Origin of the sequence: Microcoleus sp. S36a_B3 (assembly GCF_036700745.1) — a bacterium.
GTDB lineage: Bacteria > Cyanobacteriota > Cyanobacteriia > Cyanobacteriales > Microcoleaceae > Microcoleus.
This window is the reverse complement of sequence record NZ_JAUBPN010000001.1, coordinates 307,312-422,654: the sequence shown is the minus strand read 5'-3', so window position 1 is coordinate 422,654 and position 115,343 is coordinate 307,312. Positions and strand designations below refer to the sequence as shown.

Annotated in this window: 93 protein-coding genes and 1 tRNA gene (1 of these 94 running past the window's edge); 43 read left to right on the top strand and 51 right to left on the bottom strand. The window is 45.2% G+C overall.

Annotated features, from left to right (window positions below; all coding sequences use genetic code 11):
- From speA to QUA01_RS01840, 3 genes are all read right to left on the bottom strand, one after another.
- Positions 1-1,283: the 5' portion of a biosynthetic arginine decarboxylase gene (gene speA / locus QUA01_RS01850; protein ID WP_333089627.1), read on the bottom strand. It extends 727 nt beyond the left edge of the window; 1,283 of the gene's 2,010 nt are visible here — the first part of the coding sequence; it begins with the start codon at positions 1,281-1,283; its stop codon lies off the left edge, out of view.
- A gap of 242 nt (positions 1,284-1,525) precedes the next feature.
- Positions 1,526-2,665: a helix-turn-helix domain-containing protein gene (locus QUA01_RS01845; RefSeq protein WP_333089629.1), complete on the bottom strand. Its 1,140-nt coding sequence runs from the start codon at positions 2,663-2,665 to the stop codon at positions 1,526-1,528.
- Positions 2,666-2,898: 233 nt separating this feature from the next.
- Positions 2,899-3,489, bottom strand: coding sequence for a DUF3611 family protein (locus QUA01_RS01840; protein WP_194070357.1), 591 nt, complete (start codon positions 3,487-3,489; stop codon positions 2,899-2,901).
- Between the two features lie 166 nt (positions 3,490-3,655).
- Between QUA01_RS01840 and QUA01_RS01835 the strand changes: the two genes are divergently transcribed.
- The 3 genes from QUA01_RS01835 to QUA01_RS01825 all read left to right on the top strand — a co-directional run bounded on the left by QUA01_RS01835 (position 3,656) and on the right by QUA01_RS01825 (position 5,173).
- Positions 3,656-3,826, top strand: a complete 171-nt coding sequence (locus tag QUA01_RS01835) for a hypothetical protein (protein ID WP_194070356.1) — start codon at positions 3,656-3,658, stop codon at positions 3,824-3,826.
- A 510-nt stretch (positions 3,827-4,336) separates the two neighbouring features.
- Entirely contained in the window at positions 4,337-4,633 is a 297-nt protein-coding gene (locus tag QUA01_RS01830) for a hypothetical protein (protein WP_333089634.1), read from the top strand.
- A 12-nt stretch (positions 4,634-4,645) separates the two neighbouring features.
- Entirely contained in the window at positions 4,646-5,173 is a 528-nt protein-coding gene (locus tag QUA01_RS01825; RefSeq protein WP_333089636.1) for a heavy metal-responsive transcriptional regulator, read from the top strand.
- 626 nt (positions 5,174-5,799) lie between these two features.
- Here the strand turns inward: QUA01_RS01825 and QUA01_RS01820 are convergent.
- From QUA01_RS01820 to murA, 5 genes are all read right to left on the bottom strand, one after another.
- Positions 5,800-6,720: a spermidine synthase gene (locus QUA01_RS01820; protein WP_333089639.1), complete on the bottom strand. Its 921-nt coding sequence runs from the start codon at positions 6,718-6,720 to the stop codon at positions 5,800-5,802.
- Positions 6,721-6,852: 132 nt separating this feature from the next.
- Positions 6,853-7,728: a DMT family transporter gene (locus tag QUA01_RS01815; protein WP_333089641.1), complete on the bottom strand. Its 876-nt coding sequence runs from the start codon at positions 7,726-7,728 to the stop codon at positions 6,853-6,855.
- A 311-nt stretch (positions 7,729-8,039) separates the two neighbouring features.
- Positions 8,040-8,121: transfer RNA gene (locus tag QUA01_RS01810), tRNA-Leu, on the bottom strand.
- Positions 8,100-8,972, bottom strand: a complete 873-nt coding sequence (locus tag QUA01_RS01805; protein ID WP_333089643.1) for a M48 family metallopeptidase — start codon at positions 8,970-8,972, stop codon at positions 8,100-8,102. Before QUA01_RS01805 ends, QUA01_RS01810 begins: the two co-directional genes overlap by 22 nt.
- Positions 8,973-9,180: 208 nt before the next feature.
- The gene (gene murA / locus QUA01_RS01800) at positions 9,181-10,575 is read right to left on the bottom strand and encodes a UDP-N-acetylglucosamine 1-carboxyvinyltransferase (protein WP_194009068.1); all 1,395 of its coding nucleotides are present in this window, start codon (positions 10,573-10,575) and stop codon (positions 9,181-9,183) included.
- Between the two features lie 390 nt (positions 10,576-10,965).
- Here murA and smc point away from each other — a divergent pair, with 390 nt between their 5' ends.
- The 5 genes from smc (at position 10,966) to QUA01_RS01775 (ending at position 21,301) form a co-directional block, all read left to right on the top strand.
- A complete protein-coding gene (gene smc, locus QUA01_RS01795; protein ID WP_333089648.1) occupies positions 10,966-14,772 on the top strand; it encodes a chromosome segregation protein SMC in 3,807 nt (1,268 codons plus the stop codon).
- A gap of 68 nt (positions 14,773-14,840) precedes the next feature.
- Positions 14,841-15,857: a PRC-barrel domain-containing protein gene (locus tag QUA01_RS01790; RefSeq protein WP_333089650.1), complete on the top strand. Its 1,017-nt coding sequence runs from the start codon at positions 14,841-14,843 to the stop codon at positions 15,855-15,857.
- Between the two features lie 272 nt (positions 15,858-16,129).
- Positions 16,130-17,179 (top strand): SGNH/GDSL hydrolase family protein, encoded by a 1,050-nt coding sequence (locus QUA01_RS01785; protein WP_333089653.1) that lies wholly within the window; start codon positions 16,130-16,132, stop codon positions 17,177-17,179.
- A 34-nt stretch (positions 17,180-17,213) separates the two neighbouring features.
- Positions 17,214-19,364 (top strand): hypothetical protein, encoded by a 2,151-nt coding sequence (locus QUA01_RS01780; RefSeq protein WP_333089826.1) that lies wholly within the window; start codon positions 17,214-17,216, stop codon positions 19,362-19,364.
- A 104-nt stretch (positions 19,365-19,468) separates the two neighbouring features.
- Positions 19,469-21,301 (top strand): DUF6798 domain-containing protein, encoded by a 1,833-nt coding sequence (locus tag QUA01_RS01775; RefSeq protein WP_333089655.1) that lies wholly within the window; start codon positions 19,469-19,471, stop codon positions 21,299-21,301.
- A 377-nt stretch (positions 21,302-21,678) separates the two neighbouring features.
- Here the strand turns inward: QUA01_RS01775 and QUA01_RS01770 are convergent, their stop codons facing one another.
- The 4 genes from QUA01_RS01770 to rfbC form a co-directional block, all read right to left on the bottom strand.
- Entirely contained in the window at positions 21,679-22,653 is a 975-nt protein-coding gene (locus QUA01_RS01770) for a glycosyltransferase family 2 protein (protein ID WP_333089657.1), read from the bottom strand.
- A gap of 83 nt (positions 22,654-22,736) precedes the next feature.
- Complete coding sequence (locus QUA01_RS01765; protein ID WP_333089659.1) at positions 22,737-24,515, bottom strand: hypothetical protein; 1,779 nt, start codon at positions 24,513-24,515, stop codon at positions 22,737-22,739.
- 143 nt (positions 24,516-24,658) lie between these two features.
- The gene (gene rfbD, locus QUA01_RS01760; RefSeq protein ID WP_333089661.1) at positions 24,659-25,531 is read right to left on the bottom strand and encodes a dTDP-4-dehydrorhamnose reductase; all 873 of its coding nucleotides are present in this window, start codon (positions 25,529-25,531) and stop codon (positions 24,659-24,661) included.
- Positions 25,532-25,533: 2 nt separating this feature from the next.
- The gene (gene rfbC / locus QUA01_RS01755) at positions 25,534-26,079 is read right to left on the bottom strand and encodes a dTDP-4-dehydrorhamnose 3,5-epimerase (protein WP_194009709.1); all 546 of its coding nucleotides are present in this window, start codon (positions 26,077-26,079) and stop codon (positions 25,534-25,536) included.
- Positions 26,080-26,129: 50 nt separating this feature from the next.
- Between rfbC and QUA01_RS01750 the strand changes: the two genes are divergently transcribed.
- Together QUA01_RS01750 and QUA01_RS01745 are read left to right on the top strand one after the other, a co-directional pair.
- A complete protein-coding gene (locus QUA01_RS01750; protein ID WP_333089663.1) occupies positions 26,130-26,813 on the top strand; it encodes a class I SAM-dependent methyltransferase in 684 nt (227 codons plus the stop codon).
- A gap of 192 nt (positions 26,814-27,005) precedes the next feature.
- Positions 27,006-27,605, top strand: coding sequence for a hypothetical protein (locus tag QUA01_RS01745; protein ID WP_333089664.1), 600 nt, complete (start codon positions 27,006-27,008; stop codon positions 27,603-27,605).
- Between the two features lie 680 nt (positions 27,606-28,285).
- Here the strand turns inward: QUA01_RS01745 and QUA01_RS01740 are convergent.
- The 8 genes from QUA01_RS01740 to QUA01_RS01705 all read right to left on the bottom strand — a co-directional run bounded on the left by QUA01_RS01740 (position 28,286) and on the right by QUA01_RS01705 (position 42,921).
- Positions 28,286-29,350 carry an NAD-dependent epimerase/dehydratase family protein gene (locus tag QUA01_RS01740; protein WP_333089665.1) on the bottom strand — a complete coding sequence of 355 codons (1,065 nt, stop codon included), beginning with the start codon at positions 29,348-29,350 and terminating at the stop codon, positions 28,286-28,288.
- 108 nt (positions 29,351-29,458) lie between these two features.
- A complete protein-coding gene (locus QUA01_RS01735; protein WP_333089667.1) occupies positions 29,459-30,136 on the bottom strand; it encodes a Uma2 family endonuclease in 678 nt (225 codons plus the stop codon).
- A 217-nt stretch (positions 30,137-30,353) separates the two neighbouring features.
- Positions 30,354-31,154 carry a glycosyltransferase family 2 protein gene (locus tag QUA01_RS01730; RefSeq protein WP_333089668.1) on the bottom strand — a complete coding sequence of 267 codons (801 nt, stop codon included), beginning with the start codon at positions 31,152-31,154 and terminating at the stop codon, positions 30,354-30,356.
- 3 nt (positions 31,155-31,157) lie between these two features.
- Positions 31,158-32,834, bottom strand: a complete 1,677-nt coding sequence (locus QUA01_RS01725; protein ID WP_333089669.1) for a hypothetical protein — start codon at positions 32,832-32,834, stop codon at positions 31,158-31,160.
- A gap of 142 nt (positions 32,835-32,976) precedes the next feature.
- The gene (locus QUA01_RS01720) at positions 32,977-34,983 is read right to left on the bottom strand and encodes a chromosome partitioning protein ParA (protein WP_333089671.1); all 2,007 of its coding nucleotides are present in this window, start codon (positions 34,981-34,983) and stop codon (positions 32,977-32,979) included.
- Positions 34,984-35,043: 60 nt separating this feature from the next.
- Positions 35,044-38,040: a peptidase domain-containing ABC transporter gene (locus QUA01_RS01715; protein ID WP_333089673.1), complete on the bottom strand. Its 2,997-nt coding sequence runs from the start codon at positions 38,038-38,040 to the stop codon at positions 35,044-35,046.
- 136 nt (positions 38,041-38,176) lie between these two features.
- Positions 38,177-38,926: a peptidylprolyl isomerase gene (locus QUA01_RS01710; RefSeq protein WP_194009725.1), complete on the bottom strand. Its 750-nt coding sequence runs from the start codon at positions 38,924-38,926 to the stop codon at positions 38,177-38,179.
- Between the two features lie 149 nt (positions 38,927-39,075).
- Entirely contained in the window at positions 39,076-42,921 is a 3,846-nt protein-coding gene (locus tag QUA01_RS01705) for a glycosyltransferase (protein ID WP_333089676.1), read from the bottom strand.
- Between the two features lie 375 nt (positions 42,922-43,296).
- Between QUA01_RS01705 and QUA01_RS01700 the strand changes: the two genes are divergently transcribed.
- Together QUA01_RS01700 and QUA01_RS01695 are read left to right on the top strand one after the other, a co-directional pair.
- Positions 43,297-44,970 carry a methyltransferase domain-containing protein gene (locus QUA01_RS01700; protein ID WP_333089679.1) on the top strand — a complete coding sequence of 558 codons (1,674 nt, stop codon included), beginning with the start codon at positions 43,297-43,299 and terminating at the stop codon, positions 44,968-44,970.
- Positions 44,971-45,043: 73 nt separating this feature from the next.
- Positions 45,044-45,913, top strand: a complete 870-nt coding sequence (locus tag QUA01_RS01695; protein ID WP_333089680.1) for a calcium-binding protein — start codon at positions 45,044-45,046, stop codon at positions 45,911-45,913.
- A 95-nt stretch (positions 45,914-46,008) separates the two neighbouring features.
- Here the strand turns inward: QUA01_RS01695 and QUA01_RS01690 are convergent, their stop codons facing one another.
- The 3 genes from QUA01_RS01690 to QUA01_RS01675 all read right to left on the bottom strand — a co-directional run bounded on the left by QUA01_RS01690 (position 46,009) and on the right by QUA01_RS01675 (position 48,378).
- Positions 46,009-46,812: an MOSC domain-containing protein gene (locus QUA01_RS01690; RefSeq protein ID WP_333089682.1), complete on the bottom strand. Its 804-nt coding sequence runs from the start codon at positions 46,810-46,812 to the stop codon at positions 46,009-46,011.
- Between the two features lie 113 nt (positions 46,813-46,925).
- Complete coding sequence (locus QUA01_RS01685) at positions 46,926-47,225, bottom strand: putative quinol monooxygenase (protein WP_333089685.1); 300 nt, start codon at positions 47,223-47,225, stop codon at positions 46,926-46,928.
- Positions 47,226-47,700: 475 nt separating this feature from the next.
- On the bottom strand, positions 47,701-48,378 hold the full coding sequence (locus tag QUA01_RS01675) for a hypothetical protein (protein ID WP_333089687.1): 678 nt from the start codon (positions 48,376-48,378) through the stop codon (positions 47,701-47,703).
- 327 nt (positions 48,379-48,705) lie between these two features.
- Between QUA01_RS01675 and QUA01_RS01670 the strand changes: the two genes are divergently transcribed.
- Positions 48,706-49,185, top strand: coding sequence for a hypothetical protein (locus tag QUA01_RS01670; RefSeq protein WP_333089690.1), 480 nt, complete (start codon positions 48,706-48,708; stop codon positions 49,183-49,185).
- A 120-nt stretch (positions 49,186-49,305) separates the two neighbouring features.
- Here QUA01_RS01670 and QUA01_RS01665 read toward each other — a convergent pair whose 3' ends face one another.
- On the bottom strand, positions 49,306-49,800 hold the full coding sequence (locus tag QUA01_RS01665; protein WP_333089828.1) for a hypothetical protein: 495 nt from the start codon (positions 49,798-49,800) through the stop codon (positions 49,306-49,308).
- 536 nt (positions 49,801-50,336) lie between these two features.
- Between QUA01_RS01665 and aroA the strand changes: the two genes are divergently transcribed.
- Positions 50,337-51,692: a 3-phosphoshikimate 1-carboxyvinyltransferase gene (gene aroA, locus QUA01_RS01660; RefSeq protein WP_333089692.1), complete on the top strand. Its 1,356-nt coding sequence runs from the start codon at positions 50,337-50,339 to the stop codon at positions 51,690-51,692.
- 417 nt (positions 51,693-52,109) lie between these two features.
- Here aroA and QUA01_RS01655 read toward each other — a convergent pair whose 3' ends face one another.
- The 5 genes from QUA01_RS01655 to QUA01_RS01635 all read right to left on the bottom strand — a co-directional run bounded on the left by QUA01_RS01655 (position 52,110) and on the right by QUA01_RS01635 (position 56,477).
- On the bottom strand, positions 52,110-52,547 hold the full coding sequence (locus QUA01_RS01655; protein ID WP_194009737.1) for a CAAD domain-containing protein: 438 nt from the start codon (positions 52,545-52,547) through the stop codon (positions 52,110-52,112).
- A 195-nt stretch (positions 52,548-52,742) separates the two neighbouring features.
- Positions 52,743-53,747 (bottom strand): 2-hydroxyacid dehydrogenase, encoded by a 1,005-nt coding sequence (locus QUA01_RS01650; protein WP_333089695.1) that lies wholly within the window; start codon positions 53,745-53,747, stop codon positions 52,743-52,745.
- A 288-nt stretch (positions 53,748-54,035) separates the two neighbouring features.
- A complete protein-coding gene (locus QUA01_RS01645; RefSeq protein ID WP_333089698.1) occupies positions 54,036-54,770 on the bottom strand; it encodes an energy-coupling factor ABC transporter ATP-binding protein in 735 nt (244 codons plus the stop codon).
- 131 nt (positions 54,771-54,901) lie between these two features.
- Entirely contained in the window at positions 54,902-55,558 is a 657-nt protein-coding gene (locus tag QUA01_RS01640) for an energy-coupling factor transporter transmembrane component T family protein (protein ID WP_333089700.1), read from the bottom strand.
- Positions 55,551-56,477: an energy-coupling factor ABC transporter permease gene (locus QUA01_RS01635; RefSeq protein WP_333089702.1), complete on the bottom strand. Its 927-nt coding sequence runs from the start codon at positions 56,475-56,477 to the stop codon at positions 55,551-55,553. Before QUA01_RS01635 ends, QUA01_RS01640 begins: the two co-directional genes overlap by 8 nt.
- A gap of 833 nt (positions 56,478-57,310) precedes the next feature.
- Between QUA01_RS01635 and QUA01_RS01630 the strand changes: the two genes are divergently transcribed.
- The 10 genes from QUA01_RS01630 (at position 57,311) to QUA01_RS01585 (ending at position 66,060) form a co-directional block, all read left to right on the top strand.
- Positions 57,311-57,556 carry a hypothetical protein gene (locus QUA01_RS01630; protein WP_333089705.1) on the top strand — a complete coding sequence of 82 codons (246 nt, stop codon included), beginning with the start codon at positions 57,311-57,313 and terminating at the stop codon, positions 57,554-57,556.
- 32 nt (positions 57,557-57,588) lie between these two features.
- Positions 57,589-57,957 carry a hypothetical protein gene (locus QUA01_RS01625; RefSeq protein WP_333089706.1) on the top strand — a complete coding sequence of 123 codons (369 nt, stop codon included), beginning with the start codon at positions 57,589-57,591 and terminating at the stop codon, positions 57,955-57,957.
- A gap of 225 nt (positions 57,958-58,182) precedes the next feature.
- The gene (locus tag QUA01_RS01620; RefSeq protein ID WP_194011394.1) at positions 58,183-58,617 is read left to right on the top strand and encodes a ferritin-like domain-containing protein; all 435 of its coding nucleotides are present in this window, start codon (positions 58,183-58,185) and stop codon (positions 58,615-58,617) included.
- Positions 58,618-58,769: 152 nt separating this feature from the next.
- The gene (locus tag QUA01_RS01615; protein WP_333089830.1) at positions 58,770-59,720 is read left to right on the top strand and encodes an FTR1 family iron permease; all 951 of its coding nucleotides are present in this window, start codon (positions 58,770-58,772) and stop codon (positions 59,718-59,720) included.
- A gap of 936 nt (positions 59,721-60,656) precedes the next feature.
- Complete coding sequence (locus QUA01_RS01610) at positions 60,657-61,394, top strand: response regulator transcription factor (RefSeq protein WP_194011399.1); 738 nt, start codon at positions 60,657-60,659, stop codon at positions 61,392-61,394.
- A gap of 548 nt (positions 61,395-61,942) precedes the next feature.
- Positions 61,943-63,013: a chlorophyll a/b binding light-harvesting protein gene (locus QUA01_RS01605; protein ID WP_333089710.1), complete on the top strand. Its 1,071-nt coding sequence runs from the start codon at positions 61,943-61,945 to the stop codon at positions 63,011-63,013.
- A 22-nt stretch (positions 63,014-63,035) separates the two neighbouring features.
- Positions 63,036-64,532: a chlorophyll a/b binding light-harvesting protein gene (locus QUA01_RS01600; protein ID WP_333089712.1), complete on the top strand. Its 1,497-nt coding sequence runs from the start codon at positions 63,036-63,038 to the stop codon at positions 64,530-64,532.
- A 214-nt stretch (positions 64,533-64,746) separates the two neighbouring features.
- On the top strand, positions 64,747-65,061 hold the full coding sequence (locus tag QUA01_RS01595) for a hypothetical protein (RefSeq protein ID WP_333089714.1): 315 nt from the start codon (positions 64,747-64,749) through the stop codon (positions 65,059-65,061).
- A 90-nt stretch (positions 65,062-65,151) separates the two neighbouring features.
- Positions 65,152-65,490 (top strand): hypothetical protein, encoded by a 339-nt coding sequence (locus QUA01_RS01590; protein WP_333089716.1) that lies wholly within the window; start codon positions 65,152-65,154, stop codon positions 65,488-65,490.
- 54 nt (positions 65,491-65,544) lie between these two features.
- On the top strand, positions 65,545-66,060 hold the full coding sequence (locus QUA01_RS01585) for a transcriptional repressor (protein WP_194068605.1): 516 nt from the start codon (positions 65,545-65,547) through the stop codon (positions 66,058-66,060).
- Positions 66,061-66,311: 251 nt separating this feature from the next.
- Here the strand turns inward: QUA01_RS01585 and QUA01_RS01580 are convergent, their stop codons facing one another.
- Positions 66,312-67,160 (bottom strand): Npun_R2479 family HD domain-containing metalloprotein, encoded by an 849-nt coding sequence (locus QUA01_RS01580; protein WP_194011390.1) that lies wholly within the window; start codon positions 67,158-67,160, stop codon positions 66,312-66,314.
- An 838-nt stretch (positions 67,161-67,998) separates the two neighbouring features.
- On the opposite strand from QUA01_RS01580, the gene rpsL reads away from it, so the two are divergent.
- The 7 genes from rpsL to QUA01_RS01545 all read left to right on the top strand — a co-directional run bounded on the left by rpsL (position 67,999) and on the right by QUA01_RS01545 (position 75,662).
- On the top strand, positions 67,999-68,379 hold the full coding sequence (rpsL, locus tag QUA01_RS01575) for a 30S ribosomal protein S12 (protein WP_006632197.1): 381 nt from the start codon (positions 67,999-68,001) through the stop codon (positions 68,377-68,379).
- Between the two features lie 117 nt (positions 68,380-68,496).
- Positions 68,497-68,967 (top strand): 30S ribosomal protein S7, encoded by a 471-nt coding sequence (gene rpsG / locus QUA01_RS01570; protein ID WP_106150481.1) that lies wholly within the window; start codon positions 68,497-68,499, stop codon positions 68,965-68,967.
- Between the two features lie 330 nt (positions 68,968-69,297).
- A complete protein-coding gene (gene fusA / locus QUA01_RS01565) occupies positions 69,298-71,370 on the top strand; it encodes an elongation factor G (RefSeq protein ID WP_333089723.1) in 2,073 nt (690 codons plus the stop codon).
- Between the two features lie 101 nt (positions 71,371-71,471).
- Positions 71,472-72,701, top strand: a complete 1,230-nt coding sequence (tuf, locus tag QUA01_RS01560; protein WP_333089725.1) for an elongation factor Tu — start codon at positions 71,472-71,474, stop codon at positions 72,699-72,701.
- A 351-nt stretch (positions 72,702-73,052) separates the two neighbouring features.
- Positions 73,053-73,370, top strand: coding sequence for a 30S ribosomal protein S10 (gene rpsJ / locus QUA01_RS01555; RefSeq protein WP_194011386.1), 318 nt, complete (start codon positions 73,053-73,055; stop codon positions 73,368-73,370).
- Between the two features lie 481 nt (positions 73,371-73,851).
- Positions 73,852-74,493, top strand: a complete 642-nt coding sequence (locus tag QUA01_RS01550; protein ID WP_333089728.1) for an LON peptidase substrate-binding domain-containing protein — start codon at positions 73,852-73,854, stop codon at positions 74,491-74,493.
- A gap of 230 nt (positions 74,494-74,723) precedes the next feature.
- Positions 74,724-75,662 (top strand): PspA/IM30 family protein, encoded by a 939-nt coding sequence (locus QUA01_RS01545; RefSeq protein ID WP_333089729.1) that lies wholly within the window; start codon positions 74,724-74,726, stop codon positions 75,660-75,662.
- 33 nt (positions 75,663-75,695) lie between these two features.
- Here QUA01_RS01545 and QUA01_RS01540 read toward each other — a convergent pair whose 3' ends face one another.
- Both QUA01_RS01540 and pheA read right to left on the bottom strand, forming a co-directional pair.
- On the bottom strand, positions 75,696-76,340 hold the full coding sequence (locus tag QUA01_RS01540) for a pentapeptide repeat-containing protein (protein ID WP_333089730.1): 645 nt from the start codon (positions 76,338-76,340) through the stop codon (positions 75,696-75,698).
- A gap of 29 nt (positions 76,341-76,369) precedes the next feature.
- Positions 76,370-77,293, bottom strand: a complete 924-nt coding sequence (pheA, locus tag QUA01_RS01535) for a prephenate dehydratase (protein WP_333089731.1) — start codon at positions 77,291-77,293, stop codon at positions 76,370-76,372.
- Between the two features lie 209 nt (positions 77,294-77,502).
- On the opposite strand from pheA, the gene QUA01_RS01530 reads away from it, so the two are divergent.
- On the top strand, positions 77,503-78,081 hold the full coding sequence (locus QUA01_RS01530; protein ID WP_333089732.1) for a DUF1997 domain-containing protein: 579 nt from the start codon (positions 77,503-77,505) through the stop codon (positions 78,079-78,081).
- Positions 78,082-78,375: 294 nt separating this feature from the next.
- Here the strand turns inward: QUA01_RS01530 and QUA01_RS01525 are convergent, their stop codons facing one another.
- The 7 genes from QUA01_RS01525 to pgl form a co-directional block, all read right to left on the bottom strand.
- On the bottom strand, positions 78,376-78,837 hold the full coding sequence (locus QUA01_RS01525; RefSeq protein ID WP_194068620.1) for an FHA domain-containing protein: 462 nt from the start codon (positions 78,835-78,837) through the stop codon (positions 78,376-78,378).
- Positions 78,834-79,100: a hypothetical protein gene (locus QUA01_RS01520; protein WP_333089734.1), complete on the bottom strand. Its 267-nt coding sequence runs from the start codon at positions 79,098-79,100 to the stop codon at positions 78,834-78,836. Before QUA01_RS01520 ends, QUA01_RS01525 begins: the two co-directional genes overlap by 4 nt.
- A gap of 122 nt (positions 79,101-79,222) precedes the next feature.
- Positions 79,223-79,960 carry a PRC-barrel domain-containing protein gene (locus tag QUA01_RS01515; RefSeq protein WP_333089737.1) on the bottom strand — a complete coding sequence of 246 codons (738 nt, stop codon included), beginning with the start codon at positions 79,958-79,960 and terminating at the stop codon, positions 79,223-79,225.
- A gap of 202 nt (positions 79,961-80,162) precedes the next feature.
- Entirely contained in the window at positions 80,163-81,434 is a 1,272-nt protein-coding gene (gene iscB / locus QUA01_RS01510; RefSeq protein ID WP_194068626.1) for an RNA-guided endonuclease IscB, read from the bottom strand.
- A 287-nt stretch (positions 81,435-81,721) separates the two neighbouring features.
- Positions 81,722-82,213, bottom strand: a complete 492-nt coding sequence (locus QUA01_RS01505; RefSeq protein WP_194068628.1) for an FHA domain-containing protein — start codon at positions 82,211-82,213, stop codon at positions 81,722-81,724.
- An 82-nt stretch (positions 82,214-82,295) separates the two neighbouring features.
- A complete protein-coding gene (locus tag QUA01_RS01500) occupies positions 82,296-83,144 on the bottom strand; it encodes an FHA domain-containing protein (RefSeq protein ID WP_194012556.1) in 849 nt (282 codons plus the stop codon).
- A gap of 205 nt (positions 83,145-83,349) precedes the next feature.
- The gene (pgl, locus tag QUA01_RS01495; RefSeq protein ID WP_333089740.1) at positions 83,350-84,069 is read right to left on the bottom strand and encodes a 6-phosphogluconolactonase; all 720 of its coding nucleotides are present in this window, start codon (positions 84,067-84,069) and stop codon (positions 83,350-83,352) included.
- 235 nt (positions 84,070-84,304) lie between these two features.
- On the opposite strand from pgl, the gene QUA01_RS01490 reads away from it, so the two are divergent.
- Positions 84,305-84,442 (top strand): hypothetical protein, encoded by a 138-nt coding sequence (locus QUA01_RS01490; protein ID WP_194068633.1) that lies wholly within the window; start codon positions 84,305-84,307, stop codon positions 84,440-84,442.
- A 40-nt stretch (positions 84,443-84,482) separates the two neighbouring features.
- Positions 84,483-85,847, top strand: a complete 1,365-nt coding sequence (locus QUA01_RS01485) for a hypothetical protein (RefSeq protein WP_333089745.1) — start codon at positions 84,483-84,485, stop codon at positions 85,845-85,847.
- Positions 85,848-86,342: 495 nt separating this feature from the next.
- Here QUA01_RS01485 and QUA01_RS01480 read toward each other — a convergent pair whose 3' ends face one another.
- The 6 genes from QUA01_RS01480 to QUA01_RS01455 form a co-directional block, all read right to left on the bottom strand.
- Entirely contained in the window at positions 86,343-87,509 is a 1,167-nt protein-coding gene (locus QUA01_RS01480; protein ID WP_194068637.1) for an LptF/LptG family permease, read from the bottom strand.
- A gap of 184 nt (positions 87,510-87,693) precedes the next feature.
- Positions 87,694-88,422, bottom strand: coding sequence for an LPS export ABC transporter ATP-binding protein (gene lptB, locus QUA01_RS01475; protein WP_333089748.1), 729 nt, complete (start codon positions 88,420-88,422; stop codon positions 87,694-87,696).
- Between the two features lie 442 nt (positions 88,423-88,864).
- Positions 88,865-89,341 carry an LptA/OstA family protein gene (locus QUA01_RS01470; RefSeq protein ID WP_333089750.1) on the bottom strand — a complete coding sequence of 159 codons (477 nt, stop codon included), beginning with the start codon at positions 89,339-89,341 and terminating at the stop codon, positions 88,865-88,867.
- Between the two features lie 586 nt (positions 89,342-89,927).
- Positions 89,928-91,061, bottom strand: a complete 1,134-nt coding sequence (locus QUA01_RS01465) for a hypothetical protein (RefSeq protein ID WP_333089752.1) — start codon at positions 91,059-91,061, stop codon at positions 89,928-89,930.
- A 43-nt stretch (positions 91,062-91,104) separates the two neighbouring features.
- The gene (locus tag QUA01_RS01460) at positions 91,105-91,506 is read right to left on the bottom strand and encodes a DUF309 domain-containing protein (RefSeq protein ID WP_333089755.1); all 402 of its coding nucleotides are present in this window, start codon (positions 91,504-91,506) and stop codon (positions 91,105-91,107) included.
- 268 nt (positions 91,507-91,774) lie between these two features.
- Positions 91,775-92,137, bottom strand: a complete 363-nt coding sequence (locus QUA01_RS01455; RefSeq protein ID WP_194012549.1) for a ferredoxin-thioredoxin reductase catalytic domain-containing protein — start codon at positions 92,135-92,137, stop codon at positions 91,775-91,777.
- A 301-nt stretch (positions 92,138-92,438) separates the two neighbouring features.
- On the opposite strand from QUA01_RS01455, the gene cas6 reads away from it, so the two are divergent.
- Positions 92,439-93,563 (top strand): CRISPR-associated endoribonuclease Cas6, encoded by a 1,125-nt coding sequence (gene cas6, locus QUA01_RS01450; RefSeq protein ID WP_333089757.1) that lies wholly within the window; start codon positions 92,439-92,441, stop codon positions 93,561-93,563.
- Positions 93,564-93,701: 138 nt separating this feature from the next.
- Here the strand turns inward: cas6 and QUA01_RS01445 are convergent, their stop codons facing one another.
- The 3 genes from QUA01_RS01445 to QUA01_RS01435 all read right to left on the bottom strand — a co-directional run bounded on the left by QUA01_RS01445 (position 93,702) and on the right by QUA01_RS01435 (position 98,393).
- Complete coding sequence (locus QUA01_RS01445) at positions 93,702-95,138, bottom strand: DUF2079 domain-containing protein (protein ID WP_333089759.1); 1,437 nt, start codon at positions 95,136-95,138, stop codon at positions 93,702-93,704.
- Between the two features lie 108 nt (positions 95,139-95,246).
- Positions 95,247-96,818, bottom strand: coding sequence for a DUF2079 domain-containing protein (locus QUA01_RS01440; protein WP_333089760.1), 1,572 nt, complete (start codon positions 96,816-96,818; stop codon positions 95,247-95,249).
- 9 nt (positions 96,819-96,827) lie between these two features.
- Positions 96,828-98,393 carry a DUF2079 domain-containing protein gene (locus tag QUA01_RS01435; protein WP_333089761.1) on the bottom strand — a complete coding sequence of 522 codons (1,566 nt, stop codon included), beginning with the start codon at positions 98,391-98,393 and terminating at the stop codon, positions 96,828-96,830.
- A 127-nt stretch (positions 98,394-98,520) separates the two neighbouring features.
- Between QUA01_RS01435 and dxr the strand changes: the two genes are divergently transcribed.
- Both dxr and QUA01_RS01425 read left to right on the top strand, forming a co-directional pair.
- Entirely contained in the window at positions 98,521-99,711 is a 1,191-nt protein-coding gene (gene dxr, locus QUA01_RS01430) for a 1-deoxy-D-xylulose-5-phosphate reductoisomerase (protein WP_333089763.1), read from the top strand.
- Positions 99,712-100,010: 299 nt separating this feature from the next.
- Entirely contained in the window at positions 100,011-100,682 is a 672-nt protein-coding gene (locus QUA01_RS01425; protein WP_333089764.1) for a Uma2 family endonuclease, read from the top strand.
- A 15-nt stretch (positions 100,683-100,697) separates the two neighbouring features.
- Here the strand turns inward: QUA01_RS01425 and QUA01_RS01420 are convergent, their stop codons facing one another.
- Positions 100,698-101,210 (bottom strand): phosphoribosyltransferase, encoded by a 513-nt coding sequence (locus QUA01_RS01420; protein WP_333089766.1) that lies wholly within the window; start codon positions 101,208-101,210, stop codon positions 100,698-100,700.
- Positions 101,211-101,264: 54 nt separating this feature from the next.
- Here QUA01_RS01420 and QUA01_RS01415 point away from each other — a divergent pair, with 54 nt between their 5' ends.
- Positions 101,265-102,014: a pentapeptide repeat-containing protein gene (locus QUA01_RS01415; RefSeq protein WP_333089768.1), complete on the top strand. Its 750-nt coding sequence runs from the start codon at positions 101,265-101,267 to the stop codon at positions 102,012-102,014.
- A 279-nt stretch (positions 102,015-102,293) separates the two neighbouring features.
- Here the strand turns inward: QUA01_RS01415 and QUA01_RS01410 are convergent, their stop codons facing one another.
- Both QUA01_RS01410 and QUA01_RS01405 read right to left on the bottom strand, forming a co-directional pair.
- Positions 102,294-102,494 (bottom strand): hypothetical protein, encoded by a 201-nt coding sequence (locus QUA01_RS01410; protein WP_333089769.1) that lies wholly within the window; start codon positions 102,492-102,494, stop codon positions 102,294-102,296.
- 736 nt (positions 102,495-103,230) lie between these two features.
- On the bottom strand, positions 103,231-103,428 hold the full coding sequence (locus QUA01_RS01405) for a hypothetical protein (protein ID WP_333089770.1): 198 nt from the start codon (positions 103,426-103,428) through the stop codon (positions 103,231-103,233).
- Positions 103,429-104,959: 1,531 nt separating this feature from the next.
- Here QUA01_RS01405 and QUA01_RS01400 point away from each other — a divergent pair.
- The 5 genes from QUA01_RS01400 to QUA01_RS01380 all read left to right on the top strand — a co-directional run.
- The gene (locus QUA01_RS01400; RefSeq protein WP_194071117.1) at positions 104,960-105,148 is read left to right on the top strand and encodes a hypothetical protein; all 189 of its coding nucleotides are present in this window, start codon (positions 104,960-104,962) and stop codon (positions 105,146-105,148) included.
- Between the two features lie 1,095 nt (positions 105,149-106,243).
- Positions 106,244-107,098 (top strand): calcium-binding protein, encoded by an 855-nt coding sequence (locus QUA01_RS01395; protein WP_333089771.1) that lies wholly within the window; start codon positions 106,244-106,246, stop codon positions 107,096-107,098.
- Between the two features lie 269 nt (positions 107,099-107,367).
- Complete coding sequence (locus tag QUA01_RS01390; protein ID WP_333089772.1) at positions 107,368-110,184, top strand: tetratricopeptide repeat protein; 2,817 nt, start codon at positions 107,368-107,370, stop codon at positions 110,182-110,184.
- Positions 110,185-110,208: 24 nt separating this feature from the next.
- A complete protein-coding gene (locus QUA01_RS01385) occupies positions 110,209-114,297 on the top strand; it encodes a tetratricopeptide repeat protein (RefSeq protein WP_333089775.1) in 4,089 nt (1,362 codons plus the stop codon).
- A partial coding sequence (locus tag QUA01_RS01380) for a tetratricopeptide repeat protein (RefSeq protein WP_333265723.1) occupies positions 114,290-115,343 on the top strand: 1,054 nt, incomplete at its 3' end. The genes QUA01_RS01385 and QUA01_RS01380, both read left to right, overlap by 8 nt.

The following is a 115,343-nucleotide window of genomic DNA, read 5'->3' as shown; positions in this document are numbered from 1 at the left end:
TGGTAATTTTCGGGTGTGATTGATTGGTAAATTTCGTAGAGATTGCGCGGAATAAGATGCGCGTTTTCGTCTACTGGTTCTGGTACTTCTCTGGGGACATCGCTAGTACCGAGTACGTTAAAAACTAAAACTGATTGGTGAGATGCGATCGCCCGCCCGCTTTCGCTGATGATAATTGGTACAGGAATTTTCCGCTCGTCGCAGGCATCTTTCACTCCCGCTACTACGTCGTTTGCGTAGTTTTGCATATTGTAGTTTTTGGAAGTGTGGAAATTTGTTTTAGAGCCGTCGTAGTCAACGCCGAGCCCGCCGCCTACGTCCAAGTAGTTCATATTAGCTCCCAATTTAGCTAATTCTACATAAATGTGGCTGGCTTCTCTAATGGCATCTTTGATGACGCTAATTGAGGAAATTTGAGAGCCGATGTGGAAGTGCAGCAACTGCAAACAGTCGAGCATTCCTGCTTGTTCTAGTTCGCCGACGGCGCGGATAATTTCTGGAATTGTCAAGCCAAATTTTGCCCGATCGCCCGTGGAACCTCCCCAGCGGCCAACGCCTTTGGTAGTGAGTTTGGCTCGCACTCCCAAAACAGGTTTAATTTTTAATGCAATGCTGGCGGCAATTGCGAGTCCTACTTCCTCAATTTGCTCCAGCACAATCACAGAAGTTTGCCCCAGCCGCTGCGCCAAAATTGCGGTTTCTATGTATTCGCGGTCTTTGTAACCGTTGCAAATCAACAAAGCGCCAGGGGTTTTCAAAGTCGCCAAAGCGATCATTAATTCTGGTTTTGAGCCGGCTTCCAGTCCGAAGTGATGGGGTTGACCGAAACGCACCAAATCTTGAACTAACTGTCGGTGCTGGTTGCATTTGACTGGAAAGACGCCGCGATAGACATTTTTGTAACTGTAGCGAGCGATTGCTCTGGCAAAACAGGAATTTAAGCGATCGATCCGATCTTCCAAAATATCGGAAAATCGAATCAGCAGGGGCAAAGCTAAATTGCGCTGTTTGAGCGATTCAACCAGTTCGTACAAGTCGAGGGAACCGCCGCGATCGCCCTTGGGAGACACTGTAACGTGACCCGCGGCATTGATCGAAAAATAGGGTTCGCCCCAGCCTTGAATGCGGTATAGTTTCTCGCTATCTTCTATTGTCCAAGATTTTTGTGGCCGTTCAGCAGCCGCTACCAAAGCACCGTCTGAAGGAACCAAACTCGTGACTGTTGGCGTCTGAGTCGATAGCGACTCGGTATCGGAGGAAGCAACGGTAGCTGGGGAGCTCATCTTATTGAAAACCTCGAAATGAGTGGTCAAATAGATAGTCTATCGCAGATATCGGGTTTCCTGATGCAGTGGAAAATTCACTAGGCCGGAGCCGGCCAAACCGGCCAAACCGGGCATACCTCACCACGCGATCGAACCGCTATATTCAAGCTGTATGTAGGAATGGATGTAAACTCGCAAATCCGGTTTCCCAGTTTACGTGCGCCACGAGTGCTGTCAGGCGATCGATCGCCCGACACACTCTAACCAAAAATCACCTCCGGCGGTGCCATGTCAGCCCCCACAATCATCGCCCCGTTGTGAGACTTCTTCAAACCCGGCTGAGGCGCTTTTTCTTGGCTCTTAGGAGACGGTGCCACAGAGGCGGGCGGTTTCACCTGCGGCTCAGGTACTGCATTGGCGCCCGGTACTACAGGTTGCTGCGACAGCCAACCCACACCCCCGATCGCCCCAGCCATCAAAGCGGTGTAACCGAGGTATAAATGCACGGGACGCATTTGAAAGCCGTCGGCTGAATCCGAGTCAGAAACAGACAAATAGGTGTTAGCAATTACGAGACTCGGAGCCGGTTTGGGCAAAGCATTCGCCATCGCGGTGCCGTCTAGTCCCAAGGCATCGCCCAACCTGCGGATAAAACCTCTAACGTAAATATCCTGGGGCAGTTTTTCGATTTCCCCATTTTCGATCGACTCAATATGGTGCAGCGGGACGAGAGTTTGACTGTGGAGTTGTTGGAGGGATAGCGATCGAACTTGTCGCCCCTTCCGTAACTCTATACCCAACTCCCGCAGAGACTCTTCTCGCTGTTCAACTGCGATTGCTGCTTCTTCTTCCTTGGTGAGTTTTTTGGTCTTGTTGAGAAAACCGAACCCCGGAAAGGATTTTGCAGGGGCGATGACAGTTGCTGGTGCAGCCGACTCAAATTTAATTTCGTTTTGAGGCGCTGGTTGCTCTTGTTGTGAAGAGTGATTTTCTGTCTCGTCATCTTCAGTCTCGACCTCGGTTTGGGGCGCTTCCACAGCAGCGCTGCGCCAATAGAACACAGGATCGGGTACTGACGGCTCTAATTCTCTAACCGATAGGGCGGCGGAAGTTGCAGCAGCGAAAGTCTCTTCTACAACTTGGATTTCCGTGTTGTTTGGTTTGCCAAACCTGTCAAATGCCAGCTTGACAGCTTCTCTGCTAACGGCTCTAATTAAAATTTCCGCTGCAGATGCTGCTTCACCCAACATGGTTTGCAAGCTAGCTAGAGCGTGGCTGTAGGTGTCGCTACAGAGGAGTTCAGCTTCTATTTGACCGAGGACAGAACGAAAACTTTCTTGAGAAATTTCAATAGTTGCGTGATCTGTCACCCCAAAATAAGCCTCGGGTTTCAGTGCCATGATGTTTGTGTTGTCTTGCTAGAAGGTATCTGAATAAGTTCTTCGACAGCTTGGCATTGATTCCGGAGGGGGATCGGGGGAGAGGTTCGATCGTTCGGACTTGAGTCCGCATCAATTCGGGAGGAGGATCGGGGGAGAAGTTCGATCGTTCGGACTTGAGTCCGCATCAATTTGGGAGGGCGATCGGGGGAGAGAGAAAGAATTCCCAATTACCGATTACCGATTACAATTTTTTAGATTTTGTGGATGCGATCGAGCAACCAAAGAGTCCCGACAATTCCGACAAAGTGGGCTACCGTGGCGTGAGTATTTGCCAATACCACAAATATGTCCAAAGGCTGAATAAATCTGCTGAAATCGACGGCGGCACCGAACAAAGCTTGCGGCTGAGCTAGAGATTTGGCTAAAAGCGTGCCGCTGATGGCTTCTGCACCGATCAGCGTCAGCAGCAGTCCTGACAAATTGCCGATCAGAGTCAACTGAACTTGTTTGATGGTGTCTGCTTTTTTGGGGCGGACAGCGCCTGCGGGCGATCGCAGTTGTTTCGACAAGCGAGTGAAACCCCAAGCGCGAAATACGCTGTAACCAAGAACTGCCAGCCCGCAAATTGCAAAAAATACACCGCCACCGGTGCCGGCACTGGTTGAACGAGCAGCAGCGGTGGCGCTAGGGATGGCGAAGGGGATGGCAAAGAGCAAAATGATCGCCGCTACCACCGCTAGCACTAATTGCACCCAGAAGCAAATCCAGCCTGCTGTACGAAGGGCAAAGGCAACTCGCTGTACGGCTACAGGAGGCTTATCGGTATCTAACTGATTGGTCATATTTTCAGCGGATATAATTAAGTGGCTTGAGTTAGCAGCAGTTTTTTTTAGCGCGGACGGTTGATGGCGGTTAACCCTCTTTATAATGGAAGCAGAAATGTTTAAGATTTGTAACTGACATTCGATTTCACATTTGAACAGCGTCGATCGCAAGGTATATAAAGCAATGGCACAACTACAACCCACCGTCACTCCCAAACTCGAACAACCAAAGTTTGGCTTTAACAGCTACGCGGAACGCCTTAACGGTCGAGCTGCGATGATCGGTTTTTCCCTAACTGTAATTATCGAGTATGTCACAGGGCAGGGGTTGCTGGCCTGGTTAGGTCTCAACTAATTTTAGCAATGGCGCGGTCAGTCGATTTGAGATTTTAGATACTTCGGCTTCGCTCAGCGCAAGTTTTAGATTTTAGATTTGACTCCACAGATTCATCTGGGAGGAGGAACAAAAGTCTAAAATTTGGGGATTTACCCTGAGCTAGCGTCGGGGGCTGATAGCAGTTTTTGGGCCCCTCAGCCTCACAGTTGGTCTGGACTGTCACTCGCAAGGGTGTCACCCTGCTGACCGCGACCACTTCGGGAATTGATTAGAATATTAATTAGAACAAGCCCAGCGACTTGTCAATCGAGAAACATCGGTTTAGAAAATGCAAGAGCTAGCTTTGGGAGCGATATTTCGGGTGAAATTTTGATTTGACAGGCTTGGCAATTTAGCCTCGCTCCCGTACAATTCCCCACAGGGGAGCAGATTAATTTAGGTGAAGCTAGTCTCAGCTAGAAATCTCGATCGCACCGCCCACTCTAAGTTTTAGAGATTGTAAATAAATATAGAACAGAGTAAAACCACATGAATGCTTCATGGACGCGACTTTTGAGGTCTGCTTACCGTAAAGAGCCAATTACCAGCTTTATTGTGACGGTGGGCGTTGTCGATGCAGCGATCGGCAGCATCGGCGCTAGCGGTTCTTTGTTGGCTTTTGGGCTGGGTACTGCTGGGGTGGCGATGGCCCTCCGCTGGTGGCAAATTTACCGCTCTGGAGCCGAACAATCCGCCCCTGCTACCGAATACTACCTTCCTCCTCAGTCTTCTCGATCTCAGTTACCCACGCTCAACAGCGTGTCTAAGAAAAATCCTCCTTATTAAGTCGATCGCGCAATGGCACTCTGGAATGTGGCGATCGACTTTCTAGGGCTGAGGCCGTATCGAGATCTGACCAGAAAAGTCTTTCGATGCTCGATTTTTGAGGCTTGGTTGATGAATATTTCTGTGGCCGAGAAATTATACCAAATTGGCTCCGTAGCTGCCTGTAGCGGTTTGTCGGTGAAAACTGTTCGCTACTACGAGCAAATGGGCTTGCTGTCTCCGGCGGTAAAACGATCGCCCGCTGGTTATCGGTTGTTTGGCGAGGCAGTATTCAACAGATTGGCGTTTATTAAACGATCTAAAACTCTGGGTTTGAGCCTTCAGGAGATTAAGGATATTTTACAAGTTCGCGATCGGGGAGACTTGCCTTGCTCTGAAGCAAAACAGCGTCTAATTTTGAAGGTAGAGGAAATTTCCGGGCAAATTGCAGCTTTAGAAACTTTGAAAGGGGAGTTGCAAGGTATTCTCAACCGCTGGGAAGAGCAACCCTCGCGCGATCGGATTAGTAGCACGATTTGTCCGAACATTCAGCGGGATTGAGCAACGGCAAAAAGATACAAAAAAAGGGAAGGAATTATGGGTTTCCTTCCCTTGCTTGTTTGGTGGGTGGTTTGTTTGGTGTTTCGATCGCTTTGAGCTTTTAACTGTTTTCGCAGAGTTTGCCGTTGCTTTTTGAGCTGTCGAGCCCTGGCTGATCCGCCTTTACCTTTGGAGTTTCTGCCCTCGCTGCGGGGAGACTCCCAACTTTTTAGTCTCATGTTGTTATTTTGTTACACTACTTTTATAATACACCGCCACAATTTCAGTGTCAAGTATTTTTTAGACAGATGTTTGCTAGTATTGATCGTTAACTGATTGGACTTGCTACTTGCTATAGCGATGCTGCACAAACATAAGCAGCCGGATGCGTTATATCAAATCCGGTAGCATCGGAATGATTCAGATATGTATTCTCGGACTCTGTGTACTCTGCGTACTAATAAGGTTAAATCATTCCGATGCCAGCGGAAACGATATTATAAGCTGTTGTGCATCGCAATTGTGTATGGTGATTGAGGGGGAGAGGGGAGAAGATTTTGGATCGAGCGTCCAAATATACAATTTAAATGCACAACAGCTTAGTGCGCGTGGCACACCCTGCAATTAAAGTTGTTTGCGTGCAATTATTAATCGAAATATTCCGCCGGAATTGCAGCATCGGTAAAAATTGGCAAGGTATCCCAACTGTTTACCCATTCCGGCAATTGCGCTACTTTTTTGAGTTGAAGCGACAATTCTATTAAGGAAAATTCTAAATTATAAAAATCTTGAATAATTTCGGCTTTCAAAAAGATTTCATTTTGAGTTAAATCTGGAGCATTAGTCGCGATCGCAATGGTGTTACCCTGATCTAAATTGAATAAATAAACTTGTGCAAACACAGTTTGAATAGTTTTCACCGCCGCCGCATTAAACTTTTGCTTGTGAAACAAATTGACTACTACAACACCCGCACTTGACAAGCGAGTTTTGCAAAGTTGGTAAAATTCTTGTGTCACCAATTTATAGGGCATATAGCCGCTACCAAAACCAGCATCCACAATAATTATATCATTTTTGACGGTGGTATTTTGTCCGGCAAGATATTCGCGACCATCTTGAATGGTTACTTTTAGTTTGTCGTCTAATTTAATTCCAAAAAACTTTTGAGCAACTTCGACTACTATGGGGTCAATATCGGTACATTCGACGATCGCGTGAGGGAAGTAGTGGTGAAAATAGTTGGGAATGCTACCGCCGCCAAAGCCGATTATATATATTTTTTGGGGTGAATTTTTCCAGACTAATGCTAGCATCATTGCTCTGGCATAGGGAAAGATTAAGTTTAGTGGATTGTTGAGGTCGAGAATTGATTGAGCTACCTTGGTAGTTAAGGTTTCTGTGTCTGCTAAAAGTAGGAGTAGAAATGAATTAATTTTTTTGACTGCGATGCAGTTTTCGCCGTAATTTTTTTGAAATAGAGTGCCGTCTGGTTGTTGCAGCCAATTGATTTGTTGCCGAATAGCTGCTAATTTGCTATTTTGCCGATCGCCTAAATAATCACTCATACGATTTTAGATTTTAGATTTTAGATTGGGGAATCACTGATGACTATCATGGTTGGGAGCCGACCTACAGTTTCATGCTTTTTGGGAAGTGGTATCAAATCTAAAATCTAAAATCTCTCTTCTCACATTTAATCACTTCAAACCCAATAATAACGCAATTCCAGCGATCGCCCCAACGACCCCCAAAACTGCCCGCAGGCTGACTTTTTCGCCTGCTACCACCGCTAAAGGCAGTACAAACAGGGGACTGGTAGAACTGAGTGCTTGGGCGATCGCTGCGGGCGCATATTTCAGCGAAGTTTGTTGCAGGAAAATTCCGAGATAGGTTCCTAAAAAAGCTGCTAAAATTATTGCACCTAATATTTTGGGCGCTTTTAATTGTTTGCAATTCCCAAGGTTTGTGGGGTTTAAAAAGCATAACATGACTGCAACTCCCCCGCTCAAACGCAAGGCCGCAGTCCACAAGGGATCGATATCTGTTTGATTGAAGGCGGCGCGGGATAAAATAGCTCCGGCGGCGTGGGCTGTTTGTCCTAATAAACTAATGCCTAATCCCAGCCAAAGCTGTTTTGATGGTAAGGTAGTTTCGGCTGTTCGTTCGGCAATTACCCAAGCTACGCCGCAGATGGTTAAAAGTATGCCTGTACAAGCAATGGCCGATAGCTTTTCTTGTAAAAATATGAAGCCGAGTAAAGCTGTTAAGGGGGGAGATAGGGTTTCTAAAAGCAGCGCTCGCCTCGCACCTAAATATTTTAAGACGACAAACCAAGCAGTGTCTCCGAGGCCAATTCCTAAGGCGCCGCTGATCAGCAGCATTGCTAAAATATTGGGGTTGACGGCGGGGAAGGGTTTTCCTAAAATTATTACAGTGGCAAGGAGCATGAAAAGGGCGATCGCGCCTTTGAGGAAGTTTAGCACCACTGCGGGGATTTGCTGTCCTACTCGCTGCCAAATTGTGGAAGATAGAGCCCAGACAAATGCAGCGCCTAAAGCGGTGATTTCACCCATAAAATTTGTTGATTATTGACTGTTGATTGTTGATTGTTGACTGTTAACTGTTAACTGTTGACTGTTAACTGTTGTCATTAGTTACCAATGCCCAATGCCCCATGCCCGATGCCCTGTTTGGCCGATGCCCTGTTTGGCCGATGCCCCATGCCCCATGCCCATGCCCGATGCCCCATGCCCATGCCCCATGCCCATGCCCAATGCCCCATGCCCAATGCCCAATTCCCAATTCCCAATTCCCAATTCCCAACATAAATTAGGGCTCCAGACTTATCATCTGAAACCCTATATTTATTAAGCTTTTTTCTTAGTGGGCAGGGAGAGAATCGAACTCTCATACCGTAAGGTGTCAGATTTTGAGTCTGATGCGTCTACCAATTTCGCCACCCGCCCTTTTTATCGGTTTCACCATCATAAAGCGCCGATCGATTTTTGTCAAGCAAAGATTCATAATCTTTTGAACTTGCCCAGCGATCGATCTCTCTGGCGCGCAATACTGGTACAGGATGCGACAACTGAGCCGTTTGAGCTTGTTTGAGCATTTCTCCCAGTTCCGTGCTGCTGAGGTCGTCGTAGGCTCGCGCCTGGGCCAAAAACTCATCGACATTCAGTTTTGGAGCTAAAGTCGGCGAACCTCCTGCCAGTTTCATCAACAACGATGCTACCACTCTTGGGTCTTGGGTGGCGAGCAAGGCGGCGCGATCGCACGTAAATTCTGCACACCGCAACCATTCCAGCATTTGCGCCTGCAAACCCTGGGCGAGAACGGTTCCCAGAGGGGAAATTTGACCGGCGGCCAATACAATTAAATTAGCCAGAGTCAGGTAAACTCCGTGTTCGCACTTCAAATGCCCCAACTCGTGAGCGATTACTGCTTTAACTTCTTCGTCTGTGAGCAAATCAATCAGCGAAGTGTGCATCACCACAAACGGCTGTTTTCCCCGCATCGCAAAGGTGTAAGCATTCGGCATCGGATGCTGGCGGACATAAAGCTGCGGCACTTCCAAATCTAGAGTTTTGCAGGCATCCAACAGCAATTGATGCAGGTGGGGCAATTGATTTTCGCCGACTTGGACGCTGGAAGCCAGATTTTCGAGCCTGAAAAACTGTTCGCCCAGTTGTCCCAGCAACTGCCGCACCATCAAATCTAGTCCGGGGAGTTGTTTGAGAGAGTTGGTGGCTGCCAAGTCTAGCGGGTGGCGAAACTGGTCTGCTTTTAAACCTCGGAGCGGTATGTTTGACATTTTAGTTGTGAGTCAGTTGGCAGTTGGCAGGAAAGCAGTTGGCAGTTGGTATTTGGCAGTTGGCAGTTGGTAGTTGTCATTCATTCCTTAATGATTAGCGAAGAATTGCTAAGGAAGAACCACAAGACTGACGCAAAAAGGGTTTGACACACTACCACTGACAACTGCTTTCCTGACAACTGCCCACTACCAACTGACTGCTGACTAACTAACAGTTTAAGCTCGATCGCACGGGATTGACAGGAGCCTCAGCCTTAGTTTGGTCTTCTCCCTCCTTGAGACGCCGCATTTTCGCTCCCAATTTTTGCAGCTTCACCTCCAATTGCTCGTAGCCGCGGTCTAAATGCTGCAAGCTGCTGATTGTGGTTACGCCGTCGGCCGCAAGTCCCGCCACCACCAAAGCCGCTGAAGCCCGCAAATCTGTTGCTACTACCGGCGCTCCTGAGAGCATCGAGACTCCGCGCACTACGGCGACATTGCCTTTAACGCGAATGTCTGCGCCCATGCGGTTGAGTTCTGCTACGTGGCGCAAGCGGTTCTCAAATACTGTTTCTTTGATGATGCTGTCTCCTTCGCTCAGAGTCAGCAAAGCCATAAACTGAGCTTGCATATCTGTGGGGAAACCAGGATAAGGCAAAGTTTCGATGTCTGTGGCGGTGTGAATTTTGCCGGGAATTATTCGCAGAATGTCGGGGGATTCGGCAATAATTTTCGCCCCCATTGTCTGCAATTTGGCAATCACTGCAGTCAGGTGGTCGGGAATGACCGGCGACAAACTGATTTCTGAGTGGGTGATGGCTCCTGCGATTAAAAATGTTCCGGCTTCGATGCGATCGGGAATAATTGAATAGTCTACCGCGTGCAGTCTCGGAACTCCCGAAATGACGATCGTATTTGTACCTGCGCCTTGAATTTTGGCTCCCATCGCGCGGCAGAAATTTGCCAAATCGATGACTTCCGGCTCTTGGGCCGCATTTTCAAGGACGGTTTCTCCTTCGGCCAGAGTCGCCGCCATCATCAAAGTTTCGGTTGCGCCGACGCTGGGGTAGTCCAAATAAATTTTGGCTCCTTTGAGGCGGCGGTTGGGCCCTTTGACGTAAGCGTGCACTGTACCGTGGTCGATGTGGACTTCAGCGCCTAGGGCTTGCAGGCCGCGAACGTGGAGTTCTACAGGCCGCGCGCCGATGGCGCAACCTCCGGGTAAAGGCACTTTAGCAAATCCCAAACGGGCTAGCAGCGGCCCGATGATGAAAAAGCTCGCCCGCAGTTGGCTGACTAATTCGTAGGGGGCTTGAGCGTCTATGAGGTGGCTGGCGTTGATGTCTAGAACGTCGCCATTTTGCTCTAATTTGACTCCTACAGCCGAGAGAATTTGCCTCATGCGGGCGACGTCGGCTAGACCGGGAACGTTGCGGAGACGGCAATCGTCGGGGCACAGTATCGCTCCCGCCATCACGACTAAGGCTGAGTTTTTCGCGCCGCTGATTTTGACGTGTCCTTTCAAGGGCTGGCGACCCCAAATTTGTAATAGTTCTTGGTCGCTTTCGGGTGAAGCTGACAGGTTAGACGAGTTCTGAGCTGGTGTAATGGGTTTGCCCTCCATATGTGGTTTGTTACTTTATACATTATTAATTTTGGTTCGATTTTACCGGAAAGTTTTTAGATGTCCAGGGGGGATGTTAGAAATTTCAGGTATTTTTTTTGCTAGCATTCCCTCTGGACAAGGGTTTCAGGTGCCATCGCACAAATAATCTCGATCGATCGCAATTTAATTATTTGTATCAAAATTGACTTGAGGTGGCTTTCGGTGTGGTTACAAATGTGGCACCGTTCTCAACCAGTTTTTTGGGTAGCGCGTGACTGGGGTTGTTGACAAAAGTCTCAACAACCTGTTCGATCGACAATGCTGGAAAATTAACATATTGTCGATCGCACCAATGCCTGTGTTACTCTGTGACAACAACCTAGATAGAGCCAAAGCTAGTCCTAGCATATGGTTCACATTAAACGGATCGAATTAACTAACTTTAAATCTTTTGGCGGCACAACGTCCATTCCCGTGCTGCCCGGTTTTACCGTGGTTTCCGGGCCCAACGGTTCTGGGAAGTCCAATATCCTCGATGCTTTGCTGTTTTGTCTGGGACTTTCCACTTCTAAGGGAATGCGCGCTGAACGTTTGCCGGATTTGGTCAACAGCGGCCAAAACAAGCGCGGTACCATCGAAACTAGCGTGACTGCGACTTTTGCGCTGGAAGATGTGGGCGATGAATGGTTCACCCAAGCTGAAGATGAGGATGGGGAAGAAAATGCAGGGGATGATTTGTCTGTTGAGTCTGTTGAAGCAACAGACGTAGAAGCAATCGAAATTCCCGAAACTGAAGACAACAACGGACAATCATCCAATTTAAAATCTCAAATTCCAAATCCCAAATTGCCCGATGATTTATCTGCTGAAGAAGTCGCAGAAATTGAAATTGCGGCAACTCAAAACAACGGCCAATCATCCAATCTCAAATCTAAAATCCAAAATCTAAAATCGGATGAGTGGAGCGTGACGCGCCGACTCCGAGTAACTCGTCAAGGAACTTACACTTCAACTTATTACATTAATGGCGCACCTTGCACGCTGACTCAACTCCACGAACAACTAAACCGTTTACGAATTTATCCCGAAGGTTATAATGTTGTTTTGCAAGGAGACGTTACTAGCATTATTTCGATGAATGCTAAGGAACGCCGAGAAATTATTGACGAATTGGCGGGAGTGGCTCAGTTCGATCGCAAAATATCCTTAGCTAGGCAAAAGTTGGATGAAGTTAAGGATGTGGAAGAACGCAGCCAAATTGTGGAAAAAGAGCTGATTTCTCAGCGCGACAGGCTGGCTTCCGATCGCACAAAAGCGGAAAAATATCAAAGGTTGCGGGCGGAATTTCAAGAAAAGTCGCAGTGGGAAATTGTGCTGAGATTCCGCCAGTTGCAAAAACAAGAATGGAAACTGCGGGAACAAATCGAATCGGGCGATCGCAATATTGCTTCTCTCACCGAACAACTGGAAACAATTAGCACCCAAATTCAAGAATCAACTACCGAACTTGACGCGCTGAATGCCCGTGTTAAAGCTTTGGGTGAGTCGGAATTGTTGGCTTTGCAAGCAAGTATTGCGACTCAGGAAGCCCAGCGGCGACAATTGCAAAATCGCCAACAGGATTTGGAAGCAACCGCCGGACAAATGGCGGCTAATATAGCACAAACCGAGGAAGAAGTTAGACAATTTCGGCAAAGTTTGGAGCAAATTGAGGTTGAAATATCTTATATTCAGTCTCAAATAGGAGTTTTGGAGGAACAGCGAGACGCAGCGCGGGAAAATTTAGATCGGAATAGAGATGTTGCAAATGCGATCGCCTCTACTGCAGAAGCTTGGGTGCAGCAGCAAACGGAACTGCACCGCCAAATCGAAACAATTCAACAAACTTTGGAACCCCAGCGTACAGAACAAGCTACTATTGACGAAAGAGCCGATCGCCTGCAAAACCAAATTCAAGAACAAAACCAATCGCTGCAAGTATTGGAACAGGAAATCGCAGCGAAAAAAGTTCAGCAATCTAGCCTTGGGGAAACCCAAAAAGTTGCTGCTTTGCAAGTAGAATCGCTGAATCAGATTTTAGTTGAATCCGAACAAGAATTGCAACTGCAACAGGAAACTCAAACTCGCTTGCTGGAAGAACAACGCGAAAGACAGCGCAAGTTAGACAAGCTAGAAGTGCAGTTTCAAGCACTGCAAGAAGCGACAGGCACGTTTACTGCAAAAATTGTCGCGCAAAGCGGAATTGGCGGAGTTTGCGGCTTGGTGGCTCAACTGGGTAGGGTGGAGCCGCGCTTTCAGTTGGCGCTGGAAATTGCTGCGGGCGGCCGCATGGGTAATATGGTGGTGGAAAATGACAGTGTGGGGGCTGCGGCGATCGAATTGTTGAAGCAAAAACGGGCGGGAAGGATGACGTTTTTGCCTTTGAATAAGATTCGAGGCGGCCGGTTTTCGGTGAATGAAAATTTGCGGCGCGCGGCGGGGTTTGTGGATGCGGCGGTGAATTTGATTGATTGCGATACGCGCTATCAGGAAATTTTTGCTTATGTTTTTGGCAGTACGGTTGTGTTTAGCAATCTCACTGATGCCCGCCGCTATTTGGGACAGTACCGGATTGTTACTTTGGATGGGGAAATTCTGGAAACTAGCGGGGCGATGACTGGGGGAAGTTCTAGTAATAGGTCAACTTTGCATTTTGGCACGGTTGATGCTAGTGTGGCGGCGGATGAAGCCCGGACGATCGCCTTTTTGCAAGAACGTCTAGAGGAAATTGAGCGGATTTTGGAACGGTGCAAAATTGCGATCGATCGCGCTGCTGTTGCTGTCAAAACTCGCAGCCAAGAATTGATGGAGGCGAAACAGAATTTACGCGAAAATCAGTTGCGGTGGGAACAGTTGGATTCGGAAATTAAGAAGTTGCAAGCGCAGCAGTCACAAGTGCGATCGCAAATTGCTAAAAATACTCAGGAATTAACTGATTCGCAATCTAGGTTGCAGTTGTTGGAGAGGGAATTGCCCGTCCAAGAAACTCAATTGCAGCAGTACCGCCAAACTTTGGCGCAGTTGGAAGAGTCCAACAGTCACAGCGAATGGCAGCAAATGCAGTCGGGTTTGCGCGCTTTGGAAGCACAACTGCAAGAGCGAGAATTGGCTCTCAGAACCGCCCAGCAGCGCCAAGGAGACTTGAAAAATCAATTCGGGCGTTTGGAAGAGAAAATTAAGGAAGGCAGCGAGAAATTGCAGGAATGGCAAGTGCAGCAAAATTCGGGGGCGGATGCGATCGCTGCTATTGTTTCGCAGCAGTTGGAACTCGATCGCCAAATTGCTGAATCTAAGGCTGCTTTGGCTCAAATTGAGGAAAAGTTGGGGGTGGAGAAGGGCGATCGCGATCGGGCGGAATCTCAACTGCGAGAGCAGCATTTAGCCAAACAGCAGTTGCAGTGGCAGTTGCAAAAACTCCACGAAACCCAGCAAGAACGCCGGGAACAATTAGCCGCCGCCCGCACTCTATTGGACGCGCAGCGGGCGGAAATGCCAGATCCGGTGCCGTCTATTCCCGAAGATGTCGAGAAAGCCAATTTGACGGAATTGCAGCAGGAAGTAAAGGCGATCGCCAAACGCATTCAAGCCCTAGAACCGGTGAATATGCTAGCCTTGGAAGAGTACAACCGCACTCAAGAACGCCTCCAAGAATTGAGTCAAAAATTGACAACATTGGCCGGAGAACGCACTGAACTGCTGTTGAGAATTGAAAACTTTACCACGCTAAGGCGGCGCGCTTTTAAAGAAGCTTTTGATGCTGTTAACGAAAACTTCCAGACTATCTTTGCGGAACTTTCCGAAGGGGACGGGTATCTTCAGCTAGATGACCAGGAAGACCCCTTTAGCAGCGGTTTGAATTTGGTTGCTCACCCGAAGGGGAAACCCGTACAGCGGCTGGCTTCTATGTCTGGAGGCGAAAAATCGCTGACGGCGCTGAGTTTTATTTTTGCGCTACAACGCTACCGCCCGTCTACGTTTTACGCTTTTGATGAAGTGGATATGTTTCTGGATGGGGCAAATGTGGAGCGATTAGCTAGAATGATAAAACGACAGTCTGAACAAGCCCAGTTTATTGTTGTGAGTTTGCGGCGACCTATGATTCAATCAGCAGAGCGTACAATTGGTGTTACTCAAGCGCGGGGAGCTTATACTCAAGTCATAGGACTTAAGTTGTAGTCCCGGAGTATCTGTTGATGACCGTGTTCAGTGATATATATACTTGATAAATCAGGATTAAAGTTATAATGACATCCGAACAAATCTGCCAACGCTCCGATATTCTAGGCACTCAAGTCATCACCCGCGACAGAGGTAAGCGCTTGGGTGTAGTCAGTCAATTGTGGGTGGACATCGATCGGCGAGAGGTTGTGGCGATCGGTCTGCGTGATAATATATTTGCGGTCGCTGGAATGCCGAAGTTTATGTTCCTCAGCAATGTCAGCGAAATCGGCGACGTGCTGTTGGTGGAAGATGAGAGCGCGATCGAAGATGATGTTGATGTTGAAGTCTACAGCATTTTGATTAACAGCGAAGTTATTACCGAAACCGGCGAACTTTTGGGTAGAGTGCGCGGCTTTAGGTTCGACCCCGAAGACGGTAAGTTAGTTTCTATAATTATCGCTTCCCTAGGAATCCCCCAAATCCCCGACCAAGTTCTGAGCACTTACGAGTTAGGGATTGAAGAAATTGTCAGCAGCGGCCCGAACCGCTTGATTGTGTTTGAAGGTTCCGAAGAAAGGCTCAGGCAGCTTAGCGTAGGTTTGCTAGAGCGCGTAGGTTTGGGCCAAGCACCTTGGGAACGCGAAGAGGACGAGCAAGGCTATTATCCGAAACCCGTTGCTACGGAATATCAATTAGGGCCGGGCGTGCGGATACCTGCACCGGAAATGCGTAGCAAGGTAGCTGCGCCTGCATTGGAGGAAGTTCCTTGGGACGACGATTCGCAGTGGAACCGGCCGCCGGTGCGACAGCAGATGCGCGCAGTAGCACAACCCCAGTCGGCGATCGACGATTATGATGATTACGAAGAGGATAATTGGGGCGGCGAAGACGATTACGAGGAAGAAGAGTACGAAGAAAAGCAGTACCTTCGCCCGGAGGTTTCTCGCCCGAAGCAGCCTGTGGTTGAGTACGAGTATGAAGATGATGTGGAGGCCGATGCTTGGGCTGACGATGAAGCGCCGAAGCCTTACAATGCTCCTCGGGTGAATATCCCTGAGAAAACTAAGACTCCTGAGTACGAGGAGGAAGCGAATTATTAGAACTCACCACAGAAGTAGTAACACACCGGTTTTAACCGGTGGTTACAGATATAGCAATCCTTGCAGGATTTATACATATCTAGGGGTAGTGGATGGTGTGGGCATACCCCCATTTCTTCCTGGTAACGAGTAGCCACCATCTAATATCATGTTCGGTTGATTATCATAACAAAAAGGGTTCGTAGTGTGGACTTTAGTCCGCAGCATGAAAGCGGACTAAAGTCCGCACTACGAACCTTACTGCAGTTAATCGATCGGACATAATATAAAACATGAAAAAAGGCAGACTCAAAAATTTTACATTCCGATTAATAACCTATCTAATTTTTCCAATATTGCTCTCTGCAACCACCGCTGAAATTGTCTTGCGAGTTGCCGGATACAAACCCTGGCAAATAGAAAATGTCGATGTGGCCGTGGAACCGAAAGGTAACTTTTTCACTAAAGATTCGCAACTCGGTTACAAGCATTTACCCGGAAAATTCAAAGTCACGCTTAACGGCAACTACTCATTTAACGCCACTCATCTCAATAATAGTTTAAGAATAACACACCCGCTCAACACCTACAATCAATCGTCAAACAAGCCGGAAATATGGATATTTGGCTGTTCTTTTACCTACGGTTGGTCATTGAATGACAGCGAAACTTATGCGTGGTTGTTACAAGAAAAATTACCTAAATATGAAATAGTAAATTTTGGCGTTAACGGCTACGGCACGCTGCACTCGTTTATTCAATTTAAAGAAGCACTAAAACAAGGAAATAAACCCAAAATTGCCGTAATTGCCTATGCCGGATTTCACGATAGGCGCAATACTTTATTGAGGGCGAGAAGCAAACAAATGGTTGCTTGGAATAAACTCGGAATTCTGTTGCAGCCCGATGCTAGGCTGAATGGAGAAAATAATTTTACCTACAGCATGAAAAAACTTGAATATCGCGAGTGGCCGCTGATGCGGGTTTCGGCTTTAGTGAATTTGCTGGAGGTTAATTACAATCAATTTGAGGAACAATTGTACAAAAGTCACGATGTTTCTAAGGCAATTATTGAAGAATTTAACCGAGTGGCTGAGGCTAATAATATTAAGTTAGTTGTAGCGGGAATTAATGCGGGTTCTGCTAAGATGTTGGATGAGTTAAGTCAGGATGGAATTGCGACAGTAGATATTTCGGTTGATTTGAAAGTACCGGTAAATAATAATTTACCCCATGATATTCATCCGAGTGCGACGGCGAACCGGCAATATGCGGAAAAGTTGAATAATTTTTTGCAAGAGTTAATGAACCGCGAAGGCGCGAAGGGCGCTAAGGAAGAATGAGGAAGTTTTGGAGTTAATTAGGTTTTTTAGAGTGATGGGATTATTTGATTTAAAATTGCGTCGCAAGTTTCTGATTGATGGACTTTTTCTGTTTTTAGTTGTTCTCGTAACAGTTGGAGTAACGTCAATTTATGTATCTAGCGAACGTACTTTTTATTGGTGGGATTACGCGGGATACAACACGGCTACAGTCAATACGGCTAATTTATTTCGAGACTCGCCACAGAAAGCATGGGCTGGAGTTATAGAATCGCTAGCTAAGGAAAAGAATCTATTAATTTCTCTGCCGTTAGTGCCGTTTATTCTGTTATTTGGTGACTCTCGATTGAGTTACATTCTCAGCATTTCGCTGATTTATGTGCTGCCTTTTCGCTTGTTGTTGGGGGCAATTTCTGCAAGGCTGATTCCAGTTTATCCGCAGCGGGTTTTTTGGTCAACTGTGCTGCTAAGTTTATTAATTCCGATGAGTTGGATTCCGACTTTGCGGGGATATTTGGATACGGGAGGATGCGTATTTGTAGGGTTGGCGATTTGGGTTTATTTGCAGGATGTTAAGCTGAAATCTTGGTGGAAAATTCCGTTAATTGGGGTTTGTCTGGCGGTGGCGATTCTGTTGCGGAGACATTTTGCTTATAGTGCGATCGCCTTTTTGGGTGCGGCTAGTTTACAGGCTTTGATAGAGTTTATCGTACAAATATACCGTAGAGATTCGGCATTGCCATCTCCCTACCGAGATTTGGTTGAATCTGGGATCAAATTGGGTTTGATAGCTGGGACTACTTTTAGTGTTTTAATGTTGGTAGCGGGAGATTTTACTCGCAGTGCTCTGACAGTTAACTATCGCAATTTATATGTGGCTTGGAGTTTGCCGGTTGATGATATTTTAATTCGTTATGCGTCTTTTTACGGTTTGGGAACTTGGCTGTTGGTACTGATTGGTTTTTCGGCGGGGATTGTGACGCGGATTCTGGTTCCTAGGGCGACTATTTTTGTTTGTTTGTTTGGGGTTTTGTCGCTGGTTGAATGGCTTTTGGTGTTGCGTTACGGCTACTTACACTATACAATTCACGTCACACCGATCGCACTTTTGGGATTGTCGGCATTTTTCTGGACAACTTGGCTGACACTCAAGGGAAAAGTCCGCTATTTGATGCTGGGCGCGGCGGGTTTTTACTTAATTGTGAATGCAGCCGTGGGGTTGATTCCTGTCAATGTTGATTTGTCAAGACTGTTTGTGAGTAATTTTGGGCCGTTAGTGCGATCGGACTACGGCGAAGTTGTAAAATTAGTAGAGTTTCTGCAAAAATTAGCACCGGATGAAGAACCAATTTATATTGCAGGTGCTTCTAACAGTTTTAATGCTAATATACTCAGACAAGCTAATCGCCAATTAAACCCGCCGGAGGGTTGGTGGAAGTTAAACACCATCGGGAGGCCGCAAATTGACTCCCGCGATAGTTACCCGCTACCGGAGTTGTTACAGGCGCAATATGTGGCGGTTGCTACACCTTTTCAGCAGGTGTTACCGGGTGACGAACAAGTTTTGCGATCGCACGAGCAAGATGTTGTTAAAGTTATCTATGATGTCTTTACTCAAAACTGGGAAATTTCCCGCGATTTCCAGTTGTTACCACAACAGTTTAAGTTAGAAAACGGCGTGACTGTAAGCATTTATCGGAGAATTCGTCCCACGGATACAGGCACAGCAGTTCGCACTTTATACGCGATGCAGCAACAAATAGTCGATCGACCGGGCGGGCAGTTAGATTGGATTAGTTTGCGTCAGTCAATTTACACAAGTGCCAATTATTCAGTCAGTCGAGAATCGGATAACCTATATAAAATTGTAACTCCTCCCATTAAAAATAGCACGAAACTCGATACATCTTTTCTGTATTTAGGTGCTATTTCTGACAGGGCGCAAGTTAGCGGCAAACTCGCTTTACTTAACCAGCAATGTCCGGGAGTTGCCCTGCGCTTGACTTTGTGGAACAAACAAGGTAAGTTGATAGACTCTGCGAAGATGGAGTATGGTGGCAAAAGTGCGATCGATTTAAATCTATCTGTTGGCGGTAAAAATCCAATTTATTTGCTGCTTGAAGTATTGAGTAGCGACAAACAGGAATTAACAAACCAATGCCCGCTAGAAATTAACAATTTATCTGTAGGCAGCAAGCCTAAATAATATCATCTTCCTTCGATTGAAATACAATTCCTGCTTAATTCGTCAACAGAGCACCCAACTCCGAACGGTCGAACCTAATATCTGCTAAAAAAAATCAACTATTAATGCAGAATAATCAAAAATCCCACAGGTATTTTAATCTATCTCTCTATACTTTTGTCATCATCGGTTCCCTGATGGCAACTGGCTACATTTTTCCCATTGGCGGCAATTTTCCCGAAGTGCCACCAATTGAATTTATGCTAAATCCTGAACTGTACAAAAACGATTATTACGTTCAGGAAATGGTTAAGTTTAATCCCAGATACTACTATTATTATATCATCTATTTACTAGCCAACTTCGGAACAAGCATTCCCCTAGCGCATTTTATTTATCAATTCCTAGCCTTCGGTTCATTTGTCCTAGCCTGCTACGCAATTATCAAGATTTATACTAATTCCAAACTGCCCGCAGCAGCGATGGCTTTTTTATGTATAGCTGCTTCATTTACAGATGTTGGCAACACCGTGATATTTTCCACCAAATCAGTACCGAGTACCTTCGCGATGGCCTTCGCAATTTGGGGAATTTACTTTAGTTTGCGTCAAAAATGGTTAACAGGATATTTCTTTTTTGGACTAGCTTGTTTGCTGCAATTCTTAGTGGGTTTGCTACCGGGATTGATGATGGTTCCGGTTTTAATGATTGAATCCGTAAGGCGGCGCAAGATTAAAACGTTGATTTTGTCGATCGCACTTTTAGCCACAATGGCAAGTATAGTATACGTACCCATGTTATTAACTGGTACTACGAGCACTCACACTATCGACAACGCCGAGTTTGTCTTCATTCACGCCAAAGTCCGCAATCCCCACCACATCCTCCCGTCAAGTTGGGCTGTCGGGAATTGGTTCAACTTTATCTGTTTTATTCTTGGCGGCTTGCTTTGCATCAAAAAAACAAATTTACTGCCAAAAGAAGACAAAATAAATTTTTACGTAATTCTCGGAACCTCAATTTTTGCACTGTTCCTAAATTACATATTTGTCGAAGTTTACCCCCAGGCTTTTATTGCCAAACTACAACTAGCTAGAACTGTACCTTTTGCTCAAATAATTATATTTATTGCGGTTGCTTTGACGCTAGATGAAGTTGACTCGCAAAAACAAGCACCTGTTAGCTTGCTAATACTCTCTGTAATGACTTTGCCTTTTCGAGGTATCATTTTCTTAGGATTAGCAGTTTGCCAAAATAAAAACTACATACTTCCCCAAAAATACAATATATTCTTGTGGATTTTGGCAGTAGGAACGTTTGTTTTTAGCTTAACATATCCGCTGACTAATTCATGGGAAATAATAGGCGATCGAATAATCACCCTCCCAGTCTTTTTCTCAATCCTCGCTTTTCCATTCATCCTCCAAAAAACATCATTTGCTACATCTATAAAACAGACTGTAACTCATATTTTAGCTTTGCTAGCCACGGCAATTTTAGTTCTGGGAGTAGCCGGAATTCTACCAAAACCCATATTAAATGTATTTCAAACAAGAATTAATATCAATGCCGTTCCCCAAGACGATTTAAGCCGATTAGCTGTGCGATTTTCCCAAATTAGCAGCCCAGACGCACTCGTATTAATTCCACCATCAGTTACCAGTTTCCAATTTTTATCCCAAAGAGCGATTGTCGTCAACTTCAAGAACTTTCCTTTTACCGACAAAGGCATCAAACAGTGGAAAAATCGCATGGAAGCTATTTTAGGAGTTCCCTTAAACCCGCAAATGATTTGGGGAGGAAATGACTTATTCATCCGCCGCAGCAGTGCGGATTTAGTCAAAGTAGCCATAAACTATCATGCCGATTATATCCTGACTCGCAGCGATTGGCATCCAAATCTTGACGGAAAAATAGTAGATAGACAAGGTAAATGGATACTGTTTAAAATCAGGTAATACTATTGCTTAAAATTTGAAATTAGTAACATACCCCCTTGATGATTCGGCGGTTGAAACCGCTTCTACACAAACGATGTCGGCCTGCACCGACTGGTTCATAAAGGTGCTCCCAAACCCGGATTTACTATGAGATATTTCTCTAGTCTGCCTCGGTCGATTTTGTTTAAATTTTTTGCAGTTTCAACTGTTTAAAATTAGATAATACTATTCCTTAAAATTTCAACTGAGCAAACAGCAGCGCCTTTTCCCTACAGATATAAGATATTTCTTTAGTCGGCCTGCGCCGACTTTGTTTGTGTAGATGCGGTTTCAACCGCCGAATCTTATTTGCTTTGTTTAACTGGGCGGTTTCAACCGCCAAATCTTATTTGCGGTTAAACATCAAAACCCGAATCATCAATAATTTCACAAATCTGCTTATCCACATAATCAGCAGCCACATTCCGCGCAATCAACTCAGCTAAAATCCCTAAAGAAATCAACTGCACCGACAGAATTGTACACAAAATCCCAAAAAATAACAAAGGTCGATTCCCGATCGGCCCAAAACCCATCCCCGCCAAATTCAGAAACCAAATAACAATCAAATAACCAAGCGAAATACTTCCCACTAAGCCAAAAGACAATCCCAATCCCCCAAACAAATGACCCGGTTTGTGCAAATAGTGCGTTGTGGCTAACACCGTCAACAAATCAATAAAACCACGCGCATAACGTTCCCAACCATAATTAGATTTTCCATGTTTTCGCGGATGGTGTTCGACGACTACTTCACCAATTTTAAAACCCAAATTGTTGGCTAAAGCGGGAATGTAGCGGTGCAATTCCCCGTACAATTTAATCGACTGCAAAACTTCCCGGCGATAAGCTTTAAAACCGCAATTCATGTCGTGCATTTTTACCCCAGTCATCAAACACGCCACGGCATTAAACAGCTTGGAAGGTAAGGTTTTAGAAAGCGGGTCGTTCCGCTGTTTGCGCCAACCGGAAACTAAATCGAATCCCAATTCTAAACCATCTAAAAATTTGGGAATCTCGGCTGGGTCGTCCTGCAAATCGGCATCGAGAGTAAAGATAATTCTCCCTGCTGCATTGCGAAACCCTGCTGAAAGTGCAGCGGATTTACCAAAGTTGCGGCGCATTTTTATGGCCTTAATGAATTTAGGATATTGGCTGGCTAAATCTGCAATTTCTCGCCAAGAAGCATCGCGACTGCCGTCGTCTATGAAAATGACTTCGTAACTGTCAATCTCTGCTTGGGACATGACAATTTTTATTTTTTCAAACAGCAATTTGAGGGTGGCTTCTTCGTTGTGAACGGGGATTACGAAACTGAGGTCTTTTGGCATAAAGCTATTCTATTTCATTTGTGTTGTAAATGAGATTTTTTTATTAACCGCAGAGGGCGCAGAGAAGGAGAAAGAGAGGTGTTTTAGTTTTTATCGAGAACTTGGGAGTTTCGCAAAGCTACCCAGCCTTGACGGTTTTTAAAGGAGGCATAGGCTGTCAATAATGTATCTGTTGGCGATGTTTGAACGTATCCTCTCCAAGCTGCAAATTGATAGGCTGTGCCAAACAATTTCACTAAGTCGGGACGCGGAAATCCTGACATTGCGAAACCTCGAACGACATTTTCTTGGTTGAGAATTGCAATACATTTTACATTATTTTCGGGGTCTCCCACCCAGCCAATTACTCTGGCGGCGGCTGGTGCGAGGGTAGTTAGTGTATCAAAATATCCGGGTACTCCGTCTTGGGGTGCTGAAAGTAAATTGGAATCGATTTGTGTGTCTAATACTGCACAGAAATTATGTTTTTTGATGTTGCGATTGAATGGTACTAAGTTGTTAGTTTTTAAAGCATCGATTAATCCGACAAATGCCGCCGGTTTGTTGCCTACTTTGTCTTTAATTAATGTTATGTCGGTGATGCCTAATTGCAATGAAAGTGATACTAATGGTTGATAGGTTGCTCTGCGGGCGATCGCCATTGCAGTTTCGCCTCCCACCCCGTACATTAAAATAACGGCGACTGTCACGACTGCAAACAGCGGTGTCAGCCATCGTCCTTGAATTCTCGGTGTGGGCTGCAACTCCCGCACAGCAAGCACTGTGAGAACAATTGTGCTCATCCAAAACAAGGCTGGGAGTGTGGCGTAGCGGGAAGCGGTGGCCTGTTCGATGCCAAATCCCGATCGGCTAACAGCGGCCATTAACGCCGTTTGTAGCGCGTACAATTGAATTGACAGCCAAGGCAGCCAATTTAGGCGCTCTACTTTTTTTACAAATAGCCAATAACTGATAAAACCCGTTACAGCAATCAAACCAATTATACCAAAAATTGATGCGATAATCACATCTTCGCTAAAAATTCCACCGAGATAAATCGGAATATATTCGAGAGCTTTGAGCGGGTTAACTTTAGTTAAAGAAGGGTGATTTGCAGGAGTTTTATAAGTTAAAAAATAAAGACCAACCACTGCAATCGAAGCACCGAAATACCAATAAGTTATTCGCCGAGGAAACCGCAGCACAACCGCAGCAGCACACAATATCGGCCACAAACCCAAAGGAGTGCTGTAACTAACACAGCCTAAAATTCCAAACACAATACTACCAATTACCCAGTTATTTGATTTCCATCCCTTGTTTCCAGGCTCTGCCTGGGAATGAATATTCAGGGGTTGCGCCTCTTTTTTTTCTAACAAAAACTTCGCATAAAATTGCAAACAAAATATAGAACAAATTACAAATAAATTAGCAATTATCCAGTGAACACCGCTGAATCCCCGCATCCAATTGTGAGCCGCCGCCGATGTAAAACTAAAAATAGAAATGCTAAGGACAATTAATATAAACAGCAGAGGATCGCGCCTCAAATTTAATGGCAGCAAAGCAATTAATACGTGGCACTGAATCAAAGCTAAAAACCAGGCAACTAAGCACAAACCAATATTTGAGCCTTTGGTGACAGCGATATTCAAGGCATAGATAATTGCCGGAATGAAGACAAAATGCTCGTTTGCCCGAAATATCCAATTAAAAGGATTTGTCGAAAAACCATCTACTGAATAAAAATTCCATGTCATCCACCAATAATCAAAATTAGACAAGTCTCCCGCTTGCGATATCAGGTACAAAATATAGGAGGCTGGTATCAAAATCGCGATAACTGATGCCGCAATTAAAATAGATTTTTGTTTTAATTTCATGGATTTGGGGAAGATGTTTAATTGATGGGCAGGTTTTGCTCAATAAAGTTCAGTTAAGCCAGAGCCCCTAGATGTTGTACAGCTTGCAACAGATAATTTTTGAACAAAACCCGCCCTCACGTTTTGAGGTTGACTTCAGTTTTTTATTTGACTTCTTTTGCGAGCATTTGTCTGAGTCCTTGCCGCCAGTGGGGAGGATGCGCGCCCAGAAGTGCTGATATTTTCACCGTAGAAAGAACCGAAAAAGCGGGACGTTTTGCTGGTGTCGGATATTCGGCGGTAGTGATGGGAATTACGCGCTTAATTTTGAGGGGAAAGCCCAGTTTTTCTGCTTCTTCAAAAATGGCGATCGCAAAATCGTACCAACTACAAACACCACTGTTAGTATAGTGGTAAGTTCCAAAAGTTTCTGGCCCTAGATTCGGGATAATTTGGGCAGTCGCCGCAGCCAAATCGCCTGTCCAAGTTGGACTGCCGATCTGATCTGCTACTACTCGAATCTCTTCTCTTTCCTTTCCCAACCTCAGCATAGTTTTGACAAAATTACCTTTGCCGCCGTTGCCGTAAACCCACGCGGTTCTAATAATAATATGTCGGTTTCCCGCTTGCCGAATTGCTTCCTCGCCGGCTAATTTTGACTTTCCGTAAGTTCCCAGCGGGTTAGTAGAATCTGTTTCGAGATAAGCAGAACCGCTGCTGCCATCAAAGACGTAATCGGTGGAAAAGTGAATCAAAGTTGCTCCCAGTTTTTCGCATTCTTCTGCGAAAATTCCCGGTGCAATGCCGTTGACTGTTTGTGCTAATTCTGGTTCGCTTTCGGCTTTGTCTACCGCAGTATAAGCGCCGGAATTGAGCACTAAATTTGGTTGAATTTCTGCCATTGCTTGGCGGATGGTTTCGGGTTGGGACAAATCGACGCGAGTGCGATCGACCGCAATAACCTCTCCTGAAGATAATAAAATCGACTGCAATTCTTGAGCTAGCTGTCCGCTGCCGCCTGCGAGTAAAATTTTCACGATTAAAACACTTGAGCTTTTTTCAACGTTTGTCCGGCTTTGTCTTTAGCTGATAAGATTGGTTGGGCACCATCTAGCGGCCAGTCGATCGCCAAATCCGGGTCATTCCATACAATACACCGTTCGTGTCCGGGTGCATAGTAATCTGTAGTTTTGTACAAAACTTCAGCAATGTCTGATACTACTAAAAAACCGTGAGCAAAACCTGCGGGTACCCAAAGTTGCCGTTTATTTTCTGCACTCAACAAACAGCCTACGGACTTCCCAAAAGTTGGCGAACTTTTTCTAATATCCACCGCTACGTCAAATATTTCGCCCGCAATTACCCGCAGCAATTTACCTTGAGGCTGCTGCATTTGGTAGTGCAAACCGCGCAGGACATTTTTAGAAGACTTGGAATGATTGTCTTGAACAAATTCTGTCGTTACGCCTGTTTTTTCTACGAAAGCTTGGTGATTGAAACTCTCGAAAAAGAAACCGCGATCGTCTCCAAAAATTTTCGGCTCAATTATCAAAACTTCAGGTATTTCGGTAGATATAACGTTCATAGTTGCCTGTCTCGCGTGATAAACTCATACTTAGTCTATGGTATCTTACTATGAAAACTGACACATATCTCAAAAAGTTGTACGCTAACCGATTTGATTCCCGCCAAATGCAAGCCAAGGTGGCACTCTGGAAAGTTCTCATTGATGAGTTTTTACAAGATTATGTTCCTCCAGAGTCAGCCGTTTTAGATATTGGCGGAGGCTACTGCGAGTTTATCAATCAAATTTTGGCTGACAAAAAATGCTTGATCGATCTCAATCCCGATTCAAAGTTATTTGCAAATTCCGATGTAAAAATACTGAATATCGATATTTTAAGCTGTGGAGACAAATCCGTTTTTTCCGAACAATTTGACCGGATATTTATCTCTAATTTTTTTGAACATCTCCGCAACAAAGAGGAACTTGTAGAAATTATCTCGTTTTGCTTTTATGCGCTGAAGCCTAGCGGCTCACTTTTGGTGATTCAGCCTAATTTTAAATACTCTTACAAGGAATACTACGATTTTATAGACCATCAATTACCGATTACGCACTTATCGTTGCAAGAACTTTTACAAACTGTCGGGTTTGATGTTGAGGTGATGATACCGAGATTTTTACCGTTTTCGACGAAAGGGCGCCCGGCTTCGCCGCTGCTGTTAAAAATTTACTTAAAATTGCCTTTTTTGTGGCGGTTTTTGGGAGGTCAAATGTTTGTCAAAGCATCGAAGCATAGTTATAATTTATATTGATCAGAGTCGGCGCTTGAAACCGCGTCTATACACACGAAGTCAGCCCGATCGGACTGAAGAAAGTACGATTCTCTGCGAGGGCTTCGCTAAGGCAATTCTCGACTCACTACCCAATTCAATTTTCTCTAAAATCTGTTAAAAACCAGATTTTTTTGACCTTGATCTGTAACTCCATAATCAATTCAAAAATCAATGAATTATCCCAAGCTGATACCGCTAATATTCACAGCACTCATCCCGATTTATAGTGCAAATGCCCCCTCCAGTGCCCAAAGTATCGCAACGCAAAAACAAAACATCGCCCAATCCGAAACCAAAGGCAATATACCGCGTCAAGCAACCGTACCTGCATACTGTGCGCCTGATGAATACAAACAATTTTTTGAGAATTTCGTGAGGGGAAAAGACTATCAAGGGACGGATATGCGATCGACTTACACAGCAAATCGCATTGAAGTGCGGAATTATGAAAATCCCAGCCAACTGCTGGAAATGATGCGCCGCCAAGACGATGAATTTAGTATTAGCTTACGGGATTATCGTTGGGTTATCCTTGTCCCTTCTAGTGTCGATAATAGTCCTTATACGAGGCTAAAAATTGATTTGAGGCGCGTCTCTAAAGACAGGTTTCGAGTGGATTATATCAAGGCTCAATATAAGTACACTGGAAATATAACTGGTACGGAGTCAGAAGATTTAGTCAAAACCTATGGACAACCGGGGGCTTATGTTTTTCAGCATCGTAATGGCTGCTGGAATTTGACGCAAAAATTGCGATCGACCAGGCGATAGAAAATTTCGTTTCTATCTGATATCTTCCACAATAGTCATAAACCGGGAATAGAAGCAAAAATTCAACGCCAAAACGTATATTTTTCGTTCATAAACCCGGTTTATTTAAGCTTATTGAGAATGGTGCAACATCTTAATTTGAATCGCACTTGCCGAAAACGAAAATATGGATTTTCTACAAAGTGCGATCGCACACCGCCCAGTCAGGCTTTTAGCGTAGCTTGATCGGCATCTGTAAAACCCCCTAACGCGGGCAATATTCATGCCCTCATAAGGTATGTCAATCAAAGTTTTTAAGCACTCACCGACACAAAAACCGTTGAAAAGGTAGAAAACTTGAGAAAGACTTGTGAATGGCTGGAGGACGCAGGATATCAAACTCAGTCGTCTCCTGAATCTGAATCATGTGATTGTTTACCAATAAAATTTTCAATAAAAAAAGCCAATATAATTCTCGATAAAAATCAAATAATAGTTGATATTAACCTGCGGATAATAGCCTCTTCACCTTCAGAAATTCCCATCATCGAAAACCTCGACCTCAACGGCAATAATTAATACTGCCGAAAATGGCGTTATACCCGAAGGGATGAAACAGGACAGGGTACTGCCGTTTCCTGAGCGCAGAATAAATGGTTTTATTACCAAATTCCACAAAACATCTGCGGTGCAAAAAATCCCTACAAAATCGAACTCAAAACCGCCTCATTAGCAGCAATCCAATCATAAATATCCTGCAAAGCCGCCTCCGGGCCAATAACAGGCTTCCATCCTGTTTTTTCTATCACCCTAGAAGAATCGGTAATAAAAATCGGAATATCCCCCGCGCGTTCCTCCAAAACCGGATGAATCGGAATCGATTTCCCCGTAATTTTTCGGCACAAATCAGTTGTCTCAACCAAAGAAAGACTGTTGCTCAAACCGCCGCCTACATTAAACACTTCGCCGTCAAATTTAGCAAAATTTTCTAACTGATAATTAACTAATCTCAACAAATCTTCAACGTGCAGCAAATCTCTAACTTGCTTCCCGCTGCCGCCAAAACCGATATAATTCAGCGGCTTTTCAAAATAGTGAGCGGCTACCCACAAACCGCAAACTCCCTGATCGACTTTACCCATTTGCCAAGCACCAGTAATTAACCCGCAACGGTTAATAATTGCCTGCAGGTTGTATGCTTCTCTGTATTCCTCAATCAGCAATTCCGAAGCTAATTTAGTTGCTCCGTAAAGCGAACGGTGTCCTTTTAATGGGAAGTCTTCTGATATGCCCAACTCGGATATACCGGGTAATGCTTGCTCAGGGGCGATCGCAAATCTCTCATCCAACTCCAACAGCTTAACAGATTTCACGCTGGCGATCGGATAAACCCGACTCGTAGACAAAAACAACAAACTCGCACCAGTCTGTCTCGCCAACTCCAAAACATTCACAGTACCCAGTAAATTCGTCTGCAAAACGTACTGAGGCGAACTAAAACCAGCCAGCACAGAAGGCTCCGCAGCACAATCGATAATGCAATCAGGGTTGAGTGCAACTGGCTCTAAATCAGCCGCCGTGCGAATATCCCCGTAAACAAACTGAATTCCGCAACTTTTCAGCCTCGGAATATTCAATTCTGAGCCCCGGCGACGCAGGTTATCCAAACAAATTATTTGCCATTCCGGGTGCAGTTTCTTCAGGCCAATTGCCAAACAACTGCCGATAAAACCCGCACCACCAACAATTAAAATTCTTTCAGGCATTGACTCAACTTTCTTAGAGGATTAATTACTGCTGTTAAATTATTGAAAAATTGTGTTGAGGTATGCCTCGCATTAAAATTGAGTCATCTTGTCAATGAATTTTGACAACTATTCTGGTTCAATTCCCAAAGCCCGCAACTGATTCGCTAATCGCTCAGCCCGCTCTTGGGCTTGTGCAGCTTGTTGCTGTGCTTGCAGTGCAGCTTCCTCTGGTGTAGCAACTAACTCACTATCTGGGGTAAAATAACGCAATTTTCCATCATGAACTCCCAGATATAATTCTAGTACCTCACTCCACAATCTACCAAATTCATTGGCAACAATAGCTTGATATTCTTGACCGATTAAACGAAAACCACTAAACTCTAAATCTTCTGGATCGAACCAAAAGTATTCGGGAGTTCTAAACCGATTCTGATATAATATCTTTTTTTCCTTGCGATCGACTCTGGCGGTAGAACTAGAGAGTAATTCTATAATTATATCGGGGTATTTACCATCTTCTTCCCAAACTACCCAGGAACGACGCGGACGTTTTTCTGTGCTTGCGATCAGAAAAAAATCCGGGCCGCGAAAATCTCGATTCCGCAATTGTTGCTGGCTGTAGTAAACCGTGAGGTTGGCTCCAATGAAAAAATCGTTGCGTCCGCGCCATTGCCATTCTAAACAGGCAACTAATAATGCTAATTGAATATAATGCAGGGAACTTTCCATTTCTGGCTCATCACTTTCAAGTTGACTGGCATCTGGCATCAATCTTGCCATTTCTTGGGCTGTAAAAACCATGACTTAATCCTCCCAATTTAGTATATCTTTTCAAGAAAATTTCCCCATAGCCTCCTAAGTTAAATTTTATCGCGCGATCGCACTTTTGAGCCATTTGACCATTTTTTCGTAACCATTCCGCAGGTTGCGCCCATTACCTAAGTTGCAGTCCCGATTTTGGTACGCAGTAGTATCGCCATCAAAGTATCAATGGCGGCGCTGCCAAAATCATTAGTCATCATTCCTTCGCAGTCAGCACTTCAGTCTTTGACTTTGACAATAAATCTAATTTTAACTCATTCATCTTTCTAGTCCTGTGATAGTCGCCGCGAGAAAGATGTTTTTCCAGCCACACATACAAGACAATAAATAAATATCGGCTGCCCATTTCTTTGATTTTCAATTTAGAAATACCAGCAGTCCGATTGTACCACCTCAGAGGAATCACCGTATAGGAAAAACCCCGAACAATTGCTTTCAAAGGCAGTTCCACAGTTAAATTAAAATGATGGCTTAAAATCGGGTGCACGCCTTCAATCACTTCTCGGCGGTAGAGTTTAAAAGCATTGGTAATATCGTTGTAGCGCAAGCCGAAAATACTTTTGACAAACCAGTTTGCTAAGCGGTTAATTGCTAATTTGTGAATTGGATAATCAACAACAAAGCCGCCTTTGATAAATCTGGAACCGAAAACGCAGTCATATCCTTCTTGCAATTTGCGGTATCCTGCTACCAAATCTATGGGATCGTCGGAAGCATCCGCCATCACAATTGCTACAGCATCGCCGTCAAATTCCGCTAAACCCCGGCGCACCGCAAATCCGAAACCGTTGGGAGGCTGATTGTTGATGTATCTAACTGTGGGGAAAGTCTCTGACAATTCCTGGCAAATGTCAAGGGTTCGATCGGTGCTATTGTCATTCACAATCAAAATTTCGTGCGGAATCCCTTCTAAATCGAGCGTTTGGGCTAAAGCCCGTACAGTACCGTACAAACAGCCCTCTTCATTGTGGGCTGGTACAATCACCGAAATTTTCACTTTTCATCCTCCGCGCAACTGGACAAACTGGTTGTCAACAGGATTATACACCCAAGCTTTGATATAGGTTTGGTCGATCGACAAATCGCGATCGGACACATCAACCGCCCACCTCGCATTATTGTACAACTGCGATTGCAAAATCTTAGCAATATCGGGACTGTCCAAATTTACATAAGCGTTAGCAAAAAAAGATTGTTTGTCGCCGACAGATAGCAGTACAATCTTAGGCTGTTGCAAATTTTCTGGCAAAATTGCCCAACCAGCAGCCTTGAAAGATTTTTCGCCCGTTGGGGGTTTGTCTAAATAGCCGTAAACTTTCTCTGGATTAGCAATAAACTCTACATTTTTCGCGAACTTTCTCCAACCTATTCGATCGAGAATTGCAGCGCCTTCTCTCACCAGCCAAGTTTTTTTGCTCAGCACCCTCAAACAGCTTTCTGGCGAATTCTTGAAAAAGTCCGACGGTTCCAAATAGTTAATTAATTGCAAACAATTTTGAGCGCCTTGCTTGTAAAGAAGTGCCGAGCTAGTTTGGGCGATCGCCTGTTGATAATTAACAATAATTATCCCAATTAACAGCCCTGCCAATCCCCTATAAATAAATTTATAGTTGCGATTTATGGTAGCCATATTACCTCGGACAAACAATTGTCCGAGCTGAACCAGAGCAATCAACAGCAAAATCGAATTAGTCGTATATCTTGAAGATTCGATCGCCTGAATCGCCCCAAATTCTGCCCTCCCAGCGGTAATAAACAAAGACGCTAAAACCGAAAACGAACCTATTGACAGCCAAGGTAAGGCCTCACGATTCTCGGTAATTTTTCTCCCAAAATGCCATACAAAAAATATAAAACTTGTGAATATTACCAATCCTACCAATGCAGAAACTCCGGGCGATCGCACAATTGGCGAACCCAACAAACTTAAAAAATAATCAATCACCACCAGCGGCTTATTCAACAATGAAATAATACTTGTTTTCCGGCTCGGATGATAATCTATTGAGTAAATAGCACAAGTTGTCACAAACAGCAACATCCATACAATTAATTTGATTTTTTTATGTACTATTTTTCCTTCTAAAGCCATCACAGCCGGAATTGCCACCAACCAAGAAAGCAAACCTTGAGCCAGGGAAAAACTAGCAATAAAGCAGAATATAGCAGCAAGAGATATTCTAATTTTAGGCGAAAAATTGTTATTTGAAACCAGCACATTAACCGCTGATACAAAACACAAATTTACCAAAAACCAGGCTAATTGAAATCCCCAAAGCCAGTTTTCGTGCTGAACCAGGGAGAACACCAATATACAAGTTAAAATATTAGCTAAATGCCACAAATTATCTCCATTTTTAGCTTGTAGAGAAGATAACTTGTAGGTGGCGATAAAAGTTAGCCCCGCCAAACCTATACTGAGACACAACGGATAATTAATATTCCATCTAGAAGCAAAAGCCAGCAGCGAAATAATTATTTTCGGGAACACTATGCGGTGATTGCTGTGCAATGCCCAAAAATCGTTAAAAGTTATATTTCCCTGAGCGATTTTTTCAAACAAGGGGGCTAATCTCCACTCGTCATCGATGGGAACGTTGATGCTAAAATGCGCTACAAATCCGATTAATATAACAACAGGAATTAGGTATAGACTAAATAAAATATATTTTTTCATTAACATCAAATCCGGTAGCATCGGAAGTGTAAAATCCAGTCATCAGCTTTTCGACTGACAATTAACAGTCAACCGTCAACCGTCAACCGTCAACCGTCAACCGTCAACCGTCAACAGTCAACCGTCAACAGTCAACAGCTCGCTACTTAACAGTCTTGAACGTATCCAGTTTGCCAGTAAATCGGTTGATAAACATCTGCAAAACAGTCCGCTTGCCGATGTTGATATTAGAACTTACAGCCATTCCCGACTGCAAGTTAACTTCCTGTTGATTTGGCTTGTTCTTGTTCAAAACAAACTTTTGATTCTTGAGCTTGATTTTTGTTTTGAAAGAGTAGTATTTCCGCAATTCGGTAGGAGGCTCAGCATCCTTGCTAATCTCTTTCACTTCACCCTCAGCAGTACCAAACTCCAAGGCCGGGAAAGCTTCAACATTGACTTCTACAGGCACGCAGGCGTATTTCGTCAGACCCAATTTCTCTCTGTTAACTTCCTTCTCTGGACACACGCAACTTTTACCTTTTTCGCAATCAATTTTTTCTCCATCTAATTGTTTGCCGTGATACGGCTCCAATTTCTCGCGCTTCTGTCTCATGGCATCCAATACCAGAGCTACGTTGCTGTTTTCCAGGTAAACAACTGCTTCCAGACCGTTTTCGTCGTCCAAAACCTTGAGCAGCTTCTCGGTTTGCTGCGCTTCATAATAAGCTTCTTCGCAGCGTTTCGGGCGGGGATCCCCAGGTTTTACCACTGAGTTAATGATGGATTGGCAAATCGGATCTTTCGTTATATCCAACTTCGCATCCTGCTTCTTAGAAGGTTTCAAATCAAAGATTACCCCCGAGACTGGAGACTTCAGCACTTGAGTATCGCGGTTTTGCTGCGCTTTTTCTAGCTGAGCATTTACCTCGGACAGCTTTTTGAGGTTTTCTACTTTTAAGCGGCTAAGCTGAGAATCGCTGCTGGCAATTTGTTTCTGGTTTTCAGCAATTTTGGTGTACAGTTCTCTAGCCCAGGCATCCTTAGTGTTTTTTAACTGTTCTTCGGCGCGGGCTATAGACTCCTGAATGCGCGCTTGTTCTCCTTGCTGGCGCTCTATTTCTGCGGCAATTTTTTCGATGTCACCTTGACGGGCGTTAATTTCACCCCGGCGGGTATTGAGTTCGCCTCGGCGCGTGTTAATTTCGCCTTTGCGGGAGTTGATTTCACCTTCGCGCTGCTTGATTTGATCTTGCTGTTTAAGAACGTCGCTTTGGCCTCTGAAAACATCTTGTTCTTGCTTTTCTTTTTGCAGTTCGGCGATCGCTCCTTGCTCTACCAGCGGGCCTAGTCTACCCAGAATGGCTTGATTAGACTTCAAGACTTGTTGGGATTTTGCTAACTGTTCGTCAGCCAAATCTTTTTGAGCCAGGGCTGATTTGACTTGCTCTTGCGAAGAAGCTAACTGCTGTTGAGAATAATTTAATTGGTTCTGAGCAAAACCCAATTGTTGCTGTGCGACGGTCATTTGAGCGCCGGCAGCTTTTTCAGCATTCTCAGCTTGCTTGAGTTGTTTGTCCAACTCCTGAACTTGACCTTGGGCTGCGGCTACGCGAGAGAGAAATTCCGATCGATAATTAACATACAGTCCTTGCTGACTGGCATCAAAATTTCCGCTCGATCCCCTGTTGAGGTACAGCTCGTCAATCAGAGCTTGCAGCACTTGATTTTGTGCCACGAGGCTCTGTCTGTCCTTGATTGTGGATTCTAAATTAGAAGGAATCGGGCCTTGAACTTTGCCGTTAACAACATCTTCGTAAAATTTATTTTCTTTTTCCAGGGCCTCTTTAGTTTTCTGGACCGACGTTAAATCTGCTGCGGGTGCTAGGGGGTTGAAAGTGAGCAGAGGCTGGTTTTTTTCCACGCGATCGCCATTTTCAACGTGAAGTCTCACCACCGCCCCTGTAGCGGGTGCTTGGATCTCTCTAGCACCATCTTTTAGTTCCAATTGGCCCACAGCCGGGACAGCTTGTTCTACGCTAGCAAAATAAGCCCAAACTACACCCGAAGTGGTCATCAGCATGATCATCCACAAAAACAAGTGGGACCAAATCGCTGGTTTTTCGAGAATGATTGGTTGCTCAGAAAGCGTGATCGATTTCATAGCCATTTGTTACTTCCCAAATTATTAATTGTTCGTTATCGGTTGTAAGTTGTCAGTTGTGAGATATCAAGTATTCGATGACTCTTGTTGTTGGAAGAGGCAATAGTAACGTCCTCTAAGAGCCATTAATTCTTTGTGAGTTCCCTGCTCGACTACAGAGCCTTGATCCATCATAATAATTATGTCGGCGTTTTGGATGGTAGTCAGGCGGTGAGTAATGAAAAACACCGTGCGGCCGGCAAAAGCTTCTGCTAAGTTATTGCAAACTTGGCGTTCGGAATGATAGTCGAGGGCGCTTGTAGCTTCGTCTAAAATCAGCAATTTCGGGTTTTGCAAAATCGTGCGGGCGATCGCCAAACGCTGTCTTTGACCCCCAGAAAGCGACGCACCCCGCTCTCCGACTATCGTATTGTAGCCAGCAGGCAAGCCCATGATAAAGTCGTGAGCTACGGCTAGTTTTGCCGCCCGCACAATCTCATCGGTACTCGCATCGGGATTGCTCAGGGCAATATTTTCCTGTACCGAGCAGTTAAACAGCAAAGTATCTTGCAGCACCACCCCAAGCTGACTGCGGAGCGAATATAATTCCACCTTGGCAATGTCGTAACCATCAATAAAAATCCGGCCCGAAAGCGGGGCATAAAGACGCTGCAACAGCTTCATCGCCGTACTTTTACCGGAACCGCTTCCCCCCACAATTCCCACAAAACTGCCAGCGGGAAAATCCAAATTCACATTCGCCAATTGCAGAGCCCCACTCTCTAGGAATCGGAAGGAAACCTCCTCATACTTAACATCCCCTTGAATTGCAGGCAGCGGGATATTGCTCCTGTCTTCCTCGCTGGTTTCCGTGGGTTTATCGACAATATCCTTGAGCATATCGATCGACATCGAGACTTCTTGGAAACTCTGCCAAACGCTCACAAAACGCAGCAGCGAACCAGTCACGTTCCCCGAAATAATTCGGAAAGCAATCAACTGACCCAAAGTCATGTCATTGCTCAGTACCAAATAAGCTCCCACCCACAACTGAGCCAAGTTACCCACCTGGTTTAAAAAGCTGCTAATCGTACCTGCAGTAGTCCCCGTGATAATTGTTTTAAAACTGGCTGTAATGTATTTTGCGTAGCGGCTCGACCACTCCCAGCGAGATTTCAATTCAATATTTTGAGCTTTAACAGTTTGAATTCCGCTGACTACTTCTACTAGATAAGATTGAGAGTCAGCAAAACGCATATTTCTTTGTTTGATAAGGCGCAGCACCAGCGGATTAATCAGAATAATCATCAGCGCCAGTATCGGTACCACTGCCAAAGATACGAAGGTTAGCTTCACGCTGTAGGAAAGCATCACCGCGACGTAGACCACCGAGAATACTGCATCGAGAACAACTGTTAAAGCTGTACTCGTCATGAATTCCCGAATCTGGCCCATCATGCTGAATTTGTAAACCAAATCTCCGACGCGCCGGTTGTCAAAGTAATTCTGGGGCAGCCGGAGTAAGTGGTCGATAATTTCCGCACTCAATTTGACATCGATACGGTTGGAAGTATCTATAAATAAGAAGGTACGCAAACCATTTAGCAGTCCTTCAAACAGGGCAACACCTAACAAAAACGCCCCCAAAATATCCAGGGTGTCGATGCTGCGCTGACCTAATACTTTATCAATAATTACTTGGCTGATTAATGGGTTAGCCAAACCGAATAACTGTACAAAAAATGAGGCTAACAGCACTTCAAAAAACACTGTTTTGTGTTCCATCAGCGCCGGCACAAACCACCAGAAGCTGAACTGCTCTTTTTGCTCGACTTGGGGAGCTTGCAGCAGCAGGACTTCTCCTAGTTCTCCCCAGATTTCTTTAAACTGAGGTATCCGCTTCCGCATCAGCCCCTTTTCAGGAGTTGCCATCACCAATTCTTGCTCGGTGATGCTGTAAATAATGGCAAAGCTATCTTCCCATTTAATCATTACGGGAGCTTTGATGCGGTTGATGGCTTCGGCTGGAACTTGGGCCAATTGGGGCGTGAGGCCGATGCTTTGGGCGATCGCCCCGCAGGCTTGCAAGTTGATCGCACCAGCGGTTTTTAACTGATTTTCTAGAACTTTGCGGATGATATCCCGACGAAATTTGATGCCGAAATACTTGCTCAACATTTGGAAGCAAGCTAGGGGCGCATCTATGGTTCCTTTGGCGCGGAAAACCGGATATTTCGTATCCTTTGGTACTTCGGCTCGCGGGTCTGCAGGAGGTGGTGCGGGCTTAATCACCAGCGATTTTTCACCACTAAGCGACCTCACGCCTGGGTCTTGTATCGAAGTTTCGATTTGTGACTCTGGTTGCGGTTCTGGGGGTTCGCGGAAGCCGACCAAGCGCGCGCCAGCGTGGCCTTCTACTTTTAAGGATTTGGCTGCGGTTTCCACAGAGAAACGGCTACCGGTGGGAAAATCGCCCAAGACGCCGCTGCTGACGAGCCAAATGCGATCGGCATCTAACTCTTGGGCGAGCTCTTGGGTTTTTTTGTTGCCCTTTGGCACGTTGACAACTGTCGCGTCTTCCCAAGCTTGCAGGGTGAGTTCCTTGAGATTGGAAGTACCGTCGGCTTGGCGCTGCAATTCCAGGCTCAACAGTTCAAATACTTCGCTCAAGGAAGAGTGAGCGCGAAAGGCTTCTCCGAATGTGGGTTGTTTTTCCACTACACTCAGGAAATCTTCAGCAGGTATGACGATCGCGATTACATCTGTAGAGGCGATCGCCGTTTCGCAGGGAATTCCCCTGAGTAAGCCAGCCCAACCTATAATTTCCTGTGACTGCACCAAGCGCAAACTGACGTGGCGCTGCGATCGCTGGTCAAACCCCAGCAGCCGAGCCTGGCCTTGATAAATAATTGCCACCTGAGCCGGCATTTTTTCCCGTTCAAACAGGGGTTGCCCGGTGCTGTAGCCTAGGAGTTGGCATTTAGCCACCAACGCTAGAAGAGCCGTCTCAGAGAGTCGGTCAAAGGGAGGTGTTTTAGCTAAGAAATCCTGAATCTGGGAGAGGGAAACAGCGGCAGAAGTCATCCGATTTTAGATTTTAGATTTTAGATTTTAGATTTTAGATTGAATCCACAGATGAATCCAGAGGCTTTTTGTCATGATGCTACGCTTTTAAAGTTTCCACGGATAAATCCGGGGCCCCAGACAAAATTGCTTTCGGTCACGATATTGAAGACACCGAAGACAGGGGTTGTAGCGGGCCAATCTTCGATACCTGTTCGGCGACCCAGCTTTCAAAAAGTTCGTTAATCAAGCGCAGCCGCATCGATTCGTCGAGCTGGGCCGGCATGAACTGTTCTAGTCGAATAATTACCATCCATTCTGCCAGAGGACGCGGCGTCCAGAGTTGATTTGGCTTGCTGACAGACAAAAGTTTGCTGATTGCCGGGTGTGGCTGGCTCAGGGGTACAGGGCCCAACACGCCGTCGGACTTGGACTCTGGGCCTTCGGAAAAGTTGCGGGCCACTTCGGCAAAGGTTTGTTCGCCTTCGAGGATGCGAAAGTAAAGTTCGTTTGCTAGTGCTGGATTTTTGGTGCGAACCAGGGAATAGACTACGTGGTCTAGGCTGGCTTTGCGGGTTAAAAAATAATTATCAACTTTAGGTCTCCAAGTCTCTTGCTTAAATTTTTCGATCAGCAAGGGTCTGACGGCCATGTCTTGAAGTTCTGCTGCAGTCATGTTTTGGCTGCGGAGCCAAGCTTCTCGGGCTTCCGGCGCTGTCAGTTGGTGCTGTGCCAGAAAGTTTTCGACGGCTCCCTGTCGTTCTTCGTCGCTGCAACTAAAGGATGCGATCGCTTGGTCTATGATTACACCCCGCAAAAATTGGGGCATCAACTGATACCGCTTCAGGAGCGATGGCATATCCTGAGCTTGAAGCAATTTATCGCCTATTTGAAAAAGTCCTGTCATTTTTTTATCTCCAACTGACTTGCGCTTTCCCTTTTAATTTAGCTGTGGCAGGAAAAGAGCGACAACCACTAACCTCTCAATCTCCCGATGATAGCAGAGCGTTAAGAAAGCTAGCGCTATTGCTGTCTATTTCTTGACGCTTTACCGGGCTACGGGTTCCTTTCAAATAGTTTGCCTATCAGGGAGGAGTAAGCGAGGCTATCAAGAATTTTGGGGTTTGTCGCCATTGTTTGCTGGACTCGATCCCGATAGTGCCGGCGCAGTTTTGGGTTGGTTCCCAGTGCTGTACTTAGCTCTATATAAGAGTTCTCGCTGTTTACTACAAGTTCCGGAAGTTGTAGCTCTTCGAGGACTGCTGCTGATGGGCGCGATCGAATTTTTTGCCCTTTTCTTGCCACTACTGGCAACCCTACCAACAGCGCTTCTGAACCGGAGCCGGCATCGCTGTATGGATAGGCTTCTAAATATATATCAGCTAATTTCAGACATTTTATGCAATCTGCGCGATTTTTTAGCGCCCTTATCACAACTATCCGCTGTTTGTCAAGACCAAATTCCCTGAATGTCGATCGAATTTGGTTGTAAAAAGGCACCGCCGCGTAGTTTTCTCGGCCCGAACCAAAGGGATACAAAACTAAAATAGAATTCGGCACAGCAGCAATAATTTTTGCCCAAGTTAATCGCAATTCTGGGATAATTGTCCAAACCGGAGCACCGGAGATGAACACTACAGATTCATCAGTGGCTCCCCAACTGCTGCGAGTCGGTTCAACTGTGGCAGCCGCTGATGCTACCGGATAGCTGAAACAAACTCCCGAACCTTCTAAAGTAATTAATTTTTCCCGATACTGTGCTGCTGCACCTGTCGGCAATGTCAAATCTCCAGCAATCAAATAATCGATATTTCGGGCTGCAGTGCTGGCCGGATTTGATGCAGCGGTAGCCATTTGCACCCGCGCCAGTCGGTGCAAACACAGCAGCGCGGTTGCTTGGGAAGTTTCGGCGATATTAGTGCAAATTAGCAGAATATCTAAATCGTGCGATCGAATTTCCTGTACTTGCTCTGGCAAATCCCCCGAAAGTTGCACCAGTTTGTCAGCGCAACTTTCGCAATATTTCCCCAATTGCTCATCCTCTACCTGGAAATGATACACGATAACTTCAAACTTGGTTTTATCCAAATATTCAAACGTTGGAATAGCAGCAAAAGTCTCTGAGTTTCCACTAATTTGATCCAGCAAAAATCCCACTCTAATTTTAGTTCGTTCAACTGCTCTTTCAGCAAAAATCCAGTCTATTTGACAACCAATATTTTTTAAATAAAATTCCAAAATATCAGCTCGTCGAATTAAGACATCTAGCAGATTAGCTTCGCTCAAATACAAAACTTTAAAACTAACATTCTTAGCAATATAAGCAGCCAAATAGCGCCAAACTTCCGCATCGGGAAAACGGGCAATATTAGCAGCGACGTACTCTATCAACCCCTGGAAATATTCCGAGTATTTTTCAACATCTCCCTTCTGCTGAAAACAAGTCGGAGATTGAAATAGAAATTTCAGAAAATCGTCAAAAACCCACTGGGGAATCGCTGCATTTTTATACTCTAGTCGCAACTGATAAGCCTCCCCGTACAGCATCGCTGCCAGGAGATATTGAATCTGCTCAGCAATTGCCCCTGCGTCAGCAAGTTGCGAGACTAACTGCTGCACAAAACTTTGTTCTGACTCCGTTAAAATTTCATGTTTCAGGTGGCTATCCATTAACAACTTATGAGCTTTTCCTGCTGCTTGCGAGTAAGCGCTTTCTAAATTTTCGACTGGAAAATTCAGCCAATATTCCGCTAATTGTTGGCGGTACTGGCGCATTTTTTCCAGAATAAACTGGTTGGATGGCAATTTTTTGTACTGTGCTACCAGCGCTGACAAGTTAGATATATTAGGCTGGGTTCTTATGGCTAACTTTTGGCGGATTGTATGTTTTATTTCGCGATTGAGGAAACTGTACTCAGGACTATTTAGCAGTTTTTTGTAAAATCTGACCACATCTTTATGATTTTCCCCAGCCGCGAAGTTTTTCCAGGTTTGTTGGTTGGGATGAATCCTGAGTGACGACAGTTTTTCGTCTACAAATCCGATGTGATAATTGCCCATGATGCGCCACCACATATCTAAGTCTACATACTGAGACAATCCTGAATCAAACAATCCTATTTCGGCAAAAACTCTGGCGGCAATTAATACGGTACTCGGTTCGCCAATTTTGTTGATGGGGTTGCTCAAGCAGTTAGCATCTGCTAGCAATTCTTTTCCGGGCTGAATAGGTTTTAAATTCGACCAACTTTTGTGCAAATCGTTAATTGATTGGGAAGCTTTACGCAAAATCGGGTGAGATTCATCGGCGGCGATGGTGATAGCGCGCGGGGAGAAAACCATACCGATTTCTCGGTTTGTTTGGGCGAGGGCTACCATTTTTTCGATACATTCTGGTGCTAGCAAGTCGTCTTGAAACAGAAATTTAATGTATTCACCTTTGGCTTGGGATATGCAGAAGTTCCAGTTTTGTGATAAGCCGTAGTTGCGGTGCAGGATGATGCGGAAGTCGGCGGATGTCTGGGATTGGAAGGATTGGGCGATCGCAATTGTGCGGTCTGTGGAACCGTCATCGGATACAATCAGTTCTATGTTGGGATATGTCTGAGCCAAAGCACTTTTGATTGTTTCCTCAATAAACGCTTCTCCGTTGTACGTCGGAATGCAAATACTCACCAAAGGCTGCCAGTTTTGCAGTTGGGCTTTTGATTGAGTTTTGGGATGTGATGATTGCAAGTCAGCCTTAATTTTTGCAGACTCTGCTTTGGCTGTTGCTGACAGAGGCAAGTTTTGAAAGTTATCAGTAATCTCGGCAATATATTCGAGACGTTTTCTAATTTTACTACCCGTAACTTGCGGGTTGAGTAAAGTCTGAATTTCCTCAGCAGCTACCGCTCCAATTTCTTGAGCTTTTTGGTAATTATTGAAAACTTTCCGCATTAAATCAGCCGCGTGTTCGACATCCGGTTGGGCCCAAACATTGCCTTTTTTGTAAGGCCCGCAATCTTGCTCAATCGGGATTAATTTATACTTGACTAAAAAGCTGTTACCGACATTCATAAATTCTGTATTTGATGAATAGTCGGTGGCAATTACAGGTTTGCCATAAAACATCGCCTCAGCCATTGTTAAGCCGAATCCTTCGCAGCGGTGCAGCGATACGTAGCAGTCGCAATTGTAGAGCAAGCCGTTAATTTGATCTTTGGACAAATACCCGTCTAGATGTTTGATGTTTGAATTGTTGGCTATGGCTAAGTTTAAGGCGGTTTTAGCTTCGGGAAATTGATGTGAATTGGAAGATTTGATAATTAACAATAGGCGGTCATCTTCGCCGAAAGCTTGTTTGAAGGCTTGAATTGTAGCTAAAGGATTTTTGCGTTCGATGCGGCTGCAAAAGTCGAATATAAACAGGAAAATAAATTTATTTTTAGGCAAGCCTAGCTCTTTTCTGCTGACTGAAGGTGCGGGCAGAGCAATGCTGGGCATGATTTTGATGACGGGAATTGGTGAAACTTGGGCAATTGTTTCGGCACAATAATTGCTGTAAGTCCAAATTTCGTGAAAGTGATTAAATGCTGGTTGCCATTGGGGGGGGAATGCGGGTATTTCCCATGCCCAAAATCCGATGTTATATTTGTTTTGAAAATAACTTGAACCTCTATGTTTGATAAAGGTTGCCACTTCGTCGGCGTTGACTTGAATTAAGTTGACTGGGTGCGGATTGTCAGAGCTAAAATTTTGATAGGTGTTGTCTTGTTGGCGGTGGGGACTGCGGGAAAAATTGTTTATTTTAAAGGGGATTTTGGCTGCTTCTGTTGCTCGGATGTTTGCTCGGACACCTTCTCCGACTCCAAATTCGCCGTTGATGTAACCGGCGATGTTGATTCCTAAATTTTGATTCATAGTTTTAAATGTATTGAGCTAAGTGTGGTGTTATTTTTTTTGATTAAAAAGCTGAATTAATTGATATTCTCAATGGCGGTTGAGGAGGGTAGGAGTTGAGAATAAATTATCGTGTTCTCAATGTTTGCTAAGATGTAGCAATCTTTGCTGGATGGGGAACAGGATTTAATTGAACCGCAGAGGGCGCAGAGTACGCTGAGGAAGAGAAGGGAGGGAAGAGCAAGAGAATGAGTTGGTCTCTGAAAATTTTGTTCTTGACAAATGTGCCGATCGCTATTGTATACTGGCATCGCTATGCTAACTTTCGGCTGGTTTTCTGTCGCATGGGTTGCTCTGTTTGATTTTACAATAAACTAATTAGGAATTTTAGACAAAGTGATCGATCGCGTCAACCACGACCTTTTGAAACTGCTACCGCCGGATGCTAATGTCGTAGTCGAAATTGGCTGCGGTACGGGTTCGAGTGGTGAAGAATACAGGCAGATAAATCCCCACTGTCAGTATATTGGCATTGAGCGCGATCGCGAAAAAGCTAAGATTGCGGTCGATCGGCTAAACTGGGTGACGGTAGCCGATATTGAAGAACTTGCCGTAGAAAGTCTCGAAATCGCCCCCGGAAGCGTCGATTGCTTGATTTTTGGCGACTTGCTACCCTATCTCAAAAATCCCTGGGATGTCCTCAAGCAGTACAGTGCTTTGCTCAACCAAGACGGGCAAATTTTCGCCGCCATCCCCAACGCTCAATACTGGCGGCGCATTGTCAATCTGTTGCGGGGAAATTGGGAAAATCCCGACAGCAAGATGCAGCACTGGTTTACCCTAGAAAGTATTAAATCACTATTTGCTGATGCCGAATTGCAGGTTTACGAACTGCAAGGAAAGGGACACAAAACCGAAACTTTTGTCCGCTTCCAGCAATTGCTGCATCCAATGGTGAAGGCTTTAGAGCTGACAGCGACGGATTTTGCTACGGAAACCGGTGCTGAATATTATATCGCGCGATCGACCAAATCGGTCATATCACCCCGCAGACTGCTGATCCAAACTATCATTATGGCTCCTACAGGGTGCGATCGCGTGCGAGTTTTGGAACCTGACCAATTTAGCGCCACAATTCCCGGAGTCCGCACCGTCTCCAGCGTGAAAACAGTAGAATCAATTAGTCCGCTAGCTGGAGAAGAAAAAATCTTCATCTGGCAGCGGACAATTATGCAATATCCCGCCTATATTCCCAAGCTCAAAGAACTGCTGCAACAAGACTACTTAATAGTAGCTGAAATTGACGACAATCCAATCCGCCGCCGCGAATATGCAGACAACAATCACCTCAGCTATCGCGGCTGTCACTGCGTTCAAACAACGACAGAACCGCTAGCAAAAATTTTGCGGCACTACAATCCCAATGTTGCCGTATTTCCCAATCAATTAGCTTATCTGCCCCCGGCGCGAATTTACCCGACAGAAAATACAGTAACTCTATTTTTTGGTGCGCTCAACCGCGAACAAGATTGGCAGCCGATTATGGCAGCGCTCAATCGAGTTTTGGTCGCACACAAACATCGGATTCGAGTTAAAGTCATCCACGACCGCCGATTTTTTGAAGCGCTGGAAATACAGCAAAAGGAATTTGAACCGTTTTGCAGTTACGAACGGTATCAAGAAATTATGTACAGTTGCGATATAGCTTTGTTGCCGCTAGTTGCCAACCCAGTTAACGAAATGAAATCAGATTTAAAATTCATTGAATGTGCGGCGCGGGGAGTTGCGGTTTTGGCAAGTCCCACAGTCTACGAACATTCAATTATCGAAGGTAAAACTGGGTTAATTTACAAACATGAAAAAGAGTTTGAAATCAAGCTAAATTCGCTAATTAATGATAATATTCTGCGCCAACAAATAGCCGCGAATGCTTACGAATGGGTTCGCGACAACCGCTTGCTGTGCGGGCACTACCGGCAGCGGCGAGACTGGTACTTGCAAATGCGGGACGAGTTGCCGCGTTTGAATGCTGAGTTGCGAGGAAGATTGCCGGAGTTGTTTAGCGACTAAGTGCGGTAAGATTTATAGTTATTGTGCGATCGTTCTGTTTTATTGTTTAATTTTTAATTGTTACTCCACACCAATGCGAATTCTCTTCACTATTGCTCACTTTTACAATCCCAGCGGCGACGGGAAACACGCTTCCCAGCGAAACGACCCGCAACCGAGACTGAATGCTTTAACTGCTTGCGTGACATCGCTACAAGCTTTGTACGGTCAATCTCAGTCGATGATTGATATTCGGGAATGTGCAACTATTCCAGCCAATCAAGCTCAAAAACACGAAATTGATATTGTTGTTTGCACTACTCAAGGCTATCATTTGTTGGCTCAACTGCCGGTACAGCCTAGGTCTTTTATGCACCACGCTACAAAATGCGAACCGCTACTTTTGGGGTTTGAGTGTCAAGCAGTTTTGCGAGCGTGTCTTGACAAATACGATTATTTCTGTTACTTAGAAGATGATTTGATTCTGCACGATTCTTGGCTTTTTAGCAAATTAAATTGGTTTACACATCACGGCGGAAATGGAAATTTGCTCCAGCCTAATCGCTATGAAATATCGCCTCAAGGGGCTGTTTTTAAAGCATATATTGATGGGGATTTAGCGGCAGGAGTTACTGCTAAGTTTCAAAATGTGGAGGAACAGCCGCAGTTAATGGGGAAAATTATGGAACAGCCAATTTCTTTTGAACGGGCTTTGAATCCTCATTCGGGTTGCTATTTTTTGAATGCGGAACAGATGGCTTACTGGGCTAAGCAGTCTCATTTTTTGGATAGGGATACTAGCTTTATTGGCCCGCTGGAAAGTGCGGCGACTTTGGGAATTATGCGAACTTTTAGGGTTTACAAGTCAACTCCTACTTATGCTAATTTTTTGGAAATTCAACATTTTGGGGCGAGTTTTCTCAAGTTGATTGGTAATAAGGTGAGGATTTCGGAGGAAGGATAATATGAGGTTTGTAGTGAGGACTTTAGTCCGCATCCAAGAAGGACTTTAGTCCTCATTACTAACGAAGAATGACTTTAGTCCTCATTACGAACGAATTATAAATTTAAACTATCGCCGATTTTAACTGTGCCGCTGTTGATGATTTTGGCTAAAACTCCGGTTTGTGCGTGACCGAATTCTTGTTTGAGTAAACTCAGTAGGGGAATATCCCGATCGCCCGTTTCTGGATTTACTTCTATGTTGACACAGCGACCGATTCGTGCTGTAACTTCTATGCGCGCCGTGCCTAATTGAAATTGTTTTCCGATTAACTCAAATTCCGACCACGCTTCCATACCTTCTAGCACAATGTTCGGGCGAAATCGGCGCACGTCTATCTGTTGGTTGGCCTTTTCGGTTAATTCGTCTAGGGTGGCTTGGGCGAGGAGAGAAATGTGTACCGGTTCTCGATCTGGATAACGAGTTAAGCCGCTGCTGTCGCCGACTAAGCGCAAAGGTGCAAACTCCGGGTGTCTCGCTTCTTTTGTGGGCTGCATTTCCGCCAGATATTCGCTAAAAAAGCTGCTGATGCGATCGCGCCCCGCTGCTGTGTTCGTCGCTGCTGACAATAGTGAAACTCCTTGACCTTTGACTGTTAAAACGGTCGTTTCCGGTTCATAATGGCATTCTAAAGCTGCTAAATACGGCCAATCGTTTTGAACTGCAAAAGATTTTTTGCTCTTCCAAGGCGCGTTTTCGGCGGGCATTTGTGCCAATTCAGGATTGTCGGCAAACATTAGAGCAAAAGCGCGATCGCCCTTAATGCCATGTCCTGCTGTTAAAGCAAACCCCGACATTTCTTGTGGTGTCAGCCCTTTAATGGGGTAAATGAATAACTGTTTTATTGTTGCTACTGTCATATTTTTTTAGCGGCGCTTCCATTTCAACTGAATTCTTGTCCCCCCATTACTAAGGGGTGCTAGGGGGTACAAGCTAATTCAAAAACATTAATAAAATTGCTATAAAAAGCCGATTAAGCTAGTAATTCATAGCGGCGAATATCGGGAGGTGCAACCGCCAAACCTTCTAATTTCTGCACGGCGGTTTGAAGGTGATTTGAAGCGAGATGTTGTTCTAGCAAAGCTGCACTTTCCCACTCTTCAACAAAGGTGAAATCTGTAGGATCGGCTTGATTTTGCAATAATTCGTATTTGATGCAGCCTTGTTCTTGGCGAGTTGGCTCGATAATGCTCAGCAGCAGAGATTTAAGTTCTGCTACTTTGTCGGGAAAGGCTGTGAGACGGGCGACTACTCGCAAGGTTGGTTTGGACATAGGGTAAAAAAACAAGCTGTTATGGCGATCGAATTTACCGATGTCGATCGGGCAAACTCAACAAAACACGATTTTACTAAAAATAACTCAAAGAGGTCGATCGGTCAACAGCCAGCATAATCTTTCCAGGACGCGCTCAAGTCTCAGAAACCCGGTTGATTCCAAAATTCTTCGTTACCAACCGCAGAACGTCGTGTAAACCGGCTTTCTTGGTATATTCTTCCTTCTTCCTTCTTCCTGATGACGTTGGATGGAAAGTTCGGGGGGGGACAGCACTAACAACCAACAACTAACAACTAACAACCAACAACCAACAACTGAGGGCGGGCACGCACCATCCACCGCCCCTACCAACTAACAACTGAGGGCGGGCACGCACCATCCACCGCCCCTACCAACTAACAACCAACAACCAATAACCAATAACCAATAACCAATAACCAATAACCAATAACTAACAACTAACAACTTCTTCTCAATCTTTGGGATAAAATCGTTTGTTGGCTGTAGAATATTCCCAGGCGAGGTTCTCCGGGTCTTTTTCGCGGCTCCACTCAGCAAACTCCGGTTTAACTTTCCATTTGCCGATCGTAGTGGCGTGAACTTTGAAGCGACGGGAAAGTTCCGTCTGGGTAAAAGAGATTTTCGGCTTTTGAGGAGTCTTGGTTTGAGCTATCGGAAATAAATTAGGTTTTTTTTCTTGTGCTTGTTCCCCATTTGTGGGATGCTCTTTAACAGCTATTGCCGCGTTAGGTGTGGCGCTTTGATTGACATTTGGAGCTATTTGAAAATAATACAAAATTCCTCCTTGTTCCGTCACTTCAAAATCGGCGGCAAACTCATAGGCCCGTTTGTCAAGATATTCTTGAACCTTTGATCCTGGGAGTTTCGCATTCATCGCCAAATCCAAAGCCGTAACTCGCCCTTGATTTTCCTTGATCAACTTGTAGAAAATCGAATCTAAATGAGCGAGTTTATGTTTTTGCTGCTGCTGGTAAAACTTGTAAGCCCAAGCAATTCCGGCTGTGGTGGCGATCGCCCAAAACATCGTTCCCGACTCGAAACTGGCAACCGCCGTCAAGCAAATAGGCAAAAGTAGGGTAAGATATCCCCAAATGCTGCCCTTCTGTAGGTTATTGCTGTTTTTGACCATAGTTCCTGAACAGGTATGTACTTTCGCTAACGCCGTGTTTGTCTGAAAGCCGTCTGGTTTTTCGACACTAGATATATCGCTGTCTAAATCCGCTAATCGCTATCTGCCTAAAAACGGATAAAACCCCCACACTCCTAAGTGAACAATCCTAATTTTAGACCCAATTTCCAACTTTTTTGATTAATCTAGCTGAGTCAATTTTTCTATCTCAAACTTCTACGACGACTTAGCCTATGGCGAAGTCGAAGAAAATCGAAGTATCCAAAATCGAAACTCTCCACTATACTATAAAATCCCAGAATCTACTTTTTTTATAACCGAGGATTCATGTACTTTTTTCGCAAACAGATTGCCATCCTGTGCCTAGTTGTTGCTTGCTGTACCCTGACTGTTAGTTGCGGCGAGAACCGAACTGTCCAGTGTACTAAGTTTACAGAACTTGTCACCAAAGGCAAGACTCTCATCGATCTTAAGAAAGGCAGCTACGATGCTGTAACTAGCAAGAACTTAGCTAAAGATTTGAACCAGACAGCGAAACAACTTGAGGCTTTGGAAGTCACAGATCCCACCCTCAAAGAGATTCAAGGCCCATCGGTTAAATCCTTCCGGGAAATGGGTCAAGCACTAGGCGACATAGCCAAAGCTCTTGAGACTGCAAATCAGGCTTCTACCAGTATAAAAGGTCGAGAGCAAATCAAAACAGCTAGCGCAAATATTCTCCGATACGGACAGCAGGCGAATCAAGCAGCGGAAAATCTAGACGCTTTGACTGAGAAACTGATTAAATATTGCAAGAGTGATCGGTAAAGGCTAAGAGTTTTGAGTTTTGAGTGCGTGAGTTTTGAGTTTGAGCAAAGCCTCGCCTTCATCTAGTATCTACTAATTGCCAATTACCCATTCCCAATCACCCATTTCCAATTACCAAATTTAATTATGAATTTCTAGATTCAAAATATAGCGACCGAGTTGTACTTTTTCCGACCACAACTCATATTCTAACCGCAAGTGTCCCGGTTCCGGCTTTCCTGTCAGCGTCAAGTTGCGAGTGAAGTTGCGGAGGCGCAACTGTTCGGGAGTCGCCAGCGATTCGCCCTGAAGCCAGTAACGGCTAAGCCCGTACATTCCCCGTTCCCAGCAGTGGCGGTAACTGTATTTGCCGTTTCCTTGCATGGTCATAATGACCCGATAGGGCGAAACTTCTAGCCACAGCAACCGGGGTTTTGTGCTTGTTGGTAAGATAGCAACTTCCTCGCCAGGTTCGTTGGAAAATTGGCGATCGACTATTGCCGGTTCGTGTAGCAACAAGTGAAAGCGATCGCTGTCTTTTTGATAAAGCGTACCAGCGGTTTCAACGAATGACCACAAAGGTAAATCTGTGGATACCAGCGATAAACTTACAGGCTTGCGGTGATGCGTCAGCATAAATAAAAGTGTAGGAGTTATTGTGGATCGGGTGGTTTGAGATACTTCGGCTTGCTTCGGCTCCCTTCGACTTGAGGGGTTAAGACGCTGGCTCACAAGTTGCGAGCGTACAAGTTTGAAATTTTATACTTTAGAGTTTAGATTGGTTGGATTCCAAATTCCGGAGATTTTGCTTAAAACAATCAAAAATCTACAACTAGCAATCGAAAATCTAAAATTGTTCAGTCAAAATTCAATCATCTGTTCAATAACTGAGTGCAACAAGTGAAATATGAGCAAATATACGGATGGTTTTTGTAAAATCAAGATAAAATCTGTACAGTTGCATCTGCTGTCCCCCGTGACTGATACCAGTTTCACAAAATAATGAAATTGGGTAGCCCCTGTTCCAAAGCCCTATGCGGTATATCATTCCCCATTCTAAAATCTAAAACTTGTTGGCTCGCGAAGTCGAAGAATCTAAAATCTAAAATGGTATGACTTAGGACTGAGAAAAGGGTAGGATAGCTAACGCTGTCCCATCCTAGTTTATCTCAATGCAAGCTGATATTATAACTACTTCGCTTCTAGGCGAAAGTCAAACTTTAAGCATTCAAAAACCTGCTTCGGGCTTATCGCTGCGAGGTCGGATTCGAGTGCCAGGGGATAAGTCGATTTCTCACAGAGCTTTGATGTTGGGCGCGATCGCCAGCGGTGAAACGACTATTGAGGGACTGCTGCTAGGAGAAGACCCCCGCAGCACTGCTAAATGTTTCTCGCTGTTGGGAGCCTCGGTTTCGGAACTTAACGCAAAACGGGTGAGCGTCCGTGGTGTCGGAATTGGCGAGTTAAAGGAGCCTCTCGAAGTCTTGGACGCGGGTAATTCCGGCACGACGATGCGGTTGATGTTGGGAATTTTAGCGTCTCACCCAGGGCGTTTTTTTGCGGTAACTGGTGACAGTTCTTTGCGATCGCGCCCCATGTCGCGCGTCATTAAACCGCTGCAACAAATGGGAGCGCAAATTTGGGGTAGAAAAAGCAGTTCTTTAGCTCCCTTAGCGATACTCGGACAGCGGTTAAAAGGGATTCACTACCATTCGCCGATCGCCTCAGCTCAAGTTAAATCCTGCATTTTGCTGGCCGGTTTGATGGCTGAGGGAGAAACTACAGTCACAGAACCCGCTCTCTCGCGGGATCACAGCGAGCGGATGCTGCGGGCCTTCGGAGCAAAATTGAGCGTCGATCCAGAAACTTGCAGCGTTACAGTCACTGGGCCCGCGCAACTACAAGGGCAGAATGTGATTGTACCGGGAGATATTAGTTCGGCGGCATTTTGGCTGGTGGCTGGGGCGATCGTCCCAGGTTCCGAGCTCGTAGTCGAAAATGTCGGAGTCAACCCAACTCGCACGGGTATTTTGGAAGCTTTGGAGATGATGGGCGCTGACATTGAACTGCAAAATCAGCGAGAGGCGGCTGGCGAACCTGTAGCGGATATTTTGGTTCGCTATTCCAGTAAGTTACGGGGATGCACCATTGCTGGCGACTTAATTCCCCGATTGATTGACGAAATCCCCATTTTGGCAGTTGCGGCAGCTTTTGCGTCCGGTACTACAATAATTCGAGATGCGGCAGAGTTGCGAGTCAAAGAGAGCGATCGGCTGGCCGTGACTGCTGTGGAACTCAACCGCATGGGAGCCCAAATTACTGAGTTACCCGACGGCTTAGAAATTACCGGCGGAACTCCTTTAACTGGCGCGGATGTTGACAGCTACACCGACCACAGAATAGCGATGAGTTTGGCGATCGCAGCCCTGAATGCCAAAGGTGTTACCAACATTCAGCGGGCCGAAGCTGCTGCCATTTCCTACCCCGATTTTACCGCCACTTTGCAACAAGTTTGCCATCCAAATTAAGATTAGGAATTGGGCGAGCGCGAAGCGGAGGGATTGGGAATTGGGCGAGCGCGAAGCGGAGGGATTGGTTATTTGTTATTTGTTATTTGTTATTTGTTATCGGTTACTTGTTATCGGTTATTGGTCTAGCCTCAAAAATAACCATTAACTGCTAACCAATAACCAATAACTAATCACCCATAACTGATGACCAATAACCAATAACCAATCACCCATAACTGATGACCAATAACCACTGATACCAAATTCGGGTAACGTACTCCTGGATGATTCGGCGGTTGAAACTGCTTCTACACAAACGATGTCGGCCTGCGCCGACTGGTTGATAAAGGGTAGGTATCCCAAACCCGAATTTGGTATTACTAATGACTAATCACTAATCACTAATGACTAATGACTAATGACTAATGACTTCCTCTAAGAATCTTTGCCTACAACTTGTTCTTTAAAAGAATCAACTTCCGTTAATAACTCTTGACGAGTAGAAGCCTTGAGGAGATAGCGGTAAACAAACCAACCCGTATATCCCATGCCAATTAACTCAAAAACTGGAGCTACCAAAGGGACATCATTAAGAGCCGCTAAAACTCCCAGCATTACCTTAAGACTAACACCGCCTGCCAGGATTAAACCCACTGTGATCAGAGGCTTTTGGTATTCAGTAAAAAAATTGGAGAGATAAACTGGAAGTTCCGACAAAATTGTGAGAACTTGGTCTTTAATATCTTGGAACTGGCTTGTCGGTGTTTCTGTAGTTGTCACTGTAGTGATGACCCCGGGTTGGTCAGCCACCAGGTCTACTGTGACGACTTCAGTCATCGTTTGTGTGTCGTCAGAAAAGTTAGCTTGTGTCATTTGATACTTCCTCCGGTGTCAAGTAAAATTGCAGGCTTTGAGTTGCTGCCAGTATAATTATCCGGCATTTAGCACAGCATTCTGGCAGCCGGGACTAATTGATGAGATTAAGCCAGACTTTCACAAATTGCAAGCAAAACAAACATATCAATTGATTTTAAACAATTGCCGTCGTTGCAAAATCGCTCTTTTGACTCATTTTTTTAATTCACTGAGGTCGATTTGATTGGGAGAAGTACGCCCTTGTTCAAAATCGGTGATATTGCCGATCGTGGTTTCGGCGATATTTTGCAAAGCCTCCTGAGTGAAAAAAGCTTGATGTCCGGTAATCAGGACGTTGGGGAAAGTCAGCAAGCGCTGAAATACGTCGTCTTGAATCACCAGATCCGACAAATCCTCAAAAAACAAATCCGTCTCTTGTTCGTATACATCTAGGCCGAGGTAGCCAATTTTGCCAGATTTCAGCCCTTTGGTGACAGCTTTAGTGTCAATCAACTGACCGCGGCTAGTATTGATCAGCATTATCCCCGGCTTCATTTGCTCGATCGCCCCTGCATCGATCAAATGGTAAGTTTCCGGGATCAGCGGACAGTGGAGGCTGACAACATCCGAGTTGGCGAACAGTTGGGTCAGCGCCACATATTCCATCCCCAGGGCCACACAATCCGGGTTGTGAACAACATCGTATCCCAGGAGGCGACAGCCGAATCCGTGCAGAATTTTGGCAGTAAGCGCGCCAATTTTGCCAGTACCGACAATTCCCACCGTTTTACCGTGGAGGTCAAAACCCAACAAGCCGTCTAGGGCGAAATTGCCTTCGCGGACGCGGTTGTAGGCGCGGTGGATTTTGCGGTTGAGGGACAAAATCATGGCGACTGCGTGTTCGGCGACGGCGTAGGGAGAATAAGCGGGAACTCGCAGCAGAGTTAAGTCTAAATCGCGGGCTGCTGCTAAATCGACGTGATTGAATCCGGCCGATCGCAGCGCCAGCAAGCGCACGCCATTTTGGGCGATCGCCCGGAGCGTTGGAGCGTCCAAACAGTCGTTAACGAAGGCGCAGACGGCCGGAAATCCCGCAGTTAATACGCTCGTTTCCAGATTCAGGCGCGGTTCAAAAAACACCAACTCGTGTTGGCCGCTGTTGGCTGCTTCCAAAAAAGTGCGATCGTAAGATTTCGTGCTGAATACAGCTACCTTCATGATTTTTGCCTGCAAATTCAGTAATAGTTAGCAATTCTTTCCAGATTAACTCTCTTTCCTAACCAAAACTCCCTAGCCCAAAAAAACAATTTCCCTGAGAAATTTGTAGTTTCCCAACGAAAGCCTCTATCAAACAACCTAATTTTTGGCATTAAAAATGAAAATTTAATCACTTAAGCAATTGCTCGTTACCAGGAAGAGCCTGGTAATGCAAAGCCGGAGACTATGCCTCCTTCGATCTCGCAATTTACAGTCTGAGGTTGTAGCACCCTACAAACTAATGGCCGATTACCAATCTGGCGGCAAATTATAACTTTCAAGAGTTGATTTGTCTTTTAGCAAATCTTCAGTTTTTCTGTCAATTTTAATCTCACCATCCGCCAAAATTAACGCCCTTTGAGTCGTTTTTCCGATCCAATTCAAATCATGGGACGCGATTAAAATTACCTCGATCGGCAATTGCGACAAAACTTTAGCCAAACGTCTGCGCCACGAGGGGTCTAGTCCGTTAGTCGGCTCGTCTAAGATTAAAATTGCAGGCTTTAATGCTAAAATTGCTGCCAAGGCTGCTAACCTTCTTTGACCCCCGGAAAGTTCGTGGGCGGAACGGTTGGAAAATTCGACTAAACCGAATTCGTCTAATAAATCTAAAGCTCGATCGCGCGCTTCCCCAGGCGACACTCCATAATTGCGGGGCCCGAACATCACATCCTCTAAAATAGTCGGCATAAATAGCTGGTCGTTAGCATCTTGGAAACAAAATCCTATTTGCTTCCGCGCTTGCGATAAAGTCGCCTGTTCGAGCTTTGTTCCCTGCACTCTAATTTCGCCGGATTGAGGCATTTTTAAGCCGATTAAATTTTCGAGTAAGGTGCTTTTTCCAGCCCCTGTTAAACCCATTAAGCCTACTCTTTCCCCTGGTTGCAAACTAAAGGAAATTCCCCGCAATACTGGCTTTTGTTGGGGATAGCTGAATACTAGGTCTTGCACTTCAATGGTTGGCGGTGATTTGAGATTAGTCAATTTTTATTTGCCTCGATTTTAGGATTAAGAGTTTTTAACCGCAGAGGGCGCAGAGAACGCAGAGAGGGGAGAGTAAAAAAACATTTAAATCAACAACAACTAATGACTAATGACTAATGACTAATGACTCATTACCAATTACCGTAAGAAGCTATTGTTAATCCCGCTGCGGTTAAAATCGCGAGTGTCAGCCACAGTCGCTGTTTTGGTGTTGATTTTGAGTCGGTGGGCAAACTTCCTTGATACCCGCGAATTAGCATGGCTGCGTGTACTCTTTCTGCGCGATCGAGACTTCGCAAATAAAGCGCTCCGATCATGGAAGCACTGGCGTAGCGCAACCATCCTGCCGTACCGGATAAGCCTCGGAGTTGCGCGGATCTTTTCATGCGGTTGACTTCGGACAGCAAGATTTCTAAGTATTGTCCTGCTAACAGAACTATCTCTTGCAAACCTGCTGGTAGGGGCAATCCTTTGAGGGCGATTCCGAAACTATGGGGCGGCAAAGTTAGCAGAAAACTGTTCATAATTAGCAGGCAAATTAGGGAACGCAGCAACAGAAAACTGGCACGTTCCCAACCTTGTGGCAATACTAACAATGACAGAAAAATTAATTCTGCTCCTAACAGTTGTAATAGGGTTCGCAGCGGTGATCTCAGCCACAACGACCAAAAAAGTGCGATCGCCCCATAAATCCCCAGCCACAGCCAAGCGCCAGTCTTCATAAAACCAATGCCGACTACAATTATCAGAGATAACCGCAATCGAAAAGGTATCGAGAGTTTAAGCATCTTTCGGTTTGACTAATTGAGCAATACCAAAGGCTGCACCGAAGCAGATGGCAGATCCCACAACTCCAGCAATGCTAGTACCGATAGGCTGTTCTTCTAATCCTTTAACTGTGTAATCTGCTAAAGGAGTAGGATTTTCGATCGCCACAGCTTCTTTATCTTTAAAGCCATATTTTTCGGCTACAGCCTCTAACCCATCGGGCCAACTTGAAGCGAAAAGCGAAAGCAAGCCCGAAATTAATAAAACCCCTACTACTGGCGCTACCCATTTCTGCAATTGTGGCTGTTCTCCCGGTAATAAATCCGGCCGAACTTTGATGAGATAAGTTAAAACTCCGCCTGTAATTATCCCTTCGCCAATGCCAATTAAAATATGTACGCCTACCATTGCGGGTAATGCGATATTCAGCGGTACTGTACCAGAAATTGCTAGTTCGATCGCCACACAAATAGAAGCAGCAACGACGCTGAGGGCGGCGGCAATACCCGCGGCTAGGGGCAAACGATTCCGGGAACCTCCCAAGAGTTGCTGCAACGGCTGCAACAGCCACCAGCCAACCCAAATGCCCACTAGCCCCATGTTAAAAATATTCGCACCCAGGGCGGTGATGCCCCCGTCGGCAAACAAGACGCTTTGAATGATAAAAACCGTGCTCATCGCCAAAGTTGCCGCCCAAGGACTCCCCAAAACCACGGATGCCAGCGCCCCTCCCAACAAGTGCCCGCTGGTGCCACCGGCTACGGGAAAGTTGATCATCTGGGCTGCAAACACGAAAGCTGTAGTTAATCCCATGATTGGGGCTTGCCGCGATCCCAGACTGGTGCGGGTTCGACTTAGGGCAACTGCAATTACTGCTGCACTTGCTACGCCGGTGACAATGGCTACGGGCGGTGAAAGAAAACCATCAGGTATGTGCATCGATGTATCCCAAACAAGAGAACTCCCAACCCTTTAGTCAACTATTTTTTACAAAACTTTACTATGCCCTATGGGGGGATTGGTGCGGGGCTGTGATGCTCTTCTTTAGGGGGCAATTCGTGGCGGGCGATGGCTTCTGTTACAAGGATGCAGGCAACAAACCGCCATAATTTTCACTCCTGGGCGATCGGAGATTAAGTAATTCTTAACAATTAATCGAATTTTAGACCTACAGCCCGCACCTGCCAGCTTTTTGATAAAAATTATTAATATTTCTTGCCCGATTTAACATCCGTTTTTGGGTTGGTCAAGCAAAAGATTAAAAAAATATAAAGAATTAACTGAAAATTCTCAATTGGTTTTATTCTCGATTTTTGAGAATTAATTGCATTAACTTTTTGACCGAAGCCGCAGTAAAATTGCCCGAAAGCTAGTCAAATCGCAATTAGTGGGTGTTGGAAAAATGAAAAAGCCCGAATTATTGCTACTTAATATAGTCAGTAATATTTTGGCTGCAGTCGATCGCGCCAACGTGCGATTCCCTACGGGATAGCTACGCTTCACGGCTCAGTCCACACTGCGGGCATTCTCAAGATATTCAAAAAACTAATGCAATTATTGTCAAGTAATTTTCCCAACAGGCGTTGCTTAATCAGGGTATGAAAAAAATAAGTTGAAAATTCAGAAGTTTTGTGGATTCTGGTTTCTATGACTTGCATATTTAGCCTTTCATACCGTAAATCAGCAACGCCCAAACAAAAAATAAGCCGCTCCCAGCCAGGGAGATGCACAAAATAGTTTGGGCTTGTGTGGGAGTTTTCACTCTTTTTTGTGTGACTTATCCCATAGCGATGTTTCGCGTAGCGCAAAAAGAAAAGTTTCGCGGTATTTACGTCAAATCTTGGACACCAGAGTTGAAAAATCTTGATGGTACTGCGGCAGATGTTCGGAGTTTTGATCGGCCCGCCCAACCAGCTATTACCAGTAGCGGTGCGCTGCTGGCGGTAGTTGCTGACAGCCAAAAAAAGTTGCCTGAAAAGTCTCCTGATGTTGTGCCTTTTACTAATCAGTCTACTTAAACAGCTATTACCAGAGCGGTACAGATAAGACTGTGCAAGCTGTACCTGTATCAGCAGGCCAGCCAGAAGCTCAGGCGGTGAATGGGACTAATCAGACAGTAGAAATTACCGATCGCGCCCAGCTACAGGAGTTAAGTCTGAAACTGTACGATCGCATCGATCGAGATTGGCAAACTAAGCCTACCTTCACGCAAAATCTAGTGTATCGCGTGACTGCGAGTCTTGATGGGGCGATCGCAAATTTCGAGCCGCTCAATCAACCAGCCAAAGATTTCACCCAAGAAACTCCCCTATCTTCTTTGCAGCAGACTTCCCAAACTCAGAGTAACAGCGGTGCAGTACCCGCAGCCCAATTTACCGTAGTGTTTGCTCCTAATGGAGTCTTGGAAGTCAACCCCTAACTGAGACAAAAAACTGTCCGGTAAGCTGCGCGGCGCGCGCCTTGCTGGGAAACTTTTTCTTGAAATTAGGACAAAAGTCAAATACCTAAAGCGGTAAGGCGCGATCGATCGCACCTTACCACTTTAGGCCTTTAAAAAAAACACTTTTTGCCAAAAATCCATTCAATCAAGAAACATGATATCCTAAATATTGTCATTCATTGCATTCTAAATAAAACACAACAAATGAAAGAACTTGACGATAAAAAAACCCAAGAACTGCTAGCCACCATCATGGAATGGGAACTAGCAGGGGTTGTGCGCTACACCCACTATGCACTGATGGTGACAGGCCCAAACCGCATCCCCATCGTGCAATTTTTTCAAGCACAAGCAACTGAATCCCTGCTCCACGCGCAACAAGCCGGAGAAATTCTTACTGGTTTAGAAGGACATCCAACCCAAAAAATTGCGAATATCGAAGAAACATACAAACATTCGGTAAAAGACTTGTTGGAAGAAAGTTTAAATCACGAAAAGAAAGCCCTCAAAAAGTATAAATCTTTACTGGAAGTAGTGACAGATTGCAGCATTTATCTGGAAGAATACGCCCGCACCATGATCGGTCAAGAAGAACTGCATCAAGTAGAACTGAAAAAGATGCTTAGAGATTTTAGTTAGGCAATTAATAACCCGCAGTCCTTAGTTAGGGATCTAATTAGTTTGTACTAAGGACTTGAGTCCTTATTAACTAAAAGTATCGCAAGAGAGGAATGAAGTCCTCACTAAAAAATTTATGGAGGACTTCAGTCCTCACTACGAACTTTATGGAACTGATTTTTAGCGAAGCTGTACCGACTTTTGTAATTACCCTGCGCGAAGGGGTGGAAGCAGCCTTAGTCGTGGGAATTGTTCTCGCTTGTTTGAAAAAAGCCGAGCAAAGTAACCTCAATTCCTGGGTTTATGCAGGTGTAGCAGCCGGCATTGCTGCTAGCGGTTTGGTTGGTGTTTTATTCAATGGGTTACTCGCGGCCCTATCAACATCTAATCAGCCTTACGCACCGGTAATCAAACAGCTATTAGAAGGTGTCTTGGGAGTTGTGGCGATCGCCATGCTAAGCTGGATGCTAATTTGGATGACTCAGCAAGCGCGGTTTCTCAAAACTGAAGTTGAAGGAGCAGTTACAGCAGCTTTAAGAGAAAATACTCAGGCGGGCTGGGGCGTATTTGGTTTAATTTTTATTGCGGTACTGCGCGAAGGTTTTGAAACAGTTTTGTTTGTTAGCGCTCAATTTCAACAGGGTTTGAGTCCGGCTTTAGGCGCTTTGGGCGGTTTGACTGGGGCGACAATCATTGGAGCGCTGTTGTTCAAGTGGGGAGTCAAAATTGATATCCGCCTGTTTTTCAAGTTTATGGGGATTTTGTTGCTGTTAATTGTCGCGGGTTTGGCGGCATCTGCACTCAAGCATTTTGACCAAGCTGCTGCTATTTTGTCGCAGATGGATAGCAAGTATGCAGCAATTTGTGTGTTTTACGATCGTACTGCAGCACTGCACTCTTGTATTTTAGGCCCGATGGTGTGGAATGCCGCAGGAGTTTTGCCCGATCGGCAGTTTCCCGGAGTTATTCTCAAAGCACTCTTTGGATACAGAGATCGAATCTATCTTTTGCAAGCTATTGGTTATACAATATTTTTAGCCACCATCGGCAGTCTTTACTTCCAAAAATTAGACTCTAAGCCTACTCTTCCCACCAACAATACTCAACCCGCTCCGCCTCACTAGCTTTGCTAGCAGTTTTTCTCGGTTGTGTCGCAGCTTCAACAAAATTTTATTTATTCAGAAGATTAAAAAAACGCCCATTTTTTTCAGGTTTGGGGGTTGATTTTTTGACTTTTGTATGATACCATTTAATAATGGAAATAGTGAGTTTTTTTGGTACAAATAGTCGTAGTTCCATTATTAGATTATACCGTCAATAGCCCTCAAAAGCAAGCCCTAGGCATCAAAAAAAAAAGAATTTTTTTAACTCAACTTAACAAATTTAACAAAATTTAGAGTTTTTGGGCGATCGATCGTGGGAAACCTTAAACTCAAAAGCTCAGACTATTTTTTAATATCATAGAGGCAAAACAAGCTCGATCGCAAAACAGGTCGATCGACAAATGCGACAGCAAACCGACATCGATTTTACCTGCATCCAAAAGTGGGAAAGCAATGTTTTATTCTCAATACATCTCGCTTCAACTCACATTCAAGCCGCCCAGCAGCAATTAGAAGGTTGAGGAATTGCACCGCCAGATATCCGCCACTATCAATTTCTAGGCTCAACCGCTCAACTTTAGGGCAAATTCCTACCAAAAATATTGGCATTTCCCATTTCGACAGTTGTAAATACAGTTACATCGATCGGCCAGTCAAGCCAGAATCGCCTCTGAAATCTTAAATCTCACATCAAATCGCAGCTAACTCCCCGCAAAACCCGCCCGCATCCGACCAAAATTTAACCTGTCGGCCAGTAAAAAATCTGCCCTCAGAAAGATTTTTGGCGAACATTTTTTTGATAGTTGCTCCATAGGGCTTATAATTAGTACAAGAATATTTACAGAATTCGCAAAGCTCTTAATGAAGCTTAAAATTAAAACATTGTTCGTTAAAGTTAGCTGGAACCCCCAGAATGCTGTAGTCTCAGCCATCTGGTTAGCGGTGAGATAAATGATGATGCCTCGGATACTTGTTATTGATGATGACGCGGCGATCGCCGAACTGGTAGCCGTCAACCTAGAAATGGCTGGCTACGAAGTCACCCAGGCAGAAGACGGCATCAAAGGTCAGGCACTGGCAATACAACTGCTGCCGGATCTGATCGTCCTAGACCTGATGTTGCCTAGAGTAGACGGATTCACAGTATGTCAGCGTCTGCGGAGGGACGATCGCACATCAGACATACCCGTCTTGATGTTGACAGCCTTAAGCCAAACTCAAGACAAAGTAGAAGGCTTCAACTCCGGCGCCGACGACTACCTGACCAAACCCTTTGAACTAGAAGAAATGCTAGCGCGAGTGCGAGCCCTGCTGAGGCGCACAGACCGCATCCCCCAAGCAGCCAAACACTCGGAAATCCTGAATTACGGCCCGCTGACCCTCGTCCCCGAAAGGTTTGAAGCTGTTTGGTACGTTAATACCGTCAAACTGACTCACCTAGAGTTCGAGTTGCTGCACTGCTTGCTGCAGCGCCACGGTCAAACAGTCTCTCCCAGCGAAATCCTCAAAGAAGTCTGGGGCTACGACCCAGACGACGACATCGAAACAATTCGCGTACACATCAGACACCTGAGAACCAAGATGGAACCCGATCCCCGCCATCCTCGGTACATCAAAACCGTATACGGGGCCGGTTACTGCCTCGAATTGCCCAGCAACGAGCAAGTCGCCGAGGAAAGCAAATCCTCTGCTTGAACGGGCGCGCCAGATTCCACAAGCAGTTAAAAATTTCGATAGAAAAGCCTGAGAGCAAATGCTCTCAGGCTTTGTGGTTTGGAGTTTGAGATGAATATGCCAAGAAATAGCCATTAGCTGGTATTAATTCTCTTACTTGAGAAAAAACAATCCCGCACCGTCTTTTAGTCGCACTTCGATCGAAGCTTACCCAGAAGAAAGTACCGGATTTGTTCTGCCACCTTGTCTTTTCCGAGAGGATGAGATAGCTATTTAAACAACAATAGGCTTAGTAAGACTATTTGTCAATAAAATCTTCAAATTCGATCTAATCTTTATTTTTGCCAATCACGGGCAAACTTGCCATCGAGCCTAGAAACCAGTTACAGGCTTGATTTGAGGATATTTTACACCGTTATGTTACATATCTTAACTAAAATAAGTGAAAAACTTTATCAAAAAGCCCTTGACGAAACTTCTAAAATTGTTGATTATCTATATCAATAAGCCGCAAGCGCTTAAAACTCAACTGACATCTTTCACAAGAGGTAAATCGCCCCGTGACAAGCATGGCAAAAAAATCCTTCCCAGCCGAAGGAGAAACCTTTCCCTGGTGGGCCGGCAACGCCCGCTTAATCAACCTTTCCGGTCGTTTGCTAGGCGCCCACGTCGCCCAAGCCGGCCTCATCGTCCTCTGGGCGGGAGCTTATACCCTATTTGAGCTTTCCCGTTTCAACCCAGAATTTCCCATGTACGAACAAGGCTTAATCCTGTTGCCAAACCTAGCCCGACTCGGCTTTGGAGTTGGTGCCGGAGGCAAAATTGTCGATACTTATCCGTACTTTCAGATTGGTGTAATTCACCTAATTAGCTCAGCCTTTCTCGGCTTCGGCGGCATCTTTCATTCCCTCAAAGGGCCCGCCACCCTCGAAGAAAAAACTCCTTTCTTCGGCTACAGATGGGAAGACGCAGATAAAATGACCACCATCTTGGGCATCCACCTAGTTTTGCTTGGTGTCGGTGCCTTCTTGTTGGTGGCCAAAGCTATGTATTTCGGTGGTTTATATGATACCACGATCGGGCAAGTGCGGGTAATTTCGGAACCCACTTTCAATCCCGCCGTGATTTTCGGCTACCTGTTCGGTGCAGGTGGCACGCACTGGCTCGCCTCTGTTGACAATCTCGAAGATGTTGTCGGCGGACATATCTGGGTAGGAATCCTCTGCATTGCCGGCGGCCTCTGGCACATTCGCACTCAACCTTTTGCTTGGGCAAAACGCCTGTTCATCTGGTCAGGAGAAGCTTACCTCTCCTACAGTCTCAGTGCCTTAGCCTTAATGGGTTTCATCGCAGCCTACTTTGTTTCAGTCAACACCATTGCTTACCCAGAGGAATTCTACGGGCCAACTTTAAAAATTGGCTTCGAGCAGTTTCCCTACTTCCACAGCGAAGGAATGCTGACCTCCCGCGTCTGGTTGGCTAACACCCATTTCTGGCTCGCCTTCTTCGTTCTGCAAGGGCATTTCTGGCACGCTTTGCGATCGGCAGGATTTGATTTCCGCAAAGGCAAAGTCGTGCAAGCAATGCGCGAAGATATCCAGCCCGAAGGAAATAAAGTTGCAGCCAGTCCAGCCAGTTAACCGCATCAGGAGGAAAGCGAAAATGCAAGCAATAGCAGATCAGAATTTAATTCCAGAGCCGGAAAACTCAGAAAACGAGTACGGCTGGTGGGCAGGTAACGCCCGCTTCACTAACCTTTCAGGACGAATTTTGGGAGCTCACGTCGCTCACGCCGGTTTGATCGTACTCTGGGCCGGGGCAATGACTCTGTTTGAACTTTCAAACTTTAACCCAGAGTTGCCGATGTACAACCAAGGTTTAATCTTGCTGCCGCATTTGGCAAGTTTGGGTTTGGGAGTAGGAGCAGGCGGTCAAATTGTTGATACCTATCCTTATTTTGCGATCGGAGTTGTGCATCTAATTAGTTCCGCAGTTCTCGGTGCCGGCGGCCTTTACCATTCCTTGCTCGGCCCGAAAGTATTGCCACAAAACAAAACATTCTTTGGTTCTTTCGGCTACGACTGGGAAGACAAAGACAAAATGACAACCATCATCGGCATTCACCTATTACTCTTAGGTGCAGGTGCTTGGTTGTTGGTAGCAAAAGCCCTATTTTGGGGCGGTCTTTACGATCCCCACGTTGCCGACGTGCGAATAATTAGCGAACCAACGCTGAATCCTGCCCGCATTTTCAGCTATCTTTTGCCAGTGCACGGCCCGGAAGGAATGGCAGCAGTTGACAACTTAGAAGATGTTGTCGGCGGTCACATTTATGTTGGCTTGCTCTGCATTCTTGGCGGTTTCTGGCATATCTTCACCAAGCCTTTTGCGTGGGCCCAGCGAGTGCTGTTTTGGTCGGGAGAAGCTTACCTTTCTTACAGTTTGGGCGCTCTGGCTTATATGGGCTTTTTGGCCGCCTACTTTGTTACCGTAAATGACACTGTTTATCCAGAGGTTTTCTACGGCCCTGTGGGTTTGAGCGGCTCGGATGCAGTGGTTGTTTCTTCGCGGACTTGGCTCGCAACAAGCCATTTTGTGTTATCGATTTTGGCGCTTTCGGGTCACATCTGGCACGCGCTGCGCGTTCGCACAAAGGCGGCGGGGTTTGATTTTCGATCGGGCGAATTTGTAACTGCAACTGCTAGCAAGGTTGAAAAATCGCCTCAGATGCAAGCTCAACCTGCGACAGCAACAGCAGTTAGTTTTTCCGATGTGACTGTAACTTTTTTGCGGAATTTGCCGATTTACCGCAAGGGATTGTCTCCCATAGTCCGGGGATTGGAAGTTAGCTTGGCTCACGGCTATTTCCTAGTAGGAGCTTTTGCAGTATTGCTACCTTTGCAAGAAAAAGGTTTAGCACCGCTGGCAGCATTGCTGGTAACTCTGGCATTGGTGTTGATTCTGTCAACGGGCCTTTCGATTTACGAGAATCGGAAGATTGAAGCAGGTAAAGTTCTTTACTGGCACAAAACGCCGGAAGATTGGAGTTTATTCCGGGGCGGTTTGGTGATGGGCGGTACTAGCGGAGCATTCCTTGCCTATTTGCTGTTAGATAATTTTGCTGGCATTGATGCAATTTTCCGGGGGGTTGTGAACTGAAATAAAAACGGTTTGTAGTGCGGAATTAATTCCGCACTGCGAAAAACTAAATAACCGGGTTTCTGTCCGCTACTTGCGGCACTAATACCTTCAAGAAATCCGGTTTTTTCTCAAGTCCTAGCTAAATTTCTGTCAAATCATACCTGATTCGTAGGACTTAAAAACTCCTGGACTCACTTCCACCAAAGAAACTGGGTTTTTACCGAATCTACGGATGACCACACGTCTTTTCGTAAAAACCCCGGTTTCTGAACCTTGCTTCGTAAGTCTTATTCAAACTTTGCCGAGTTCAAAAAACTCTGCAAAAAAGGCTAAGGGCAACAATATTCGAGTTAAAAGTGGCCCAGATATTAATTTTACGATGGAAAGAACTGTGACAATTTCTAGCGTTAACGACTTGGAAAATGATGAAGCGAATTTTAAGTTTTGGGTTGGTAATGCCCGCCTAAATGCACAATTTTTCTTGGGTATATTAGCCCTTGCCGGTCACATCTGGCACGCTTCTCGCGCCCGTTTGAATAGAAGCTGAAGGCGATTTAAGTCAGAAACAAAGTTTCTTTTTACTTTATTGCTGACTTAAATCTGTTTCCAATTTGTGTATACTTTGAGAAATTACCCTATGACTGTTGTTATTTACTGCTTCTGTATCAGTATTTTGATGCTCGTGTTTTTGTGGAGTGCTTCTCTAGCATTGCGAGAAGGATTCCAGCAACTCCGGCGCCTGCATCAAATTCCTTGTTCCAATTGCGAATTTTTTACGAATGACTACCGTCTCAAGTGTACGGTGCGGCCGTGCGTTGCTTGTACCGAGGATGCGATCGGCTGTACTGACTTTGAACCAAAGACTTGTTTTGCCAATTCTTGCCAGCAACATTGCTCTAGAACTCACAAAGATTATGCAGAAAAACAGACAATTAATCCTTCTATTCCACCTTTAGCAACCGGAATTAGGATCTAGTAAACTCCCCCTGACAGAGGGGGAAATTATAACAATTATTGGGATAAATTAGTGATGAATATATACAGCAGCAACTCACTCAAAGTCGAACTAAACCAGAGAGGATGTCGCCTGACTCCCCAGCGAGAAACAATTTTGAATGTGTTTCAAAATTTGCGACAAGGCAATCATTTGAGTGCAGAAGAATTATACAATATTTTGCAAAGTCAAGGAGAACGAATAGGCTTGTCTACTGTCTATAGAACGCTGCACTTATTAGCAAGAATTAGCATTTTGCGCGAACTAGAATTAGCAGAAGGACACAAACATTACGAACTGAATTTACCGGAATTGCATCACCACCACCATCTGGTTTGCATTCAGTGTCACAAAACCTTTGAATTTAGCGACGACTCAATTGGAAAAATTGGTAAAAAGCAAGTTGAAAAAGCTGGTGTAGAACTGCTCGACTGTCAGTTAACTGTGCGTGCGGTTTGTTTGGAAGCGCTGCGGGAGGGATGGCCTTCTTTGCTACCGAGCAATTGGTTGTGTCCGAGATATCATTCGGAACTAGAGCAGGAAATGAGTTGAGTCAAATACGCTTGGGTAATTGGTAATATCACGTCCAATAGACGATCGCATCTTAAACGGTTTATAGTGCGGACTTCAGTCCGCTTTCATAACGAACTAATGTTATTGCAGTCAATCTATCTGACACGAGACAATTCGTTATTTCCATCTAGTTATAATAACCAACTACTAACAACGTTTGCTCTTCGGGGACAGCACTAATGACTAATAACTAATGACTAATGACTAATGACTAATGAATTCCCCTGTACTCAAGCAGCCTCAGAATCACAACGTTCGTGTTCCATACGAAATACGTTAGCGTACAAACTAGCAACAATTTGTTTGCCTTCCTGCGTCAACTGCAAGTAACCGAGGGATTCGCTGATGTGAGGATAAATTCCGCTCCAATAAAACTTTGAGTAGCTTTGCAGCAAGTCGCCCGGATGCCGGCAGCCCAAAATTTTAGTAGCACCGATTTCTTCCAACTCGTAAAATAGGGCACCAATTTTCTGTAAATATTGCGGGTTGCTGAACTGACCTATTAAGTCAGCACCGCGAACTAAAGAATAATTTAGTGTATCTTCGTCAGTGTTGCCGTCAAGCACCGAGAAACGAGTTTGTTCTATGTTCTGCTTAATTATCTCGGCATTAATTAGCTTGTGGTTGCCGAAACGCTCGTCAATGAACAGTTTTGCTCTGTCAACTCGGTAAGGAGCTAGGCTGGCGGCTGTTGCACCGGGAGGTAGTGCAATTCTCATGCCATCTTTTCCGGTAGCGTACAATCCTTCTGATACTTGGTCTTGTCGGCAGACTCCTTTGACATATCCGATGTCTTGGCACAGCAAAGAAATGATGTAGTGGAGCCAGTTTTCGCAGGAGACTCCGCCCTTGCGAATGTGTTTTCCCCGCAAGATTTCTTGACCTACTAAGGTAATGCAAATGGCGTGTTCTACATTGTGATAAAGAGCGTCACTGTTGGCGATGTTTTCTAATGCCATTGCTCCGACCCAGGCAATAATGTCGGCATAGTCTGATTTGTAGCCTCCGTAGGTGCGGCTGTAACCGTTTTCTAGTTGTTCAATGAAAGCCTCGATCAGCAGTTCTGTGGAATTAAACATACTCTATTATTTTACCTGAATATTGCCTTTTAAGATTGATTGGTGCACCGAGTTTGAGTTTCTTTAATTGTAGGGAGGGGATTTTAATTCAAGGCTTAAATCTAATTCACGCTATGTGAATTGTTTGTAATTCTATGAAAGCAGTTATTTCAAGTTTCTCAATCAAATCAGTTTAGGACTGACACCCATCTTTGCCGCACTGCAGAGAGCAGTCTGCTGATATTTTTTAGCTATTCTGATTTTTTTTAGACTCTCAGAATTAATTGCGTGTTGTATTTTCTGAAACACAGTTTGATTAATCTTACCGGATTTCCAAATATTGAAGTAAACTTCGGAAAATGTCTGTTCGGGAATGTAAGCTTTGGTTCTCATCTCCTGCTGTTAACTCAATGTGTATCTCTGATTATCCGGCAATTTTAGATAAGTTTATGTGATATGGATCGGGCCCAGACTGTGATGCGATCGCGCGCACTCGGTTGACGGGAGTCTGCCGAAGATGGTGAGGCGATCAAAATATCGACCGTCATAAAACCGTCATAAATTTGGCTGACGGCTGTGATCCCCATTAAATTTGAGCTTGAATTAATTAATAATATGCCACATATTAGGCACTCGCGGGCGAGATCCTCGTCCCAACTTCCTTGCTTGCTGGAAGTTCGATCGCCCGTGCTCGCAAATTCCTTGCCAAAAAAAGTCTAGTGGTGTAATATATGGAGTCTGGTATCCTCACTTACCCATAATTATTTTCATATATCCCGTCCCTCCTGAAGGGAAGGGACTTTCAGTGCGGATGCCGCAAATCACTATATTCAGCAAAAAGCTAGAAATGCCGTAACTCATGCCCACTATTCAGCAACTCATCCGTTCAGCACGGGAACAAACGCAGAAAAAAACCAAATCGCCAGCTCTCAAGAGTTGCCCCCAGCGCCGCGGAGTATGCACCAGAGTGTACACGACTACCCCGAAAAAACCCAACTCGGCGCTGCGGAAGGTGGCTCGGGTACGGCTGACTTCTGGTTTTGAAGTGACAGCCTACATCCCCGGGATTGGTCACAACTTACAAGAACACTCGGTAGTAATGATCCGGGGCGGTCGGGTAAAAGATTTGCCCGGAGTTAGATACCACATCATTCGCGGTACATTAGACACCGCTGGGGTGAAAGACCGCAAGCAAGGTCGTTCCAAGTATGGTGCCAAGCGTCCTAAAGAGAAAAAATAGCACTGACGCCCGATCGCCGGGGATGAGCCAGCAAAAATTAAGTTCGATCGCCGATCTAAAATTTGAACTCACAACCCCAAATTCAATCAATCAAAATCAAAAAACCCCAATAAAACTATGTCTCGCCGCACAGTTATTCAAAAACGTCCAGTTCCGCCAGATCCAACCTACAACAGCCGGTTGGTAAGCATGATGGTGAGACGGATCATGCAGCACGGCAAAAAATCCGTGGCCTCCAGCATCGTCTACGATGCCATGAAAACCATCCAAGAACGCACGGGAGCCGAACCGTTAGACTTGTTTGAAAAAGCAGTCAAAAACGCTACACCCTTGGTAGAAGTCAAAGCCCGCCGGGTAGGTGGCGCCACCTACCAAGTGCCGATGGAAGTGCGTTCCGATCGCGGAACCACCCTCGCCCTGCGCTGGCTGATCAGATTTGCTCGCGCCCGCACCGGCCGCTCGATGGCCGCCAAGCTGGCTAACGAACTGATGGATGCAGCCAACGAAACAGGCAGTGCTATTCGCAAGCGCGAAGAAACACACCGCATGGCCGAAGCTAACAAGGCTTTTGCTCACTATCGGTACTAAGCCAAATCGGGCATGGAAAACAGGCCGGTCGTGCGGTATGAAAGCATCGAGTGAGGGATTGGCAAGCGTAAGTTTTGGGTGTTGAGATTGCTTCTCTTGGCGCAGTGGCGATCGCCCAGGCAAACTCAAAACTCCGACAATCAAAAATTTACGCACTCTGTGAATCCTCAATCTCGCATACTTAATATTTTTGTAAACAAATGTTGCAAAAAATATTAAAATGTAACAATAAGCTCCATATACTTATACGGTAAGTGGCTGGGAGTGCAAGATCGGGTTCTGTGTAGTATAATAGTATTATAACAGCAACACAAAATCAAGGAGGTAGCTGTGGCACGTACCGTCCCGCTAGAAAAAACTCGCAACATCGGCATCGCCGCCCACATTGATGCGGGCAAAACAACAACAACTGAAAGAATTCTGTTCTATTCAGGCATGGTTCACAGAATGGGTGAAGTGCACGAGGGAACAGCAGTCACTGACTGGATGGAGCAAGAGCGGGAACGGGGAATCACGATTACTGCCGCTGCTATCACCACCAGTTGGAAAGATTACAAAATCAACATCATCGACACTCCCGGACACGTAGACTTCACGATCGAAGTTGAACGCTCGATGCGAGTGCTCGACGGAGTGATCGCAGTGTTCTGCTCGGTAGGCGGAGTGCAGCCGCAATCCGAAACAGTTTGGCGCCAAGCCGATAGGTATCATGTGCCCCGGATTGTGTTCGTCAACAAAATGGATCGCATGGGTGCAAACTTCTACAAAGTTTACGGCCAAATTTGCGATCGCATGAGAGCGAACGCCGTACCAGTCCAAATCCCGATCGGCAGCGAAGAAAACTTCCGGGGAATTGTAGATTTAGTGGAAATGAAAGCCTACATCTACAACAACAACACCGGCACCGATATCGAGGAAATAGAAATCCCCGATGAGGTAAAAGAACTCGCCGCAGAATACCGCACCAAGCTGATCGAGTCCGTAGCAGAAACCAGCGACGCCCTCACGGCAAAATACCTTGAAGGCGAAGAGTTAACAGAAGCGGAAATCCGCTCGGCCCTGCGTGCGGGCACAATCTCCGGGGCGATCGTCCCCATGCTCTGCGGTTCAGCCTTCAAAAATAAAGGCGTTCAGCTTTTGTTAGACGGAGTGATCGACTACCTGCCGTCGCCCTTGGAAGTTCCCCCGATTCAAGGACTGCTGCCCAACGGCGACACCGCAGAACGACACGCAGACGACAGCGAGCCCCTGTCAGCCCTGGCATTCAAAATCATGGCAGACCCCTACGGCCGCCTGACCTTCGTTCGCGTCTACTCGGGTATCCTCAAAAAGGGCACCTACGTCCTCAACTCCACCAAAGACAAAAAAGAGCGGGTTTCTCGCTTAATTGTCCTCAAAGCTGACGATCGGATAGAAGTTGACGAACTCCGCGCCGGAGACTTGGGAGCAGTCTTGGGTTTGAAAGACACCTTCACCGGCGACACCCTCTGCGAAGAAGGATCGCCAGTGATTCTGGAATCCCTGTTTATTCCCGAACCAGTCATCTCCGTGGCTGTCGAACCCAAAACCAAACAAGACATGGAGAAGCTCTCCAAAGCCCTCCAGTCGCTCTCGGAAGAAGACCCCACCTTCCGAGTCAACGTTGACCCAGAAACCAACCAGACAGTCATCGCCGGCATGGGCGAACTGCACCTGGAAATTCTGGTAGACAGAATGCTGCGGGAATTCAAAGTAGAAGCTAACGTGGGTCAGCCGCAAGTAGCCTACCGCGAAACCATTCGCAAAGCCGTCCGCGCCGAAGGTAAATTTATCCGCCAAAGCGGCGGTAAAGGTCAGTACGGTCACGTCGTGATCGAAGTAGAACCCACCGAAGTAGGAACCGGTTTTGAATTTGTCTCCAAAATTGTCGGCGGTACTGTACCGAAAGAGTACATCGGCCCGGCAGAACAAGGGATGAAAGAAGCCTGCGAATCAGGTATTGTAGCAGGATATCCCGTGATCGACCTTAAAGCTACTATGGTAGACGGGTCTTTCCACGACGTAGACTCCTCAGAAATGGCATTTAAGATCGCCGGTTCAATGGCGATCAAAGAAGCCGTGATGAAAGCGTCGCCAGTGCTGCTAGAGCCTATGATGAAGGTAGAGGTTGAAGTTCCCGAAGATTATATCGGGAACGTCATCGGCGACCTCAACTCGCGTCGGGGTCATATCGAAGGTCAAGAGACGGATCAGGGAATTGCCAAAGTTTCTGTCAAGGTTCCCCTAGCAGAAATGTTTGGTTACGCCACCGACATCCGCTCGAAAACCCAAGGTAGAGGCATCTTCACAATGGAATTCAGCCATTACGAAGAAGTGCCGCGAAATGTGGCGGAAGCCATTATCGCGAAAAACAAAGGGAACTAATGATTTTGGATTTTAGATTTTGGATTTTGGATTGAATCCAAAATCGAGAATCTAAAATCTCAAGTCTAAAATCGCTAAAAAAAACAAGGAACAGATCGAGAATGGCACGCGCAAAATTTGAACGGAATAAACCCCACGTAAACATCGGCACAATCGGTCACGTTGACCACGGCAAAACAACTTTGACCGCCGCGATTACGATGACTCTTTCAGCATTGGGTCAGGCTAAGGGTAAGAACTACGCCGACATCGACGCTGCGCCAGAAGAAAAAGCACGGGGTATTACGATTAATACCGCTCACGTAGAATACGAAACCACAGGTCGTCACTACGCCCACGTGGATTGCCCCGGACACGCTGACTATGTGAAAAACATGATCACCGGTGCTGCTCAAATGGACGGTGGCATCCTAGTAGTGTCAGCAGCAGACGGCCCCATGCCTCAAACTCGCGAACACATCTTGCTAGCTAAGCAAGTTGGCGTTCCCAGCTTGGTGGTCTTCTTGAACAAAGAAGACATGGTGGATGACGCTGAACTTTTGGAATTGGTAGAAATGGAAGTTCGCGAACTTTTGAGTTCCTACGATTTTCCTGGCGATGACATCCCCATCGTGACTGGTTCTGGCTTGAAAGCTCTCGAAGCGATGCTTGCTAACCCCAAGACTGTCAAGGGTGATAATGAGTGGGTTGACAAGATTTACAAGCTGATGGAAGAAGTAGATTCTTACATCCCTACTCCAGAACGCGAAATTGACAAGCCTTTCTTAATGGCAGTTGAAGACGTATTCTCGATTACTGGTCGGGGTACTGTGGCGACAGGTCGGATCGAGCGCGGCAGAGTTAAAGTCGGCGAAACAGTCGAAATTATTGGTCTTAAGGACACTCGCAGCACTACCGTGACTGGTGTGGAAATGTTCACCAAGTCCTTGGATGAAGGCATGGCCGGCGACAACGTGGGTCTACTTCTCCGGGGTATTTTGAAGGCTGATATTGAAAGAGGCATGGTAATTGCCAAGCCGAAGAGCATCTTGCCTCACACTCAGTTTGAATCTGAAGTCTACATCCTCAAGAAGGAAGAAGGTGGCCGTCACACGCCCTTTTTCTCTGGCTACCGCCCTCAATTCTACGTCCGTACAACAGACGTAACCGGTACAATCATGCAGTTCACTGCTGATGACGGTACAGAAGCTGAAATGGTGATGCCTGGTGACCGGATCAAAATGACTGTTGATCTGATTCACCCGATCGCGATCGAACAAGGAATGCGCTTCGCCATCCGCGAAGGCGGCCGCACCGTGGGTGCAGGCGTTGTTTCCAAAATCCTCAAGTAGGAATCCGCGCTCCGCTTTAAATAGCAGAAAAGCCTAATCAAATTTAGTGGCTTTTCTGCTATTTAGTGATGAGTCATCAGTCAATCAATTTTAGATTTTAGATTTTAGATGGACTTTCCGCATTCAATCTAGAAGCTTCAACAGCAGTCTAAAATTTTAGGAGTTCCCGGACTCAAGTCGGGGGATATCAGTTTTTGGAAACGGTCATTAGTCCGCAGTTAGTTGTTAGCAAAAAAACTGACAAGTAAAAACTAATGACTGCCGACTAATGACTGCCGACTAATGACTACTGACTACTGACTAATGACTACTGACTAAAAATAAACTGAACCTAGAAAATTAAACAAAAAAATGGCAACAATTCCACAGCAAAAAATCCGCATTCGCCTCAAAGCTTTCGATCGCCGAATTCTAGACGCATCCTGCGAAAAGATTGTAGATACAGCAAATCGGACAGCCGCCACTGCGATCGGCCCGATTCCCCTACCGACAAAACGACGGATTTATTGCTTGCTGCGATCGCCCCACGTAGACAAAGATTCTCGCGAACACTTTGAAACCCGCACGCACCGCCGCATTATCGACATTCACCAGCCTTCTGCTAAAACAATTGACGCTTTGATGAAACTGGATTTGCCAGCCGGCGTAGATATCGAAGTCAAGCTGTAGATTGACGAATTTTAAATACAAAAAGAAGGAGCAATGGAAAAATACATTGTTCCTTCTTTTTGCTGAAAGTGCGATCTAGAGTAGTCAGTAGTCATTAGTAAGTAGTCATTAGTCATTAGTCATTAGTCATTAGTCATCTTGCCCGCTCGCGAAGCCGAAGGGTAGTCATTAGTCATTAGTTCTCAATAAATCTGTATAATTAATCTAAAATTTGCACTGTGTGGGAACGCTAAAAAAAAACATTTTAAAGTGGCTATCATAGCTTTTTATGCTGTTTATTCAACAAAAACATAATTTTGATCATTTTGAAAGCATGACGGCTTGTTTGAGTTCGTAGGGGTGGCTGGGAGAATTGACGATCGCCCGCCGTCGATCCCGGAGCCCGCGTAAAAGCCCGATCGCCCCTGTTCCCCGCCCCGGAATGACTCAAATCAGTTAAAGTAAGAAAAATAAGCGCAAGTACCGTCACCTTTGAGCGACAATGGCATCCTCTTCCTCCTCCACAGTTCGCGAACTCCCCTTATTTCCGTTGCCGGAAGTGGTTCTATTTCCAGGTAGACCACTGCCGCTGCAAATCTTCGAGTTTCGCTATCGAATCATGATGAATACGATTCTTGAGGGCGATCGCCGTTTCGGTGTACTCATGTGGGACCCCAACCAAAACAAAGTCTCAGCCGTTGGCTGTTGCGCCGAAGTAATTCACTGTCAGCGCCTCCCGGACGATCGCATGAAAATCATGACTCTCGGACAGCAGCGGTTCCGAGTCCTCGACGCCGTTCGGGAAAAACCCTATTTAGTCGGTCTAGTAGAATGGATTGAAGACGAACCGCCACAAACAGACCTCAGACCTTTGGGCCAAGATGTCGAACAACTGCTGAGAGATGTAGTTCGCCTCTCCAGCAAATTGATGGATCAGCCGATCGACCTACCCGAAGACATTCCCAGTTTGCCTACAGAATTGTCCTACTGGGTAGCCAGCTACCTTTACGGCGCAGCGACAGAACAGCAAACTCTTTTAGAATTGCAAGATACTGCTGCGAGATTGGAACGCGAAACCGAAATTTTGACTTCTACTCGCAATCACTTGGCAGCGAGGACTGTACTTAAAGATACCCTCAAGTAGCCAATGGGGGCAGGAAAAAAGTACGATCGGTTTTGCCTGTACATCAGCCAAAATTGCACACAAATCATATTATTTTCAATTTAAAATCTTCCTATCGAAGATTTTAAAACTGTGAATGAACGATCGACTAAAGCTTTCGATCGCACTACCGAATTCCATTTTTTTTAAGAACTGGTATCTATTTGAGCGGCAAATTCAAACAAGTTCGGATAGGTTCTTTATCGCATTAAATGCTGGTGTTAGAAAATCACGACCAACCGAAACCATACGATGCAGTTAGAGGCGGTCAAATGCCGCCTCCTGTGGGCGGTGTGGTACTAGGCGGGCTAGCAGGAGTTAAACACCGACTGTCGGCTGCTGTCAGCGAACACCGTATTGCGGCGCTGAAGGAAACCTTTAATTACGGCGATGCAGGCTTCAAAATAGCGATCGAGATTTGTCAAAACGAAACAGGCCCCGTGCAGCAGGCGGCCTGCGATTTAGTTCGAGAGAGGCTAAGCGCGATCGCCCGCGAAAAATTACAAGCCTTCGTACCTGTAAGCTTAGATTCAGAAACAGGGACAGATAAAACTCAAAAAATATTAAACAACTCACCCAGTGCAGTCTCAGAAAAAACTAGCGATCGGCAGTTGTCAGAAGCACAATTAATATTTGAGACAATTCTGCAGCAAATGCAACCAAATTTGCTGCTGTTAGAAGCATTAGTATCCTCTGTAAAGCGCGAAGAATTTACCAACGAATTGATGAATCTTTGGGATTTGTTAATCTCAGAAATTCAAGAACCTCTCAAAGAATTGCGTCAGGCTGTTGGTAGCGCAATTTCCGCCCAACTCCGCATTCAGTGGCAGTACAATCAAGCTGAATCTCAAGCCAATCAGTGGCAGCAGCGAGCCTTGATAGCACTTCAGAAAGGAGATGAAAACTTGGTTCGCCACGCCTGGGTTCGGAAGCAGCTAGAGTTGGATCAAGTAGCAGAATTAAAAATTGACTTAGACGACCAAACTGTGCGAGTAGAAACTCTCAACCGCAACTTGCTGGCTTTGGAAAGCAAGATTACTGAAGCTAATTCTAAGAAAGAGATTCTCAAGATGCAGGTTCATTTTGCTAAGGTACAGGAGCAAATTAACTGCACTTTCAGCCAAATGAATAATATATTTTTCCGTCCTTAATTGTTGGATTTTGGGCGTAAATATTGCCCGACTTCAGGCTTGTCTGATGCAAAAATGAATCGCCCCGCTAAAAATTGTTGAATCATCAAACTTAGCGCCTTCCATGTTAGCACCGCATAAAAAAGCCCCGCTCAAATTAGCGCCGCGCAAGTCAGCTTGTCTCAAATCTGCGCCCTGAAGATTAGCTTCATACAACAAGGCTCCTTTCAGGTTAGCCTTTTTGAGACTCGCTGACCGCAGTTTTGCCTCAGTTAGATTAGCTTTTGTAAAATCTGTATTGTCCAAGCAAGCATCAATGAGGTTTGCTTCGATTAGGTTAGCTTTGTAAAGTGAGGCCCCGGTCAAATCCACACCGATCATTTTTGTCTGGCTCAAATTGGCTTTGTTCAAGTTGACCTGCATCATTTCAGCTCCTGTCAACCTTGAAAAAGTTAAATCTGCTTTGCTAAGGTTTGCCCCATTTAGTTTGGTCATTACTAAGCAAGCATTTTTGAGAAATGCACCTAGTAAGTTTGCCGAACTAAGGTCTGCCAAAGTTAAATTAATTTCATTCAAAGTTGCACAGGCTAGATTAATATGAATCAGGAAAGCTTCACGCAAAGAAGCCTCTTTCAAGCTGGTTTCGTGAAAATCTCTTTCTCCGGCTGCATATCGCTTCAGAAGTTCATCAGCATTCATGTCGCTAGCCTCCTAAGTGGTAGCTAAAATTATACTACTGATAGTACAGTGTAGCAGCCGAAGATTTTTAAAGTTTCTGTGTGATTTTTGAGTTCTTCTACTGCCGATCGCACTAATGTAGAACCAGCATCCGCTTCAACATCCGTAAAAAAAATATATTCTCCGAGCGATCGCTTAGTCGGTCGAGATTCAATGCGACTTAAATTAATACCGCGACTGGCAAATACTTGCAAAGGTTTTACCAGCGATCCCGGCCTATTGGCAGGTACGCTAAAAGCTAGTGACGTGTGAGTGCAATTAGGCGTTGTCTCTAGATGCGACGGGGATGCTGATTTCGTGGCGGATTGAATTGATGAGTCGTGGGATGTTGCAGCGTTTCCCAATTTTCCTGTATTTGGGCCTAGTACCCAAAATCGAGTGTAATTGTCAGGATAATCATTAATCGGGCTCGCTAGCACTGGCAATTTGTAGAGTTCGGCCGCTCTTGGGGAAGAGATTACCGCGATACTTTTATCTTCTAGGTACTGCAACGCTTCCGTAGTTGAATTTGCCGGAATCAACTCAGCCGCCGGGATAAACTTTGCCAACCACAACTGACACTGAGCTAGGGCTTGCGGGTGAGAGTAAACTTTTTGAATCTCGTTAAAATTTTGAGCATTGGACAGCAGCGCGTGGGAAATCGGCAAAACCAAGGCGTGTTGAATGCGGAGTGCATCCAGCCGCCACAGGGTGTCTAGGGTGACAGTCACACTGCCCTCGATCGAATTTTCGACCGGCACAATTGAAAGGTCAACCAGCCCAGAGGCAGATGCCTCTAATGCCTGAGAAATGGTGGAATAAGGACACAGGGTGCATTCGGTGTTAGTTTCGAGACTTAACCAATTGACATAAGCTAGAGCTGCTGTTTCTGCATTCGTACCTACAGGGCCGAGATGTGCGATTGAAATTTTCATAATTAGTAGTTTTATGTTACAAATGTTTGCTTGACTCTCATCAGCCAGCAGGTACGATGAAAAAATTAGCCAGAGTCCCGAAAGCTTAGATCCGTAATTTCTCGGATGACATTGCGGGAGTGCGCGAGCTAATGCGAGACTTATGTCACCTTAAAAAGGTTATAGTTTATTAAGATATGCTTACAAATCCTATATATTAATATTTTCTCATGTATATCCGATTTAATTCTTCGCAATCCGTTGAGATCGCCGTACCAGATGAACAGGTTCCCATTCAACATTATCTGCGCCAGCCGAGGCGACTGGTGAACGCCTTAGTCGATCGCACTCGCACAGAGCAACTCAGCGATGACTGTTTCCGCCTGAAAATGCGGCCGTTACAATTTATGATGCTGAACATTCAACCCACGGTAGACATGAGGGTGTGGGCGCAGTCAGACGGCACAATCAATTTAGAGTCCGTGGCTTGCGAAATTCTCGGAGTGGGCTATATAAACGATCGCTTTGCTCTCAATCTTAAAGGACAGCTTGCTGCACACCAAAGTAGCGGGCTAACCTGCTTGAAGGGAAAAGCCGATTTGGAAGTGCAAGTAGAATTACCGCCGCCATTCTGGCTGACACCGAAACCGATTTTAGAAGCAACGGGCAACGGTTTGCTCAAAAGCGTGCTGTTGAGCGTCAAACAGCGGTTGATGCACCAGTTGCTCTTAGATTACCGCCGATGGGCAAGCAACGAAATAAACGTAATATCGAGCGATCGCCCTCAAATCTTATCTCTAGAAGGGTAATTTTGTGCTAGAGAATCGGTGAATTAATTTACAGCGATATTTGGCAAAAAATCGGCTTAATTGCAGAAATATTAGTTAAACGCTCGAATATAGCAGTTCGAGTGAAAAATGGGGTATCGATCCCCCAATCCCCCAATTCCCCAATCTAAAATCTAAAACTTGTACCCTCGCGACTTGTACCCTCGCGTAGCCGAAGCAAGCCGAAATATCTAAAATCTCAACTCCTCACCTTTTTGACAAAGGCTGTAGTACACCCAGAGTTTTATGGGATTTTGTGGGCTAGATAACGGCGGATCACTCAAGAATATCGATGTAAGTCTGTGCTCCTTCTTGATCGTCTTCAACGACTCCTACACCGATAGACCAATCAGTCGATTGGTCTTGTGAAGCTTCGTCTTTTTGGCCGATAAATTCGCGCTCTGGCGGGCTGGTAACTGTATCCGCTTCCAAATTAGTCGCCCCTACCCGAATTCGGATTTTGGGGCCGGAATTGCCCAAGCGAATCGTCATCCCGTCGGCGACTGACACCTGAGCGATCGGTTTATCATCTACATAAGTACCGTTAGCACCAAAATTAATAATTTCCCAGCCATTGGCGTGATTCCACAGCTCTACGTGGTGGCGGGAAACCACAGCACTGTAAATAATTACATCATTGTCGTTCGATCGACCGATCCGAACCACCGAAGCGGATTCAAAACACCACTTCTGAACCGCGACAGACTGGATAGGATGTAGCAGAGTTAAGGTAATCACGGATGTTTTGACACTCCGCCACCAAATACAAACGAATATGCTTCAATATCGATTTTTTCGGATAAAACCGCCAAAAAATTGATTCTCAAAAAAGTGGTCAGTGGGTGGCGACTTTCTCGCCCTACAGAAGTTAACCACTTATTTATGCCGGAGTTTCTAGATAAAATAATAGTTTGCTGTATCAAACAACATAGGTCTTTTCGAGTTGCTAACATTTTCCTTATTAATTCAATACCAATAGAATACAATGCTTTGAGCAGCACTGGAATTCCTGATACCCAAAGCCTCAATATCCGACACCAAAAATACCGATCGACCTTGCGGGGGCGCGTCGCCCCTAAAAATACGATCGGTAATTAGTCGCCTCGGGCCCTCTGACCGCACTTCAGAGATCCGACTCTGGGGGCTCCGGTGTCGGCGGTGGCGATCCAGATTCCTGCCTTTGTCGCTTCAACTCTGCTACTTTTTCTTGAGCTGCATCTCTGACTTCTAGAGCTTTATCTTGGAGTTTTTCCGCCAGATTTTGAGCGCCCCGCTTCACCTCTGCCACATTTAGGAGAGTTTGGTCGTAATCTTCGTGTAAAAACTCTGCTACCAGACCGACTTTTTTGTGTAATCCCTCAGCGTACTGTACGGGTTCCGACACAGAAGCCTCTGAAACGATCGCCCGTTTGCTGCCGAGCGACGAAATCGCCCCAACCGGCAACAAGTAAATCCCGTCTAAAACGCCGCGCCAGCCGCTCGATTTAAACAGGTAATCGGTAACAGAACCAGTTGTGACATCAAATAGGTAGTCAACCACCGTACCTGCCTTATTTCCTGCGTCCGTGAGCACCTCAAGCCCGATCGGACAAACAGCTTGTTCCGGCTGATGCAATTCCGGGAGTTCCGGGTTAATAGTGACAAAAACATTTTCGCCCACAGCATCAACTTGCGCCCAAGCGAACCAGGTTTTTTTGTTCCCCAAAAGTCCCGACTTGCAAGTAAAGCCGATCGCCCGCTGGGAGTGAGAATCGAGCCAAAGCTTGTCTACCCTGCCGACCTCTTCGGCAGTTCTGCGGTCGATCGTGCGGCGGTTTAGCAGTTCGCTGCGCTTAACAATCTGTTGTTGCGATCTACTCATAAATAAACTCCTGAGTGGCTACGAGAAAAAATGTCGGTCGAAGCGTCGATTTAAGATTTTAGGTTTTTGGCCCGTCAGAGGAATCACCGCATTAGGAACCAGCGTCTAAAATTTTGGGATCGATCCTCAGCAGTATCGGGGTTAAGAACTGCTCGATAATCTCTACCCATACCTGGACATTACTACCGTTTTTGTTCAGATATCAGACATAACTGTAACCATCTTTGCGATGGATGGCTTTACAGTAATCGAGCCTTACCGAAAACCGTTTTTTGTTGATAATGAACTCACCTCTTCCATCCGACATAGGGCAGACTCTAGCTGTAAATGTTCCTTGATACTTACCTTTCGGTACATCGGCTCGAACAATATCACCAGTACAAAAGCCCAAAATTGGACGCAATGGACGATGCTTGATTGGATAGCCATATTTATCTGTTTGGCAGCGCTGCCTTGGACCCAAACCAGTTGCAGTGACATTGAGAATGCGCTCTGTTAAGACTTGCAGCGTTTTTGTGATACCAACACAGGCAGCGTCTAACCAGTGAGTTTTTTGTAATCCCAACCGAGTCCTGTTGTATTTGGTTTGTCCTCCTGTACCTGTATAGACTGGCAAGCCTGTTTCTTTGAGTCGATTAAACAATGCCCATCGGGTAGCATTAACGGCTGCTGCATCCAAACAAGGTCGCTTGGCTTGAGCTAATATCCGCTTAAGTAGATCGGGCTTTTTTGAGAGGAACTGCTCGATTGATTTTGTCCCTTTCTTGATGTTGCATTTCTCACAAGCTAAGCACAGATTAGAGATGCGGTTGCTACCTCCTTTGGCTAAGGGGTGAATATGCTCGATCTGTAAAGGCACATTTTCAATCCCGCAATAAGCACAGTTTCTTTGCCACTTTTCTAATAAATACTCGCGGATCTCGCAGCCAAACAAAGTGCCTTGTTGGTATTCGCACCCGCTAATCTCTGGATTGTCTAGTGCTTGCGTGTCAAACTTAACTAGCTCCTGTCCGATCTCACGGATCGGAGCAAATTTACGAAGGCGCTTGACCCAAGTTTCTGTGGTTAAAACCCGATGCTTCAAGCTTGGTGCTAACCATCCTTGAGGGCGCGAACGGTTCAGAAAACGCGGCTGGCGGTAGCGTGTATTGCGGTTTCTCCGACCTCTCCGTAAAGACCTGCGAGAGTCAATAGCTAGTTTAATTTGCTGCCCGCGATGCTTCAATTCCATCCCCCAAATAACCTCATCCCTGTCAGTTACAAGAGCAAATCCCGTAACTTTTGAACCCGGATCGATTTTGAGAGTAAGAGGATGAACAATTGGACGCTCGATAGCTCGTTTCAGAATTAGAGTAAAGGGATATCTGCGAAAAGCAGCCGCCTTGCCCTGCTCTAATAATTTTCTTGCTTGTGCTGGATGAATCGGATTCATCGGTGTCTTTTGAGCGTCAATGAGAAAAACGTAGTTTGACATCTTCTGTCATCCAATTAAGTAAGGTTTGCCTCGGTAATGTTGAGAGGGCTTGTTAGGAACTAGGCACGGGCTTATCAACCTTTCGCCACTACTTTTTAACCTAGTTCGACAGGGCAGAAAACTGGCGTTTATTTTCTGGTGTCATTACCCTCCCAACGTAGGCTTAAGAAAGCCTTAACCTGCACGTTCGTTACTCTGTGGTAGAAGTTTCTACTTGTGTCCAGATTTTGGTAGGTTTTTACGAACGGGTTTGCAGTCATTTTTGAGCTGTAGCCAAAGATACTGATTTAATAATCTTCTTCCAAATAATTTGGAGTTTTTTCTGCCTCCGTTAAGTCATCCTCTTCTTTAGAAGTGCCAACTTCTTTTTGGTCGCGAAGAGGAATCGTGCTCAGGGGCGCGCCCAAGGAGGGAGCGTGAATTGCCTTAACATCCCTTGGCTTGACGCTAGGAACTCCTAACTCGACAGAGGGCTGATTTGGATCGACATTGATTTGAATTTTCGGGCCCGATCGAGCCAAGTGAACGATCAGACCGTCTACAACAGGAACCTTGGCGATCGGCTTACCATCGAGGTAAGTGCCGTTGGTACCTAAATTGATCAGTTCCCAACTGATGCCGCTGCGCCGCAATTCGATGTGGCGACGAGAAACCACAGCGCTAAAAAGAACGACGTGGTTTTCGTTCGATCGCCCGATCCGGACGACCTGCTCGTCTTCAAAGATCCAACTGCGGACGGGTATAGACTGGAGTGGATGTAGCAAGGTCAGCTTAATCACATTGGCAGCATTGAGTTTTGGTAGAGCGCCTCAAGATGCGATTTTAGATTTTAGACTTTCGATCGCCCAATCCAAACTCGATCTAAGAGATTTGAAATAGAAACGTAACCAGGTCTCCTTTCCCCAGAGAGATGCGGTCTCCCGCTCGCAACCGGTGTCGGTTTCCCTTTGGCAGAGGAGTATTGTTAACGTAAGTGCCGTTAGAACTGCCTACATCTTCTAGGTAGCAAGCATCTCCCTCCACCCGGAGATTTGCGTGTACCCGAGAAACAATCTCAGAATTAGCAAATCCAGAAACATCAATATCCGGCGGCACTAAGTCATTTGGCTTGCCTATGTGAACCACAGAAAGACTGTGAGGCAATTCTATCGGCGTATTTGTCTGAACGTGTATCAGGCGCGCCGATTGCTGTTGCAGTTGAGTTTTAGCCACACCCGCTGGCTGTGGGGCGGGAACCGGGGGAGAAGTATTTACTGCAGTTGCCGCCGATTCAGTTGTAACAGGAACCGAGAGTAAAGGCGGCGGATCTGGAATTGTAGGAATACTGGCGGGTATTTTTTCTAAGTTCGGCCCCAGATTTGGGGTGACAAAAGGTTCCGCTGCCGTCAGGGGTTCGGTGTCGAGTGCCTTATTTGCCGTAACTAAAGGTTCCCTTGCCATCATGGGTGCGGTGGGCGCTAAATCCGGCACCGGCGGCGATACCACTGTAGGCTCCACCGTCGAGGCTGACGGTACTGTCACCTCAACTTCTTCTGGAACTGTGGAACCCGGACGCAAGTTAAAGCCGCACTGACCGCAAAATGCTGCATCTGTCTGAACCGCTGCACCGCAGTTCGAGCAACTTGCGGTAACGGGTAAAGGCGTGTAGCAAGCCTCGCACTGGCTGGCCCCGTCGGGGTTCTGGTGATTGCAATTGGGACAGACAATCATCGATTTCTCCTTGCTATCGGCCAGATTTTCAAATCAGCCTCATAAAAAATACTAGGTATATGGTCAAATTTTAACTTTAACCGCCACAATTCTTATACTGCTTAGCCAATACTAGCAACTGACTCCGCACCGCGACGTTGGCGGTGAGGGGCAAAATCAAGTTAGCGATGTGCTGACTGTACTGCGACGGCGCAAGCTTTCCGGGCTATTTTAGGGCAACACCGGCGGCGGGATCGAGCAGCCACCAAAGTTCGCCCTCTGGTTGAACGAGTCTGGCCGGATAGGTCATGGGGTCGGCTGCGGGGGCAAAAATTTGAGCTAGGGCCGGTTGTTTGCTGGCTCCTGCGACTATGAAGATGACGCAGCGGGCGCGGTTGATTAAGGGGACTGTAAAGGTGATGCGGGGTTCACCGTCTTTGTTGCCGACAGTTACTAAGCTGTCCCGGACTTGCAAGGCTGGTGTGCCGGGAAATAGAGAGGCTGTGTGGGCGTCGTCTCCTATGCCCAACAGGATGATGTCGAAAGCGGGAAACTCGCCGTGGGATACTTTGAAAAACTGCTGCAATTGAGTTTGGTGTGCTGAGGCATCGGCTGCGGGGTCGCCGGAGCCTGTGGGCATCGGGTGGATGTTGCTGGCGGGGATGTTTGTGCGATCGAGCCACGCGAGGCGCGCCATTTTTTGATTGCTGTCCTGGTGTTCTGCGGGAACGTAGCGTTCGTCACCCCAGAAAACGTGAATTTTGTCCCAAGGCAGGTGTTGGCTGGCGATCGATCTGTAGAGCGGTTCTGGTGTGCTTCCGCCCGCTAAGGCGATCGTACAAAGTCCGCGTTCTGCGATGGCTGCTGCGATTTTCGACAGGACAACCGCGAGGGAGCGCTCTATGAGTTCTTCTCGATTTTTTAATACTTCTACTATTTTTTGCATTTATTTCCTTTTAACTTTCTTCTGCGTGTGGCGATCGGCAATTGCCAATTTTGCTTTGAAATTTTGCGATCGGGTCGATCGGCCGCCACGCTTGGAAGCCTCAACACCGCGTCAAGTCGGATTTTATCATTCTTAGCGGGCTTTGTATTCTTGTGGCATATATAGCCTTTCTGTTCTGTGCTCTGGTATGAGGTACTATGGGGCATAGGACATAGGGCATTGGTCAAGCAGGGCATTGGGCGAGCGCGAAGCGGAGGGATTGGGCATACCTCACCACGCTGGAGAACCGCTATATGTCTGTAGCAACTTGCGATCGCAAGCTCGATCGCACCCCCAAAAAGCAAAAATCATCAAGATTCCTGTGGTAGACTAGGAAAAATAGTTTTAAGTCCGCACAGGATGAAAGCAAAACTATGTCAAGCTTTAAGCGATTCCCTACATCTGTCCGCTATCTGATAGCCCGGTTGCGCCACTGGACGCAACCAGCGGTTTGGGCTCCGTTAGCCGTACTCTGTGCGGGCGGATTATTTATCTGGGAAGTCTCCGTACATCCAGAAAGGTTAAGCATAGATGGCGAAGAAGTAGCAGCCTCAAACAATCAAGCTTCGCTACCCGGATTGTCTGCTGAAGATAGCGCCATTGCTGCTGAAATCGACAGCTTGCCGGTGCTAATCAATCAGTTCAATCAGTCTAATTCTGAATTGAGTTTATTAAATTCATCAGTAGTCAAAGGCCCAGGTTTATTCAACGAAATTAACGCTGGTGGATCAGAAAAGTCCCAGCCATCTTCAGCCATGCAGCAGCAAGCCACGAGCCGATTGTTGACTTTGCCAAATTTAGCAAATCCTGATGCCGGGTTCCAAAACAATAATCCGCTAAATTCCAGCTTGCCAAGTTCAAACGCCGCATCAGCTTTGAGTTTATCTGGTAGTGGGGCGATCGTTTCAGGGATAAAAACGATCGGCTTTCCTGAGTCTGCTGGTACAGCGACAAGCACTTTATCGCAGCAGTCGAGCGGTGCTAATTCTGGCAAACAAAACGACGCGCCCCTGGCTTTGAGTCCGTTGCAAGCAGCTATGCAAAAATACCTCGCCACTAACACTTCGGCAACGGCGACTTCTACTGAAAACACGGCTTCCTCAGCTCAATTGCTCGATCGACCGGCTTCGAGCGAGTCTCCGGCAAATCCGGCAAATTTGCTCCCAGCGGCCGCTACAGCTCAAGGGAGAGCAAATCCTGTGAATGTTCCGGTAGCACTTCCCTCAGTTGCGATTCAAACAAATATAATCGGCGAATCTCCACAATTCTTAAACCCAACAGCTACAACCCCTGAATCATCTGCCCGGTTAAATTCCAGAGTACCCAGCCTCGGGGAAATTAATACTGCGCCTGCAACTGTAGCGATGCCAAAAAATCCCTATCAAACTAATTTATATGGCTCCGGTGTAGCACCGGAAGTTCAACCCGCGGCACTTCCAGCAGTCGTACCAGGGCCCATACCGCTACTTCCCAATGTCCGTCAATCCTCTTTTCCAAGTGCGATCGGGGAAAGCAAAATAATTAACCCCCAAGTCTCTCCCAATTCAGCGAATTCTGAATTTCAACCAGCTCAATCAAATCAGCTTAACTTACCTGGTCAGCCTAATTTTGGAGCTGTTCCTCAAAACAACAATAATCAGGGGCAGCAAATTCAACCGCAACCTTTTTCTACACCCCGATCGCTGACACCGGGACGCTACATTGGCGGCGGTGAAATCAATACTTTTGCTAATCCTTAAAGTTATTGGTTATTGGTTATTGGTTATTGGTTCTTGGTTCTTGGTTGTTAGTTATTGGTTGCTGGTTATTGGTTGCTGGTTATTGGTTGCCAGTCACAAATAAAATTGGAAAAAAAACAATGCTTTGCGGCCCAATTCCCAATTCCCAATTCCCAATGACTACTAACTGATGACTAAGAAATGAAAATTTAATAACTTAAGCGATTGCTCGTTACCTTCGCTCTGCCTGGTAATGCAGATAGGCGAGGAAGAGCCTCCTTTTATCGCGGAACTTACAGGATAGAGGACTGTAGGAGGTGCTTAAGCTGTCGCGCTTTTAAATTGCATATTCAGGGCGGGCGGGACAACCCACAAGATTTTTATTGTTTTTTACATAAAATTTAAATGCAGAACAGCTTAATGACTACTAACTAATGACCACTAACTAATGACTAATGACTAATGACTACTGACTACTGACTAATGACTACTGACTAATGACTAATTTGAGATAAATTACCTAGAGGCGGCTCGCACCAACAACAATCCGCCGATTCCAAAGCCAAAGGCTATGGGCAGCCAAGCCGAAAGAATCGGAGTCAAAGCAGCTTTTACGCCCATAGAACTGGTGATGAAAGAAAATACATAGTAAGTAAAAATTACAACTACACTAATCCCAAAACTCGTTCCTCTGCCGGAACGGCGCGGTTGAGTTCCCAAAGCTGCTCCCACTAAACCAAATACCAAGCACACGAAAGGAAAAGCATATTTTTCTTGAATTCGCACCTTGAGTTTGCGAATTTGCGGTACATCGCCGCTGTTTTTAAGGATTTCTAAACGCTCTAAAGCTTGAGCAATATTCATTTCCTTGAAATCTCGCACTCTGGCTGCTAAATCTAAGGGCGTGCGGGGGAGTTGTAACTGCTGGTGTTGAAATCTAACTATATTCCGGTAAGAGCCGTCAGGAGCGACAAGATAAGCGGTTCCGTTGTAAAAATCCCAGGTGTTTTCTGAGGGATTCCAAGTAGCTGATTCTGAAGAAACGATTTGATTGAGGCCTGGGGTGGAGCGATCGATAATTGTTAAACCTTTCATTTGCTTGCCGTCAAACTGTTCTGCATAAAAAAAGCGGGACAGGGTTTCTTCGCCGCCTTTTTCGGGTTTCCGAAATTCTGTGTAGATAATATTTCGATCTTGAAATGTTGGTTTTTCTCGCTTCAGGGCTCTGTCTAAAGTTACAGTTGCTCTGTAGCTGGCGGCTGGTACGACTAACTCTTGCAAAGCAAAGGTGAAGCCGGCAACAATTAAACTCATAATGACTGCGGGCATTACCAGTCGGTAAACGCTAACTCCGCAACTGCGGAGGGCGATGAGTTCGCTGTCGCTGGAGAGCCGGCTGTAGGCCATTAAGGTTGCTAGCAGCATTGACATTGGGAAAGCTAATACTACGAAGTAGGGAATTTGCAGCAGAAAAATTTCTAGGGCGGCGCTGTAGGGGAGGCCGGATTCTGTTACTCTGCGGACTAATTCAAATAAGGCTCCAACTGTGACGGCGACGGATGTAAAGAGTCCGACTCCAAATAGAAACGGGCCGATTAATTCTTTGGTAATGTACCAGTCCATTACTGAGATTCTCGGCAGCCAGTTGAGGGGATTGAAAGATTTGGAGATTGCTATTTTCATAGTTTGGCGTTTTTGCTGTTGCTCCTCAAGCTACAATTTAAATTATCAATTTTAAATTTCTGTATTGTGTTTGTATGGTTGTGGAGGGGCGGATTTATAGATATCTGGACTGGGATATTTATATCTAGGCGAATCCGCCCCTACTGAATCTGTCTGGCGCGCCTTTGGCGGTTGCTATACAAGACTACCGCATGAAGCTATCGCCTAGGTAATATTGCCGGACTAATGGGTTGCTGTAGAGTTCTTCTTCGGCACCAGAGGCTAATATTTGACCGTCTCGCATGATGTAGGCTCGATCGGTAATTTCGAGGGTTTCTCGGACGTTGTGATCGGTGATCAGGATGCCGATTTTACGATCGCGCAGTTTGGCAATTATCGTTTGAATTTCATCTACGGCGATCGGATCTACGCCTGCAAACGGTTCGTCTAAAAATAGGAACATCGGCCCGTCTCGCCCAGCGGCTAGTGCTCTCGCCAGTTCAGTCCGCCGCCTTTCTCCCCCCGAAACTTGAATTCCCAAACTGGATGCTATGTTTTGTAAGCGAAATTCTTCCAACAGGAAATCGACTCGATCTTTCCATTCCCCACGAGGCACTTGAGTTTGTTCTAGGACTAACAAAATGTTGTCGCGCACGCTCATGTTGCGAAAAATGCTGGCTTCTTGAGCGAGATAGCCAATTCCCAAATGCGCTCGTTTGTGCATGGGCATTTTAGTGATGTCTAAATCGTTGAGCCAAACAGTTCCTTGATTGGGTTTTTCTAATCCGGTTGCTATGTAAAATGTTGTGGTTTTGCCGGCACCGTTGGGGCCGAGCAGTCCTACGATTTCTCCTTGGGCTACGGAAAGGTTGACGCGACTAACTACATTGCGTTTTCCGTAGGATTTGTGAATATTTTCGAGTACAATTTTCATACTTGCCGAGGCAAATTATTAGAAGTCATTAGTCATTAGTCATCAGTCATCAGTCATCAGTCATCAGTCATCAGTCATCAGGCATGAGGCTATAAGGGCTTCGCTCGGAGGGTTAAAAGAAGGAAGAATAAGTACACAGCCAGCCTGTGAGCGATACCTAATTTTACGTTTAATTAGGTGGATTTACTTGCCTGTTAAATTTCAGATTGCTGGTTGGTGCGATCGCCCCTCAAGTGGATATTTGACAATCTTCAGGTTTTTACTTTTTTCAAGACTAAATTTTGCATTTATTCTCAGCTTTCAGGCGTCGCGCATTTAAACTCCGATCCAGGAACAGGCAGGATGCCCGTTCCACAAGAATTTCGGTAAAAATTATTGTCCGAAGTAGCTATGCAACAATTGATGTTTTTGGTGATAAATTTTGCTGCTATGGGGAGGGCTGTTACTTGGGTGCTGTTGAACTGGCCGGCGGTTTGGGGCCGATCGTATTTTGGGCTGCTGCATCTTGTTCGGGAGCAACGAGATAGACTGATTCTACCTGTCCTGGATTGTCTGGGAGGGCAATAAACCTGCCTTCATCGATCAAGTATGTCACGGTTTCGCCGCGCAGGCTGTTGCCCTGCTGCAATACGTAAACGTCGCCGCTGAGAATGATCCGGCGTTCGCGGCTGAAGTATTGAGCTTGAGCTGCTGTTGCTTGGATTTGGCGGGCTGGATAGTTGATTTGGACGTTGCCGCGGGCTGTCACGATGCCGGTTTTGGAGTCGGCTTCTTGAATGTCCGATCGCACGGAAAGGGTTCGGGGCTGCGCGGTTTGGGAATAGGTGGGAGAGACAATCGCGCCGGCCAGAGTCAGGGGCAACAGCAGCGACAATCCTTTGAATATGCGCGAATTAAGTAGTTTAGCGGAGGGCATCATAGCTTGCAAGCCTCAAAATATGTGAAATTGCTGAAGGGCCTTTTCCAACCCCTGATTTGTCTCTATGGAGATTAAATCCACCACACCCGATTTAGTTAGGTATTTTATCTTAACGGCCAGAAATATTCTCGTCAGGTCGATCGACCAGCCCGAAAGCATCAACCAATTATCCTAGCAAGACAATAGCCATTTTCACGAGGTGTTTGGCTGATTTGCTGGATTTGCAAGTTTTTTGACGGTTGCTCGCATCGGGAAGTTTCGGATAACCTCTCTAGGTACTAAGGCATTAGCTGTCCGCAGTGAGTTCGGCAAATTTTGATTTATTAGGTTCTTTCTTTAAAATAGTTGCCATCTCATTTCATTTGAGCATTGGCGGGGGCTGTATTTTTCTAGGATAGGGAAAGCTAGCGATCGATCGGCCGAAGTTGCGGGCGATAATGCTCCGCATCGCTAGTGCGATCGGGTTTCACCTGTCGGGAAAAATGTAAGGACAAAATTCAGCGGCTGCAAATAACCTTTTTCACAACGCCGACGCTCCCACTAGCTCTGCTGTAAAGATGTGTTGGGTTGCTTCCTTGATGCTCAGCTAGACCCGTTTCAAATACTGGGTTAGCCACTCTTGTAACTCTTGGCGGCTATCCTCATCAGGAGCATTCCCTAATGCTACATCTAAGTCTGCTCTTGCTTCTTGGTGTTGCCCCAGCATCTGATACACAATAGCCCTATAACATCGAAGTTTATAGTCTGTAGGATCTACGGTTAACCCCTGATTTGCGTAGGAAAGTGCTTCCGGTAGTCGGCGTATTTTGTAAAGAGAAAAGCATAATATTCGATAAATATGTAGTCTATCTTCAGATGAAAGATCGGTATTCAGTAATTGCTTACCTGATTTAATCGCTCTTCGATATGCTTGACTAGCGCAGTCGATAGCTACTTTAAAAATTTGCACTTTATCGTCATGAGTTACAATTTGAAAAATTTTCTTGGCAACCTTCTTTGCTTCATGAATTTCATTATTTTCCACCAAAAAATAGGCTAGTTTCAGATATGATTGCAAGTCATTTGATTTGTTACCTATATTTAGCTTTAATTTCTCCCATGTCTCTAGGGTATGGGGGTTACGAGCTAATCGCCAGTAGATAGCTTTCCGGCTGTGATATAATTGCCACAATCCGCACAGTAACCCTACGTGAACAATTGCAGTTAGCGATGCGTAAGGTTGAACAGTAAAGTCATAGATATTGACCCAATCTCCTCCACGCAAACCAAAGGACATTACAGGATACGCGACTAAACTGTAAATTGACTGTATACAGACATAACTATAAAGCAGTTCTCCAACAATTCGTTTGCGGATATAAGGGATGAAAGGAATTGGCAGTAATCCTAGAAGGATAGATACAAGGTTTCCGCTGAAGGCAATCCACCAATAATCAACAGGACTAAAATTTCCTGATGGAACTATATAGCCCCAATAGAATCGCCATTGGAAGGTTGATACTGTTCCTCCTACTTGCCAAGTAGCCAGACTATGCCCTATTTCATGCAACAGAACACCAATGGGTATCAAAACAAATGTAGCCAACCGCTGGGCTAACTCTAGATCTTTGAAAGTTACTTGGGTATCCCAAAATTTTGGCCATTGCTGAAACAGTTGCCAGAGGGTTTGAATACATATCAAGCCCGCAATAAAAGAGATTAGGTCAAAAGAATTAGTCATTAGAATGAGTCATTTAATAACTTAGTAAAACCCCTTACAATCTTCAATATACTTTGATAATTCGCGGCAATTGCAAGCCTGCAACTTCTGTACCTGCGAACAACGGTAAAAAATTAGCTACTGCTTCCGGGCCGGCTTGCTGCAAAGTGCTCAATAGTTTAGCGCTTTGTCGGAGCAAATCTTCAACAGCAATTTCAGCATAAATCGGCTGATAATAACTGAGCCGATTTATACCTTCTCCGAGCAAGATTACTGCACCGCGCCAGTTTTGATTGCTTAAGTGATAAAGCCCTACAGCAATTTGCAAAATTCCCTGATAAAACTTTTTTTCCGGCTCGCCCGCTTCCATCCACAAAGCCTCTAAAGTATCGTGACAAGCGTAAAAGTCTTGGCTGTTAAACTGTTCGATACTTTGCCAAAATTCGTCCGGCATTTCCTCTGTCATTTATTTGAGATTGGAAATTTTGAATTGGGATACAGCCTTCTCTAAAAAATGAGGTATTGACAATCTATTAATCTATGTATTAATAATCCATCAATCCCAATTTAAAATCTACAATCTAAAATCTACAATACTTGTAGATATCCTAAGTGAGGAATGCTCTAGAGCGTAGAGTGGCGATCGGTTTTGTGAATAGCTAAGTCTTAAAAATAGGAAAAATTACGACCTGTTGTCAAAACTGCTATCAATTTACGACCGCCTACTTAACCGATTACATAGTTTCTCTGACAGCTTGAATCTGATCCATGCCAATTTCCTGATTAGTTCCAGCAAAGTCGTTATCTGGTGTCAGAAATAACATACAATGACACTCTTTGCGCTCGCGCATGGGAATGCAAGGACAGTTCCAGTAGGCGGCTTTTACTTCGGCTTCTTTATCTTCGTAATGGCGACAAGGGCATAGGGGAGCACCTAGTTCATCTTTGTGCTTTGCTAGTCCTTCTATGACGACAGCAGTGACAGAAGGCTCGGAACAAAAGTAAGTTCCGGTGCGCTTGGCGTAGGTTTCGGAGAAATTCTTCATTGCCTCCAAGGTTTTTTCGTTGGAGAGTTTAGATTTTTCTGTTGTGTTCATAGTTCAGGATCGGAGTTGAGGATGCTACGAGCTTTTAACAATTGTATCGCAGAATGTGATTTTAAACACTTGTATATTTCTGTTTACTTACCAAGAGGAAACCTTGACAAAAATTGAGTTTTAGGTTGTGGGTTTTGTAAGGATTTTTTACGCATCCCGGACGGTTGGGGAAACAGGGCCATGACCCGGTTTTTGGAGCCTCCCAAAGATTTGACCGATCGCCCGCCCTGAAAAAAACATCCCCCAAAGGGGATACAAACAAGATAGAATATCACAGCGCTGTCCCTGTTTCTGGCATCTCATGGCAACTTCCCCCGACCCCACCCCCCGCAAAAAATCTGCTTCTGCTGCGCTGATTTGGCCCGCTGACACCGAGTTAGTCGGATTAGTGTTTGAATTGACTCCCCGCGCTGCTAGCTCTCTGTACGCGCAATATGCCATAGGTTTGCACGCTTGGTTTTTGCATCAAGTACAGGAAACTGACCCGGATTTATCGCTGCTGTTGCACGACGATCAGTCAGAAAAAGCCTTTACGATTTCGGGATTGGAAGGTGATTTAGCCGCTAGTGGCAAAGAATTTCAGCTTGCGGGCGATCGTATTTATCGCTGGTACGTCACGGGACTTTCAAAGCGAGTAGTGCAGTGGCTGAGTCAGTGGCTGCAAAATTTGCCCGAAGAGATATATTTGCGAAATGCTCCGCTACTCATTCGCTCTTGGGAAATTGCTTTTGCTCCCACAACTTACCAGCAATTACTAACAGCAGAATTACCATTATCGCGCAACGTAAAACTTAGTTTTGTAACTCCAACAAGCTTTCACAGCAAAGGTCATCACTTCCCTCTCCCGGTTCCTGAAAATGTTTTTCATAGTTATTTACGCCGCTGGAATAACTTTTCTGGGGTAATTTTTGACCAAGCCGAATTTATGAATTGGATTGATGAAAATGTAATTATTAGTGGCCACAAGTTGGAGTCGCAGAAGGTGGCGGCGGGCAAAAAAGGCATGGTGACGGGGTTTACTGGGGCTGTGGAATTTGCGATCGGGCGATCGGGCCAAAATCGCCCTGATTTTGTACAATTATTTTATGCTTTGGGGCGGTTAGCACCTTACTGCGGCACGGGGCACAAAACAACTTTTGGTTTGGGACAAACGCGGACGCAATGGCTGACAGAATCGGTGACAGAAGTGTCGATACAAAGTATTTTGGCGGCGCGAATAGATGAATTGACAGAGAAGTTTATGGAGATCAGAAAGCGTAAAGGCGGGACTCGGGCTGCTGAGATTGCGGAAACTTGGGCGACGATTTTGGCGCGCCGGGAATTGGGAGAATCTTTGTTTGATATTGCTGCTGATTTGGAAATGCCCTATGAAACTGTGAAAACTTACGTGAAGTTGGCAAGAAGGGCTTTGAAAGTGGAGGATTAAAGTAATTGGGCATTGGGAATTGGGAATTGGGCATTGGGAATTGGGAATTGGGAATTGTTAGCTGTTGACTGTTGACTGTTGACTGTTAACTACTGCCAACTGCCAACTGCCAACTGCCAACTGCCAACTGACTACTGACTACTGACTTTTAGTAAATAAATATATGTCATCCCGCTGATATTTGAGTTTAAATTGGGGATTGTTGGCGAGTTGAGTTACTAGGTTTTGTACAAAAGCTCGATCGCTCATCCAGCCGGGATACCTCAGATTCAGCAAGACATAATCAAATTCTGCGAGGCTTGTAGGAGGTGTCTTAGCCTCAGTTAACTTTACCACGGGGCGGTGCGTTAAGTGGGGAGCTACGTGAGAAGTTGTTAAAACGCTGCCTTTTGTGTTGATGAAAGTAATTGCTTCTCTGGTAGCTGGTAAAGTGTCGAGGGAATCTAAATAAATAGTCCAAAAATAGCCGTATTTGGCTAAAGCTAAAAAAGCCATCAATGACCAAATTACAATGATTTTCGGCAATGGATAATTAGGAATTGGTAATCTATCAAATATTATCTTTCCTTGATACTGATTTCTATCTGCTAAACTGGAAATTACGGCAACTAACAAAAATGGTAATATCGGAATAGAGTATTGATGAATCAAATCTCGCTGGGCAGGAATATCCGAAAGAATATTCATCGCTAACATCGGCAAAGCGCTAATTAAAGGTGTCAAACCGCGCGGGGAAATCCACCAAATTACAGGCAATACTAATAAGGCTAAATATTCAAAAGTATCAAGCGAGAACAAATGCCCTAAAATTAGATTTGGTTTCAATATTAAGTTAACAGCAATTTCTAAAACTGAATGTCCCAAATATTGATATCGCCCGATTCCTGCGTGTTCTCTTCCCAGATTGAAATACGGTATCACAGCCTGAGTAGTTATCAGAAACCAACCGACACCTAAAAATAGAGCTATGAGTCCGCAATTGCGTTTTTTGTCGAAACACAACAGCCACAGTCCCATTGCAGCTACAGTTAAAGATAACACGGCTTTGCAGCTCAAAACTAAGACGATAGCAGCACAAAACCACAGGGTTTTATTGAGTCTAGCGGCTAGGATTGCTGCTAGCATTGCTGGTAGGGCAATTACTTCTGGGTGGAAGTCGAAGAGGTTGACATTGAAGACTAATGGATAGAGAAGGTAAATACAGGCGATCGCCCGAGATATGCTATTATTTAATCCGGCTTGAATGGCCAAACTCCAGACTGGCAAAGCACCCAATGCTAGAACAACTGCTTGGACTAGCAACAGCCAATGAACGTCGGGATATATTTTGTAAAGCAAAGCCACGGGATACATCACCAAAGCGGCGTGATTTCCCATGTGGTGAATTTCGAGAAATGAGGAAAACGGCGTTTGTCCCTGACTGATTAGATACGCTACTTGGTCGTAAATTCCTAGTTCAAAGGCGTTGGATTCAAACAGGGCGTGGCGTACACTGCTGCATAGTAAAAATATTAGCACAAAAAGGGCGATCGACCAAATTACAGGCTCGTATTTTAGATGCTTAAAATTGTTCATATTGTATTCATTCCCAAATTATCTTAAAATTATCTGCGTTTCTCTCTGTTTCTCTGCCTTAAATTTGCGGTTGGTTTTGAGCGATGAATAATTATTGCAATAAGTTTACTAATTGGTGATTTTTTGAAACAAAAATACATCATTTTCATGATAGGTTATCTTAAAGTTAGGAGAATTTTTAAGTTGAGCCGCGACACTCGCAGCAGTATCGGCAGTATCCGGCCAAGGATGGCGCAAATTTAACAGTACATACTCAAATTCATTCAAACTTTGTCCGTTAGCAACTTGATGCAGCAATTTAATTGTTTTTCGGTGAGCGAGATGAGTTGCTAGGGAATTATCTGTTAACACATTGCCTTTTGTTTCCACTCTGTTAATTGCCTGTCGCGTAGCTTGCCAAGTATCGAGAGACTCTAAATAAATTGTTCCAAAATAACCGTACTTAGCCAAAGCTAAAAAAGTTAACAGCGACCACAAAATTAACAATTTTGACAGCAAAGAGTTAGTAAATAGCAATTTGCCACTTTTCCCGCTTTGGCGAACCCAAATCCGGTGATTCCAGATACGTTTAACAGATTTAATCGAAATACGCTGCGATGCTTTCGTCCAGATTTGCGGCATCCAGTTGTGATGATTCCACAGATAATTAATTACATTTTTCCAGAAATTACTTCCTCTTTTTTGTCTGTCTGCTAGCGTATCAATTATAGCAATTAATAAAAATGGAAATATCGGCACAACATATTGGTGAATCAAATCTCTCTGCGCGTCAATATCGGAAAGAATATTCATCAATAGCATCGGCGAAGCACCAATTAAGGGCGAAAGATGCCGAGGAGAAATCCACCAGAGTGCGGGCAAAAATAACAAAATCAAATATTCCAAAGTATCTACTGAAATCAGGCGATTGGCTACTAAGCTAGGTTTCAGCGCTAAATTAACAACTATTTCAAAAACCGAGTTTCCTAAATAGTGATATCGCCCCACACCTGCGTGCTGTTTTCCTTGATTAAAATACGGTACTATTGCTTGAGTTGCTATCAAAAACCAAGCCGCGCCGAGAAATATAGCGATGAGTCCGCACCTGCTCTTTTTTTCAAAGAAAAACAGCCAAACACCCATCATCACGACGGTTAAAGATAATACGGCTTTGCAGCTTAAAATTAATACTGTGGCGGCACAAAACCACAGGATTTTATCGAGTCTGGCTGCTAAGATTGCTGCTAAGATTGCCGGCACAGCAATTACTTCGGGGTGGAAGTCAAACAAATTGACGTTAAATACTGCGGGATAAAGCAGGTAAACTGCTGCAATGGCGATCGCCTTTGATTCGTTTAATCCCGCTTGACGTGCTAAACTCCAGCTAGGCCAAGCACCTAAAGCTAAGGAAACAGCTTGTACGAATAACAGCCAGTGAACATCGGGATATATTTTGTAAAGTAAAGCTAGCGGATAGAAAATAAACGCTGTATGATCGCCTAAAATATTAATTCCCATTAATGAGGAAAATGGCGTTTGATTTTGAGAAATTAAGTAAATTGCTTGGTCAAAAATTGCTAAGTCGAATGCAGTTGAATGAAACAATGCGTGTCGCGCGCTGCTGGCAGCAAATAAGATTATCGCTGTCACGACAATCATTAAAAATACTGGATGGAATTTTGTGGATTTTAAAGTTAGCATTCTGTTGGGTTAACCTGGGATGCGTTTAAATAGTATAACGTCGTTTTTTTGATAAATTAATTTAAAATTGGGGGCATTTTTTAGTTGATTGGCTAAGGAATTTCCAATTTTTTCAGTGTCGGGCCAGGGATGGCGCAGGTTGAATAATATGTATTCAAATTCAGCTAAGTTTGTTTGGGGTGAAATTTGTGAAAGCAATTTTACGATTGGGCGGTGCGCGAAGTGAGGGGCAAGTCTGTTATCTGTTAAAATGCTGCTTTGGGGTTTAACTTGTGCGATTGCTTCCCTTGTGGCTTGCCAGGTATCTAGTCTATTTAGATACAGGAAAAAATCTTTATATTCTCCGAAAATTAAGAATATTATTAATGACCAAATTATCATTTGCTTCGGTAATTGAATGCCCAGCCACAGTTGCGGTATTGGTATTTTTATAAATGGTAAATTCGCTGTTTTGGGAGGTGAAAATATTTGGGGGTTTATTTTTAATTGGGTGTTTTTGCGGCTGGATTGTTTGGCGATAACTGCTATTATTAAAAATGGAATTATCGGTAATGAATATTGATAGGCTAAGCTGCGTTGAAATGACAAGTCAGAGAGGATATTGATAATTAGGGTAGGGATGGCAGGAATTAGGGCTGTTAAATATTTGAGGTTGTTTGGGCGGGGAAATGGCAGTAGCAGCCAAATCACTGGTAATATCAGGATGAATAAGTATTTTATTGTATCGATGGAAAGGATTCTTCCTAAGATTAATTGTGGTTTTAATAAAAGGTTGATGATTATTTCTATTACGGATTTTCCTAAATAGCTGTAGCGCCCGACTCCGGCGACTTCGCTACCGCTAAAGTAGGGGATAATTTTCTGGGAAGCAATCAAAAACCATGCTACGCCTAGTAAAAGTGCGATCGCCCCAAACCGTTGTTTTTTTTCGCAAAAAAACAGCCATAACCCCATAGCAGCAATAGTTAGGGATAAAACAGCCTTGCAACTCAAAACTAACAGAATTGCGGTACAAAACCACAGGATTTTATTTAAACGCGCTGCCAAAATTGCTGCTAAAATTGCGGGTAAAGCGATTACTTCCGGGTGAAAATCAAATAAATTGATGTTGAATACTACCGGATAGAGTAAATAAATAATTGCGATCGCCCTAGATTGTTCTTGATTTAAACCGCCTAAACGCGCTAAACTCCAGCTAGGCCACGCCCCCAGGGATAAAGCAACTGCTTGTACCAACAGCAGCCAATGCACGTCTGGGTGAATTTTGTAGAGCAAAGCTAGCGGATAATAGATTACCGCTGCGTGATCTCCCAAAATGTGCATCTCCATCAAAGAAGAAAAAGGTGTTTGGTTTTGGGCGATGAGGTAAATTGCTTGGTCAAAAATTCCTAAATCGAAAGCTGTTGATTGGAATAAAGCGTGCCGCAAACTGCTACAAAAAAAGAAAATTGCCGCAGCGGTGGCGATCGCCCAAACCAGACTCGACGCTGGCTGCGATCGACCTTCTTCTATATTTTCGGCGATCGAGACACTGATGTCCTCACTGTCATCAACAAAATTTTCCCTATTCTCCATGAAATCTGGCACTAGCTGATCGGTCAAAATATGATGCCATCGAATGTGCTTGCCGCGCAATAGTTAACCGCTAATTTTAGTTCCCGCAATCGTAATATTAGAATAATCCACAAAACCTTAAAAAATTGTGAAAGCAATAACTCTTCTCGGCTCCACAGGCTCCATCGGCACTCAGACTCTGGATATTGTAGCTCAATACCCCGAACAATTTCGGATTGTCGGGTTAACAGCAGGACGAAATGTAACATTGCTGGCGCAGCAAATTCGCCAGTTTAAACCGGAAATTGTCGCGATTTGTGACGAAGATAAATTACAGGAATTGCAGGAGGCGATCGCAGATATCGACCCTCAACCTATTTTACTTGCTGGGGAGTCAGGCGTTGTCGAAGTTGCCAAATACGGCGACGCTGAAGCCGTAGTCACCGGCATAGTTGGCTGTGCGGGTTTGCTGCCAACAATTGCGGCTATAGAAGCAGGCAAAGATATCGCCTTAGCAAATAAAGAAACCTTAATCGCCGGCGGCCCCGTTGTCAACCCCTTAATCGAAAAATACGGTGTTAAAGTATTGCCGGCCGATTCGGAACATTCGGCAATTTTTCAGTGCTTGCAAGGCTTACCGGCGGGAGGGTTGCGCCGGATTATTCTTACAGCTTCCGGCGGTTCTTTTCGAGATTTGCCGATCGACAAATTAGCCGGAGTAACAGTCGCCGATGCCTTGAAACATCCGAATTGGTCGATGGGGCAGAAAATCACCATTGATTCTGCTACTTTGATGAACAAAGGATTAGAAGTAATTGAAGCTCATTACTTGTTCGGCATGGATTATGAAGACATTGATATTGTCATCCATCCCCAGAGCATAATTCACTCGTTAATTGAACTGCAAGATACGTCGGTTTTGGCGCAATTAGGCTGGCCGGATATGCGCTTGCCGCTGCTTTACGCTTTGTCTTGGCCGGAGCGAATTCCTACAGATTGGCCGCGGCTGGATTTGGTAAAATCTGGTGATTTAACTTTCCGAGAACCAGACCACAAAAAGTATCCTTGTATGCAGTTAGCCTATGCAGCAGGACGTGCGGGCGGCTCCATGCCTGCGGTGCTGAATGCGGCTAATGAACAGGCGGTAGCGCTATTTTTGGACGAAAAGATTACATTTTTGGATATTCCGAAGTTGATTGAGCAGGTGTGCGACAAACACCAAGCTGATAACTGTGAAAGTCCTGGTTTAGAGGATATTTTGGCAGCGGATCAGTGGGCGCGGCTGGAAGTTTTGGCTGGAAGCGTCGAATTGGGCGATCGGATTCTTTCAATTCGCTAATTGTATCAGCAGACTTGCAATTACCCACAAGCCCGCCGGGGAATAAATTCCCCGTCTCATAGCTAAAGTCGGTTAAAACCGACTGTCAAACCTTCATTAATAGATATCCAGTCCTCTTTTAGAGGACTTCAGCTATGAGACAGGGGTTGAAAACCCCTGGCGGACTTGTGGGTAAACGCAATTGCGGACTATTCCAAAAAGTGCCAAAGATCGGGCAAAACCAAATCAAACTTTTGCCCGATCGATTCTTGAATCCCTTGATAAAATAGAGCTATGACTCCCATTCATGGAAGCAACCGATGCAAACAGAAACCAAACCAACAGTATTTGAGCTAAATCAACTAATTATCCCACCCGGCAATAAAATAAAGTTACAAAATATTAGCTGGGAAATGTACGAAGCTATCCTAGACGAGTTAGGGGAAGGTTATGCACTTCGACTTACTTATTACAAAGAAACACTAGAAATTAGGATGCCACTACCAAAACATGAAAAAGCTAAATCATTGATTGGTGACTTGGTTAAGTTACTTCTGGAAGAGCTTAATATTGATTGTGATGTTTTAGGTTCTACTACCTTCAAAAACAAAGAGATGCAGAGCGGCGTAGAACCTGACGATTGTTTCTACATTCAGCATGAAGCTGCTATCAGAGGTAAGGAGAGAATAGATTTAACAGTAGATACGCCTCCCGATTTGGCGATCGAGATTGACAACTCCTCACAAACCAGTTTGAGCAGCTATCAAGCTTTGAAAGTGCCGGAACTTTGGAGATATGACGGGCGAATCCTGAAAATCTATCTGCTCCAAGACGGAAAATATATTGAGTCTGATAGCAGCCCAAATTTCCTCGACTTTCCCATTATTGATGTAATTCCTCAATATGTCGATCGCAGTAAAACTGAAGGCAGAAGCCCGACACTCAGAGCATTTAGAGCTTGGGTAAAAGATCAACTACCAACCAAAGACTAGTAGCGGCGGGTTTTGCTAATTTTTGACTTTCGCCGCAAAATCAGCCGCACTCATCTTTTCGTACATTTCAAAAGGTTGGTGAATCCAAGGATTGTCAGCCAAATAATCTACATAATAATCCGGCTTCGCCACAGAACAAGCCTTGTACCAAAGTACAGCAGTCCGAATTTCCTGAATATCTTCGCCGTAGCGGTTTTGCAGCCAAAGGATACCTTGATCCAAACTAATTCCCGAATCCACCAAATCGTCAACTAGCAGGAGGCGGCTGCCCAAATTATCGCCCACCATTGTCAAATTAGGCGCAAACTCGATCGCCCGCCGGACTTTTCCCTCCGCCCCACCGTAGGACGAGGCCGCTAAAATCGCCAGAGGTTTGTCGAAAATCCGCGACAGAATATCGCCCACCCGCAGCCCCCCCCTCGCGAGACACACAATGCGATCGAATTTCCACTGAGATTCATCAATTTTTACAGCCAAATCCTCAATTGTCCGATGATACTCAGACCAAGAAATGTAAAGGTCGCTCATGCCTAATATGATTGAAATATCAAAGATATTATTAAATATTTTGGGGGAAATGACATGAATGCAGACGAACTTCTCAGACGGTATGCAGCCGGAGAACGGGTTTTTCACAAAATAGACCTGAGGGGGGCGAATATGTCAAGGACAAATTTGCGCGATATTGACTTGAGTCAAGCTGATTTAAAAGGTATAAATGCGATCGGCATCATCCTTTACAGAGCCAATCTGTATCAAGCAAATATCAGCCAAGCCAACCTCTCCCAAGCCAACCTCATGTCGGCTAATTTCGGCGAATGCGAGGCGGTGGGAGCCAACTTAAGCGGAGCCATCTTGCGGAGTGCGGTACTCGGCGGGGCAGATTTAACCGGGGCGAGTCTCAGAGGTGCAGACATGAGAGAGGCCAACCTTCAGCGGGCAATCTTGATGCAAGTTTATGCAGTGAACGTTAACTTGCAAGGTGCCAACTTGACAGAAGTAAAACTTTGCCACATCAACCTCAGCAAAGCAAATTTAACCGACACCAACTTTACACAAGCTGATCTCAGCCATGCTAAGCTGACTCAAGCAAATTTGAGTTGGGCAAATTTGACCGAAGCCAATCTCGAAAAAGCGGATTTGAAGGGAGCCAATTTGAACGGAGCTAACTTGAGCTGTGCGAATCTTCATCTAGCTGATTTGAGCGGAGTTTCCCTTAAGGGAGCAAATCTCCGGGGAGCAAACCTGCATCAAGCTTGTTTGCGCGGGACAAATTTAAACGAGGCGAATCTGAGAGAAGCGATGATGCCTGATGGCAAAATTTCTGAGTAAATAAACGGGCAAAATAGAACTTTAAACCTCGGGGTGCTGGTGGCGCACCCTACCTTTAGTTTAAATCCTAATTTTATTGAGGGGATTTAATTCTGTTTTTAGGTGAATGCGTTTTTCAACTGTTACCGTACCGCGTACCATCCTGAGTGGAGAGGCAAAAATTTTAGATTACCGTTCAATCTCCAGATTCATCTGTTGACTAAATCTTAAATCTAAAATCTACTAAAATCGATTGACTGTGCATTTCCACAGAATATGCAAAAAATTTTGTACTTGAGTTTAGTCTACGACTTTCAGCCAGCCCCGCCGAACGGCGTGGAGCAAGCGGTTGATGGCTGTTTGATCTTCTTCGGTAAGACGGTCGTTTAACAGCGCTGTTTGGAGCTGAAGTCGGTGAGTGGGAGTCAACAAACCCGAGTGATATACCTGAAAGACTAGCTCTGCAATACTAGATTGAGTTAAAAGCGTTTGGGTCATCATTGTGTTTTTTTTTGAACTCGCTTTTAGTAGTATTGACTAATTTTCCAAAGTTTTATGTGATTCAAATAGGCGAGTTAATGTGATCCATTCGGCCTTGATTTGTGATTTGTGTCAGCCAAAGTTAGGTATCGTATTTTCCTAGATATAGATAGAAACTCGAAACACCAACTCTGTCAAGATTTCTGGCTTTTGGTAATTCCGAAATCTGTAGCTTTTGTTAAGAGATTACTACAAATAAATTAATATTTATATCATAATAGACTACGAAGGTCTGCGAACTAAATCGATCGACTTAATAAAACGTAAAAGTTTTACCGGACAAAATGGGTTTAAAGACTCCCCATCCTAGGGGAAAGGAAAAATTAATTTCTCTCGCTGCTAATCCTGTTGGCGTAAGTCTTTCGGTCAAATGACAAGCTGTTTAGTGTTTGCTGTTGAACGGGTGCAGTGGTGGAGGATTTTTCCGTGGCTTTGGTTAAGGAATGTTAACTGTTGACTGCTTCGGATCAAAAATCCCGGCTTTTTTAAGAAACCGGGTTCGACTGCAACGATCGCACCACAATTTTTTTTTAATAAGGTTAAAAGCTGTAGAGGATAGAAAGTATAGCAGTGCGAGCTCTCATATGAGGTATTGCTCCCTCAATTCCCCAATCTCCAAATTCCCCAATTCCCCAATCTAAAATCTAAAATCGACTGACTCCTCATTTTTTTGAGAAAGGCGATATTTCTGAGGGGATTAATCCGAAATTCCGATCCATCCGCGGCGGATGGCGTAAAGCAGGCGGTTGACTGCATCTCGGTCATCTTGGTTCAGAGCGCTTTGGCAGAACGAAAGCAGTTTGTGGCTTTGAGTGCGAGTCAGATTGCCTGAATAGGTTACTTGATAGAATAGTTCAGCGATCGCCCGATCGGATTGTAAAGTCAGAGCTTGCATGAAATTTCGTTTATCTTGACTGTTCTAATATGGAGTGTTTGAGATGACAGTAGGGTGATTGCCGTCAGCTAAGCTGTGCGATCGTTCTGAACTATACTTGCGATCGAAGTCTGGGAGTATAGGTGAGTTAAATCACCGAAGAACGAGATAGTCGATCGCCTTTGGGGTCATTTCCGGGCTGCTCTCAAAGTGTGACGAAACGTCAAAAACTCATGAGAGCAAGGCTTTGAGCGCCGCTGGCTGTCGCCAAAGTGCGTGTTGAAGGCGACATCTTGGGGCGTGGAGTCTGATATCTGTGAAAGTTTGGGCGATCGACAGTTGCAGGGTCGGGGAAAATTGGCGATCGGCAAACCGCACCCTGAGATATAATAATGATCAATAATTCGAGCCCATCTTATAGACTAACAGGTAAAACAATGATCGTTATTGGCTACTTTGCGATTGCCTTAATCGTTTTTATTGTTTGGTTCAAAAGTTTTTGGAACGATAGTGCGACATCAAAAACTGACTTAATCTCTTGGATAGCCTTAGTAATCGGCCCTCTGATTTGGCCTGTTGTGCTGCCCCTATCCCTTTTGCAAATTACCAGCAAAAAGTCTGTCGTTGCAGTTAAATCCGAGTAATTGTTCTAATAAGTTGTAGAAGTAACTGACTCAAACGCTGTCGGGTGTTTCGTCATAACTTATCCCCCCTACATCGCTCGTGGCAGCGATCGCATCTTCATTTTGTTTTTCCATAACCATGTGCATCTACAAGGTCAATATTTTTTGACCGCTCTCAAATTCTGCATTCTACTATTTTAATCTTGCTTTTTTGTCACCAGATTACTCTGACAAGCCTCATGCTGTCATGGCTGAGGTTCCTGACAGTATCAGGGAGCATCTCTCTCCGAATCCAAAAAGTATTTTTTACGACTTGCGAGCTGTAGCGCGATCGCACGGGCTTGGTTTATAGATGTGTAGGGAGGTAGCGTCTTCCCTCGCACGGGAGCGAGCGCGACAGCACTTAAACAAAAAAATGCTGTTTACTATAAAGCCGGAAATACTCAAGCTTGATATGCAATGTAACACGGTCTGTTGCTGGTCTGAGTATAACTTAAGACATATTTATTTGAGCGATCGCTCACTAACTGCATAGTTTTTCTGGCTTTCGGCCGCCGCACGCCATTGGTGGAATCTTGAAAAATTCGCGCAGGACAAAAACCGCTACAGTCTTTGCGCTGCAAGCTTTAGCAGCTATTTTTTTTTTAAATGTAGCAGCTTTTCAGAGACAATTGTAGAGTTCTAGAACGCCCAAATCGTCGAAGTCTTACCGCAGTTAGATAGACAATGCAAGGGGGAGAGTGCAATATGAAATAGCAATAAAAACTGTTTGCCCAATAGGCAAAATTTGTTGTAGGCGATCGGACATCAGGATTTGAGTAGGCCAGCGTTCTGATTTTAGATCGGGTGCTGTATTGGCGGGAACTTCTCAAAAAAACGTGCCGTCACTGTAGCCAACTTTGCTATTTACACAAACCATAGGACTTAAAATGAAAGAAATGTCTGAAAAGCCAGTTTATCGAATTCTTAATCTAGTGTCGCTGCTAGCCCTGAGCTACTATGCAGCTACTTCGATAGGTTATATTTTAGAGAGCGACCCTCACATTTACAGCTACGACAACCAGAGCTATTCTAACGGCTCAACTCAGCAACTAGAAGCACACAAATCGTCTCAATAGTACAGCTTGTCTATGAATGCTCAATCAAATTCCCTCGAAATTTCTAATTGCGGGCGTACTCCTCGAAGTTAACAATTAGCCAGAATTTTATTACTTAATAATTAATTTGATTAATTTAAATTGTTAAATATAATTATCAGAAAAACTTATCTATCAATTGTCAACTGTCAACTGAATGCAGGAGGCTGAGGGTGTAGTTTCACTTTTAACAGTCCCATACTCCCCCTTTGCAGATAAATCTGTTTGGCATTGTGTCGCCAACCGAAGACAACTAATCCCATTTGCGATCGGCGATTGGTGGTGACTTCCTGTGCCAGCGGGTTGGGAACCTAGGCTCGATCGGTTGCATTTTTTGAGTGAAACTAATGTTAAGCTCGGCAGCAGATTATTCTCACCTTTGACTAAACGTCTTAACTCTAGTGTGCGGCCCTTAATCGCAACTCGATTGCCGAAATCACCGATTTTATTAGATAAAAACTGGGGTGATGAGCCACAAAAGTCCCTCAAGGACTGTGTTGGGGCGCAATTTTGACCAAAAGCGACCCCAAGCTTGGGCTGCCTGGGAATACTCGCTAAAAATTTTTTTGATTTTTTGGGAACTATTGGGGGAACTCAAAAGTCAGGTCAACGAGAGTATACTAAAACATTGCAACTCCTGTTCTGCCCGAACGGGCACGAACAGGAGTAGCAGGGCGATCGACAGTTGCCAAGGACTGCGGTGCAAATTCTCAATCTTGAGAGCATACTCCCATTAAAAATGGTCAGCGTGTATTTGCAGACTAATGTTTTAAAAATGACTAGCCGCACCCGAGCTAGGTATGGTAAACTCACAAACGTTTAAGTGGAATATTTTCGTGTTAGAGGAGGGAGTTGTGGAGTGGAGAGTCCAAAGCAGGAAAAACCGATATTTGCTGCTATACGAATAAAGGATTGTACTCGCGCTCCGGGGCTCCCTGCTGACAAATTAAATTACATGACAGCTTATAGCAGCCGGGTCAATTAGGGTCTCAACCGATGTCCGGTTACATTTATTGAATCCCTTTGGAGGGAAAAGTGTATTGTAGAAAAATGATTGATCTTTTAGGAGGAGTGTAAATGACACAGGTAACTAATCCAACAACGCCAGTAACTTCTAACCCGACAAGTGGTGGTGGTTCTAACATTATCGGCGCTCAAACGGATAACAGATTGAACGGCACCCAACAAGCCGATATCATTCTGACTTTTGGCGGCAATGATGTCATTGCTGGTGGTGGTGGTGACGACATCATTATTTCCGGTGGCGGTAATGACAGCATCGGCGGCGGCAGCGGCAACGACGCTATCTTTGCAGGCAGCGGTAACGATGCGGTCGCTGGCGGTGACGGCGACGACCGGATCTTTGGCGGTAAAGGAAATGACCTCATCGACGGCGGTGCTGGCAATGACTTGGTTTCTGGCGACAACGGCAACGACACCGTACTCGGCGGAAGTGGCAACGATACCGTCTTTGGCGGCCGGGGCAACGATATCGTGAGCGGTGGCGACGGCAACGACAGCCTCTACGGCGGTAAGGACAACGATACAGTCGATGGCGGTGCTGGCAATGACTTTATCTCTGGCGACAGAGGTAGCGATGTCTTGACTGGCGGTGCCGGTAGCGACACGTTCTACTTCGCTGGTTTTGGCGGCGACTTCGGCGTAGACACGATCACTGACTTTACTCCAGCCGAAGATAAGATCGTATTGAAGTCAGGCGGTGTGTTGGGTGCTTTGGGCACAGGCTTGGATTCCAGCGAGTTTGTCGTGGTTTCTAACTTCAATGCAGCCAGCAGCCCTGGAACTGCTAACAAGTTGGTTTACGACCCGCAAAACGGTGTGTTGTACTTCAACGGTACGGGCGGAGTGCTAACTATTGCTCAGTTGCAACCTGGTCTGACAATTACCTCGAACAACTTAGAACTGTTCTAAAACAACTGGCAGTTGTGGGGCAGCACTGGATAACATCTGGGGCTGTTCTTACAACTGCCGATCGTGTTTTAAAGGATTTTAACCTCACTCTGCTACCAGCGGGGTGAGGTTTCAATTCGGGCATTGAAGTAGGGACTGTTAAAAAAAATCGATCGCCAGTTATTGATGAAATTAATCGATCGCCCGATCGCCTAAAATATATACAAACTTTCAAATCATAATTTATAAGTTTTCCTGAAGCGGGGAAAAACCGCAACTGCCCAGAAGCAATGAGCACTGAAGCATACATCCGTCAAGCCCAAGTTTATTTGAAGCAGGGGAAGTTAACTGAGGCGATCGATATTTGCCATCAGGCGATCGAACTACAGCCATTTTCTGCGCTAGCTTACACCACTTTAGGCGAAATTCTCGAAGCGAGCGGAGACCCGACGGCGGCAAGAGATGCTTTTGTGCAAGCTTTGGAAATTTCGCCCCAGTTTGTTCTGGCTCATGCTTATTTGGGTCAACTTTACAACGAGTATTGCTGGTTGGATGAGGCGGCTTTTCATTACCGCAAAACTCTGGAGTTGAAGCCAGATTGGGCGGAAGTTCATTATAACTTGGGAAATATTTTTCACAAGCAGGGTAATTTGTTGGGCGCGATCGACTGTTACCGAAAGGCGATCGCCCTTCAACCCAATTATCTACTTGCTTACTACAATCTGGCTGTGGTTTTAGATGAAAATAATCAGATCGCTGCGGCCATTGATACCTACCGTCAGACGATTGCCAAACAGCCGGATTATGTGGAAGCTTACAGCAATTTGGGCGTGATTTTGCTGAAGGACGATCGCCCTGCTGAGGCGATCGAGATTTATCAACAAGCGATGCAGATTAAGCCGGATTGGGCGACGCTGCACAATAATTTGGGTCAAGCGTTGCAGGGCAAAAATCCCGATCGGGCGATCGCATCTTACCTCAAAGCTATTGAGTTGGAACCCGACATGGTTTTAGCCCACTACAATCTGGGGAAAGCTTGGCAATTGCAGGGGGAACATTCGGCGGCGGTTGCTTGTTTCGATCGGGTAATCGAACTAAATCCCCAACATATTTCGGGCTGTACGGATGCCGGATTTTCTTTGATGGTTTTGGGTAAAATTTCCGAAGCCATGCCTTATTTTCGGCAGGCGATAGCTCTGAAGCCTGATTTTGTTCAGGCTTACTGCCGTTTGGGAGAAATCCGGCAAACTGCTGCTGCAGAGGATGATGAGTTGTCAAGGGCGATCGCTGCGTGCGATCGATTTCTCGCAGCATTGATGGGAAGGAAGAAGGAAGAAGTCCGAGGGAAGAAGGAAGAAGTCCGAGGGAAGAAGGAAGAAGTCCGAGGGAAGAAGGAAGAAGGAAGATTAATTACCGATTCCCGATTACCGATTCCCGATTCCCAATTACCAATTGCTGAAATTTGCGATAATTTAGCAGCAATTTACCTGCATTTGGGCAACGCTTTAACAGAGTACGGCGGTGCTGAATCTGCCGCCACTTATTATCAAAAAGCTTTGCAAATTAATCCGAAAAATCCAGAACTTTACTGGCGGCTGGGCAATTGCTTGGTACAGCAAAAACGGCTGAATGCGGCCATTGCAGTTTACCACATGGCTTTGACGGTTCAACCAGCTCTACCGCAGGTTTATGTAGAGTTGGCAAAAGTCCTGGAAAAACAGGGGCGCTGGCAACGGGCGATCGACTATTATCAAAAAGTTTTAGAATTGCAAAGCTGCGGGTATACGCAACTATCGCAAACAGGGAACTCTCTGGCAATAGCAACAAATGCGATCGCACTTCCTCAAGGAATTTATCTATCGACTTGGGATTGGTTGGTTAATGCCAAATTGGATGCTGGGAATTATGTAGAAATAGTTTGGGAAGCCCAGACAGCAAACGCCGAAGATCTGGCTAATTCCCAATTACCAATTGTTCATTCCCAATTAGCAAATTCCGATTGTGGCGGTTTGACTTGCGGGCTGTGTCTGCAGCGAATTTCTAAGTGGTTCGATCCGGTGCATCTCGGTTGGGGAGTTTGCCGTTTGTCTAACTCGAAACCGATACCTGTAGATGCGCCAAAAACTTTTGTGGCACAGATTCCCCACGGGCGAGTTTGGATTGTGCCCCAGCAAAATTATTGGCTGATTTCCAAGGCGATCGCTGTCATTACTCCCGATAATTATTTGTTGGCTGATGTGTCGAGAGATTATCCTGATTTGTTGCCGGGATGCGACAAGCATGATGTTAGAAAACACAGCGTTTTTGACTTAGAATCTTTTCCGCATTTAAAACAAATCGATGGCAGCGTAGCGGTGCTTTCTGGTTTGTCAGGAAATGTCTATTTTCACTGGATGGTGGACGTTTTGCCGCGAATTGAATTGCTGCGGCAAAGCGGTAGGGATTTGGCAGAGATTGATTGGTTTTTGGTGAACAGTTGCCAGCACCAATTTCAGCGGGAAAGTCTCGAAATTCTGGGCATTCCCGAGGAAAAGGTTTTGGAGAGCGATCGCCTGCCTCACATTCAAGCAACAGAGTTAATTGTACCTTCTTTTGCGGGATATTTGGGCTGGCCGCCTGGGTGGGCGATGGATTTTTTGAGGCGGGAGTTTCTCACGAAAATTATCCCAGGTTCGAGTTATCCAAAACGCATTTATATCAGCCGTCACAAAGCAAGGTATCGCCGAGTTTTGAACGAGGAAAATGTGGTTGAGATTTTGGAACAATATGGCTTTGTTTCTATCTTCCCTGAATCGATGTCTTTGGTAGAACAAATTGCTCATTTTGAGGCTGCTGATGTGATAGTTGCCGCCCACGGTAGCGGCTTAACTAATACGATTTTTTGTCGGCAGGGAACTAAAGTAATTGAGTTGGTGTCGCCTCACTATATCAGCCATTATTACTGGGGAATTAGTCAACATTTGAAGTTAAATCATTATTACTTGGCTGGCGAGGCTTTTGAATGCTATCCTATTAGACAGTTAATGTATCAAAATTCGCTGACTGAAGATATTTTGGTGAACTTGAGTTCGCTCAAAAAGATGGTTGAAGTGGTTGGTTTGGGTTAGCTGGCATTTGGAGTAAGTTTAATTATGCCCTCGATTGAGAAGATGGAAAAAGCAGCGGTTGATTTGAATCGGCAAGCAGAAATTCATTTAGCTGAAGGAAGATTGAATGAGGCGATTGCTGCTTGCGAGTCGGCGCTGAAAATTGAACCGAATTTGGCTGTTGCTTGTCAAACGCTGGGAAAGGTGATGCAGGTGCGAGGTGAAATTGAACAAGCTAAGCAGTGGTATGAATCGGCGCTGGATCGCAATCCAAATTTGCCGGAAGTTTACGCTAATTTAGGCATTTTGTATTCTCAACAAAAACACTGGCAAAAGGCGATCGCCAGTTGTGAAAAAGCGATCGCCCTAGCGCCCAATTTTGCTGCTGCTTACCGACAGTTGGCGAAAGTTTGGACGCAGTTGGAGAAGCGAGAAAAGGCGACTGAGTGTTGGTATCAAGCTTTTAAAATCGAGCCGAATTGGGCAACTGCTGACGAGTACGTCACCCTGGGAAATAGTTTAGTTGAATTGGGCAATTTTCCACAAGCGATCGAAAGTTATTCGCGGGCAATTGAGTTAAACCCGCAACTGGCAACAGCTTATCACAATTTGGGGGAAATGCTGGTAGGTCAGAAGCGGTGGGATGAGGCGATCGCCAATTACCGACAAGCCATTGCCATCAATCCAGATTCTTTTGAATCTTACCACAGTTTGGGTAAAACTTGGGCGGAGCGAGGAGAATGCGATCGGGCGATCGCCTGTTACCGCAAAAGCCTCGAAATCAATCCGAATTACGCCCGTGCTTACCTTGGTTTGGGCAATGTTTGGGCGCAGAAACGCGAGTTTGATGAAGCAATTAAATGTTACCGTCAGACTCTGGAAATTAATGATAATTTCTATTGGGCGCACAATTCTTTAGGCGAAGCTTTGGCTCAAAAACAACAGTGGGAAGAAGCTATTAGTTGTTACCGCCAAGCGATTGCTATCAATCCAGATATTCCTTGGTTTTACTGCAATTTGGGAATTGCTTTAACCTGCGAAAAATCCTGGGATGAAGCTGTTAGCGCTTACCTCCACGCCATTCAACTCGAACCCAATTTGACGGGAATTAATCAGAGATTGGGATATGTTTTGCGGCAGCGCAGCGAATCTGATTTAGATAGCACAATCACAGTTTACTGTCAAGATATTGAACAACTTGCTAGCGGGAAAATTTACCACAGATTGCTGGGAATTGAGTTAGATGGAGCGGAATTTTTTATAAATTTAGGCAACAGTTTAGCGAAACAGAAGCAGTTGGAAGGTGCGATCGTATTTTATAGCATGGCCATCAAAATCGATCCCAATGCTGCGGAAGTTGTCGCCAAACTTCAGGAAGTGCGGGCGAAACAACAGGAATTATACGCAGAAATCGCTGCTTACCGCCACCAAATCGCAATCGATCCGAGCAACTCTAAGGCTTACAATGATTTAGGCAATATTCTACCACAATTAGGGGAATTGGCCGAAGCAATTATTTGCCACCAAAAAGCCAGTGAATTGAGAGGTTGGCCGGAATGTGCGGCGAAAAATTATCAATTTACCCAAGATTGGTTTACCCACAATATTCCTATTTGGAAACGGCATTTGCAGCAGTTTACCGGAATTGCAGATTTTCAAGTTGTGGAAATCGGCAGTTTTCAGGGAATGTCGGCTTGCTGGCTGCTGGATAATATTTTAACTGATCCGACGGCAAAAATTACTTGTATTGATTTGTATTTTCAGCAACATTTTAAGGGTAATATTGCTCAAACAGGAGTTGCCGAGAAAGTAATTGAATTAGAAGGTTACTCTCAAGATCTGTTAATTAATTTAACTTCGGAATTTTACGATATTGCTTATGTTGACGGCTGTCACAAACCCACCAGCGCTTTGCAAGATGCGATTTTATCTTGGAGGTTAGTGAAAGTTGGCGGATTGATGATTTTTGACGATTACGAGTTTACTTTTCCCGATAGCCCGGAGCAAGATACTAAAATTGGAATCGATGTTTTTTTGGAGATGTTTGCAACTCAGTTAGAAGTAGTACACAAAGGCTATCAACTGATGGTCAAAAAAACTGACAATCAAAAATTGGGCGAAGAGCAAACTCTGTTGTCTCTGGGTTGGGAAAATTTGGGGGATATGGCGGCAAATGCGGGTTATTTGGATGAGGCGATCGCCCGCTATCAAACAGCTATCAAAATTAAGTCTGAGAATTACTTGACTCACCACAAGTTGGGTAAAGCTTTGCAAGCAAAAGATTTGTTTGAGGAAGCTGGGGCCGCTTACCGAATGGCGATCGCGCTTAACCCTAATTTTACTTGGGCTTACCACTTTCTGGGGGAAACTTTACAGGCGATCGAGCAATACAGCGAAGCCGCTGCTGCTTACCACAAAGCGATTGAATTAAATCCCGATTTTTGTTGGAGTTACAATAATTTAGGCGATGCGCTGATGGAGCTTTCTGAGTGGGAAGACGCGGCGGCGGCTTACCACAAGTTAGTTGAACTGAATCCCGATTTTTGTTGGTCTTACGAGAGATTAGGTAAGGCTTTGGTGGCGCTGGAAAATTGGGAAGAGGCGACGGCGGCTTACCGCAAAGCTATTGAATTAAATCCCGATGATTGTTGGCTGTACAATAGTTTGGGCGAAGTTCTAGAAAAACAAGAAAATTGGCCGGAAGCAGCGGTGGCTTTTGGCCGTGCTGCTGAGCTAGAACCCAATGAGAGTTGGCTGTACAAAAAGTTGGGCGATGCGCTGCGGAATCAAGGGGAATTGGAAAGGGCGATCGCCATTTACGAAAAAGGCATAAATCTCGATCCAAAATCTTGTTGGTGTTACGAAGGATTGGGTTTGAGTTTAATTGCTAAACAGCAGTGGGAACCTGCAATCACTAATTTAGTTCAAGCCCTGCAAATTCAACCCGATTTGTTTGAAGCTTACGATAATATAGGGTATGCTTTGGAACAACAAGGAGAAGTCGATGAGAGCGATCGGGCAAAATGCAGGCATCAAATCTTACCATTAACTGTTCTGCAAAAATACTGTAATTTTACAGAGGATTTGATAGTCGCCGCAGAGTCAAATCCGAACATCACCTGCATTGACATCTATCCAGCCGCTCAAATCAATTTATCAGCTTCCAAAACAACCCACAATAATCACATATTCTCGCCCAATAAATTTTATATCAAAAAAGCTTTCGTTGCCATACTGCCAAACGGACGAGCTTGGGCCGATGTCATTAATAGTGTGGCAATTACTTCAGATAATAAACTTGTTGTCGATGTTTCAACTGGTTCTCCTGAATTAATAGTAACTTCCGACAAATTACCTCCTGCGGAGCATATAGATGGAACTGTTGCTTTTTTGTCGGCTCGCTGGGGAGGAGCCGCTTATTTTCATTGGATGTTTGATGTCATTACCCGGTTTGAGCTTTTGCAGCGGAGCGGGTTAATAGAGAGTGTAGATAAATTTGTTGTGAATGCTGGCGATTATACTTATAAAACAGAAACTCTAAATACTTTAGGAATCCCTCAAGATAAAATTATAGAAAGTCACTGTTCCTTTCATGTAACAGCCGATAAGTTAATAGTTCCGTCAATTTGTGAAGATGGATCTGGAACCTCAAAATGGAAGTGTGAATATCTCAAACAGTCATTTTTAAACCCAAAAGTACCGCTAAAAACCGAATATTCAGAACGAATTTATATCAGTCGCGAACAAGCATCCTATCGACGAATTGTCAACGAAGAAGAAGTAGTTAATTACTTACAAAAATTGGGGTTTCGCAGTGTCAAGCTGGAAACGATGTCGGTAGCCGAACAAGCATCGTGTCTGGCTGCTGCTAAAGTAGTTGTCGCACCTCACGGAGCAGGATTGACTAATCTAGTTTTCTGCTCTCCGGGAACTAAGGTAATTGAGATCTTTTCTCCAATTTATGTGCCAACTTGTTATTGGACTATTAGCAATTTGTGCGAGTTGGAACATTACTATTTAATTGGGGATTTGTTTGATGATGGAATAACTAAAAATCCCATACATCAAAATATGCAGTTGGATTTGAACTCGCTGGAAAAGTTAATGAATTTTGCAGGAGTTTTGCATGAATAATGAGTACCATAATTTGGGTAATTCCCTGCAAGAAAGCGGTCGGTTTGATGAGGCTGTTGCTGCTTACAAACAAGCTGTTGAGTTAAACCCGGATTTTTCGTGGTCTTATCACAGTTTGGGCGATGTTTTGCTGAAACTCGAACAATGGGAGGATGCTGTCTGCGCGTACAAAAAAGCTGTTGAGTTAAATCCTGATTTTTCTTGGTCTTATCACAATCTGGGCGATGCTTTGCTGAAACTTCGGCGATGGGAAGAGGCTGCTGCGGCTTACCTCTGCGAGATTGCTCTCAACTCGGATTTTGCTTGGTCTTTTTGCAATTTGGGCGATGCTTTAACTAAACTCAAACAGTGGGATGAAGCTATTGCTGCGTATTTGAAAGCTGTGGAAATTGACGGAAATTTGCCGGGAATTTACGATAAGTTGGGATTTGTTCTCGGACAAACAGAGTCTGATTTACAGTCGGTGTTAGAAAAATGTCAATTGCAAGTTACACCGGAAAATTGGAAGTTTTATTTGCAGTTAGGAAAAAATTTAGGAAAGTACGATCGCCCAAAAAACGCAATTATTTTTTACCAACTTCTCTTGACATCCGCTCCGAGTTGTGCAGAACTGTCAGCGGAATTAGAGGAGTTGTTGCAGCAGCAAGAAAAGTACGTTAGCACTTTAGCCTCCGCCCGCGCCCAAGTCGCCCAAAAACCCGATGATTGCTGGTCTTATTACAATTTGGGTGCTGTTTTGAGCCAGCAAAAATATGGGGAGGAAGCGGCTGCGACATTTTTGCAAGCAATCCAAATAAATCCCGATAATCCTTGGTGGTTTTATTACAATTTATGGGAAGTTTTGGTTGAGCAAAACAAGCTGGATGAAGTTGAGAAGTTGTGCCGCGAAGTTCTGGAAGCTCAACCGGAGCCTTTTTGGCCTTATTTGAATTTGGGGGAAGTTTTGACTAGGCAAGGCAAAATTGCTGAGGCGATTCGTTGCTATCAAACTGTTAGTTACAAACAAAGTTTGGCATCTATTATCAGTAAGAGGACAGGCAAGATGC

Coding starts and splice junctions, on each gene's coding strand:
- QUA01_RS01845 (WP_333089629.1), bottom strand. CDS start 2,665: ATGGCACTGAAACCCGAGGCTTATTTTGGGGTGACAGATCACGCAACT.
- QUA01_RS01840 (WP_194070357.1), bottom strand. CDS start 3,489: ATGACCAATCAGTTAGATACCGATAAGCCTCCTGTAGCCGTACAGCGA.
- QUA01_RS01835 (WP_194070356.1), top strand. CDS start 3,656: ATGGCACAACTACAACCCACCGTCACTCCCAAACTCGAACAACCAAAG.
- QUA01_RS01830 (WP_333089634.1), top strand. CDS start 4,337: ATGAATGCTTCATGGACGCGACTTTTGAGGTCTGCTTACCGTAAAGAG.
- QUA01_RS01825 (WP_333089636.1), top strand. CDS start 4,646: ATGGCACTCTGGAATGTGGCGATCGACTTTCTAGGGCTGAGGCCGTAT.
- QUA01_RS01820 (WP_333089639.1), bottom strand. CDS start 6,720: ATGAGTGATTATTTAGGCGATCGGCAAAATAGCAAATTAGCAGCTATT.
- QUA01_RS01815 (WP_333089641.1), bottom strand. CDS start 7,728: ATGGGTGAAATCACCGCTTTAGGCGCTGCATTTGTCTGGGCTCTATCT.
- QUA01_RS01805 (WP_333089643.1), bottom strand. CDS start 8,972: ATGTCAAACATACCGCTCCGAGGTTTAAAAGCAGACCAGTTTCGCCAC.
- murA (WP_194009068.1), bottom strand. CDS start 10,575: ATGGAGGGCAAACCCATTACACCAGCTCAGAACTCGTCTAACCTGTCA.
- smc (WP_333089648.1), top strand. CDS start 10,966: ATGGTTCACATTAAACGGATCGAATTAACTAACTTTAAATCTTTTGGC.
- QUA01_RS01790 (WP_333089650.1), top strand. CDS start 14,841: ATGACATCCGAACAAATCTGCCAACGCTCCGATATTCTAGGCACTCAA.
- QUA01_RS01785 (WP_333089653.1), top strand. CDS start 16,130: ATGAAAAAAGGCAGACTCAAAAATTTTACATTCCGATTAATAACCTAT.
- QUA01_RS01780 (WP_333089826.1), top strand. CDS start 17,214: ATGGGATTATTTGATTTAAAATTGCGTCGCAAGTTTCTGATTGATGGA.
- QUA01_RS01775 (WP_333089655.1), top strand. CDS start 19,469: ATGCAGAATAATCAAAAATCCCACAGGTATTTTAATCTATCTCTCTAT.
- QUA01_RS01770 (WP_333089657.1), bottom strand. CDS start 22,653: ATGCCAAAAGACCTCAGTTTCGTAATCCCCGTTCACAACGAAGAAGCC.
- QUA01_RS01765 (WP_333089659.1), bottom strand. CDS start 24,515: ATGAAATTAAAACAAAAATCTATTTTAATTGCGGCATCAGTTATCGCG.
- rfbC (WP_194009709.1), bottom strand. CDS start 26,079: ATGAACGTTATATCTACCGAAATACCTGAAGTTTTGATAATTGAGCCG.
- QUA01_RS01750 (WP_333089663.1), top strand. CDS start 26,130: ATGAAAACTGACACATATCTCAAAAAGTTGTACGCTAACCGATTTGAT.
- QUA01_RS01745 (WP_333089664.1), top strand. CDS start 27,006: ATGAATTATCCCAAGCTGATACCGCTAATATTCACAGCACTCATCCCG.
- QUA01_RS01740 (WP_333089665.1), bottom strand. CDS start 29,350: ATGCCTGAAAGAATTTTAATTGTTGGTGGTGCGGGTTTTATCGGCAGT.
- QUA01_RS01735 (WP_333089667.1), bottom strand. CDS start 30,136: ATGGTTTTTACAGCCCAAGAAATGGCAAGATTGATGCCAGATGCCAGT.
- QUA01_RS01725 (WP_333089669.1), bottom strand. CDS start 32,834: ATGAAAAAATATATTTTATTTAGTCTATACCTAATTCCTGTTGTTATA.
- QUA01_RS01720 (WP_333089671.1), bottom strand. CDS start 34,983: ATGGCTATGAAATCGATCACGCTTTCTGAGCAACCAATCATTCTCGAA.
- QUA01_RS01715 (WP_333089673.1), bottom strand. CDS start 38,040: ATGACTTCTGCCGCTGTTTCCCTCTCCCAGATTCAGGATTTCTTAGCT.
- QUA01_RS01710 (WP_194009725.1), bottom strand. CDS start 38,926: ATGACAGGACTTTTTCAAATAGGCGATAAATTGCTTCAAGCTCAGGAT.
- QUA01_RS01705 (WP_333089676.1), bottom strand. CDS start 42,921: ATGAATCAAAATTTAGGAATCAACATCGCCGGTTACATCAACGGCGAA.
- QUA01_RS01695 (WP_333089680.1), top strand. CDS start 45,044: ATGCGAATTCTCTTCACTATTGCTCACTTTTACAATCCCAGCGGCGAC.
- QUA01_RS01690 (WP_333089682.1), bottom strand. CDS start 46,812: ATGACAGTAGCAACAATAAAACAGTTATTCATTTACCCCATTAAAGGG.
- QUA01_RS01685 (WP_333089685.1), bottom strand. CDS start 47,225: ATGTCCAAACCAACCTTGCGAGTAGTCGCCCGTCTCACAGCCTTTCCC.
- QUA01_RS01675 (WP_333089687.1), bottom strand. CDS start 48,378: ATGGTCAAAAACAGCAATAACCTACAGAAGGGCAGCATTTGGGGATAT.
- QUA01_RS01670 (WP_333089690.1), top strand. CDS start 48,706: ATGTACTTTTTTCGCAAACAGATTGCCATCCTGTGCCTAGTTGTTGCT.
- QUA01_RS01665 (WP_333089828.1), bottom strand. CDS start 49,800: ATGCTGACGCATCACCGCAAGCCTGTAAGTTTATCGCTGGTATCCACA.
- aroA (WP_333089692.1), top strand. CDS start 50,337: ATGCAAGCTGATATTATAACTACTTCGCTTCTAGGCGAAAGTCAAACT.
- QUA01_RS01655 (WP_194009737.1), bottom strand. CDS start 52,547: ATGACACAAGCTAACTTTTCTGACGACACACAAACGATGACTGAAGTC.
- QUA01_RS01650 (WP_333089695.1), bottom strand. CDS start 53,747: ATGAAGGTAGCTGTATTCAGCACGAAATCTTACGATCGCACTTTTTTG.
- QUA01_RS01640 (WP_333089700.1), bottom strand. CDS start 55,558: ATGCTTAAACTCTCGATACCTTTTCGATTGCGGTTATCTCTGATAATT.
- QUA01_RS01635 (WP_333089702.1), bottom strand. CDS start 56,477: ATGCACATACCTGATGGTTTTCTTTCACCGCCCGTAGCCATTGTCACC.
- QUA01_RS01620 (WP_194011394.1), top strand. CDS start 58,183: ATGAAAGAACTTGACGATAAAAAAACCCAAGAACTGCTAGCCACCATC.
- QUA01_RS01610 (WP_194011399.1), top strand. CDS start 60,657: ATGCCTCGGATACTTGTTATTGATGATGACGCGGCGATCGCCGAACTG.
- QUA01_RS01605 (WP_333089710.1), top strand. CDS start 61,943: ATGGCAAAAAAATCCTTCCCAGCCGAAGGAGAAACCTTTCCCTGGTGG.
- QUA01_RS01600 (WP_333089712.1), top strand. CDS start 63,036: ATGCAAGCAATAGCAGATCAGAATTTAATTCCAGAGCCGGAAAACTCA.
- QUA01_RS01595 (WP_333089714.1), top strand. CDS start 64,747: ATGACCACACGTCTTTTCGTAAAAACCCCGGTTTCTGAACCTTGCTTC.
- QUA01_RS01590 (WP_333089716.1), top strand. CDS start 65,152: ATGACTGTTGTTATTTACTGCTTCTGTATCAGTATTTTGATGCTCGTG.
- QUA01_RS01585 (WP_194068605.1), top strand. CDS start 65,545: ATGAATATATACAGCAGCAACTCACTCAAAGTCGAACTAAACCAGAGA.
- QUA01_RS01580 (WP_194011390.1), bottom strand. CDS start 67,160: ATGTTTAATTCCACAGAACTGCTGATCGAGGCTTTCATTGAACAACTA.
- rpsL (WP_006632197.1), top strand. CDS start 67,999: ATGCCCACTATTCAGCAACTCATCCGTTCAGCACGGGAACAAACGCAG.
- rpsG (WP_106150481.1), top strand. CDS start 68,497: ATGTCTCGCCGCACAGTTATTCAAAAACGTCCAGTTCCGCCAGATCCA.
- tuf (WP_333089725.1), top strand. CDS start 71,472: ATGGCACGCGCAAAATTTGAACGGAATAAACCCCACGTAAACATCGGC.
- rpsJ (WP_194011386.1), top strand. CDS start 73,053: ATGGCAACAATTCCACAGCAAAAAATCCGCATTCGCCTCAAAGCTTTC.
- QUA01_RS01550 (WP_333089728.1), top strand. CDS start 73,852: ATGGCATCCTCTTCCTCCTCCACAGTTCGCGAACTCCCCTTATTTCCG.
- QUA01_RS01545 (WP_333089729.1), top strand. CDS start 74,724: ATGCTGGTGTTAGAAAATCACGACCAACCGAAACCATACGATGCAGTT.
- QUA01_RS01540 (WP_333089730.1), bottom strand. CDS start 76,340: ATGAATGCTGATGAACTTCTGAAGCGATATGCAGCCGGAGAAAGAGAT.
- pheA (WP_333089731.1), bottom strand. CDS start 77,293: ATGAAAATTTCAATCGCACATCTCGGCCCTGTAGGTACGAATGCAGAA.
- QUA01_RS01530 (WP_333089732.1), top strand. CDS start 77,503: ATGTATATCCGATTTAATTCTTCGCAATCCGTTGAGATCGCCGTACCA.
- QUA01_RS01515 (WP_333089737.1), bottom strand. CDS start 79,960: ATGAGTAGATCGCAACAACAGATTGTTAAGCGCAGCGAACTGCTAAAC.
- iscB (WP_194068626.1), bottom strand. CDS start 81,434: ATGTCAAACTACGTTTTTCTCATTGACGCTCAAAAGACACCGATGAAT.
- QUA01_RS01500 (WP_194012556.1), bottom strand. CDS start 83,144: ATGATTGTCTGTCCCAATTGCAATCACCAGAACCCCGACGGGGCCAGC.
- pgl (WP_333089740.1), bottom strand. CDS start 84,069: ATGCAAAAAATAGTAGAAGTATTAAAAAATCGAGAAGAACTCATAGAG.
- QUA01_RS01485 (WP_333089745.1), top strand. CDS start 84,483: ATGTCAAGCTTTAAGCGATTCCCTACATCTGTCCGCTATCTGATAGCC.
- QUA01_RS01480 (WP_194068637.1), bottom strand. CDS start 87,509: ATGAAAATAGCAATCTCCAAATCTTTCAATCCCCTCAACTGGCTGCCG.
- lptB (WP_333089748.1), bottom strand. CDS start 88,422: ATGAAAATTGTACTCGAAAATATTCACAAATCCTACGGAAAACGCAAT.
- QUA01_RS01470 (WP_333089750.1), bottom strand. CDS start 89,341: ATGATGCCCTCCGCTAAACTACTTAATTCGCGCATATTCAAAGGATTG.
- QUA01_RS01465 (WP_333089752.1), bottom strand. CDS start 91,061: ATGACTAATTCTTTTGACCTAATCTCTTTTATTGCGGGCTTGATATGT.
- QUA01_RS01460 (WP_333089755.1), bottom strand. CDS start 91,506: ATGACAGAGGAAATGCCGGACGAATTTTGGCAAAGTATCGAACAGTTT.
- QUA01_RS01455 (WP_194012549.1), bottom strand. CDS start 92,137: ATGAACACAACAGAAAAATCTAAACTCTCCAACGAAAAAACCTTGGAG.
- cas6 (WP_333089757.1), top strand. CDS start 92,439: ATGGCAACTTCCCCCGACCCCACCCCCCGCAAAAAATCTGCTTCTGCT.
- QUA01_RS01445 (WP_333089759.1), bottom strand. CDS start 95,138: ATGAACAATTTTAAGCATCTAAAATACGAGCCTGTAATTTGGTCGATC.
- QUA01_RS01440 (WP_333089760.1), bottom strand. CDS start 96,818: ATGCTAACTTTAAAATCCACAAAATTCCATCCAGTATTTTTAATGATT.
- QUA01_RS01435 (WP_333089761.1), bottom strand. CDS start 98,393: ATGGAGAATAGGGAAAATTTTGTTGATGACAGTGAGGACATCAGTGTC.
- QUA01_RS01425 (WP_333089764.1), top strand. CDS start 100,011: ATGCAAACAGAAACCAAACCAACAGTATTTGAGCTAAATCAACTAATT.
- QUA01_RS01420 (WP_333089766.1), bottom strand. CDS start 101,210: ATGAGCGACCTTTACATTTCTTGGTCTGAGTATCATCGGACAATTGAG.
- QUA01_RS01415 (WP_333089768.1), top strand. CDS start 101,265: ATGAATGCAGACGAACTTCTCAGACGGTATGCAGCCGGAGAACGGGTT.
- QUA01_RS01410 (WP_333089769.1), bottom strand. CDS start 102,494: ATGATGACCCAAACGCTTTTAACTCAATCTAGTATTGCAGAGCTAGTC.
- QUA01_RS01405 (WP_333089770.1), bottom strand. CDS start 103,428: ATGCAAGCTCTGACTTTACAATCCGATCGGGCGATCGCTGAACTATTC.
- QUA01_RS01400 (WP_194071117.1), top strand. CDS start 104,960: ATGAAAGAAATGTCTGAAAAGCCAGTTTATCGAATTCTTAATCTAGTG.
- QUA01_RS01395 (WP_333089771.1), top strand. CDS start 106,244: ATGACACAGGTAACTAATCCAACAACGCCAGTAACTTCTAACCCGACA.
- QUA01_RS01390 (WP_333089772.1), top strand. CDS start 107,368: ATGAGCACTGAAGCATACATCCGTCAAGCCCAAGTTTATTTGAAGCAG.
- QUA01_RS01385 (WP_333089775.1), top strand. CDS start 110,209: ATGCCCTCGATTGAGAAGATGGAAAAAGCAGCGGTTGATTTGAATCGG.